This is a genomic window from Streptomyces sp. NPDC048484, assembly GCF_040651415.1.
GTDB lineage: Bacteria > Actinomycetota > Actinomycetes > Streptomycetales > Streptomycetaceae > Streptomyces.
The window spans coordinates 286603-401945 of sequence record NZ_JBEZJY010000001.1 but is presented as its reverse complement, the minus strand read 5'-3'; the positions used below and the strand labels follow the sequence as shown (position 1 = coordinate 401945).

The following is a 115343-nucleotide window of genomic DNA, read 5'->3' as shown; positions in this document are numbered from 1 at the left end:
CCAGCGGACGTGTCAGCGGACGTGTCGACGGACATGGCGGCGGACTTGGCGATGGCCGCCTTCACCGCGTCGGCGAATTTCGTGGCGTCGGCTTCGGGGATCTGCCCGTCGTCGGCCCTGAGTACGGCGGTGAGCAGGTCGGTGACCGGGGTCAGCACTCCGGCGACGTCGCCGAGGCTCGTGATCAGTGCCAGCAGAGCGTTGTCCTCGTCGGGCACCGGCGCACTGGCCGTCATGGCACGGGCGTCGTGCGCCGGGTCGTGGTCGGCGGCCACCGCGACGGGTCCGGCGATCCCCAGCAGGAGTGTGGCGCAGAGCGCGGAGATCGCGATACGCCGCGCGGGCAGAGCACGCATGAAAGGTCCTTTCGATGATGCGTCGGATCTTGTCCTCACCGTGGAAGTGATGACCGCCGTCTGCAACCGATCGACCACGCACTGTGGCGGTCCCCGTTCGCCGCCACGACCGTTGTCCCTGGTGAGGCACCGTGTCCGGGCGCGCCGGGGACACTTGCCGCCCTCCCTCCATTCGGGGCAACGAGAATCGGCCGCCCTCCCTCTCGGGAGGACGGCCGATCAGGGCCCGAGCTTCGGCGTCAGTCGTTCTCGCACTCGTTGCCGAACGCCGGGTTCAGCAGCGCGATGACGTTCACGGTGTTGCCGCAGACGTTGACCGGCACGTGGACGGGGACCTGCAGCACATTGCCCGACAGGACACCCGGGGAGTGGGCGGCGGTGCCCTGCGCGTCACTGTCGGCAGCGGCGATGCCGGCGGTGCCCGCCATGGCAGCGGTGGCAATGGAGGTAAAGACCAGGCCCTTCGCGATACGCGACATGGAGAGGTGCTCCTTGGGATTGAAACAACAGCCGGGCGGAGATGCCCGGCTGTGGAATCAACGCGTGGCGCGGGCGCGGGTTGTGCCTCCAAAAGAGTGACGCTCCGGGCCGTTACCAGATCCGAGCCAGAGGGTTATCCCGAAGCATGCACACGATTCCGACACACTTGACAGGTTTCACGGATAAATACGGATAGCGGCTACAGTTGCGTTCTTCCTCGGGCCGCTTGAAACAGACGGGGAGTAACGGACTGGGAGTCATGGGCGGCATTCGCGTGATGTCCACATCTCGTCCACTCGTACGGGTCAGAACCTCTTCCGCCGAAATTCCCCCGAAAGGGCAACGCCGGTCATGCGCAATTCCCTGGGTCTTCTGCTGCGCGATAGGGGTCTTCTGCTGCGCCATAGGGCCTCGGCGGATGTCACGCGGCTGGTGCGGGCGAGCGGCGCGGGCGCGTACCCCGTGCCGGACGGGCGAGGCGGCCAGGCCCCTCTCGCCAACGGCGCCACCCCCTGGGACGGCGTACTGCATTCGACGATCAGTGAGCCCGACGGGACGGCTTCCGGACGGACGCCCGCGTATCCGAACACGCTCGGGTACGGCTCGGACGCTCCCTCCGAGCGCCACCCGTGAGCGAGGAAAGCGCGCATGCAACTGTCACCGACCGGCCCTCGGCCACGGGTCCTGCACGTCTCCCAGCCCATCGACGGCGGGGTGGGCCGGGTGGTCACGGACCTGGTGCGGGCGCAGCTGGCCGCCGGCGCCGAGGTCACCGTCGCCTGTCCGTCGTCCGGTGGCCTCCCGGCGGCGGTCGAGGCTCTGGGCTCCGGTGTACGGCACTGGCAGGCGACCCGCTCGCCGGGGCCGCGGCTCGTACGCGAGATACGGAGTCTGCGTCGGATCGTGCGGGAGGTACGCCCCGACGTCGTGCACGCGCACAGCGCCAAGGCCGGGCTCGCGGTGCGGCTCGCCGTGCGCGGGCGGGTGCCGACCGTGTTCCAGCCGCACGCCTGGTCGTTCGAGGCCGTCGGCGGGGCCACCGCCATGCTCGCGCTCAACTGGGAGCGGCTGGGCGCGCGGTGGGCTGCGCGGGTGGTGTGCGTCAGCGAGGCCGAGCGGCGGACCGGGCAGCGGTCGGGGATCAGGGGACGCTGGAGCGTCATCCCCAACGGCATCGACCTGGAGGGCTTCCACCCTGCCTCCGTGGGCACCGTACGGGCCGGGATTCCGCTGCTCGAAGGGGTCGAGGCGGCGGCGCCGCTGGTGGTCTGCGTGGGGCGGCTGTGCCGGCAGAAGGGGCAGGACGTCCTCCTGGAGGCATGGCGTGAGGTGACGCGGCGGGTGCCCGGCGCCCGGCTCGTGCTGGTCGGAGACGGACCGGACGGGCGCACACTGCGGGCCGGGGCTCCCCCGTCCGTGCTGTTCGCCGGGGCCGTCGCCGACGCCGCGCCCTGGTACCAGGCCGCCGATCTGGTCGTCCTGCCGTCCCGTTGGGAGGGCATGGCGCTGGCGCCGCTGGAGGCCATGGCCTGCGGGCGGCCCGTCGTGATCACCGATGTGGACGGGGCGCACGAGAGCCTGCCGCCGGGCCAGGAGCCGCGCTGCCTGGTGCCGCCCGAGCACCCGAAAGCGCTGGCCGGGGCCGTTGCCGAGCTGCTCCTCGACCCGCTGCTGCGCGAGTCTCTCGGCCATCAGGCACGCCGGTACGTAACGACCACGCACGACGTCCGTCGCACGGCCGCGGCCGTCGCCGACGTGTACCGCGATCTGATCGGCGGCTGGCCGACCGGACGCGGCGCGGGCGTGGACCACACCGAGTGCAGGGAGTCCATCCACACGTGACTGCGGAAAGTACCGTTCCCTCCCCGGCCGGCCGGCCGCGGGCGGCGGCGGACCACCGATTCTCGCCCGTCTCGGTCATCCCGCCGCGCGAGGCCATCGGCGGCTTCGGATTCCCCAGCGGCGGACAGCCCTTCGTACGGCTGCCCTCACGGCTGCCCTCACGGCTGCCCCTGCCCGCCGTGGACATCGGCGCCGCGCTGGCCGGCGGCGCTCTGGCGCTGCCCTGGCCGCATCCGCTGCCACTCGCCCTGCTGGTGCTCGCGGTGCTCCGGCTCAACGCGCACGCGTCGCTGTACCGGGCCGCGCGCGTGCCCGCCGTCCTGGACGAACTGCCCGCTGTCTGCGGCCGGATCGCGGTGAGCTGGTGTGCGCTCGCGGCTCTGCTGGCGGCGTACTCCCCGGAGCACGCGCTGTCCGCCCGCGCCCTGGTCCTCGGCTGCGCGCTGCAGTCGGTGGCGAGCTGCGCGGGCCGCGGTGTCGTACACGGGCACCGGCGCCGGGCGCTCCTGCGGCGCCCGCGTGCGGCCCTGGTGGTCGGCCGCGCCGTGGACGCGCAGCGGGTGGCGGCCGCCCTCCTGCGGCATCCGGGGTGCGAGGTACGGCCGGTGGGCGTCGTCGCCGACGAGGCGAATGGCAGCGAGGGGCTGCCCGTGCTGACCACCGGCGAGGAGGTCCAGCGGGCGCTCATCCAGAACGGCGTGCAGGACGTGCTCGCCGTCGGCCCCGCCACACGGGCCGAACAGGGGTCGCTGCTACGAGTGTTGGGCGCGTCGGGCTGCACCGTGTGGGAGGTCGACGAGGACGTACCGGCGCCCGAGCGGGCCGACCGGCTCGCCGGCTTCGCCTGTCGGCGGCTGCCCGCCGAACGCTGGTACGGAGGCGCCGGAAAGCGGCTGCTGGACGTGCTGGCCTCCGGGGCCCTGCTGCTGTTGGTCGCTCCGGTGCTGCTGGTGTGCGCGCTCGTGCTGCGGGCCGCCGACGGACCCGGTGTGGTGTTCCGGCAGGAGCGGATCGGCAAGGACGGGCGGCCGTTCACCCTGCTGAAGTTCCGTACGCACCGGCCGGCCGACGCGCACGAGGCGGCGACCCGCTGGAGCGTGGCGGACGAGCAGGAGATGGGCTGGTTCTGCCGCTTCCTGCGGCGGACCTCGCTGGACGAGCTGCTCCAGCTGTGGAACGTCCTCTGGGGCGACATGAGTCTCGTCGGACCGCGGCCCGAACGTCCCTTCTTCGTCGCCCAGTTCAGCCAGACGTACCCCGGTTACGCGGCCCGCCACCGGATGCGGACCGGGATCACCGGGCTCGCGCAGATCCACGGGCTGCGCGGCGACACGTCGATCGAGGACCGCTGCCGGTTCGACAACGCGTACATCGACGACTGGTCGCTCTGGCAGGACGTCTGCATCCTGGTGCGCACCGCCGTCTCGCTCGTGCGCCGGACAGGGAGCTGAGCCGGTGACCCAGGTCCTGCCCGCCCCGCCCCCTCCCCCGTCCCTCGTGGCCGCCATGGCTGCGGCGCCCCGCCGTTTCCTTCCCACGCTGCCCGTGCTGCCCGTGCTCGTCCTCGTCGCCGCGCTCGCGCTGCCGGTCTCCGGGGAAGGGGACGGAGGCGGAGGCGGGGGTGGAGGCGGGGGCGCCACCGTCGCCGACGCCGTCTCCGGGCTGGTCGTGGTGTGCTGCGCGCTGCACCTCGTACGCGACCGCCGGCGCCCCCTGTCCCGTACCGCCGCCGTCGTGCTCGGGCTGCCCGTCCTCGGAATCGCGCTCGCGACGGCCGGCGCGGCCACGCCCGGGGTGGGGGCCGAGGGGCTCGTGCGCTACCTGCAGATCTTCGTGCTGGTGCCGGCGGCGGTGCTGCTGCTGGTCCGCGACCTCCGTGACGCGCGCCTTGTCACCTGGTCCCTCGTCGGGCTCGCGCTGTGGCAGGGGGCGATCGGGGTTCATCAGTACGTGACCGGGACCGGGGCCTCGTACAAGGGCGAGGAAATCCGGGCCGTGGGCACGTTCGGGCCGACGGACGTCATGGGAATGGCGGCCGTGGTCTCGTTCGGGCTGGTGTGCGCGCTCGGTCTCGCACTCGGGTCCGGGCCCGCGCGGCAGCGGACCGCGGCGGTGGGGTGCGCGCTGGCGCTGCTGCTGCCGCTCGCGCTGTCGTTCAGCCGCGGGGCGTGGATCGCGACGGCCGTGACGTGCGGGGTGCAGCTCGGGCTCGCCGGGATGCGGCGTGCCGTACGGGTGTTCGCGGCGGTGGCGGCGGCCGCGGTGGTTCTCGTGGGCGGGCTCGGCGTGGGCACCGCGATGCTCCAGGAGCGGATCAGCAGCATCACCCAGGTGACGGAGGCTCCGGACCAGTCGGTGACCGACCGGTACACGATGTGGACGGCGGCCATCGACATGTGGCGCGACCAGCCGTTGACCGGCGTGGGGCTGAAGGGCTTCCCCGACCACCGCGACGGGCACGCCTCGCTCGCGCTGTCCTCGGGCAGCGACACGGACGGGGCGGGCGCCGGGTTCCACCGTCAGCCGCTCCTCTCCCCGCACAACATGTACCTGCTGGTGCTCAGCGAGCAGGGGCTGCTGGGGCTGCTCGCGCTGGCCGGGAGCTGGCTGGCGCTGCTGGTCTGCGGGCTGCGGAGGCTCTTCCACGCCCGGGTCCGCGCACGGCTTCACGCCGGGCGTTCCCCGGGCGGCCTCGACTGCGCGCTGGTCGCGTGCGGGCTGCTGGTCTGGCAGTTGGTCGACTTCGTGTACGCCGACATCGGCGGCCCCTCGACCGCGCTGACCGCGGTGGTCCTCGGCCTCGCCGCCTGGTGGGCGCTGGCTTCCGAGGGGGCCGGGCAACGATGACGGTGACGCCTTCCCGGGCGGAGGGTGAGGGAACGGCGGCTCGAAAGGGCCGTCGCGGTCGCAGGGCGGGAACCGCGGCCGAGGAGCACGGCACGGCCGCCCGAACCGAGGAGCACGGCGACGCGACGACCGGGGCCGGGCACGGGGCCGGGGCCGGGCACAAAGTCGGGCACAAGGTCGGGCGCGGGGAGGGCGCCGGGGGCGAGGGCGAGGGCGAGGGCGAGATCCAACTGCCGGGCGCCCGTGCCGCGTCGACCGACACCGCGCCCACCCGAGCCACCGCCATCGACGCCACCCCCACTGAAGCGACGCCCACCGACGCCAAGCCCGTCGGCAGCGCGCCTACCGGAGTCGCACCCGTCGAGGTCGCCCCGCCCACCCGCGGGTTCCTCGCCAAGGCCACGCTCGTCACCGCTGTCCTGTCCATCGCCGGCGCGCTGCTCGGCCTGGTCCGGGACCAGGCGCTCGCGCATCTCTTCGGGGCCGGGATCGAGACGGACGCCTTCCTGGTCGCGTGGACCGTGCCGGAGGTCGCGGCGACCCTGCTGATCGAGGACGGGATGGCATTCGTGCTGGTCCCGGCGTTCAGCCTGGCCGTGGCCCGGCGGGCGTGGGCGCGCGGAGCGGGCGGAGCGGGCGGAGCGGGCGGAGACCCCGTACGCACGCTCGTCGCCTCGACGCTGCCCCGCCTCACGCTGGCTCTGGTGGGGATTTCCGCGCTGCTGGTGGCCGGGGCGCCGTACCTGGTCGTGGGACTGGCGCCGGGGCTGTCCGATCCCGGGCTCGCCGTCGACTGCACCCGGCTGACGGCGACCTGTGTCCTGAGCTTCGGGCTCGCCGGCTACTGCAGCGCGGCGCTGCGCGCACACCGCCGCTTCCTGGCGCCCGCCGCCATCTACGTCGCCTACAACACCGGCATCATCACGGCGATGTTCGTCCTCGGCGGCCGCTGGGGCGTACGGTCGGCGGCAGCCGGCGTCGCGCTGGGCGGCTGTCTGATGGTGGCGGCGCAGACCCCCGCCCTCGTACGGCAGCTCTTCGGCCGCCGCCGGTCCACGGCCTCAACCGCGTCTTCAACCGCGGCCTCAACGGCACCCGCGAGCGCGACCACGACCGCCGAGGACAAGGTCAAAGCCAAGGCCAAAGTCAAAGTCAAAGTCAAAGCCAAGGTCACGAAAACCCGGGAAGTGCCCGGCACCGGCACCGGTGCCGAGGGCCAGGCGGCCAAGCAGTCCGTCACGCACTCGGTGGATCTCGCCCTCATCACCCCGATCCTGCTCTTCGCGCTCTGCCGTCAGTCCCAGGTCCTCATCGAGCGCCACCTCGCCTCGAACCTCCCCTCCGGAGCCATCTCGCACCTCAACTACGCGCAGAAGGTCGCCCAGATCCCGATGACCCTCTCGCTGATGTTGTGCACCGTCACCTTCCCGGTACTGGCGCAGGCGCTCGCCGAGGGCGACACCGAGCGGGCCCGCAGCCGGGTCGAGCACGACGTGTCGGTCGCCGCGTGCCTGGTGCTGCTGGGCGCGGCGGCGGTCTTCGCGTGCGCGCCGCAGATCGTCCACCTCCTCTTCCAGCGGGGCGCGTTCACCGCTCAGGACACGGCGGCGACGGCGACCGTCATGCGGGTCTACTCGGTCGGGCTGCTCGGCCACACACTGGTGGGTGCGCTCGTGCGGACGTACTTCTCCGCCGGCCGCCCCACCTGGTACCCGCTGGCGGCGATGACCGCGGGCATCATCGCCACCTCGTGGATCGGCGCGGGAACCATCGAGGCCTGGGGTGTGTACGGGATCGCCGCCGCCAACGCGACCGGGATCACCCTCACCGCGGCGCTGCTGCTGTCCGGCATGAACGAGAAGCGCAGCGTGCCGATCCGTACCCGCCGGGTCGTCCACGAACTCAGCAAGCCGGTCCGCGCGGCGGTGTGCGCGGCCTTGGCGGGAGCCCTGTGCGCGAGCCGCTTCGACTCTCCCGAACTCGCCCTGCTCGCCGGCGGTGCGACCGTCGCCGTCGTCTACGTCCTGCTGCTCCGGATGCTCGGCGTCCAGGCCGTCGCACCCGCCCGCAACGCCCTCCGTTCCGTCACCCGAAGGCTGCCGCATGCCCGTTTCCGCTGACACGAACGACCCGACCCGTACCGGCACGACCCGTACTACCGGCAAGACCCGCACCGGCGCGCGCCCGGTCGCGCCCCTGTGGGTGGCGATGTACCACTCGGTGGGCGACTGCTCGGACGACCCGTACCGCGTCACGGTCTCGCCCGCCCGCCTCGACCGGCAGCTGGGCTGGCTGCACCGCCGGGGTCTGCGCGGGGTGAGCATGGCCGACCTGCTGGCGGCCCGCGGCCGGGGCGAGGGGCGGGGCCTGGTGGGCCTCACCTTCGACGACGGGTACGCGGACTTCGCCGGCAACGCCCTCCCCGTTCTGCGGCGCTGGGGCTTCGGCGCCACCGTGTTCGTCCTGCCGGGCAGGCTGGGCGGTACGAACGAGTGGGACCCGCTGGGCCCCCGCAAACCGCTCCTCACCGCCGACGCCATCCGCCGGCTCGCGGACACCGAGGGCCTGGAGATCGCCTCGCACGGCCTCACCCACGTCGACCTCACCCTGGCCGACGACGCGCTGCTGGGCGCCGAGGTCGGCGGCAGCCGGGCCCTGCTCGCCGAGCTGACGGGCCGGGAGGTCCTGGGCCTGTGCTACCCGTACGGGACCGTCGACCAGCGGGTCGCCGACGCCGTACGGGCCGCCGGGTACCGCTACGCGTGCGCGATCGACCCCGGCCCGCTCACCGGCACCTTCGCCCTCCCCCGGGTCCACATCGGCGAGAACGACACCTCCTGGCGGCTGCTGCTGAAGTACCAGCTGCACCGGTTGCGCCGGCGCCCAACGCCGGAGGAGTCCCGGTGAAGGCCCTGCACGTCATCACCGGGCTCGGCGTCGGCGGGGCCGAGCAGCAACTGCGGCTGCTGGTACGCAATCTGCCGGTCGACTGCGACGTGGTGACCCTCACCAACCCGGGCTCGGTCGCCGAGGGCCTCACCGCGGACGGTGTGCGCGTCACCCACCTCGGTATGCGGGGCAACCGTGACCTGGCGGCGCTCCCCCGTCTCGCCCGGCTGATCCGCGGCGGCCGTTACGACCTCGTCCACACGCATCTCTACCGGGCCTGCGTGTACGGCAGGGCCGCCGCGCGTCTCGCCGGGGTGAAGGCCGTCGTGGCCACGGAGCACTCGCTCGGCGACTCCCAGATGGAGGGCCGCCGGCTCACCTCCGGCGTCCGGGCGCTCTATCTGGCCAGCGAACGCCTCGGCCACGCGACGGTCGCCGTCTCGCCCACGGTCGCCGAACGGCTGCGCCGCTGGGGCGTGCCCGAGCCGCGCATCGAGGTCGTGCCGAACGGCATCGACGTGGCCCGCTTCCGCTTCGACCCGGCCCTGCGCGCCGATACCCGTCGGCGGCTGGGGCTGCCGCGGGGGGCGTACGTCGTCGGAGGTGTCGGCCGGCTGACGGCCGGCAAGCGTTTCGAGGTGCTGATCCGGGCCCTGGCCGAACTCCCCGACAACGTCTGGCTGTTGCTGGTCGGCGGCGGTCCGCAGGAGAACGTGCTGCGGCGCGCGGCGCAGCACAGCGGCGTCGCCGACCGGGTGCTGTTCACGGGCGAGCGCCCCAACGGACCCGCCGGAGCCGGCCCCAACGGACCCACCGGGCCTGCCGGGCCTGCCGGATCCACCAGACCTACCAGACCCACCGCACCCGCCGACCTCGACCTGCCGTCGCTGATAGGAGCCATGGACATCCTCGCCTCGCCCTGCGCGGAGGAGGCCTTCGGGCTCGCCGTCGTGGAGGCCCTGGCGGCGGGTCTGCCCGTGCTCTACGTCTCCTGCCCGGCCGTCGACGACCTGCCCCGGGACGCGGCGCCGTTCGCCCGGCGGGTGCAGGGCGGCGCGGACTCGTTCGTGCAGGCCCTGCGGCAGGCCTGTGCGCAGGGCCCCGGGCCGCGCTCCGCGCCGGACGCCGCCCACCACTACAGCATCGCCCGCAGTGCCGACCGGCTCATGGACATCTACACGGCCGCAACTCTGGGAGTGAGTTCCGCATGACCGACAACCCCAATCGTTCGACCCGGCGGCCGGGCACGGCACTCGCCCGCGCCAAGGCGCTGCCACCGTGGTCCATGCTCGCCGCGGGCGCCCTCCTCGGCGGCGTGCTCGGCAGCGCGTACGGCGGTCTGCAGACCCCGCAGTACACCGCCACCAGTTACGTCATCGCCGTCCCCACCCAGCAGTCGGACCCGGCGTCCGCGCTCGGCTTCGCACAGGCCTACGGGCGGGTCGCCACCCAGCTCGCGGTGCTCGGGGACGCCCAGATGTGGGCGGGCGTGCCGGTGTCGACCCTGCGCGAGAGCGTGCGGACCGCGACCTCGCCGGACGCGCCGATGGTCGCCGTGACCGCCACCTCCGAACGCCCCGACCTCGCCGCGGACATCGCCAACGCCGTGTCGCGCTCGCTGACCCGGCACGCGAACGACACCGAGAACAGCACCCATGTGGAGCTGCTGCAGTTCTCCCGTGCGATCCGGCCCACCGAGGCGTCCTCGGCGTCGCCGGCGGTGACCGGTCTCGTGGGCGCGAGCGCCGGCGGGCTGCTCGGCGGACTCGCGCTGCTGGTCCGGCCGCGCCGGGCCCCGGAGGTCTCGCCCACGGCCTCGGTGCCGAGCCCCGCCACCGCCGCCGATGTCCACGGGCAGCTGTGAGAGCCTCCGCCCTGCGCACGGAGGACACGGAACGACGCAAGGAACTGCGCACGGAACTGCGCACGGAACTGTGCACGGACGAGCGGGAGTTCGGCCGACTGGCCGAGGAGTGGGGGCTCCTGTACCGGCGGTGCGGCACTGCGACCCCGTTCCAGAGCCATGCCTGGCTGCACTCGTGGTGGCTCTCGTACGGCACGCCCGACCGGCTCCGCCTCATGCTCGTCCGCGACGGCGGTGACCTGGTGGCCGCCGCCCCGCTGATGCTCGTACGGCAGCCGTGGCCGGCCCTCGTACCGCTGGGCGGGCCGATCTCCGATTTCGGCGACGTGCTGATCGAGGACGGCGAGCGTGCCGACCGTGCGGCCGGCGCCCTGGCCGACGTGCTGGCCGCAGCCGCGCGCACCGCCCTGATCGACTTCCGTGAGGTGCGGCCCGGCGGCGCGGTGGAGCGGGTGTACGCGAGCTGGCGCGGGCCGCGGCGGCGCGTGCCGGACTCGCTGTGCCTGGAGCTGCCCGCCCTGCCGATGGACGACCTGATCGGACGGCTCGCGACAGCCAAGGCCCAGCAGCGGGTCCGCGCCAAGCTGCGCAAGCTGTCCACGCTGGGCGTCGAAAGGCGTGCCGTGCGCCCCGACGAGGTGGACGCGGCGCTGCGCAGGCTCCTGGAGCTGCACCGGCTCCAGTGGCAGGGCCGCAAGGTGACCACCGAGCACCTGCAGGATCGGTTTGCCGAGCATCTGATCCGCTCGGTGGGGCCGATGGTCCGCGCCGGGGACGCGGTGGTGACCGAGTTCCGGCTGGACGACACCGTGGTGGCGGTCGATCTGACACTTCTGTCGGAGCAGTTGGCGGGCGGCTACCTGTACGGCGCGCATCCGCAGCTGCGGATGCGCAAGGCGGACGTGGCGACGATGCTGCTGCACGCCTGCGCCCAACACACCGGGACGGGTGGCAGTGGAACGGGTGGCGATGGAACGGGCGGCGGCGGGACGGGTGGCAGTGGAACGAGCGGCGGCGGGGCGGGCGGGCGCCGGGTGCTGAGCCTGCTGCGCGGCAACGAGCCCTACAAGCACCACTGGCGTCCCCAGCCCGTCGTCAACCAGCGTTTTCTGCTGGCCCGGCGGCGGACGGCGCCGCTGCTGTCCGCCGCCGTCTGTGACGTGGCTGCCCGCAGCCGGGGCAAGATGCTGCTCGACCGGTTCCTCAGCTGGAGGGAACGCGGTGGCGGCAGACCGTGACCGGCCCGCCGCCACCTCCGGGTCAGCGGTCCGGCGACAACCGGTCGAGGCGCAGGCAGAGCTTCCCGCCGAGCCAGAACTCCACCCAGTCGCCCAGTTCCACGGGCGAGCAGCTCGGCGGCCGCACCGGCGTCGGGTCCGTCGGTTTGGGGGTCGGGGCCGTCGGCGGTTTGGGGGTCGGGTCCGTCGGCGGCTTGGGGGTCGGGTCCGTCGGCTTGGGCGTCGGGGTCGGATCGGTGCGGCCGGAAAGCACCGACCGGTAGATCTCGGAGGCCTCCGGGTTGTCGTCGCACTGCCACACGCCGTGCGGGCAGTAGTCGGTGAGCGTGTTGTACAGCGGTTTGTGCTCGTCCAGCCAGGCGAGCATGCGCTTCATGTAGGTCGCGTTGTCCCCGTTTCGGAAGAGCCCCCATTCAGGATAGGAAATCGGCTTTCCGTGCGCTTTCGCGAAGTCGACATGCGCTTGAAGCCCGTAGGGCTCCGATACCGCCTCGTCGAATGACTGTCCGCGCGGCTGGTCGTACGAATCCATGCCGATGACGTCGACCGTCTCGTCGCCCGGATAGCACTGGGTCCAGGGAATGGCGTCCCGGCCGCGGTTCGGAGTGAAGTCGAAGCGGAATTTCTGACCCGGCACCGCCCGCATGGCGGTGACGATCCTGTTCCAGTACTTCTTCCAGGCCTCCGGGTCCGGTCCGCAGCGATGGGTGTATGTGATGCCGTTCATTTCCCAGCCGAGCACGATGACGGTGTCGGGCACCCGCAGCTCGACGAGCCGCTCGGCCAGCTTGCGGAAGTGCTGGTCGAACGCTCCGGCCGCGCCGCGCCGCAGCAGACCGCGGACCTCCCGGTCCGAGACGTGCTCCTCGTTGCGCTCCAGCATGGGGACGTTGAGGACGAAGAGCCGGTCGGCCTCCTCCCGCCGCCAGTCCGCCCAGGCGTCGAGGAAGCCGGGCAGGCCCTCGATGTTGCTCCAGAGGTCGCCCGGCAGATACGTGTGCGCCACGCGCAGGTCGGCCCCGTCCAACCAGCGGCTCAGCTCGGCGATCCGGGCCACTCCGCGGGGCCCGTAGTCCAGGTAGGCGCCGAAGGCCGGGTTCTCGGGCTTTTCCGGCGGCGTGGGCTTCGGGGTCGTCCGCCCGGGAGCGGCCGACGCGCCCGCCTGTACGGGCGGCGGGGCCGGTGACTCGGCAGCTCCCCGTCCCACGGCGTGTCCCGTCCCGGACGCGAGGGCGGCCGAGGCGAGGAGTCCGGCGGTGAGTGAGCCGGCGACGCATGCCAGCCGTCTGCTCCTGGTCCGTTGCAGTGGGGCCATGTCCGCTCCTAGCGCTTCATTTCCACCGTCCACTGACAATCAGTCATATGAAGGGGAATTGCGCCAACCGAGGCCGGCCGCCGGGAAAACGCCCGATCACCCTCACGGGTGAGCAACCCGCACGGCTGAGCAATCAGAAGTGACCTCAGAAGAGACCTCAAGGGAATATGCCATGCCGTCCTTCGACATCCGCGTCCCCGCCGTGCTGCTGCGGATCGACCGGAATCCCTTTCACCACGGCACGCTGGGAGCCGTACGCTCGCTCGGCCGGGCCGGAATCGATGTGCACCTCGTCGCGGATTCCACCGGAAGTCCGGTGCGCCACTCCCGCTTCGTGTGCCGCACGCATCCGCCGCCCGCTCCCGGCGCCCCGCCCGCGGACATCGCCCTGGCATTGCGCCGAGTGGCGGCGCAGTTGGCCCGTCCCGCCGTACTGATCCCAATGGATGACGCGAGTGCCGTCGCGGTGGACCGGATACGGGGAGAGCTCGCGCCCCTCTTCCTGCTGCCCCTCGCTCCCACGGGCCTCGCCGAGCGCGTCGCGGACAAGGCGGAACTGGCCGCCGTGTGCGAGTCCGCGGGAATCCCGCACCCTGTGACGCTGGTCGCGGACAGTCCCGCGCAGGCGGCCGCGGCGGCCTGGCGGCTGGGGCTGCCGGTGGTGGCGAAGTGGAGCCGCCCCTGGTTGCTGCCCGCCGGTTCGGGTCTGCGCAGCACGATGGTGCTGGACTCCGCGCTGGAGGCCCGGACCCTGTGCCGTCGGGCCGAGGAGGCGGGCAGCCGGCTGCTGCTCCAGGCGTTCCTGCCGCCGGGACGGGACCGGGACTGGTTCTTCCACGGGTACGTGGACGGGTCCGGGGCGGTGTGCGGTGGCGGCCCGGGCCGCAAACAGCGGGCCTGGCCGCGCGGCGCGGGCCTGACCGCGGTGGGCCGCTGGACACCGAACCCGGCCGTTCAGGCGGCAGCCGAACGGCTGGTCGCGGCGCTCGGCTACCGCGGCATCCTCGACCTGGACTTCCGCCGCGACGGCTCGACCGGCGCGTACCACCTGCTCGACTTCAACCCGCGGCCCGGCGCGCAGTTCCGGCTGTTCGCCGACGGGGCGGGGCTCGACGTGGTGCGGGCACAGCATCTGGACCTGACCCACCGTCCGCTGCCACCGCCCGACCCCCGGCCGGGCCGGACCTTCGTGGTGGAGAACTACGCGCCGCTCACGGCCGCCCTCCGGGGTGGCACCGAGCGGGCCTGGCACGCCCGGGACGACCTCGCGCCCGGTATCGCCCTGTGGGTGCTGTGGTCCCGTCACCTGGGCCGGCGCATGGGCCGGCGTATGGGCCGGCCGCTCCTGGACCGCGTACGCCGGGCGGCCTCCGTGCCTACCGCCGACGCCCGGCTCGTGGAGCCGGCCACACCCCCTGATGTGCATCCCCTGTCCGACGACGAGAAAGCGAGCAGCCACTGATGTACGACCTACTGGTGGTGGGAGCCGGTCCCTACGGCCTGTCCATCGCCTCCCACGCCGCGGCGGCGGGCCTGAGCCTGCGCGTGTTCGGCCGGCCCATGGCGTCCTGGCGCGACCACATGCCCCGCGGCATGTTCCTCAAGTCCGAGCCGTGGGCGTCCAACCTGTCGGATCCCGAGGGCCGTCTGAGCCTGGCCGCCTACTGCGCGGAACAGGGGGTGGAGGCCCGGCACGGGGCGCCCATCCCGGTCGAGGTGTTCGCCTCGTACGGGCTGTGGTTCGCGCAGCACACGGTCCCGGAGGTGGACGAGCGCACGATCGCGCACGTCCGTCCCTGCCTGGGCGGTTTCGAGGCGACCACGCAGGACGGCCGATCCGTCCGCGCGAGGACGGTCGCACTGGCGGTCGGCGTCCTGCCCTTCACCGAAGTGCCCGCCACTCTGCGGGGGTTGGGGCCCGAGTACGTTTCGCACAGCAGCCATCACGGCGACCTGGACCGTTTCCTGGGCAAGGACGTCACGGTGATCGGCGGTGGGCAGGCCGCGCTGGAGACGGCGGCCCTGCTCGCCGAACAGGGCACCCGCGTCCGGATCGTGGCCCGGGCCCCCGGGCTCGCCTGGAACGACGTGCCGCCGCCCTGGGAGCGCCCGTGGTGGCAGTCGGCCCGCGCTCCGCACAGCGGCCTGGGCCCCGGCTGGCGCAACTGGTTCTACGCCGAACGCCCCGGTGCGTTCCGCCGCCTCCCCGGGCCCACCCGCGCCCGGATCGCCACCACGGCCCTCGGCCCCGCGGGTGCCTGGTGGATCCGTGACCGGGTCGAGCCGTCCGTCGACCTGCTGCTGGGCCACGAGATCGCGGCGGCGTACGCGTCCGGGGGCGGCGTACGCCTCGAAATGCTCGCTGCGACAGGAGAGTCGACGTCCCTGGACACCGAACACGTCATCGCCGCCACAGGCTTCAGGCCGACGCGGGAACGCCTGGGACTGCTGCCCCAGGACGTATGCGAAGGCCTGGCCGCGTCGCCCGACGGCTCTCCCCATGTGGGCCGGGAGTTCGAGTCGTCCTGGCCCGGTCTCTTCATGGCCGGCCTGGTCACGGCGTCCGGCTTCGGCCCCTCGATGCGTTTCGTGCACGGCGCCTCGTTCACGGCCCGGACCCTCGTGAGAGGGGTGCGGCGCCGGCTCCGTACGGGCCCGGCGCCGCTGCCCGTGCCCGGTGCGCGGGAGCGGCGCGGGGTGCTGGGGCCTGTCTGACTGCTTCCCGGCCCCGTTCAATCAGTCCCCCAGTTCCCAAAGTTCCCGCAGTTCCCGCAGTGACCGCGCGGGTGCCGGATGCCAGATGCCGGGTGCCGGATGCCGGATGCCTGGCGTGTGGTGCGTGGCGTCCGGCACCCGGGGCGTCACCAAGGCCGGGACGCGGCTCGGTTTCGTCGGTACAGGACCGCTCCACCGATCAGCAGACCTGCACCGGCGGCCGCAGCCGCAGGCATACCGCCGCTGCCGGTGTGCGCCAGCTCCGGGCGGGGACCCATGCCCGTGTCCGTACCTGCACCCGCACCCGCACCCGTGCCCGGAGAGGACGTGGACGGGTGCGTCGTGCGCGGCGAACCCGCGGTGGGCGGGACGACCGTCACCGGGGCTCGCTCGGTGGCCGGCTTCGTGGACGGGGGCCCGGCCGACGGGGACTCGTCGTCGCCGTAGCCCTTGGGGCCGTCATCGCCGTAGCCGCTCGGGGCGTCGTCGCCGTAGCCCTTCGGGCCGGTGTGCTGGGCGCACTCGTCGCCGAACCCGGGGTTCAGCAGGCCGATCACGTCCGCGATGTCGCTGCACGCGTCCGCCGGGGTCTCGGCGCCGTGGCCCCTGCCGGCGCCGGGCGACCCGTGCGAATCGCCGCGCGCGGAGGAGCCGCCGCCGTGGCGGCCGGATCCGTCACCGTGGCCCCAGCCATGAAGGTGAACCCAGCCATGCTCGTGGTCCCAGCCATGACCATGACCATGACCGTGATCCGAGCCATGCCCGTGGCCCGCGCCGTGGCCATGATCCGAGCCGTGGTCGTGATCCGAGCCGTGGTCGTCCGGGGCTCCACGGCGGAGTGCGTCCGGCTTTCTGTGCTTGCCCGTGGACGAGGCGCAGGAGTTGTCGGACGCCGGGTTGAGGCCGGCGATCACGTCCCCGGAGTTGCCGCACGCGTTCACGGGCACGTCCACCGGTGCCTGCAGGTCGTTGCCGGACAGCACACCGGGCGAGTCCGCTGCGACCCCGTTCACGTTCGAGTCGGCGAACGCAGGGGAGGCGTACAGGGACAAGATGCTCGTCGCGGCGGCGGCCGCGACCATTCCCTTGCTCAGGGTCTGTCGCAATCTCGTTGTCTTCTCTGCTGGTAGAAGTGGGAAAAGCCGGCCTTGGCACCGGGATGCGGTCCAAGGCCGGCGTAACTCAGCCGTTCGGCTGGTGTGCTATGACGTCAGTCGTTGGCGCACGTGTTGCCGAACGCCGGGTTCAGCGCGCCGATCACGTCGACCGTGTTGCCGCACACGTTGACAGGAATGTGGACGGGCACCTGGACCACATTGCCGGAGAGGACGCCGGGCGAGCCGACGGCGGCACCCTCGGCCTCGGCGCTGGCGAAGGCCGGGGCGGCCATGCCCATGGCCATGATCGCGCCGGCAATGACGACGGCACTCTTCTTACGGTTCACGTAGTTCCCTTTCTCTGCAGTCATGCCCATTGACGGCCGAAACCGGACGAGCACAGCCTGAACGGCTCGCACCATGACCTGCGGCTGTTGAACGATGAGGTGGGGAACGAAGAAACTACAGAAAGTGCGACTCTCCGGTATTTCACCCGAACGCCAGGAGAAGCCTTCGCGACGGCGGAATCAGCTGCCTGCGGCGCCGTTGCCCTAGCCCACCGGGATGCTGGCCAGGATGTGCGACAGGGGCTCGTCGCCCTTGGCCTGCGTGGAGTTCTCGCTGCACTGCTGGTCCTGCGGGGCCGACAGGACCGGCACGTCCTGCAGGACGGCGACCGGCACCCAGCCGACGATTGAGGCCAGGTTTCCCTTGGCCGGCAGGCCGACACACGGCTTGTTCAGTGAGCCCTGCACGATCTGGCCCTGGGGGCTCATCTTGCCGTGCGTCTTGGCGTTGCCGTAGATCTGTGCGGCCTTGTTGCCGTTGGCGGTGCTGACGCCGTCGCCGTTGCCGATGGCCAGCGCCTGCGTGGCGCCCGCCGCCGAGAAACCGACGACAGAAACGGCGACCGCCGCCGTGGCCATTGCCTTCTTGAGCATTTCTCCGGTCCTTTCCTGACAGATACGCATGTTCCTGCTCTCCATCAACCGGAGGCGGCGCGATTGGTTTCGAGGGGTCGCCCGGTTGGCCCATTCGATGTTCCGTAACGCACGGAACTCTTCGCACGCATGCGTCATACAAGTGGCTTTCTCGAATGGGCCATCGGGGTGAATTGGAGCAACTATGCGAGCCAGGGGCAGTTGTCCAGGTCGCTCCGGTGGACGGGGTTACTTCAGAAGGGACCAGCAAGTGATCAAGAAAGTTATGACTGCCGCGGCGATCGCCGCTTCCGTTGCAGGTGTCTCGGCTGCCGTCGCGCCCCAGGCGCTGGCCATCGGCAACGGTGACGGTGTCAGCACCGCCAATGGCAACAAGGCCGCACAGATCTACGGCAACCAGGCGACGTACGGCAACATGAGCCCGCAGATGGCGCTCATCCAGGGTTCGTTGAACAAGCCCTGCATCGGCCTGCCGGCCAAGGCCAACCTGGCCTCAATCGTCGGCGTGGTGCCGGTCACCGCCCTGCAGGACGTGCCGGTCCTGTCGGCCCCGCAGGACCAGCAGTGCAGCGAGAACTCCACGCAGGCCAAGGGCGACGAGCCCCTGTCGCACCTCCTGGCCAGCATCCCGGTTCTCTCGGGCAACGGCGCCGCAGGCAGCTGATTCCGCCGCGCTCCCAAGCGGGCCGCCGGCCTCCCCGGCGGCCCGCTGCCCCTGCCACAGCGACGGCGGCGCGCAGCTCCGGTCCCGAGGAAGGCCTGTGGGCCAATTGGGGCAAACCTCACAATCGCACCGTCCACCACACTGTTGACGCATATGCGGCTCCGTCACGGGGGCCACTCTCCGAAAGGGAACGAACATGAAGAAGCTGATGGCGACCGCGGCCATTGCCGCCTCTGTCGCCGGTCTGTCGGCTGCCGTCGCGCCTCAGGCGCTGGCCATCGGCAACGGCGACGGCGTCAGCACCGCCAACGGCAACGGCTCCGCCCAGACGTACGGGAACCAGGCCACGAAGGGCAAGATGAGCCCCCAGCTCTCGCTCGTGCAGGGCTCGCTGAACAAGCCGTGTGTCGGCCTGCCGGCCAAGGCGAACCTGGCTTCGCTCGTCGGCGTGGTACCGGTCACCGCCCTGCAGGACGTCCCGGTCCTGTCGGCCCCCCAGAACCAGCAGTGCACCGAGAACTCCACGCAGGCCAAGGGCGACGAGCCCCTGTCGCACCTCCTGGCCAGCATCCCGGTTCTCTCGGGCAACGGCGGCGCAGGCAGCTGATCTCCCCCAGCACCGCGAACGGCGGGTCACCCCTCGGGGGTGGCCCGCTGTTCCCGCGTGGGCACCGAGTTGCCGTGGAGCGCCTGGATTCAACAGGCTCGGGGATGTCGCCTCCACCCCTGGCGTCAAGCTCGGCCGGACCCGGGCCGATGAACGGATCATGACGTCGACGTACTCGCCCGCGTATCCCTCGTACCGCAGGACCCGTCCGCCCTTGTCCTCCGCCACGTGGCTGCCGCCTGGGTCCGGTCCCGGCATCGCGTGGGCGGACCGGCTGCGGGCGGCGGTGTGGCTCGTTCCCGCGCTCCTGGTGGCGTACGCGGGGTTCCGGCGGCGGTGGATGTCCGACGACGCCTACATCTACGTACGGACCGTGCGGCAGGTGCTGGCGGGGAACGGGCCCGTGTTCAACGCGGGTGAGCGGGTCGAGTCGTCGACCGGCACCCTGTGGCAGTGGCTGCTCGTCGGGGCCGGGGCGGCGGGGGTCGATCCGGCGTCGGCGGCGGTGTTCGGGGGGCTGCTGCTGACCGCCGCCGGGTTCGCGCTCGCGGGGATCGGCGCACTGCGCACGTACGGCGGGCGCGCGGCTGTTCCACTGGGATCGCTGGTCCTGCTCGGGCTGCCGCCCGTGTGGGACTTCGCCACCTCGGGTCTGGAGACGGGGCTCGCCACCTGCTGGATCGCCGGGGCATGGCTGGCGCTGACGGCACGGCCCGCCTCGCTCGTGACAGCGGTGGTCATCGGTCTCGGTCCGCTGGTGCGGCCCGATCTGGGGCTGGTGACCGTGGTGTTCCTGGGCGCCCAGTGGCTGCTCGTGCGGCCGTCGTGGCGGGGCGCGCTCGCGGGCATCGGGGCGGCGGGTGCGTTGCCGGCCGCGTACGAGGTCTTCCGGGCCGGGTACTACGGGCACCTGGTGCCGCTGCCCGCCGTGACGAAGGAGGCCTCGCGGAGCCTGTGGGGGCGGGGCCTCGCGTATCTGGGCGACTTCGCGCATCCCTATCTGCTGTGGGTGCCCGCGCTGTTCGTGGCGGCGGCCCTGCTGCCCGCACGCGGAACCCTTCGCGGACCCGGGGGTTTTCGCGGACCTGGAGGTCTGCCCAGGCCCGGGGCGGCGCGGCTCGTTCCCGCGCTCGCCCCCGTCGTCGCCGGGCTGCTGTGCTGGGTGTACGTGGTCAGGGTCGGCGGTGACTTCATGCACGGGCGCATGCTGCTGCCCGGTCTGCTGCTGATGCTGCTGCCCGTCTTCGCGGTTCCGGCGACCCGGGCGGGCGCGCTCGCCGCGGTCGGCGTCGGCCTGTGGGCGGTGGTCTGCGCCGGCTGGCTGCGGATTCCGTACGGCGGACAGATCGGGCCGGCGGGGATCGCCGACGAGCGCGGGGTGTACGTCCGCCACAACGCCGATCCCCATCCGGTGCGACACACCTTCGCGGGCGCTCCGCACCATCTGGAGTACGCCCGGAAGGTGCGGACGGCCCGGCACTCCGGGGCGCCGGCGCTGCTGTTCGGCAAGGACGCGCGGGTCGGCGCCGACTCGTCCGGTGTCACGGCGAGTTATGTGGTGCTGGGGTTCAACGGGGCCGTCGTCCCCCTGGACGGGGCCGCGCTCGACCCCATCGGGCTCGCCTACCCGGTGGCCGCGCACTCCGAGCGGGTCGGCCGGGGGAGGGTCGGGCACGACAAGCACCTGCCGGCCGCCTGGCTCGCCGCCGACCGGGGCGTACCCGGAGATCTGCCCGCCTGGACCGACCCGGCCCAGGTGAGCGCGGCTCGGCGGGCCCTGCGCTGCGGCGCGCTCGCCGAGCTGGACGCGGCCGTGCGGGGGCGGCTGACGCCGGGGCGTTTTCTGCGCAACGTCGCCGGGGCGTGGGAGCGCACGTCGTTCCGCTTCCCGACCGACCCCGTTCGGGCGGAGAGGGAACTGTGCGGCTGAGTGGGGCTTGTCACGCCCAGAAGTGCTGTACGGCGCCGCGGTGTGGCCCCGTCATCCGGCGTATGCCCCACACGGCGAGCCCCGCGGCCACCAGCGGTGCCACCCGTGCCCTGAGAATGCCGCTGCCGTCGCTGCCGATGCCGTGGCCGGGCAGCAGCCCCACCCGCAACGTCAGTTCGCGGTTCGCCACATCCCGGAGGAAGGAGCGCAGTTGGTCGACTGTCGAGTTCCCGGCCACGATCAGTTCCAGCGCGCGCCGGGCCGTCTGTTCCCGGGAGAAGACGTCGCGGGCCAGTTCCACCATGACGTCGGTCAGGGCGTCCTCGAAGACGCTCAGGGCGGAGAGCTCGGGGGCGATGCGGCGCACGGAGCCCTCGATGTTCGTGATGGACTTGCCGAGCATGCCGACCATGGGGCTGGTGCGGATGCCGCGTTGTGCGGCGCAGCGCAGGACGTCGGTGAGGGCGACGCCGAAGTCGAGGTCTTCCAGGGCGGCGGAGGCGATGAGCGGCACGAGCCGGGTCAGGTCCTGCTGGAAGCCGAGCAGGTCGGCGAACGGGGTGGTGCGGCCCATCTCGGTCCAGGCCGAAGCGAGGCCGCGGGCGTCGTTCTGGGCGAGGCTGGTGAGGGCCATGACGCCGAGTGAGCCGAGATTGCGGTCGATGCGGCCGACCATCCCCCAGTCGATGATGGTGGCACCGTGCTCGGGGTGGACGAAGATGTTGCCCGGGTGCGGGTCCGCGTGGAACATCCGCTCGACGAAGTAGCCCCGGTACATGAAGGAGAGCAGGTCGCTGCCGATCCTGTGGCGCTGTTTCGCCGAGAAGCCGGACAGGTCGGTGTGGCTGAGGGACGTGCCCGGGGCCATCGACTGGAGGAGGATCCGCGGCGTCGCCCGGTACACCTCCGGCACGTGGATGCCCTTGAAGCCCCTGGCCATGCGCCGCCCTTGGGCCATGTGCCGGGCCTCGGCCGTGAAGTCGAGTTCGGGCTTCATGCAGTCGAAGACGATCTGGAGCGTGGCCTCCACGTCCAGGACCGAGCCGATCCGTGGGACGGCGCGGCCCGCGAGCCTCGCGGCGCGCCGCAGTCGGGCCATGTCGGCGTAGACGCGTTCCCGTGTGCCGGGCCGCTGCACCTTCAGTACGGCTACTCGGCCGTCCGCGAGGACGACCCGGTACACCTGTGCGAGCGACGCCGAGCCCAGTGGCGCGTCCGTGTCGATGTCGCGGAACACCGAGCGCCAGTGCGGGCCCAGCTCCTCGTGGAGTACGGGCTCGAAGACCTGGAAGGGTTCCGTGTGGACCGCGTCCTGGAGGTGGGCCAGTTCGGTCAGTACGGCGTCGGAGACGACGTCGGAGCGCGTGGCGAGGATCTGGCCCACCTTCACCCAGAACGGGCCCAGCTGCTCGATCGTCTCCCGGATGCGGCGGGCCCTGCGCCGCTGCCCGGCCAGTGCGGACCGCTCGACGTCGATGCGTTCGCGCGAGGCCAGGATGTCGGAGACGAGCATCGTCATCAGCCGGGCCATCAGGAGATGGCGGCCCCGGCTCATGTCACCGTCCCGTCCCCCGGGGCGCCGAACAGGCCGCGCTGCGCCGGGAGACAGACCGCGATCACCTGGGCCACCACATCGAGCGTGCAGTCGGCGCCCGTCGTCTCGTGCCGCACCCGCAGCCGCTCACCGGCCTGCAACCGGGCCCGGAACTCCTCCGGGCCCACGATCTCCCCGCCGGCCCCGGTGTCTCTCAGCTGTCCGTCGCGGGTGCGCAGCAGGAAACTGAGCGGACGGGGGTCATCAGCTCCTGTCACAAGGGTTCCCTCCTCTCTCGGCGGTCCTCTCAGCGGCCGAACAGCCGCGCGCCCGCCTCGAAGTCCGCGCGGACGGTGAAGAACTGGGCCAGGGCGTCGAGGAACTCGGCCTTCGTGACCTGCCCGTCCCCGTCACTGTCGAGCTCGTGGAACGCCCGGCTGAGGTCGGCGGGGTGGAGCTTCGGGCCGAAGATCCTTCGGTACTCGGTCATGTCCAGGTGACCGCTGCCGTCGCCGTCCGCCGCGTCGAAGACCGCCTCCATGGCCGGAAGCAGTCCGTCTTGTACGTACGGTGACGCGTGGCCCCCGACCGGCAGCGTTCCGGTGACGAACTCGGCCCGGGAGACGCGGCCGTCGCCGTCCGTGTCGAGTGCGGACAACTGTGTCCACCAGGTGTCGAAGGCGTCGTAGACACACTGTTCCGCGCGGTCGGTCAGGTCGAGCGGCCAGCACACGCCGCGGGCCGTCGCGTACAGATCCTCCCGGGTGATGAAGCCGTCGCCGGTCTGGTCGAGGACGTCGTCGAAGAAGGCGGCCACCCGGGTGGGGCGGGAGAGCCCGGCGGCCCGGCGCGGCTTGGGCAGGGGGCGGCGAGCCGTGCGCGGTTCGAGCGGGCCACCCTCCAGGGCCGATGCCGCCAGCGGGAGGTACCGCAGACGGGTGGGCTGTCCGGCCAGGACCCAGCGGCCGGTGCGGTGCACCAGCCACGACACGGCCCGGTCGCGGCGGCCCGCCCGGAGCGCGAGCCGCCTGCGGTACGCGACCGGGAGATCGGCCCGCAGCACCGAGCCCATGACGGACCCGGCGACGGTCCGGGCGAAGTGCCACAGCGGCTGCGGGCACCGGGCGAGCCAGTCCGGCGCGGGCACGGTGGCGTAGAGGGTGCCCAGGAGGTGGCGGACCTCCGGGTTGTCCTCCAGCTCTTCGGCGATCACGGAGTTCCAGTGCGCGCGGCAGGCCGCCAGATCGCGGGGTACGGCACTGTCGGCGATGCCGAAGCAGACGGTGATCGTCCGCCACTCGTTCCACAACTGCGCCTCGGCGGCCGCGGACAGCGGCCTGCCGCCGAGGCGCTCCATCTCCACCATCGCGTCGAAGAGCGTGAGAGCGATCCAGAGTCGGCTCTCGTCGTGCAGTCCGCTGTAGGGGCGGCCCTGTTCGTCGATGCCGTTGATGTGCCGGTGCAGGCGGCGGATGCGCGCGAATTCCTTCTCGCGGGTGTTCTCGTCGCCGTAAGTGAGGCGTTGCAGGCTGTCCAGGGTGAGTTCGAGGCGGCGCAGCGGACGGGTGCGGTACGTGGAGTGCTGGGTCAGGGCCGCGCCCCCGGCGGGCAGGGCGGCCTCCAGGACCAGGGCCCGCCCGGTGACGAGCAGCATGCGCCTTTGCCCCAGTAACCTCCAGCACAGGGAGCCGGGGCCGGGCAGTTCGGGCATTCCCTGAGCGGGAGGGTGTTGGGGATGTTCACTCACGCAGTGCCTCCTGGCACATTCGCGGCCGCGCTGTTGCGGTGCCAGACGCAGACTCCCTACTCGCGGAACGCCGCAAACGTGAAGATGTCGACTTCCGCCCCGTACAACCCCATCGAGTGAAGCCGTCCTCGAATTCCCTTTTACGGCTGGCTGAGCGCTTGCGAACAAAATCTCCCGGGTAGACCGGGCTTGCCTACGACGACGCCACGCCACGCCACGGACGCACGGTCACACGCACGCACGCACGCACGCACGCAATGGACGGTCATGATCGACCCGCACATCATGGAAACCCTGAAGAGCACGAGCAGGACGTTCTTCCTCCCGATCATGTGCTTGGACGGGGAACTGAGAGACACCGTCGCGGTCTACTACCTCGCCAACCGCGCCCTCGACGAGATCGAGGACCACCCTGACCTGCCGCGCCGCTCCAAGGTCCGCCTGCTGCGCGGCGCGAGCCGCCTCCTCCAGCAGGAGACCTTCACTCCGGACGACGTCGACGCGCTCTTCCAGCCCCACCACGCACAACTGCCCCCGGTCACGCACCGCTTCCACGAGTGGGCTCTCCTCCTCCCGCCTGACGTGGCGCCGCGCCTGTGGGACTCCCTGGCAGCGCTCGCCGACCGCATGGCGGACTGGGTCGAGGCAGGCTTCCGTATCCACGACGAGGCCGGCCTCGACCGGTACACCTTCGCGGTGGCCGGTTCCATCGGCATCACGCTGTCCGACCTGTGGGCCCGGCACGCCGGGATCGTCACGTCGCAGTCCGGTGCCGCGGCCTTCGGCCGCGCGGTACAGGCCGCGAACGTGGCCTGGAACCACGACGACGACCTCACCCGCGGCGTCGACTTCTTCCCGCCCGGCTGGTCCGCCGACGACATGAGCCGCTACGCGCACCGCCACCTGCCCGCGGCGCGTTCCTACACCGATTCCATCCCCGCGGGTCCCATCAAGGACTTCTGCTCACTCACCCTCGACATCTGCGACACCACCCTCGCCGCCCTCAAGGAGGGAACCGCTCTGGACAGGGCGACCATCACCCGCCTCGCCGTCCAGTACGCCGTCCCCGTACAGGACGCCTAACCGTCGAGGGCTGCCGCCCGGTCGATGGTGTCCCAAGAGCCCGTACCGCGGCCGTTACCAGGCGTCTACGACACCACGTCCTTGCGGGCGAAACCGCGGAAGGCCAGGGCGAACAGCACCATCGCGTACGTGACGGAGACCGCCGTGCCCTGGATCATGCCGCCCCACTCCGGGGTGGGCTGTACCGCGTCGGCCCAGGCGAACTGCCAGTGCGCGGGCAGGAAGTGGCGCCAGTCCCCGAGGGCGGTGACCGCGTCCAGCACGTTTCCCACGATCGTCAGGCCGACCGCGCCTCCCACCGCGCCCAACGGGGCGTCGGTCTTCGTCGAGAGCCAGAACGCGAGCCCCGCGGTGACCAGTTGGGACGCGAAGATGAACGCGATCACGACCACCAGACGCTGGGCCGCCGTGCCCGCGGACAGGGTGCCGCCGGTCGGGATCTCCAGCGGGCCCCAGCCGTACGCGGCCGAGCCCACCACCAGCGCGACGACCGGCAGCAGCACCATCGCGGCGAGACTCAGACCGAGCGCGACCACGAGCTTGGACCACAGGAGGCGGGCCCTCGGTACGGGTGCCGCGAGGAGGTAGCGCAGGGAGGACCAGCTCGCCTCCGAGGCGATGGTGTCTCCGCAGAACAGCGCCACGGGGACGACCAGCAGGAAGCCCGCGGAGACGAAGAGGTTCGTCGCGGCGAAGTTGGCGCCCGACGCCGTCGCCGTGTCCATGAGAGTGACCCGGCCCTCGCGGCCGTCCGGCTGGCCGCCGATCGCGAAGGCCACGGCCAGCACGAAGGGCAGGGCGGCGAGGATCGCCCCCATGACCAGCGTGCGGCGCCGCTTCAGCTGACGCATCAGCTCGACCCGCAGCGGCAGCGTCCGCCCGGCCCGGTAGCCGTCCGCCACCTCGGCACGCTCTACAAGTGTGCTCACGCGGAGCCTCCGATCAGGGTCAGGAACGCGTCCTCCAGGCGACGGTGGGCGCCGAGGGAGGCCACCGGCACTTCGAGCCGGACCAGCTCCACGAGGAGCCGGGCGGCCGCCGCGGAGTCGTCGACGGCCACGGAGTCGTCGACGGCGGGCACGGCCGTGCCGGAGGCCGCTTCGTCCGCGGTGGCGGGCACGGTGCCGGGCACGGCAGCGGATACGGAGGCGGGCACGGCAGCGGACACGGGGGTGAGCACGGTTGCCGTCAGCCGTACCAGCAGTCCGCCGTCCGTCCGTACCGCGGACTCGACGCCCGGCAGTGCCGCCACCTTCTCCACCAGCGGGTCCGCGATGTCGGCCGCGAGGCCGACGAGGAGGGTGTCGCCCGAGCCGATGATCTCGTGGACCGGGCCGGCCTGGACGAGCCGGCCCCGGTCCATGACGACCAGGTGCGTGCAGGACTGCTCGACCTCGGCGAGGAGGTGGCTGGACACGATGACCGTACGGCCGGCCGCGGCGTAACGGATCATGACCTCGCGCATCTCACGGATCTGGGGCGGGTCCAGACCGTTCGTCGGTTCGTCGAGGATCAGCAGGTCCGGAAGGCCGAGCATCGCCTGGGCGATGGCGAGGCGCTGCCGCATGCCCTGGGAGTACGTGCGGACCGCGCGGGCCAGTGCGTCCCCGAGGCCCGCGATCTCCAGCGCCTCCTCCAGATGGGCGTCCTCGGACGGGCGCCCGGTGGCCTGCCAGTACAGGTCCAGGTTCTCCCGGCCGGACAGGTGCGGAAGGAAGCCCGCGCCCTCCACGAAGGCGCCGACCCGGGAGAGGACCGGCGCGCCCGGCCGGATCGCGTGCCCGAAGACACGGATCTCGCCGCCGTCGGGCTTGATGAGGCCCATGAGCATGCGCAGGGTCGTGGTCTTGCCCGCGCCGTTGGGCCCGAGCAGACCGAGGACCTGCCCCTTCTCCACACGGAACGACACGTCCCGTACCGCGTACCGGTCCGCCGACTTCGCGTACCGCTTGCTCAGGTCCGTGATCTGCAGCGGGACTTCGGCGAGCGCGGGGTCGGGCGGGGCCACGGCGGTCCGGCGGCGGCCCGTCACCAGCAGGGCCAGTGCGAGCAGCGCGCCGCCGGCCGGCAGCCACCACACCCAGGCGGGCAGCGTCGCGGCCTCGGTCGTCACGCCGGGCGCGGTCGGCACGGCGAGGTCGCTCTTCAGCGAGACCGTGTACGTGGCCGGGGTCATCGGGGACGCGTAGCCGAGGTCGGTGGAGGCGAGGACCAGGCGCAGCCGGTGGCCGTCCCGCACCTCGTGGTCGATGGCGGGCAGGGCGAGCCGGACGTCCTTGCCGTTGTCGCCGGTCGCGACCCGGACCGGGGCGACCAGCTGGGACGGCAGGACCCGCTGCCGGCCGCCGGGCCCGACGTCGTACACCTTGCCGAAGAGCACGGCCTCGCCGGTCGTCGACTTCACGTTCACCGTCACGGTGGGCGAACCGGTGATCCGCAGGTCCTTGGTCACGGCCTTGGACTCGAACCGCGCGAACTGCCCGGGGAAGTCGAGCGACACGCCGACGCCGAGCGAGGACAGCTGGGAGAGGCCGCCGGCGCCGCCGAGACCGGGGAGGGCCGAGACGCCGGGCGGACTGGCACCCGCCGGGTTGGAGAACTTCTGCTCGCGCCCGCTCAGCGCCACCTTGCGGTCGCCGCCGGTCAGGCCCGGATAGGTGTCCCCGTCGGCGCCCCGCAACTGGGCACCGCCGTCGGTCGAGTCGATGCCACCGGTGCGGGTGACCCGGAACGCGGGCCCCGTGTCGGCGTGCCGGTCGTCCTTCAGGTAGCGGTCGAACCAGGAGTTCACGCGTGCGTGCACGCGGTCAGCCTCCAGGTCGCCGCCGTCGTGTCCGCCGGCGATCCAGTCGACGTCCACCGGGGCGCCGTTGGCCCGGACGGCTTTGGCGATCTTGTCGGCATGGTCGAGCGGGAAGAGCGAGTCGGTCTGGCCCTGCGTGATGAGCGTGGGCACCTTGATGCGGTCGCCGACGGCGGAGGGGCTGCGCTCCTCCAGCAGCTGCACGGCCTTCGCGTCGGGCTTTCCGGACTCGGCGACCCGCTCGTACATCTCGCACAGCCGGGCCTCGAACGTGGTGCAGCCGCCACCGGAGTTTATGAACATCCCGGCCCACAGCTTCTTGAGGACGCCGTTCGGGAACAGCGCGTCCGCGAGGTTCCAGTAGGTGATCGCCGGGGCTATGGCGTCGACCCGCTGGTCGTAACCGGCCGCGAGGAGCGAGACCGCGCCGCCGTACGAGGCACCGGTGACGCCGACCCGGGGGTCGCCGTCCTTGTCCAGTTCGACCTCGGGACGCTCGGCGAGCCAGTCGATCAGCCGGGAGACGTCGGCGACCTCGCCCTTCGGGTCGTTCAGGCCGATCTTGCCCGTGGATCTGCCGAAACTGCGCGACGACCAGGTCAGCACCGCGTACCCGTCGCGGGCGAGGTCCTCCGCCTGCGCGCGTACGTCGTCCTTGCTGCCGCCGAAGCCGTGCGTCAGCAGCACGGCGGGCCGACGCGCGGAGGAACCGGAGGAGCCGGAGGTGAAGTACGACGTGTCGATCTTCACCCCGTCCGCCGTGGGGAGAACCCGGTCGGCGCGGTGCACCGCGGGTGTCCCGTCGGAGGCGGCCGCGGTCCAGGTCCCGGCGCCGGCGAGCACGACGACGACGGCCGCGGCGGCGATCCACCGTCGCGGCCCTCGCAACCACCGTCGCGGCGCTGGCGCCGCGGGCATTCGAAGATCCATGCCCCCCACGGTACGGGCGGTCACCGACAACCGCTGCAGCCACCGGTCGGAACCCCGCAACCTCCCTGCGGCGTACGTGACCCTCCCGGTGTACCGCGTCCGCTGTACACCGGAAGGAGAGTCCGGTCGGTTCCGTCGTCGGCCGGGGGCGGCCTCAGTGGTTGCGGGGGAACCCGAGGTCGACGCCCGCCGGGGCCTCCGACGGGTCCGGCCAGCGGGTCGTGACGACCTTGCCCCGGGTGTAGAAGTGCGTGCCGTCGTTGCCGTAGATGTGGTGGTCCCCGAAGAGGGAGTCCTTCCAGCCTCCGAAGGAGTGGTAGCCCACCGGGACCGGGATCGGCACGTTCACGCCGACCATGCCCGCCTCGATCTCCAGCTGGAAGCGGCGGGCCGCGCCACCGTCCCGGGTGAAGATCGCGGTGCCGTTGCCGAAGGGCGAGGCGTTGATGAGGGCGACACCCTCGTCGTAGGTGTCGACGCGCAGCACGCACAGCACCGGGCCGAAGATCTCGTCCCGGTAGGCGTCCGAGTCGACCGGCACCCTGTCGAGCAGCGAGAGCCCGATCCAGTGGCCGTCCTCATGGCCCTCGACCGTGAGGCCGGTTCCGTCCAGAACGACCTCGGAGCCCTGGGCGGCGGCGCCCGTCACGTACGAGGCGACCTTGTCGCGGTGGGCGGCGGTGATCAGCGGGCCCATCTCGGAGGCCGGGTCGTTGCCGGGGCCGATCTTGATCTTCGCGGCGCGCTCGCGGATCTTGCCGACCAGCTCGTCACCGACCGCGCCGACCGCGACGACGGCCGAGATGGCCATGCAGCGCTCGCCCGCCGAACCGTAGGCGGCGGAGACGGCCGCGTCCGCCGCCGCGTCCAGGTCGGCGTCCGGGAGGACCAGCATGTGGTTCTTGGCCCCGCCGAGGGCCTGGACCCGCTTGCCGTTGGCGGAGGCGGTGGTGTGGATGTGGCGGGCGATCGGGGTCGAGCCGACGAAGGAGACCGCCTTGACGTCCGGGTGTTCGAGGAGGCGGTCGACGGCGACCTTGTCCCCGTTGACGACGTTGAAGACGCCGTCCGGCAGGCCCGCCTCCGCGAGCAGCTCGGCGAGTTTCAGGGACGCCGACGGGTCCTTCTCGCTCGGCTTCAGTACGAAGGTGTTGCCGCACGCGATGGCCAGCGGGAACATCCACATCGGCACCATCGCCGGGAAGTTGAACGGCGTGATGCCCGCGACGACACCGAGCGGCTGGCGGATCGAGGCCACGTCGACCCGGGAGGCCACCTCGGTCGACAGCTCGCCCTTCAGCTGCACGGTGATCCCGCACGCCAGGTCGACGATCTCCAGGCCGCGCGCGACCTCGCCGAGCGCGTCCGAGTGCACCTTGCCGTGCTCGGCGGTGATCAACTCGGCGATCTCGTCGCGGTGGGCGTCGAGCAGCGCGCGGAACCTGAAAAGGATCGTGGACCGCTTGGCGAGCGAGGCGGTGCCCCAGGTCGCGTAGGCGCCCTTCGCGGCGGCGACCGCGGCGTCGACCTCGTCGACGCTCGCGAAGGCAACCTTCGTGGTGACCGCGCCGGTCGCGGGGTCGGTGACCGGCCCGTACGAACCCGACGTGCCTTCGACGGCCTTGCCGCCGATCCAGTGGTTGACGATCTTCGTCGTGCCGGACGTCGTGTCAGTCGTCGTGCCAGTCGTCATGCCTGAGAACTCCTTCACAGATGGCGGCGCCGGGTGGCGGCCAGCCGTTCGTACAGCTCGCGCGCCTTGACCGCCGACGGTCGGGTCGAGGTCTCGGCCACAGGAACATCCCACCAGGCCTGCGCCGGGGGCGCGCCCGACACTGTGTCTGCCGTTTCGGTCTCCACGTAGACACAAGTGGGAGTGTCGGCGGCCCGTGCCTCGGCGAGGGCCGCCCGCAGGTCGCTCACGGTCTTCGCGCGCAGGACCCGCATACCGAGGCTCGCCGCGTTGGCGGCCAGGTCGACGGGCAGCGGGCGCCCCGTGTACGTACCGTCCTCGGCCCGGTGGCGGTAGGCGGTGGCGAACCGCTCGCCGCCGACCGTCTCGGAGAGTCCGCCGATGGAGGCGTATCCGTGGTTCTGCAGGATCACGACCTTGATCGCGATCCCCTCCTGCACGGCGGTGACGATCTCGGTCGGCATCATCAGATACGTGCCGTCGCCGACCAGCGCCCACACGGGCCGGTCCGGGGCCGCCAGCCGTACGCCGATCGCGGCCGGGATCTCGTAGCCCATGCAGGAGTAGCCGTACTCGACGTGGTACTGGTCGCGGGACCGGGCGCGCCAGAGTTTGTGCAGGTCGCCGGGGAGGGATCCGGCCGCGTTGATGATGATGTCGTCGCCGGTGACCAGTTCGTCGAGCACGCCGAGGACCTGTGGCTGGGTGGGCCGGGTGTCGGGGTCCTCCGCCTCGTACGCCGCGTCGACGCGGTACTCCCAGCGCTCCTTGTCGTCGGTGTACTCGGTGACGTACGCGGGTTCGGCGCGGTGGCCGCGCGGGGCGAGGGCCGCGGTGAGGGCTTCCAGTGCCGTGCGCGCGTCTGCGACCAGGGGCTGCCCGGCGAGCTTGTGCCCGTCGAAGGAGGCGATGTTGACGTTCAGGAAGCGGACGCCCTGGGCGCTGAACAGGGTGCCGGAGGCGGTGGTGAAGTCGGTGTAGCGGGTGCCGACCCCGATCACCAGGTCGGCGGTGCGGGCGAGTTCGCAGGCGGTCGCCGTGCCGGTGTGCCCGATGCCGCCCACGTCCGCCGGGTGGTCCCAGGCGAGCGAGCCCTTGCCGGCCTGTGTGGAGGCCACCGGGATACGGGTGAGGTCGGCGAACTCCCTGAGCGCGTCCTCGGCCTCGCTGTGGTGGACTCCGCCGCCCGCGACGAGCAGGGGGCGCCGGGCGGCCCGTACGGCCCGTACCGCGGCGGCCAGTTCCTCGGGGTCGGCGACCGGACGGCGTACGGCCCAGACGCGCTCGGCGAAGAACTCGCCGGGCCAGTCGAAGGCCTCCGCCTGCACGTCCTGCGGGAGCGCGAGCGTGACGGCGCCCGTGTCGAGGGGGTCGGCGAGCACGCGCATCGCCTGGAGGGCGGCCGGGATCAGGGCCTCGGGCCGGGTGATCCGGTCGAAGTACTTCGACACCGGGCGCAGGCAGTCGTTGACCGACACATCGCCCGCGTACGCGACTTCGAGCTGCTGGAGGACCGGGTCCGCGGGGCGGGTCGCGAAGACGTCACCGGGGAGGAGGAGCACGGGGAGGTGGTTGATCGTGGCGAGGGCGGCACCGGTGACGAGGTTGGTGGCGCCGGGACCGACGGACGTGGTGACGGCCTGCACGGAAAGGCGGTTGGACTGGCGCGCGTAGCCGACGGCCGCGTGCACCATGGACTGCTCGTTACGGCCCTGGTGGTACGGCATGTCGCCGCCGTACTCCAGGAGCGCCTGCCCGAGCCCGGCGACGTTGCCGTGGCCGAAGATGCCCCAGGTGGCGTTGATCAGGCGGCGCCGTACGCCGTCGCGCTCGGTGTACTGGGCGGCGAGAAAGCGCACCAGCGCCTGCGCGACCGTCAGCCTTGTCGTCGTTGACGTCGGCTCTGTCATCGGTAGCCCTCTGCGTTCTCTACGTGGCACGGGTGGAATCACGGGTCGAAGCTGATCCGCCACGTCATACGTCTGAACGGGCCTTACGTCTCTACGGCCCGCCCACCAATCCGTTCTACGGCCCGCCCACCAATCCGTCGCGCCTGTCGTGCCGGTCGTGACTGGCGCGGCCGTCGTGACTGGCGCGTCGGTCGCGCCCGGCGTGCCCGTCGCGCACATCCGGTGACGGGAACCTCCGGCGCGGAGCCGTAGCGGGCGGGGAGTCGTCGCTCGCACTTCGCTCCTGCCAGGGCGAAGCGGACTTCCGCGCCGGAGGCGATCTGTGCCCGGGCGTCACGGGGGCGTACGCGAAGTCGGTGGCTTCGGCGAACGCACTGTCCCTGCCCGGGAGTTCAAACACTTTGCCCTCTTTATTCCCCTCTGCGCGCACCGTACAACCGCCGCCACGGCATCGCCGCCGAGCAGAACGGCCGGAAGGGCGGAGGTCTCTCCACGACACGGGCCATGTCATCGAGTTCCCTTCGCAATCGGTTGGCCCCAGGTCTAGCCGCGCCGACAGAGCCCTGTCAATTGGTTGTCCGGACATTCGGACCAGGCCTTGACACCTCTCCCCGGCCGCCCCGAAGCTGACGCCCATGACGTCGTTGCCACCCCAGTCATCGCCCCAGTCATCACCTGCGTCCTCACTGTCGCGCATCCGGATCGGTTCGGCGCCCGACTCCTGGGGCGTGTGGTTCCCCGACGATCCCCAGCAGGTCCCCTGGCAGCGCTTCCTCGACGAGGTCGCCGAGTCCGGATACGAGTGGATCGAGCTGGGCCCGTACGGCTACCTGCCGAGCGAGCCGGCCGTCCTCGCGGACGAGACCGCGCGCCGGAACCTGCAGGTCTCGGCCGGCACGGTCTTCACCGGCCTGCACCACGGCCCTGACGTGTGGGACGCCACCTGGTCACATGTCGCGGACATCGCCGCGCTCACGCAGGCGATGGGCGCCGAGCACCTTGTCGTCATCCCGTCGTTCTGGCGCGACGACAAGACGGGCCAGGTGCTGGAGTCCGACACGCTCACCCCCGAGCAGTGGCGCCACCTCACCAGCCAGACCGAACGGCTCGGGCACGAGGTGCGCGAGCGCTACGGGCTGAAAATCGTCGTTCACCCGCACGCGGACACCCACATCGACAGCGAGGAGAACGTGACGCGTTTCCTCGACGGCACGGACTCGTCGCTCGTGTCGCTGTGCCTGGACACCGGTCACTACGCCTACTGCGGCGGCGACAGCGTCAAGCTCATCGAGACGTACGGGGAGCGGATCGGGTACCTGCACCTCAAGCAGGTGGATCCGGAGATCCTCGCCGACGTACGGGCGAACGAGGTGCCGTTCGGGCCCGCGGTGGGCCGGGGCGTGATGGTCGAGCCGCCGGCCGGAGTGCCGGCGCTGGAGCCCGTGCTCGCCGCGGCGCAGCGGCTGGACGTGGAGCTGTTCGCCATCGTCGAGCAGGACATGTACCCCTGCCCGCCGGACAAGCCGTTTCCGATCGCCCAGCGGACCCGGAAGTTCCTCCGCTCCTGCGGGGCGTAGGCGCCGGGCCCGGCACGGAGGGGCGTTCCCGTCTGCGGGGCTGTGGGGGCTCGCGCCCTCAGGGGGCGCCCCGCAGGCGCGCCCCCTGAGTGGTCGTCGGCCCCTCCGGCACGTAAGACGTCCGGTGCGCAAGGCGTCCGGTACGTAAGACGTCCGGTGCGTATGCGTCACTCGTGTCACAAAAGACCTCTCCCTGTCACACATGTCCCGCGTACGCGGCTCTTGCGTCACACCCGCGCGACAGGCCCTACCGCACCGTCACGCTGTGTCGTTCACCGAGCACAGGATTGTGATCGCCAGCGCAGTGCCCGGCTCCCCCGACGGCCGCCCCCGGCCGCGCCGCGGCGCGCGCGGGGAGGTGCTACTCATGACCGACCAAAGGCTCTGGTCGTACAAAGAGATCGCGGCGCACATCAAGGTGCAGCCGGACACGGTGCGGTCCTACCGCAAACACGGACTGCTGCCCCCGCCCGACCACGTGGAGGGCGGCAAGCCTTACTGGTACGCCGACACCGTCCGCACCTGGGTCGCCGCCAGGCCCGGCAACAGAGGCCGCCGGGGCGGCTGACCACCCCCGGGCGCCCCCACCCCCCTCCGCTCCTCCGTCCCTCCGTCCTTCCGTCCCGTCGACCGTCCGTTTCGAGCATGGGTCCCGTACGACCACCGTGCGGGGCCCACCGCCATGTCCGCCCGCGGTGGCCGGGTTCGTGACCTTCACGCCCAGGGTTCGACGATCGTGACGCCCGCTCCCGGCGCCGCCCCCATCGCCGCCAGCGCGGCGGGCGCCGCCTCCAGGGGAATCGTGGACGTCACCAGGAGGTCGGGGCGCAACAGCCCGGCCCGTACGGCCTCCAGCATCGGCGGGTAGGCGTGCGCGGGCATCCCGTGGCTGCCGAGGAGTTCGAGTTCGAGTCCGATCACGCGGGACATCGGTACCGCGGGATCCTCGGGCAGCAGGCCCACCTGGACGTGCCGGCCGCGGCGGCGCAGGCTGCCGACCGACGCCGCACAGGTGACCGGTGAGCCGAGGGCGTCGAGCGAGAGATGGGCTCCGCCGCCGGTCAGGTCCCGGACCGCCGCCGCCGCGTCGTCGGCCCGTGACGCGTCCACACAGTGCGCGGCGCCGAACCGCCGTGCCAGGTCCAGCGCCCGCGGCGAGAGGTCGACCGCGACGACCCGCGCCCCGGCGGCCGCGGCGATCATCACGGCGGACAGCCCGACGCCTCCGCAGCCGTACACGGCCACCCACTCCCCCGGCGCCGCCCGCCCCTGCGCCACCACCGCGCGGAACGCCGTGGCGAACCGGCAGCCCAGTGAGGCCGACGTCCCGAAGGACAGCTCGTCCGGCACGGCGACGAGGTTCACGTCGGCGTGGTCCAGGGCGACGTACTCGGCGAAGGATCCCCAGTGCGTGAACCCCGGCTGGGTCTGCCGCTCGCACACCTGCTGGTCGCCCGCCGCGCAGGAGGCGCAGCTTCCGCAGGCGCAGACGAAGGGCACCGTGACGCGGTCGCCGGGGCGGTGGCGGGTCACCAGGCCGCCCACCGCCTCGACGGTTCCGGCGAGTTCGTGTCCGGGCACGTGCGGCAGCGTGATGTCCGGATCGTGGCCCTGCCAGCCGTGCCAGTCGCTGCGGCACAGTCCGGTGGCCTCGACCCGCACCACCACCCCGTGCGGCGCGGGCGCCGGGTCCGGTACCTCCCGCACGTCGGCCTGCTCCCCGTACCGCTCGAACACCACTGCCCGCATGTCCTTCGCCCTTCCGTCGTCGATCACCGCCGTAGACCGAAGGGTGCATCGCGACCCCTTCTGCTAGGTGTACCCCCTAGGGGTATAGTCTGGGTACTGTGAAAGCCCGTGGGCCACACACACCCCACGGCACAACGCACCCGTACGCATCCGTACGCGCCCATGGGCGCCGCACACGCACCCTCATACGTCTCGACGAGGAGCAACGACATGAACGCCCAGGCCGACACCCCCGGCTCCGTCACCAGCGTCTACCAGGTGAGCGGGATGAGCTGCGGCCACTGTGAGGGATCGGTCTCCGGCGAGATCTCCGAGATCGCCGGTGTCACCTCGGTGAAGGCCGTCGCCTCCACCGGCGAGGTGACCGTGGTCTCCGCCGCCCCGCTCGACGAGGAGGCCGTGCGCGCCGCCGTCGACGAGGCTGGCTTCGAGCTCGCCGGCAAGGCCTGACGCACGGACATGACCAGCACCACCGCAGCGACCGCAGCTACCACCGGGACCGACGCGCCAGCGCAGGTCGAGCTGACCATCGGCGGGATGACCTGCGCCTCCTGCGCGGCCCGGGTGGAGAAGAAGCTCAACCGCATGGACGGTGTCACCGCCACGGTGAACTACGCGACGGAGAAGGCGAAGGTCTCGTACGCGGACGGGGTGCGGGTCGACGACCTGATCGCCACCGTGGTGAAGACGGGCTACACGGCCGAGGAACCCCCGCCGCCACCGCCCCCCGGCCCCGCAGGCGACGAGAGCGGGTCCGGCACGGACCGGGCGGCCGACAAGCACGACACCGAGCTGGCCGCGCTGCGCGAACGCCTCGTCGTCACCGCGCTCCTCGCCACCCCCGTCGTCCTGCTCTCGATGATTCCGGCGCTCCAGTTCGACAACTGGCAGTGGCTCGCGCTGACGCTCGCCGCGCCGGTCGTCGTCTGGGGCGGACTGCCCTTCCACCGGGCGGCGTTCACGAACGCCCGGCACGGCGCCGCCACCATGGACACGCTCATCTCGACCGGCACGCTGGCCGCATTCGGCTGGTCCCTGTGGGCGCTGTTCTGGGGCGACGCGGGAATGGAGGGCATGCGGGACGAGGGCTTCTCCCTCACCGTCTCCCGCGCGCAGGGCTCCTCGGCGATCTACCTCGAAGTCGCCGCCGGGGTCGTGGCCCTCATCCTCCTCGGCCGTTATCTGGAGGCCCGCTCCAAGCGCCGGGCGGGCGCCGCCCTGCGCTCCCTCATGGAACTGGGCGCCAAGGACGTCTCCGTCGTACGGGGCGGCCGTGAGGTCCGCGTTCCGGTGGCCGCGCTGGCCGTGGGCGACCGCTTCGTCGTACGGCCCGGCGAGAAGGTCGCCACCGACGGCACCGTCGTCGAGGGGACCTCGGCGGTCGACGCGTCGATGCTGACGGGCGAGTCGGTGCCGGTGGACGTGACGGTGGGCTCGGCCGTCACGGGGGCGACCGTGAACGCCGGCGGGCGGCTGCTCGTCGAGGCGACCCGGGTCGGCGCCGGCACCCAGCTCGCCCGGATGGCGCGGCTCGTGGAGGACGCCCAGAACGGCAAGGCCCAGGTGCAGCGCCTCGCCGACCGGATCTCCGGGATCTTCGTACCCGTCGTGCTGCTGATCGCGGCCGGCACCTTCGGGGTCTGGCTCGGCGTCACCGGCGACACGGCCGCCGCGTTCACCGCAGCCGTCGCCGTGCTGATCATCGCCTGCCCGTGCGCCCTGGGCCTCGCCACCCCGACCGCCCTCATGGTCGGCACCGGCCGCGGCGCCCAGCTCGGCATCCTCATCAAGGGCCCCGAGGTCCTGGAGTCCACCCGCCGCGTCGACACGGTCGTCCTGGACAAGACCGGAACGGTGACGACCGGCCGCATGACCCTCCAGGAGGTGTACGCGGCCGACGGCACCGAGGAGGAGCGGGTACTGCGGCTCGCGGGCGCCCTGGAGCACGCCTCGGAGCATCCCGTCGCCCGGGCCGTCGCGGCGGGCGCGGAGGAACGGATCGGGGCCCTGCCGACCGTGGACGGCTTCGAGAACGTCCCCGGACTCGGCGTCCGCGGCACGGTCGAGGGCCACGCGGTGCTCGTGGGCCGGGCCCGCCTGCTCGCGGACGCCGGGATCCTGCTGCCCGACGAGCTGGTCGCGTTCCGGACGCGGGCCGAGGAGGAGGGGCGTACCACCGTGGCCGTCGCCTGGGACGGAGCCGCCCACGGGGTCGTCACCGTCGCCGACGCGGTCAGGGAGACCAGCGCGGAGGCGGTCCGCGCGCTGCGCGCCCTGGGGCTCACCCCGATCCTGCTGACCGGGGACAACCGGGCCGTCGCCGCGTCCGTGGCCCGCTCGGTCGGCATCGACCCGGCCGATGTACTGGCCGAGGTGCTGCCGGAGGACAAGGTCGACGTGATCAGGCGGCTGCGCGCCGAGGGGCGGACCGTGGCGATGGTGGGCGACGGCGTCAACGACGCGGCGGCGCTCGCCACCGCCGACCTCGGCCTCGCGATGGGCACCGGGACGGACGCGGCGATCGAGGCGAGCGACCTGACACTCGTACGGGGGGATCTGCGGGCGGCCTCGGACGCGATCCGGCTGTCGCGGAAGACCCTCTCCACGATCAAGGGAAACCTCGTGTGGGCCTTCGGCTACAACGTGGCGGCGCTTCCGCTCGCCGCGGCGGGATTGCTGAACCCGATGATCGCGGGCGCCGCCATGGCGTTCTCCTCCGTGTTCGTGGTGACGAACAGCCTGCGTCTCAGGGCATTTTCATGACGAAGAGGTAGGAGTCCCCTAGAGTCCGGCACACCTCTTCACATAAGCTCTTCACAAGGCTCGCGCATCATCCTTACGCTAGGACCCCGATAGTCGTATCGGGGCTCTTGTGTATCTTCAGGACAAATGCAAGAGACGCAGGTCACAGTGCTGTGAACGTAACCATCAAAGGGGTTCGTGAGTCTAAGTTGACGATGTCAGACGCGTCTTGGGGGGCGTTTCTGACATCTGGGGACGTCTTGGGGGACGTTCTCGGAACTGCGTTGCCGGGGCGCGTACAGCGGGGAGCTTTGAGCGGCCCTCCCGTACGTACGGGTCCCGGCACACCGCACCGGAGCACGGCGAGTTCTGCTCGTTTTGCTCGCAGCGTTTCAGGCGCTGCCTTCAGACGCCCGGCCGGATCCCGTGGGGGGAATCCGCACCGGGACATGGAAGGCGCCCCGACTCCGGCCCGTGGGGGGACCGGCAGCGGGGCGCCTTCTTTAATTGCCTGACGGGGCTGTCTTGCGAGGGCTGCCTTGTGGGGCTCTGCCTGTGACAGGGCGCTGGGTTCGCCTCGGGGGCGCAGGCCCCGGTGAGGTGCCTGCGCCCCCGAGGGGCGCGGGGAACCGCGCGACCGGCCCCCGCTCGCCCGCAGCCGGAGAACCGCCGACCGCGCGGAGCGCCTACCGCTCCTCGACCGGGGCGAAGTCCCGCTCGACCACGCCCGTGTAGATCTGGCGCGGGCGGCCGATGCGCGAACCCGGCTCCTTGATCATCTCGTGCCACTGGGCGATCCAGCCCGGCAGCCGGCCGAGGGCGAACAGGACCGTGAACATCTCGGTCGGGAAGCCCATGGCCCGGTAGATCAGGCCCGTGTAGAAGTCGACGTTCGGGTAGAGGTTGCGCGAGACGAAGTAGTCGTCGGAGAGCGCGTGCTCCTCCAGCTTGAGCGCGATGTCCAGCAGTTCGTCGGACTTGCCGAGAGCCGAGAGGACGTCGTGCGCGGCAGCCTTGATGATCTTGGCGCGCGGGTCGAAGGACTTGTACACCCGGTGGCCGAAGCCCATCAGGCGGACGCCGTCCTCCTTGTTCTTCACCTTGCGGATGAAGGAGTCGACGTCGCCGCCGTTGGCCTTGATGCCTTCCAGCATCTCCAGCACGGACTGGTTGGCGCCGCCGTGCAGGGGGCCCCAGAGGGCGCTGATGCCGGCGGAGATCGAGGCGAACATGTTCGCCTGCGACGAGCCCACCAGACGGACGGTGGAGGTCGAACAGTTCTGCTCGTGGTCCGCGTGCAGGATGAGCAGCTTGTCGAGCGCCGAGACGACGACCGGGTCGGGCTCGTACTCCTGCGCCGGGACCGAGAAGGTCATGCGCAGGAAGTTCTCGACGTACCCGAGGTCGTTGCGCGGGTAGACGAAGGGGTGACCGATCGACTTCTTGTACGCGTACGCCGCGATCGTCGGAAGCTTGGCGAGCAGCCTGATCGTCGAGAGATGGCGCTGCTTCTCGTCGAACGGGTTGTGGCTGTCCTGGTAGAACGTCGACAGCGCGGAGACCACCGACGACAGCATGGCCATCGGGTGGGCGTCACGGGGGAAGCCCTGGAAGAACCGCTTGACGTCCTCGTGCAGCAGGGTGTGCTGCGTGATCTCGGTCTGGAAGGTGGAGAGCTCGTCGACCGTGGGCAGCTCACCGTTGATCAGCAGGGAGGCCACCTCAAGGAAGGTGGAGCTCTCGGCAAGCTGCTCGATCGGATAACCGCGGTAGCGGAGGATGCCCTGCTCACCGTCGAGATAGGTGATGGCGGATTTATAGGCGGCGGTATTCCCGTAACCGCTGTCCAGCGTCACCAGACCGGTCTGGGCGCGGAGCTTCCCGATGTCGAAGCCCTTGTCGCCGACGGTGCTGTCGATCACCGGGTAGGTGTACTCGCCGTCGCCGTACCGCAGTACTACAGAGTTGTCGCTCACGTCATCCCTCACCGACGTTGTGCCTCTTCTTCGAGGTGCCCTGACTGTCTCTACCATCCCCCATTTGGCGCAGGAGAGTGCACTCGGGGTCGACCATTGGGCCTATTGGCGGCACTGAGTGCCGCCAACCTGTTCATCCTGCCCGCTTCCTCCGCCGTACGAAAGTGCCGTGTGACGTTTCCGACTCATTTGATCGATCATTTTTTCCGCTGCGGCCGGCGAGGGCAGGCCGCGCTCACGCGGCGGAGCCGCGGGCGGACTCAGCGCTGCGAGCGGCCTCGGTGCCGCAGGTGGACTCAGGGCCGAAGGCGACCTCAGGGCCGAAGGTGGACTCAGTCCGGTAGGCGGCCGCCTGCCAGGCGGAAGTCCAGGGCCGTGCACCGCCGCCCGGCGGAGACCGTGCGGACCGCCTGTCCGATGGCCTTGCGCGAACCGACCAGCACCACCAGTTTCTTCGCCCGCGTGACCGCCGTGTAGAGGAGATTGCGCTGCAGCATCATCCACGCACTCGTGGTGACCGGGATGACCACCGCCGGATACTCGCTCCCCTGGGAGCGGTGGATCGTCACCGCATACGCGTGGGCCAGCTCATCCAGCTCGTCGAACTCGTACGGCACCTCCTCGTCCTCGTCCGTCAGGACCGTGAGGCGCTGATCGTCGAGGTTCAGCGAGGTCACCACCCCCACCGTGCCGTTGAAGACGCCGTTCTCGCCCTTCTCGTAGTTGTTGCGGATCTGGGTGACCTTGTCGCCGACGCGGAAGACGCGGCCGCCGAAGCGCTTCTCGGGGAGGTCCGGCCGGGCCGGGGTGACGGCCTGCTGGAGCAGTCCGTTGAGCGCGGCCGCGCCCGCCGGTCCCCGGTGCATCGGAGCCAGCACCTGCACATCACGGCGCGGGTCGAGCCCGAACCTGGCCGGGATACGCCGCGCCGCCACATCCACCGTGAGCCGCCCCGCCTCCTCCGTCTCGTCCTCCACGAAGAGGAAGAAGTCATCGAGCTTGTCCGTGACCGGCTGCTGCCCCGCGTTGATCCGGTGGGCGTTCATCACCACCCCCGACTGCTGAGCCTGCCGGAAGACCCGGGTGAGGCGAACCGCCGGCACGGGCCCGCCCTCGGCCAGCAGATCCCGCAGCACCTCACCCGCACCGACGCTGGGCAGCTGGTCGACATCCCCCACGAAGAGCAGATGCGCACCCGGCGGCACCGCCTTGACCAGCTTGTTGGCCAGCAGCAGGTCCAGCATCGACGCCTCGTCCACGACCACCAGGTCGGCGTCCAGCGGACGGTCCTTGTCGTACGCCGCGTCGCCTCCCGGCCGCAGCTCCAGAAGCCGGTGCACGGTCGAGGCCTCCGCGCCGGTCAGCTCGGCGAGCCGTTTGGCGGCCCGGCCCGTCGGCGCCGCAAGGACCACCTTCGCCTTCTTCGCCCTGGCCAGCTCCACGATCGACCGGACCGTGAAGGACTTGCCGCAGCCGGGCCCGCCCGTGAGCACCGCGACCTTCTCGGTGAGGGCGAGCCGGACGGCCTGCTCCTGCTCGGGGGCCAGCTCCGTCCCCGTACGCCCCCTGAGCCAGGCCAGGGCCTTGTCCCACGTCACGTCCCGGAACGCGGGCATCCGGTCCTCACCGGTACGCAGGAGCCGCAACAGCTGCGCGGACAGGGACAGTTCGGCCCGGTGGAAGGGGACGAGGTAGATGGCCGTCACAGGTTCCCCGCCGTCCTGGCCCGGCACCCGCTCCCGGACGACACCCGGCTCCTCGCCCTCCTCCCCCGGCGCCGCCAGCTCCCCCAGGCACTCGATGACCAGGCCCGTGTCCACCTGGAGCAGTTTCACCGCGTCCGCGATCAGCCGCTCCTCCGGAAGGAAGCAGTTGCCCTGGTCGCTGGACTGCGAAAGGGCGTACTGGAGGCCGGCTTTCACCCGCTCCGGGCTGTCGTGCGGGATGCCCACGGACTGGGCGATCTTGTCGGCGGTGAGGAAGCCGATGCCCCAGACGTCGGACGCGAGGCGGTAGGGCTGGTTCTTGACGACCGAGATCGACGCGTCGCCGTACTTCTTGTAGATACGGACTGCGATGGACGTGGACACCTCGACGGTCTGGAGGAAGAGCATGACCTCCTTGATCGCCTTCTGCTCCTCCCAGGCCTCGGCGATCTTCTTGGTGCGCTTGGGGCCGAGCCCGGGCACCTCGATGAGCCTCTTCGGCTCCTCCTCGATGATGTCCAGCGTGTCCAGCCCGAAGTGCTGGGTGATGCGGTCGGCGAAGACCGGTCCGATGCCCTTGACCAGGCCGGACCCGAGATAGCGGCGGATGCCCTGCACCGTGGCGGGCAGCACCGTCGTGTAGTTCTCGACGGTGAACTGCTTCCCGTACTGCTGGTGGGAGCCCCAACGGCCCTCCATGCGCAGGGACTCGCCCACCTGGGCGCCGAGCAGCGCGCCGACGACCGTGAGGAGATCACCGCCGCCGCGACCTGTGTCGACCCGCGCGACCGTGTACCCGTTGTCCTCGTTGGCGTACGTGATCCGCTCCAGGACGCCTTCGAGCGTGGCGAGTCGCCGCTCGCCCGCGGGGTCCCCCACCTGGTTGGTCATGATCCGACGCTACCGCCCACGTCTGACATCGGCTCAGCCGAGCTTGCGAGCCACGCCTCCGTAGAAGCCGATCTCGCCGGATCGGTCCGGTGGCGGGGTGTCCGGGCGCCAGAACGGGACCTGGGTCACGCCGGGCTCGACCAGTTCGAAACCGTCGAAGAACCGCTCGACCTCGGCGCGGGACCGCAGGTTCATGGTGGCGGTCGCGTTGTTGTAGACGGCCTGGGCATCGCCGCGGTCGGCGAAGTCGCCCGTGGCGTGCGAGAGCACCAGGAAACTGCCCTTCGGCAGCGCGTCGCGCAGGGTGGAGACGACCTGCCCGGGATTCTCCGCGTCGGTGAGGAAGTGGAAGATGGCGACCAGGAGCACGGCGACCGGCTCGTCGAAGTCGATGACTCGACGGACGTCGGGGTGGTCCACGATGGCCTGCGGGTCGCGCAGGTCGGCGAGCACGATACTGGTCGCGCCGGAGCGGCTGAGCAGCGCGTCGGCGTGCACCTTCACGATCGGATCGTTGTCGACGTACGCGACGCGCACGTCCGGGGCCACCTCCTGAGCGATCTCGTGCACGTTCGGCGAGGTGGGCAGCCCGGTGCCGATGTCGAGGATCTGGCGGACGCCGCTGCCGACGATGTACCGGACGGCGCGCCGCATGAAGGCCCGGTTGGCCCGCACGGATATCCACACCTCGGGTGCGACGCCGGCGAGTTCGTCGCCGGCCTTCTGGTCCACCTCGTAGTTGTCCTTGCCGCCCAGCAGGTAGTCGTAGATCCGCGCAGGGTGCGGCCTGCTGGTGTCGATCCCCTCGGCACGGAAGCCGTCCTGACTCACGCTGCACTCCTCTCGACCACCGCACGGCCTCTTGCCTGCGAACGGCTGACGGCAGCATCCCATATCAACTCCTGTGCGGGCACACGCAGTTGCCTATCCAGCGGCATGGCCACGGAGGATGCCGCCCAGCCGGTCCGGTGCCGTATCACTGCACAGTGCTCACTCGGACAGCAGCAAGGCGATCGTTCGGACCGGTTTCTCGTTCTTCGGTGCGCTGATGCCGATGACTTGACTTGTACCTCGTGCTGAAGCACGAGGATTCTGGCCTTCCGTTCCGCTGCTGTGCCGCTGCGCGGCACGGGCTTCGGCCGGGAATCCGTGACTTCCTGTGATCAAGAGAAAGGGCCGGTCCGGAGCACGGGCCCGGACCGGCTGTGGTTGTGAGTGTGAGTGTGAGGGAGCGTCAGCCAGCGGTGGGCACGGGGTCACGGTCCGATCCGGCCGCTGACTTCAGCTCGGCCGCTTCGGTCTCCTTGGGCTTCGCGTCGAGCACGGGGCTGATCTGCTGCTTTGGCCCACCCTGCGGCTCATGGGCGCGGTCGGTCTCGGGAGCGGAGGTGTACGGGATCTCGCCACTCATGACGGCCTTGGCACGGGCCATGTCGAGTTGCCCCTCCCACTTGGCCACCGCCAGGGTGGCGACGCCGTTGCCCACGACGCTGGTCAGAGCCCGGGCCTCGGACATGAAGCGGTCGATTCCGAAGATGAGGGCCAGGGCGGCGACGGGAACGTGCGGAACGGCGCTGAGGGTGGCTGCCAGGGCGATGAAACCGGAGCCGGTAACGCCTGCGGCGCCCTTGGAGGTGAGCAGCATGACGGCGAGCATCGACAGTTGCTGGGTGAGGCTGAGGTCGATGCCGAGGGCCTGGGCGAGGAAGACCGAGCCCATGGTCAGGTAGATCGCGGTGCCGTCGAGGTTGAAGGAGTATCCGGCGGGCAGTGTGATGCCCACGACCGGCTTGGAGGCGCCGGCGTGCTGCAGTTTGGCCATCATGCGCGGCAGCACCGGCTCGCTGGACGAGGTGCCGAGGACGATCAGCAGCTCTTCCTTGATGTAGCGGAGGAAGGGAAGCAGACGCAGGCCGTTGATGCGCATGACCGTGCCGAGGACGACCAGGACGAAGAACAGGGCGGTGAGCCAGAAGGAGCCGACCAGCAGAAAGAGGTGACGCAGGGTGTCGAGACCGTAGTTGCCGATGGTGAAGGCCATGGAGCCGAAGGCGCCGATCGGGGCCAGCCGCATGATCCAGCGGATGAGCGTGAACAGGATCTTGGACAGCTTCTCAATGCCCTGTGTGATCCCCGCCCCGGCCTCGCCGGCGGCGTTCAGGCCGAAGCCGAACAGGACCGAGACCAGAAGCACCGGCAGGATCTCGTGGCCGGTCAGCGCGCCGGGCAGGGTGTCCGGAATGTTGGAGAGGACGAACGCGGAGACGCTCTCGTGGCTCTGAGTCGCCTCCGGCGGCAGGCCCTCGGTGGACAGGGTGGACGGATCGACGTGCAGTCCGCTGCCGGGCTTGACGAGGTTGACGACGACCAGGCCGATCACCATGGCGACGGTGGTCAGGACCTCGAAGTAGATCAGCGCCTTGAGACTGACCCGTCCGACGGCGCGCGCGTTGCCCATGGAGGCGATGCCGTGGATGACGGTACAGAAGATGACCGGGGCGATCATCATGCGCACCAGGGCGATGAAGCTGTCGCCCAAGGGTTTCAGGTCGGCTCCGAACGAGGGCCACAGCCAGCCGACCGCTGCCCCGGCAAGGACACCGATCAGACACTGGACGTACAGCAGAGACAGCAGTCGGCGGATGCGGCCGGGTGGGGCGGTGACGGTGCCCGGGGCGGCGTCGTTGCGGCTCATGCGGGGCGTCCTTCCAGGACGGGAACGAGGAGTTCGGCTCGGGCGATGCGGCGGGCGGCGCGGTGCAGCAGCACCGTGGGGGACGCGCCGTGCGCCGCGGGGACGGATTGGGCGGTGATGACACCGGCCGGGGTGCCCAGGCGCAGCGTTCCGTCGGCGGTCTGCCGGGCGACGCGGTGAGCGAGGGTGCCGGGGGTAGCGGCTGCGGTGGCCAGCGCGACGGCCGAGGTGAGACCGATCGTCGGGTGGGGTGCGTGCATGGAAACCATGCGGACGGCCAGGTCGTACTCGTCCTCTCCGACCGGGGTGCCGTCGGTGGTGCGGTAGGCGGCGGGGCGGGCGACGAGGCCGACCTTCGGCACGGCGTGGCTGACGGGTTCGTGCTCCTTGGCCAGGCCCATGGCAAGGGCGGCCTGCCGGCGCAGCACGGTGAGCGCCGGCAATGCCGCGGCGAACTCGGCCAGAGACTCGGTGCCCTGGAGGCTGAAGGCCTTGGCCTCGAACAGCGCGGCCGGGGCGCCGGCGTCGACCAGGGACGCCTCGACCCGGCCGACGGGCCCGGTCAGGGTGTCCACGGCGCGGCCGGTCGGCAGGGTGCGACCCGTGGTCGAACCCGCCGGGTCCTCGAAGCCGAGCAGGACCGGCACACCGAGTGCGGCGGTGCCGGGCACCGCGGCCGTGCCCTCCTCCGGGGCCGTCCGTCCGGGGGTGGGGATGGTGCCGGTGAGGCGGGCCCGGGTGTTGACATTGAGCATCCGCACCGTGGTGGAGTCCGACGTGATCGGCACCAGGCCGTTGTGGACGGCGTACAGGGCGACGGCGGTCGCGCAGTTGCCGCAGTTGCTGGCCCATTCCACGCGCTCGTCACCGATGCCGACCTGCGCGAAGGCGTACTCGATGTCGACGCCCGGCTCGGTCGAGGCCCCGACTATCGCGGCCTTGGAAGTGGTGGAGGAGGCACCGCCGACGCCGTCGATCTGGCGGGGGTCGGCGGCGTTGTAGGCGGCGAGCAGCAGAGCGTCGGCGTTCACGCCGGTCGCCACCACGTCGTGGTGGTCGAAGATCCAGCACTTGCTGGTTCCTCCGCGGATCATCTCGCCCTGCAGACGCAACACAACGGACTCCTCGTGGAAACCCCGGCGGCACTTCCGTGGGGGATGCGATCCACAGTGGGCGCGGAGAGCGTGAAGTACAATCTCGTAAATCTGCAGGGGTATTAAGTTGAAGTTAATGCTGGAGGTGGTGCGGTGCTCGACGTCCGGCGCATCCTGCTCTTCACCGAAGTCGCCCGCCGGGGCTCGGTCACCGCGACCGCACGGGCCCTCAACTACACTCCGTCAGCGGTGTCCCAGCAGGTCAGCCGCCTGGAGGCGGAGGCTGGACAGCCCCTGCTGGAGCGCCATGCGCGGGGCGTCACGCTCACCGACGCGGGCCGCGCCCTGGCCGAACGCGGGGAGCGGATCAAGCGCGAACTGACGGCCGCGGCGAACGAGCTCGCCGACTTCGTGGGGCTGCGTGCGGGCACCCTCCGGGTCGGCACCTTCCCCACCGTCGGCGCCTCTCTCCTCCCACGGGCCGTGATCGCCTTCCGGGAAGCACATCCAGACGTACGGCTGACGGTGCGCAGTGCCCGTATCGCGGGCCTGTGGGCGATGCTGGAGAGCCGGGAGGTCGAGATGTCCTTGATGTGGGACTACGACTGGAACCGAATCGATCGCGAAGACATCGTGGTCACCCCACTCGTCGACGACCCTCCGACGCTCCTCGTCAGCAACGACCACCCGCTCGCCGGCCAGCCCCTGGCCGCCCTCGCCGACTTCGCGAACGACTCCTGGATCACCCGTGCCGACAACCACCCGGTGGCCGAGGCTCTCGCCCGCAGCTGCCACGCAGCCGGGTTCGAGCCGCAGATCGCCTACGAGGCCCACGACTACCAGGAGGCCCAGGCCATGGTCGCCGCCGGCATCGGCGTCGCCCTCGCCCCCACCCTCGCCCTGGAAGGCATCCGAGGCGGCGTCAGCGTCCTGCCGCTGCAACCCCCGGCCCCGGTGCGCCGCATCCTCCTCGTCCGCATGAGCGACCACGTCCTCACACCTGCCGCCCAGGCCTTCGCGGGCTTCCTGCGCGACAGCGCGGCGGTCGGCGCGCCGTCCTGACATGCCTCGGGGACCGGATCGTCACGATCCGGTCTCGGGTCTTGATTAACACCTGTGTAATCGATTCCAATCGCTTCAGTAGGTCGCATGTAATCGATTCCACAAGGAGGTGGAGCGTCGATGGCGAGCATCAAGGACGTCGCCGCCGAGGCGGGTGTGTCCGTCGCCACGGTCTCGCGTGTCCTGAACGACCACCCGTCGGTGAGCGCGGAAGCCCGCGCACGTGTGCTGGCCGCCGTCGGGGCACTGGGCTACCGCCCGAACGCCGTCGCCCGCTCCCTGCGCACCGACCAGACCCGCACGCTCGGCCTGGTCATCAGCGACGTACTCAACCCGTACTTCACCGAGCTGGCCCGCTCCGTCGAGGAGGAGGCCCGCGCCCTCGGCTACAGCGTCATCATCGGAAACGCCGACGAACGGTCCGAGTTGCAGGACCACCACGTCCGTACGCTCCTCGACCGCCGTATCGACGGCCTGCTGGTCTCCCCCACGGACGGCGGCTCGGCGCTGATGCTGGACGCCGCGCGCGCGGGGACCCCGATGGTCTTCGTGGACCGCTGGATACCGGGCATGGACGTGCCCGTGGTCCGGGCGGACGGGCGCGCCGCCGTGCACGACCTGGTCGCCCATCTGCACGGCCTCGGCCACCGCAGGCTCGCCATCATCGCGGGCCCGGCGACCACCACCACCGGCAGCGAGCGGGTGGAGGCCTTCCGGGACGCCCTGCGCGAGTACGGGCTCCCGCTGCCCGACGCGTACATAGGACAGGGCGACTTCCAGGCGGCCAGCGGCCGGCGGGCGATCGAGGAGTTCCTCGACCTGGCCGAGCCGCCCGAGGTCGTCTTCGCGGCCGACAACCTGATGGCCCTGGGCGCGCTGGACGCCATCCGCGCACGCGGACTGCGGGTTCCCGACGACATCGCGCTCGCGGCGTTCGACGACATCCCGTGGTTCGTGCACACCGATCCGCCCATCACGGCGATCGCCCAGCCGACCCCCGAGCTGGGCCGGGCCGCCGTACGCGCCGTGGTGGACCGCATCGAGGGGCGGACCCCGCAGTCGGTGACCCTCGCCGCCCGGCTCGTCGTCCGCCGCTCCTGCGGCGAACCGCCCGCCATGGACAGCACACCCACCCCCAGCACAGCCACGAACGTCACTCAAAGGAGCAACCCGTGAGCAGCAGCCCGGACGAGTTGCTGCGTATCGAAGGGATACGCAAGACCTTCCCCGGTGTGGTCGCGCTCGACAGCGTCGACTTCGATCTGCGCCGCGGCGAGGTGCACGTACTGCTCGGTGAGAACGGTGCGGGCAAGAGCACCCTCATCAAGATGCTGTCCGGCGCCTACCGGCCCGACGCCGGGAAGATCGTGGTCGACGGCCGGAAGGTCCGCATCCACGACGCGCAGGACGCCGCGCGCCTCGGGATCGCGACCATCTACCAGGAGTTCAACCTGGTCCCCGATCTGACGGTCGCCGAGAACATCTTCCTGGGCCGCCAGCCGCGCCGCCTGGGGATGATCGACCGGAAGCGGATGGAGGCCGACGCCGCCGTGCTTCTGGAGCGGGTCGGCGTCCAGGTGTCCCCCCGCACGCGGGTGCGTGAACTCGGTATCGCCCGCCTCCAGATGGTCGAGATCGCGAAGGCGCTGAGCCTGGACGCGCGCGTCCTGATCATGGACGAGCCGACCGCGGTGCTCACCTCCACGGAGGTCGAGAAGCTCTTCCGGATCGTGCGCAAGCTGCGCGAGGACGGCGTGGGCATCGTCTTCATCACGCACCACCTGGAGGAGATCGCCGCCCTGGGCGACCGGGTCACGGTCCTCCGGGACGGCAGGAGCGTCGGCCAGGTGCCCGCCTCCACGTCCGAGGACGATCTCGTACGCATGATGGTGGGCCGTTCCATCGAGCTGCAGTATCCGCGCGAACGGCCCGACAGCGACGACAACAGCGACACCGGCACCGGCACCGCGTTGCTCACCGTGGACGGGCTCACCAGGGCCGGTGTCTTCCACGACGTCAGCTTCGAGGTGCGGGCCGGTGAGGTCGTCGGGATCGCGGGCCTCGTCGGAGCGGGACGCACCGAGGTCGTCCGGGCGGTCTTCGGGGCCGACCCGTACGACAGGGGATCGGTCGCGGTCGCCGGAGAACGGCTGCCGCGCCACGACGTCAACGCGGCGATGACCGCCGGGATCGGGCTCGTCCCCGAGGACCGCAAGGGTCAGGGGCTGCTGCTCGACGCCTCCGTCGAGGAGAACCTCGGGCTGGTCACCCTGCGCGCCGCCACCCGCGGCGGGCTCGTCGACCTCAAGGGCCAGCGGACGGCCGCCGCGAAGATCGCCGAGCAGCTGGGCGTACGGATGGCCGGGCTCGGCCAGCACGTGCGGACCCTCTCCGGCGGCAACCAGCAGAAGGTCGTCATCGGCAAGTGGCTGCTCGCCGACACCAAGGTGCTGATCCTCGACGAGCCGACCCGTGGCATCGACGTGGGCGCCAAGGTCGAGATCTACCAGCTGGTCAACGAGCTGACAGCCGCCGGACACGCCGTCCTGATGATCTCCAGCGATCTGCCCGAGGTGCTCGGTATGAGCGACCGGGTGCTGGTGATGGCCCAGGGCCGGATCACCGGTGAACTCTCCGCCGACGAGGCGACCCAGGACTCCGTGATGGCACTCGCCGTCAGCACACCCACAGCATCCGTCACGAGCAACACCCACAACAACACCAACTCTGCTACCTCCGGGGAGGGCTCCCGTGGCCACTGACTCGCTCAAGAGCACAACGGGCGCGAGTCGCGCTCCGGGCGGCCTGCGCCGTCTTCTGCTCGACAACGGCGCGCTCACCGCGCTCATCATTCTCGTCATCGCGATGTCGGCCCTGTCCGGCGACTTCCTGACGACGGACAATCTGCTCAACATCGGCGTCCAGGCGGCCGTGACGGCCATCCTCGCCTTCGGTGTGACCTTCGTGATCGTCTCGGCGGGCATCGACCTGTCGGTCGGTTCCGTGGCCGCGCTGTCGGCCACCGTCCTTGCCTGGACGGCGACTTCGGAGGGCGTACCGGTCTGGCTTGCGGTGATCCTCGCGGTCGCCACCGGCATAGCGTGCGGCCTGGTCAACGGCGTCCTGATCTCGTACGGGAAGCTGCCGCCGTTCATCGCGACGCTGGCCATGCTGTCGGTGGGCCGCGGTCTGTCCCTGGTGATCTCGCAGGGCTCCCCGATCGCCTTCCCGGAGTCGGTCTCGCACCTCGGTGACACGCTGGGCGGCTGGCTGCCCGTGCCGGTCCTCCTGATGGTCGTCATGGGGCTGGTCACGGCCCTGATCCTGGGGCGTACGTACATCGGGCGCTCCATGTACGCGATCGGCGGCAACGAGGAGGCGGCCCGCCTCTCCGGGCTGCGGGTGAAGCGGCAGAAGCTCGTCATCTACGCGCTGTCGGGGCTCTTCGCGGCCGCCGCGGGCATCGTGCTCGCCTCCCGGCTGTCCTCCGCGCAGCCGCAGGCCGCGCAGGGTTACGAGCTGGACGCGATCGCCGCTGTCGTCATCGGCGGCGCCTCCCTCGCGGGCGGCACCGGCAAGGCGTCCGGGACGCTGATCGGCGCGCTGATCCTCGCGGTGCTGCGCAACGGCCTCAACCTCCTGTCCGTGTCGGCGTTCTGGCAGCAGGTCGTCATCGGTGTGGTCATCGCGCTGGCGGTGCTGCTCGACACCGTGCGGCGCAAGGCGGGGGCGACCCCGGTCACGTCCGGCGCCGGAGGCGCGGCGGGCCTGAAGGGTCCACAGGCCATCAAGTACGGGCTCGCCGTGGTCCTCGTGGCGGCGATCGTGGGCGGCCTGTCCCTGTTCAACAACGGCTCGTCCTCCGCGAACCCGAAGGTGGGCCTGTCCCTCTCCACTCTGAACAACCCCTTCTTCGTACAGATCAAGGAGGGCGCGCAGGCCGAGGCGAAGAAGCTCGGGGCGGACCTGACCGTCACAGACGCGCAGAACGACGCCTCGCAGCAGGCCAACCAACTGCAGAACTTCACCAGCGAGGGCGTCGACTCGATCATCGTCAACCCGGTGGACTCGGACGCGGCGGGCCCGTCGGTGCGCTCCGCGAACAAGTCCGACATCCCCGTCGTCGGTGTCGACCGGGGCGTCAACAAGGCGAAGACGGCCGCGCTCGTGGCCTCCGACAACGTCGAGGGCGGCAAGCTGGGCGCCAAGGCGCTGGCCGAGAAGCTGGGCGGCAAGGGAAAGATCGTCATCCTGCAGGGACTGGCCGGGACCTCCGCGAGCCGTGAGCGCGGCGCGGGCTTCGCGGCGGGCCTGAAGGACTACCCGGACATCGAGGTGGTCGCCAGGCAGCCCGCCGACTTCGACCGCACGAAGGGTCTTGACGTGATGACGAACCTGCTCCAGGCCCACCCGGACGTCCAGGGCGTCTTCGCCGAGAACGACGAGATGGCGCTCGGCGCTGTCAAGGCACTGGGCTCCAAGGCCGGAAAGTCGGTACAGGTCATCGGCTTCGACGGCACGCCCGACGGTCTGAAGGCGGTCGAGGAGGGCACGATGTACGCCTCCGTGGCACAGCAGCCGAAGGAACTCGGGAGGATCGCGGTGGAGAACGCGCTGCGCGCGGCCGACGGCAAGAAGGTCGAGCAGACGGTGAAGGTCCCGGTGAAGGTGGTCACGGCGAAGAACGTGGCCGGCTTCACCGGCTGACCCCGCCCACCACACCGCATGCCCCTACGGGGAGCTACAGACTCCCCTCCGGGGAGCAACAGGGAGACAGTCCATGTTCGAGTACGACCTGCTGGTCGTGGGGTCGGCCAACGCCGATCTGGTCATCGGTGTCGAGCGGCGGCCGGGCGCCGGGGAGACCGTGCTCGGCTCCGACCTGGCCCTGCACCCCGGCGGGAAGGGCGCCAACCAGGCGGTCGCCGCCGCCCGGCTCGGGGCGCGGACGGCGCTCCTCGCCCGGATCGGCGACGACGCGCACGGCCGGCTGCTGCTCGACTCGCAGCGGGCGGCCGGGGTCGACACGTCCGGTGTCCTTGTCGGCGGCGCGCCCACCGGCGTCGCGCTCATCACCGTGGACCCGTCCGGGGACAACAGCATCGTGGTGTCGCCAGGCGCGAACGGCCGGCTGACCCCGGACGACATCCGTGCGGCACCGGCGGCGGCCCTGCTCTCGGCCTCCCGCGTCGTGTCGACCCAGCTGGAGATCCCCCTGGAGACGGTCACGGAGGTCGTACGGGGCTTGCGGCCCGGCACCCGCTTCGTACTGAACCCGTCCCCGCCGCGGGAGTTGCCCGAGGACGTGCTCGCGGCCTGCGATCCGCTGATCGTGAACGAGCACGAGGCGCAGGTGGTGCTCGGCGCGGACGCGGGCGCGACACCCGAGGAGTGGGCCGGGGCGCTTCTCGCACTCGGCCCGCGTTCGGTGGTCGTCACCCTGGGCGAGGAGGGTGCCCTGGTCGCCGACGCCTCGGGCACGGCGCGTGTCCCCGCCGTGAAGGTGAACGTCGTGGACACGACCGGCGCCGGCGACTCCTTCACCGCAGCGCTGGCCTGCCGGCTGGGCGCCGGGGACTCGCTCGCGGACTCGGCGGCGTACGCGGCCCGCGTGGGCGCCGTCGCCGTCACCCGAGAGGGCGCGCAGGCGTCCTTCCCCACTACCGAAGAGGTCGCCGCCGTATGAAGAGGGCCGGAATCCTGAACCGTCATCTGGCGGGCGCCCTGGCCGAACTGGGCCACGGCGACGGCGTACTGATCTGCGACGCGGGCATGCCCATACCGGGCGGTCCTCGGGTCGTCGACCTGGCGTTCCGGGCCGGGGTGCCGTCCTTCGAGGAGGTCCTGGAGGGCCTGCTGGACGAGCTGGTCGTGGAGGGTGCGACGGCGGCGTCGGAGGTACGGGAGGCGAACCCGGCGGCGTCCGCCCTGCTGACCGGCCGCTTCCCGGCCACGCTGACCTACGTCTCGCACGACGACCTGAAGGCCCTCTCGGCCGGCGCCCGTCTGATCGTGCGGACCGGCGAGGCCCGCCCGTACGCGAACGTACTGCTGCACTGCGGCGTCTTTTTCTGAGCCGTCGGGTGAGCCGTTGAAGTGGGCTCTTCAGGAGGCGGAAATATTTCGAGGGGGCCCGGTCCGTCGACCGGGCCCCCTCGGTTCCCCTCCCCCAGAATCAGAACCCCCGCGATCCCCCCGGATCCCCCTCCAGCGGTCCTGATGCCAAGTACGACCCGCGAGGTGGGGGGAGGGTTGCACGGTGTCCTGAGATTTTTTTGAGGTTTCCCCCGGCAGGTCCGGGCGCCGCTGTCACGCCGCGTGTTCCACGAACCGCGCCGCCGTTTCCGCGAGGACCTCGCGGCCGTCCCTGGCCCACAGGCCGTCGTTGAACAGCTCGACCTCGATGGGTCCTGTGTAGCCCGCCGCCTCGACGTACGCCTTCCACTCGCGCATGTCGATCGAGCCGTCGCCGATCTGGCCGCGGCCGTTGAGGACTCCCTCGGGCAGCGGGGTGGTCCAGTCGGCGAGCTGGAAGGTGTGGATGCGGCCGGCGGCGCCCGCGCGGGCGATCTCCGCGGGGGCCCGGTCGTCCCACCAGAGGTGGTACGTGTCGACCGTGACGCCTACCTGGTGGGCGGGGAAGCGTTCCGCGAGGTCGAGGGCCTGGGTGAGCGTGGAGACCACGCAGCGGTCCGAGGCGTACATCGGGTGGAGCGGCTCGATGGCCAGACGCACACCCCGCTCCTCGGCGTACGGGCCCAGCTCCCCCAGGGCGTCCGCGATCCGCTCCCGGGCGCCGTGGAGGTCCTTGGAGCCCGCCGGGAGCCCGCCGGAGACCAGCACGAGCGTGTCCGTGCCGAGGGTGGCGGCCTCGTCGATCGCCAGCCGGTTGTCGTCGAGGGCCTTCGCCCGCTCGGCCGGGTCGATCGCCGTGAGGAAGCCGCCGCGGCAGAGGGTGGTGACGGCCAGACCCGCGTCGCGGACCAGCTTGGCCGTCCGCTCCAGACCGTACGTCTGGACCGGGGCCCGCCACAGGCCCACGCCCGGGACACCCAACTCCCGGCAGGCATCGACCAGTTCGGGCATCGACAGCTGCTTGACCGTCATCTGGTTGATGCTGAAGCGGGCGAGGTCCCCGAGAGGGCTCGTGTTCGGACTCGTGGTCACTGGTTCACTCCGTACAGGGCCAGCAGGTTCTTCATGCGTGCCTCGGCGAGCGCCGGGTCGGGGAACAGGCCCAGGCCGTCGGCGAGTTCGTACGCGCGAGCGAGGTGCGGCAGCGAACGGGCCGCCTGGAGGCCGCCGACCATCGTGAAGTGGGACTGGTGGCCCGCGAGCCAGGCCAGGAGGACCACGCCCGTCTTGTAGAAGCGGGTCGGGGTCTGGAAGAGGTGGCGGGACAACTCGACGGTGGGGTCGAGCAGTTCACGGAAGCCGTCCGTGTCGCCCGTGTCCAGGACCCGGACCGCCTCTGCCGCCAGCGGGCCCAGCGGGTCGAAGATGCCGAGCAGGGCATGGCTGAAGCCCTGGTCGTCGCCCGCGATCAGCTCCGGGTAGTTGAAGTCGTCACCGGTGTAGCAGCGCACCCCGTCGGGGAGCTTGCGGCGCAGGTCGATCTCGCGCTGGGCGTCCAGCAGGGAGACCTTGATGCCGTCGACCTTGTCGGGGTGGGCGGCGATGACCTCCAGGAACGTGCTGGTCGCGGCGTCCAGGTCGGTGCTGCCCCAGTAGCCCTCCAGGGCCGGGTTGAACATCGGGCCCAGCCAGTGCAGGACCACGGGCTCGGCGGACTGGCGGAGCAGGTGGCCGTACACCTCCAGATAGTCCTCGGGGCCCTTGGCGACGGCGGCCAGCGCCCGTGAGGCCATCAGGATGGCCCGCGAGCCGGACTCCTCGACGAGAGCGAGCTGCTCCTCGTACGCGGCCCGCACCTCGTCCAGGCTGTACGGGTACCCGATCTCGGTGACCGACAGCTGGTCGGTGCCGACGCCGCAGGCGATCAGGCCGCCGACCGCCTTGGCCTCCGCCGACGAACGGCGGATCAGTTCGGCCGCACCCGCCCAGTCGAGTCCCATCCCGCGCTGGGCCGTGTCCATCGCCTCGGCGACACCGAGTCCGTGGGACCACAGATGGCGGCGGAAGGCGAGGGTCGCGTCCCAGTCGACGGCGGCCGGGGAGTCCGGCGAGACATCGGCGTACGGGTCGGCCACGACGTGCGCCGCCGAGAAGACCGTACGGGAGGTGAAGGGGGCGCCGGTGGTGACGGTGAGGGGTTCGGTGCGCGGGGTGTAGGTGCGCAACTCGCCGCCAGCACCCGGCAGTTGGATGCTCCGGAACTTCCCGTTCTTCTCGCTCTTCTCGCTCTTCTCGTTCGTCACAGCGAAACCTCCGGGACGTCGAAGCGGCGGCCCTCGGCCGAGGACTTCAGCCCCAGCTCGGCGAGCTGGACTCCGCGGGCGCCGGCCAGGAGGTCCCAGTGGTAGGGCGCGTCGGCGTAGACGTGCTTGAGGAAGAGCTCCCACTGCGCCTTGAAGCCGTTGTCGAACTCGGTGTTGTCGGGCACCTCCTGCCACTGGTCGCGGAAGACCTCGGTGGCGGGGATGTCCGGGTTCCAGACCGGCTTGGGGGTCGCGGACCGGTGCTGGACACGGCAGTTGCGCAGCCCGGCGACCGCCGAGCCCTCGGTGCCGTCGACCTGGAACTCGACGAGTTCGTCGCGGTTGACGCGTACCGCCCAGGAGGAGTTGATCTGGGCGATCGCGCCGCCCTCCAGCTCGAAGACGCCGTACGCGGCGTCGTCGGCCGTGGCGTCGTACGGCTTGTTCTGCTCGTCCCAGCGCTGCGGGATGTGGGTGGCGGTGAGCGCCTGGACCGTCTTCACCCGGCCGAACAGCTCGTGCAGCACGTACTCCCAGTGCGGGAACATGTCGACGACGATGCCGCCGCCGTCCTCGCTCCGGTAGTTCCACGAGGGGCGCTGCGCGGACTGCCAGTCCCCCTCGAAGACCCAGTAGCCGAACTCACCGCGGACGGAGAGGATGCGGCCGAAGAAACCGCCGTCGATGAGCCTCTTGAGCTTGAGCAGTCCGGGGAGGAAGAGCTTGTCCTGGACGACGCCGTGCTTGATGCCGGCCTCGTTCGCCAGCCGGGCAAGGGCCAGGGCACCGTCGAGGCCGGTCGCGGTCGGCTTCTCCGTGTAGATGTGCTTGCCGGCCGCGATCGCCTGCTTGAGCGCCTCCTCGCGCGCCGAGGTGACCTGGGCGTCGAAGTAGATGTCGACGGTCGGGTCGGCGAGGACGGCGTCGAGGTCGGTGGACCAGTGCTCTATGCCGTGCTGGTCCGCGATCGCCTTCACGGCGTGCTCGCGGCGGCCGACAAGGACCGGCTCGGGCCACAGCACGGTTCCGTCGCCGAGGTCGAGTCCGCCCTGCTCGCGCAGGGCGAGGATCGAGCGGACGAGGTGCTGGCGGTAGCCCATGCGTCCCGTCACGCCGTTCATGGCGATGCGCACCGTCTTGCGTGTCACGTCATTCCCTTCGTACGCGTCCCGCGCCGCGTACGCCCCGCCGGTGGACCCCGGTGAACTGGTGAGCGTCACAGCAAGCGCTTTCTATGTAAGGAGAAGCTAGCCTCTGTGCAGCGGATCGGACAAGACCACGGGAGGGAAGAGTTGTTCGAGGGGGCGAACGGGAGGGGCTCGCGGGCTTAGGGTCTGCCCGTGCTCTGCCCGTGCTCTGCCCGTGCTCCGCACGTGCCTGCACCGCGCCTGGACCTGCCCACAGGTGCCGTACGTGCCCGTACATGCCTGTACAGGCCGGCATGAGCCCGGGGCCGTGTGGGCCTCGCCGCTCCCTGACCGTAAGGTCTGCACCACTCGGGCCGACCGTATGGTCTGCACCACTCGGGCGGGGGCGCGACACCGGGCCGGCACAGGAGTAGTACGGCACTGAGGACGACGACGAGATGTGCGACCGGAGGACGACGAGATGACGGTGACCCTGGCGGACGTGGCGACCCGCGCGCAGGTCTCGCCCGCGACGGTGTCGCGCGTGCTGAACGGTAACTACCCCGTGGCGGCCTCCACCCGTGAGCGGGTACTGCGGGCCGTGGACGAACTGGACTACGTACTGAACGGCCCCGCGAGCGCGCTCGCGGCCGCCACCTCCGACCTGGTGGGGATCCTGGTCAACGACATCGCCGACCCGTTCTTCGGGATCATGGCGGGGGCGATCCAGGCCGAGATCGGCGGGCCGGGAGGCCGGGCGGGCGGGGAGCGGCTCGCCGTCGTGTGCAACACCGGCGGCTCCCCTGAGCGCGAACTCACCTACCTCACCCTCCTTCAGCGCCAGCGCGCCGCGGCGGTGGTGCTCACCGGCGGGGCCGTGGAGAACACGGCGCACGCGGCGGCCGTGGCGACGAAACTGCGCAAGCTCGTCGAGGCGGGAACGCGCGTGGTGCTGTGCGGGCGTCCGCCGACACCGGCGGACACCGGCGCGATGGCCCTCACCTTCGACAACCGGGGCGGCGGGCAGCAGCTCACCGAGCATCTGATCGGCCTCGGCCATCGGCGCATGGGCTACATCGCGGGCCCGGAGGAGCGCACCACGACCCGCCATCGCCTGGAGGGCCACCGGGACGCGCTCGCCGCGCACGGCATCCCGGACGATCCCGCCCGGACCGTCCACGGGCGCTACGACCGGCGGGCGGGGTACGAGGCGACGATCGAACTGCTGGGCCGTGAGCCGGACTTGACGGCTGTCGTGGCCGCCAACGACACGGTCGCCCTCGGCGCGTGTGCCGCTCTGCGGGACTCGGGTCTGCGCATCCCGGACGACGTGTCCGTCGTCGGCTTCGACGACCTTCCCTTCAGCATCGACGCGGTGCCCGCGTTGACGACCGTGCGGTTGCCGCTCGCGGATGCAGGGACCCGGGCGGGCCGGATTGCCATGGGACGGGAGGATGTTCCGCCCGGGGGGATCGCCGCGATTCAGGGGGAGTTGATGGTGCGGGGGTCGACGGGGGCACCCAAGGGGGCCTGAGGACTTTCGGGGCGCAGGTACGTACGTGGTGGTGTGACGGGTGCGGGTTTGTGGGGGCTGGAGGCGCCGCTCCCCCGCGCCCCTGAAAGACGCGCCCCCCGTCCGCCGTCCCGACGTTCGGCCGCGCTGATACACAACTGAGCGGTTGCCGTGCTGTGCCTGATACGTGGGTGAGGCCCGGTGGCAGAGCGCTGAGTCCAGGATCAGGGGCCGGACGGGACGGCCGGGTGCTGATCCCTCCGTACGGGCCCGCCGGCCGTTACGCCGGCGGGGGACGAAAGGGAGTCAGGCACCTATGCGCAAGTGGACAAGTTCCAAGGCGGCCGCCGTTCTGACAGCGGGGGTCGCCGTGGGGGCGACCGTGATGTCCGCCCTACCGGCGGGGGCCGTCGTGGGTGGCACCGAGTCGACGCGGGCCTATTCGTTCATGGGCTCGTTCCAGCTGTCCTATCCCGCGCCGCCGCGTGCGGACCGCCACGGCTGTGGGGTGGAGGTCCTCGCGCCGCAGTGGGTTCTGACCGCCAGCCACTGCGCCGGCCGGAACCCGACCCAAGCGAAGACGGGTGTCCCACGGGGCTGGAAGGTCCGGGTCGGGTCACTGGACACCACGTCCGGGGGCGAGGTCGCCGAGGTCGACCATTACTACAGGCTGGCGACCAACAACGATGAGGGCGGGTTCTGGGGCCGGGACGTGGCGTTGCTGCATCTGCGGACCCCGGTCCGGGCCAAGCCCGTGCGGATCGCTTCGACCACGCCCGCGGACAACACGCCCGTCCGCATCACGGGCTGGGGCATGACCTGCGACGACGGTACCGATCCGGCGTGTTTCCCCACGCGGCTGCGGGAGGCCGACACCGTCGTGCAGCCGAGCTCGAAGTGTTCCTCACTGATCACCGGAGAGTTGTGCGTCGGCAGCGCCGACGGCAGCGTCGCCGCGTCGAACATGGACTCCGGCGGGCCCGCTCTGGTCCGCGAGAGCGGCCAGTGGGCGGTGGCCGGCGTGGTCAGCGGCCCCGACGAGACCGGCAAGACGCTCTACACCGATGTCACCAAGCACGCCGCCTGGATCAACGGCATCATCAAGGGCACCGACGTGCCCCCCGACGACCGGATCCCGAACGTGGAAGGCGCGGCGGACCTCGGCACCTGCGCGGGCTCGGTGGTCAGCACCCCGGTCTCCCGGCCGCAGGACCCGGCGCTGTTGCTGACCAACGGTCACTGCGTGCAGGGAGAACGGCCCGCGCCCGGAACTGCGCTGGTGGACCAGCCGGCCGACCGCGAGGTGCCCATCGCCGACCGTCAGGGCTACCCGCAGAGCACCGCCCGTGCGAAGCGGTTGGTGTACGCGACGATGACCGGCACCGACATCGCGCTCTACCGCCTCGACAAGACCTACGCGCAGTTGAAAGCCGAGGGCGCGAAGGTCTTCCGACTCGCCTCCACCCCCGTACGCGCGGGCGACCCGCTGACCCTGGCCTACACCGGCGGCCGTCTTGCCTGCAAGGCCGAGGCCGTGGTCCCACACCTGAGGGAGGGCGGCTACCAGATGGACAACTCGATCCGCTACGCCACCAGCGACGGCTGCAACCCCTGGGGCGGCACCTCCGGTTCGGCACTGCTGGCCCCCGACGGCAACACGGTCGTGGGGATCCACAACACCCACAACGAAACCGGCGAGCAGTGCACCGACAACAACCCCTGCGAGGTGGGCCCGGACGGAGCCGTCACCTCCGTGCAGGGCCGTGGCTACGGCCAGCAGGTCCAGCTGATGGCAGCCTGCCTCACCGAGGGGTCGAAGCTGGACCTGTCCCACCGGGGCTGCACCCTCACCAGTGCCACGCCTCGTTCCGGCCACCGCAAGTGACCAGGACCAGGACCAGCACAGCGGCCCAGCCCCACGACGCCTGACCCGACTTCTGGCCCGACTTCTGGCCCGACTTCTGACCCGATCAGCAATTCGGCAGCGAGGGGGGCTCCGTCGCATGATGGGCCTCCAGCACCTACGTCCGATGGGGAGAGATGTCAGTTCCAGTGGCCGGGGGAAAGGCCTCGGCGCCTGTGGCGATCCTGCTCGTCGAGGACGACGAGGTGATCCGCAGGTCGGTCACGATGGCGCTGGAGCGCTACGGCTACCGTGTCACCTCCGCCGGTGACGGGCTGACCGGTCTCGAACTGTTCAGGGAGGGCGGGCACGACCTGCTGTTGCTGGACGTCATGCTGCCGGAGCTCGACGGCATCGGGCTGTGCCGCCGGATCCGGGAGAGCAGCACGGCCCCGATCCTGATGATGTCGGCCCGCGGGGACAACCTGGATGTCGTGTCCGGCCTGGAGGCCGGCGCCGACGACTACGTCGTCAAGCCGGTCGACACGGCGGTGCTGGTGGCCCGGATCCGATCGCTGCTGCGCCGCGCCACGTTCGCGCCTGCCGTGGCACCGGCGGATCCGACCGCCGCCGCGGCGGCGGTCGGATCCGCGGTCCACCGGTCGGACCAGCCGTACCGGCCGCACTGGTCGGACCGATCGGACCAGAACGACCAGGACGAACCGTGTCGGCAGCGCGCCCGGCTCGTCTTCGGAGACCTGGTCATCGACACGGCCGGCCTGGAGGTGTTCCTTGCCGGTGCGCCGGTCGCGCTGGCCCCTACCGAGCTTCGACTGCTGCTGGAGTTCGCCGCGCACCCCGGAATCGTCCTGGACCGGCAGACACTGCTGCGCAACGTGTGGGACTACGGCTGGGACGGCGACAGCCGGGTGGTCGACCTGTGCGTGCAGCGGCTGCGAAAGAAGATCGACGCCGATCGGATCGAGACGGTCCGAGGCTTCGGCTACAAACTGAGGCGCTGACATGGGAAGCACACGGGCCCTGCTCAACTGGCGCTCGCTGCGCTGGAAGATCGCCCTGTTGGCGGCCACGGCGTGCTGCGGCATCGCGCTGACGGTCGGGCTGCTGGTGCACCACAGCACGTACAAGCGGTCCATGAACGATGGCGCCGCCCGTGCGTACACCGCCCTGGACACCGCCCTCTCGGCGGAGAGCGGCAGCGGGACCGACGGCGTGGTGCACACTCCCGAGGAGATGCCGGCGGACCTGGTGCGGATGGTGCGGGATCACGGGAGTGGCGCCCTGTACGACGAGAGGAACCAGTACTCGCCGCAGATGTGGGCCGGCCGGCGGATGCCGGACGGGCAACTGGCGGCGTTGTCGGTCGACATGACTCCCGACCAGCTCAGCCGCCGTGCCCTGGACCGGCACATGTGGAAGTACTCCCTGGCCGCGCTGGCCGTCATCGTGCCCCTGTCCGCCCTCGCCGCCGAACTTCCCAACCGGCGCCTGCGGCGGGTGGCTCGCACCGCACGGCGCATCGCCTCGGGCGACCTGGCCGCCAGAACCGAGGTGGACGGCCGGGCGGGCGACGAGATCACCGAGATCTCGGCCACCGTCGACTCCATGGCCGACAGTTTGCAGGACCGGCTGCGCAGTGAGCAGCGTTTCACCGCCGACGTCGCGCACGAACTGCGCACCCCGCTGATGGGCCTGGTCACCTCCGCCGAACTGCTCCCCGAGAGCGAGGCCACCGATCTCGTCAGGGACCGGGTCCGGGTGCTGCGCACCCTCGTCGAGGATCTGTTGGAGATCGCCCGCCTCGACGCCGGCGTGGAACACGCCGACCTGCGGCCCGTCGCGCTCCCCGACGTGGTCCGGGACTCGCTGGCCCGCACCGGTCTCGACGCACGGCTCACGGCCGGCGCCGAGCCCGCCATGGTGGAGACGGACCCCCGTCGACTCGACCGGATCCTCGCCAACCTGATCGTCAACGCCCACCGCCACGGCGCCGGCCCGGTCGAGATCACCGTCGAGGGCACGACCGTCGTCGTCCGTGACCACGGCTCCGGCTTTCCCGACAGCCTCCTCGCCGAAGGGCCGCAGCGCTTCCGCACCGGAGCGGCCGAGCGCGGCCGCGGGCACGGCCTCGGACTGACAGTCGCCTCGGGCCAGGCCCAGGTCATCGGCGCTTCACTGCTCTTCTCGAACGCCACCGCCACCGCCACCGCCACCGCCACCGCCGGCGACGGCAGCGGCAGCGGCAGCGGCGGAGCCGTCGCCACGCTCCGGCTGCCGCGGGCGGGCTGACGCCACAGAACCGGCAACAGAACCGATACATGACGGATGACCGGCCGAGCGGTACCGGAGGCATGGTCAACGGCCCGCGGTGACCCGCGCCTTGCAAGGTGATCGACGTGTGCGAACACAGCACGTCGACCACCTTGGAGGTGTCCTGCACATGGACCCTGGCCGCGTCCCACAGGTAGCCGCCATGGCAGCGCTCCTCGACGTGACTTCCGTACCGCCGCCCCCCGCTCCCGCAGCCGCAGCCGCGCCCGAAACCGGCTTTCGGCGCCGAGGCCGGATCATCGCCGGACTCGCGCTCTCCGCCGCCCTGGTGATGCTCGGCCACTCCCACATCCCCAACCGGCCCGGCCACCTCGGCAGCCTCGTCGAGACCTTTCTGCCCTGGACGGGCCTGGCCGTACCGCTGCTGCTGGCCTGCGCCCTGATCCGCCGCTCCGCGACCGCCGCCGTGGCCATCACGGTGCCCGCACTCATCTGGTGCTCGCTCTTCGGCGGGACGCTCCTCGACAAACAGTCCGGCGGCGGCGACGAACGGTCGGACGGCGCGGACCTGAGCGTCGTCTCCCACAACGTCAATGAGCACAACCCGCACCCCACCCGCACCGCACGCGCCCTCGCCGCCGCCGGCGCCGACCTGCTGGCCCTCGAAGAACTCGGCGACGCGACACCACGGTACGAACGGGCGCTGGCCGCCGCGTACCCGTACCACGTCGTGCGGGGCACGGTCGGCCTGTGGAGCAAGAGCCCCATCGACACGTCCCGTACGGTGGACATCGCGCCCTGGCCACGCGCCCTGCGCGCCGTCGTCCGTACGCCCGAGGGGCCGGTCGCCGTCTACGTCGCCCATCTGCTCTCGGTCCGCGTCACCGCCGCGTCGGGCTTCACCGCCGCCGCACGCGACGCCGCCGCACACCGTCTCGCCACCGTCCTGCGCGCCGAACCACTGCGCCGCACCGTCCTCGTAGGCGACTTCAACGGCACCCTCGACGACCGGGAACTGTCTCCCGTGGCCTCCCGCATGCGCTCGGCCCAGACGGAGGCGGGCGCCGGATTCGGCTTCACCTGGCCGTCCTCGTTCCCCGTCGCCAGAATCGACCACATCCTCGTCCGCGGCGTGACCCCCCGCGCGTCATGGACACTGCCCGCGACCGACAGCGACCACCTGCCGGTCGCGGCGAAACTGAGGCTGTGACCTCGCGGAAGCCCGGAGGGGGACGGGCCTCGTCAGGGGTTGTCCGGACCGCCCGCACCGGAAAACGGCCAAAACCGTGCCGCGGGACCAGCCTCAGGGACATAATCTCTGACTGAGTCAGCAATCCGAGTCGGCCAGTCGCATCAGACAGTCCGTCAGCTGAGGCAGTCCGTCGAGCCGGTCGTCCGGGCCGGCGCACGAGTCGCGAGGCAGGTGCCAGAAGTCATGACCGTCCAGGACATCCGCTCCTTCAACCGCTTCTACACGAACGTCATCGGCGCCCTCGACTACGGCCGCCACCTCTACGCCCCGTACACGCTCACGGAGTCCCGTGTGCTGTACGAGCTCGCCCACTCCACGCGGACGGACGCCGCCGACCTCCGGGCCGAACTCTCCTTGGACTCGGGCTATTTGAGCCGCATCCTGAACAAGTTCGAGCAGGACGGACTGATCGAGCGCACCCCGTCGGAGCGGGACCCGCGTCGCCGCCGGATCACCCTCACCCCGCGCGGCCGGGAGACGGCCGACCTGCTCGCCGAGCGGGCCCGGGAGAGCGTCGCCTCGCTGCTCGACGCCGTCTCCCCCGCCGACCGGCCGCGGCTGGCGGACGCGATGCGCACGATCCGTACGATCCTGGCGGACGGCCGGGCCCCCCGCCCGGAAGACGTACTGCTGCGCGCGCCGGGGCCGGGCGACCTCGGCTGGATCGTGCAGCGCAACGCGGCGCTCTACAGCGCCGAGTTCGGCTTCAACGCGGACTACGAGGGGCTGGTCGCCCGGATCGTCGCCGACTTCGCCGAGGACCACGACCCGCATCTGGAGCGGGTGTGGATCGCCGAGCTGGACGGCCGTCCGGTGGGCTGCGTGATGTGCGTACGGGACGAGACACCCGGCGCCGCCCGGCTGCGCCTGCTGCTCGTCGAGCCGGACACGCGCGGCCTCGGCATCGGCGACCGGCTGGTGAGTGCCTGTGCCGAGTTCGCCCGGGGGGTCGGCTACCGGGAGATGGTCCTGTGGACGAACAACATCCTGTCCGCTGCCCGCCGCATCTACCAGCGCCACGGATTCGTCCTCGTCGACGAGAAACCGCACCGCTCCTTCGGCGCCGATCTCATCGGCCAGAACTGGCGTATGGACCTGCACGACACACAGGAGTGAGAGAACGCGAGCGGCGGGTAGGGTCCGTTTCATGCCGTGCTGCCCCGGGGACACCTGGGGCGCCCGGCCGGAAGACCCTGCGGACATATCCGCGCCCGTAACCCGACAGCGAAGGTGCGATTTCGTGAAACTGGCCTTCTCCACCCTCGGTGTACCCGGACTCCCGATCAGTGACGTGGTGCGGCTCGCCGCCACCCACGGTTACCACGGCGTCGAGTTGCGCACGCATCCCGAGGAGCCCGTGCACACCGGCCTCGACCTCACCGCACGGGCCGACGTGGCCGCCGAGTTCAAGACGGCGGGCGTCGAGATCCTGGGCCTGGCCGGGTACGCGCGCGTGGCGGCGCCGGGCGACGACGAGCCCGTGATCGCCGAGATCCACGGCCTCCTCGACCTGGCCCGGGACCTCGGCGCCCCCTTCATCCGGGTCTTCCCCGGCGCCGGGAAGGACCAGAGCCCCGAGGAGGGCGACGCGACGGCCGCCCGCCGCCTGGGCACGGCGGCCGAGTACGCCGCCGACCTGGGCGTACGGATCCTGCTGGAGACCCACGACTCGCACCGCACCGGCGCCGACGCGATCCGCGTCCTCGGCCCCGTCGGCCACCGCCAGGTGGGCTCCCTCTGGGACGTCATGCACACCTGGCTCGGCGGCGAGCAGCCCTCGGCCACCTACGCCGCGCTCTCCCCGTTCCTCGGCTACGTCCAGGTCAAGGACATCGCCTCTCCGGACGACACCACTCCGCTGCCGCTCGGCGCGGGCGTCCTCCCGCTCACCGAGTGCGTCGACCTGCTCTCCCGCGAGGGCTGGGACGGCTGGCTGTGCTGGGAGTACGAGAAGCGCTGGTACGAGTCGGCCGCGCCGCTCGAAGACCTGCTGGGCGCGGGCCGGGAGCACCTGTCCCGGCTGCTGAACGAGTCGGCGTAGCGCCCGTTCGGGCGGGCTCACACGGGTCCCGGGCCCGGATCCCGTGGCGCGGGGCACGGGGCCCGTGGCCCGTGGCCCGGGACCACTCCCGCGTACGGCTTTCGCGTACGGGCGGAGGGCGGCCGGGAAACCGGGCGAAACGGCGCCGCTCGGGCCCCTTCACATACTCCCGTTCGTTCTTGTACCGACTTGTACCGACTTCCGGGAATCGCCGGAATCCGGGGAACCCATCCCCGCCGCCCTCCGTCCAATTCGCATGCTGCCGGATGAGTCTCCGCAGTGCGGTGTCGGTTTCGCTGCTGGCTGCGAAAGCTGACCACCCTCTCCGCCGCCTGCGGCCGACAGCACGCCGTCACCGGCGCGCGCCCCTCCAACAGCACCGGTGACGGCCCCTCACCCCGCCCCCGCGCCGCGCCCATCGTTCGCCTGTCCGCGTCGCCTGCCCGCGTCCTGTGTCCGCGCTCTTGACTGGCAGAAATTTCCCGGATATCCGTGACTCCTTGGCAGTTTCCTTCATACTCGCCCCTCCAAGGGCCCATCGGGCCCTCTCCGGAAGGAGCGCACGTGCACACCTCCAGACGTACGCTGCTCGCAGCGACCGCGGGCGCGGCGGCGGCCGTCGCCGCCGGCGGCACCCCGGCAATGGCCGGTGACGGCGCCACCGTGAAGCACGAGGACACCAGGCACGAGGACAAGAGGCTCCGGGCCCTCATCTCCCGCATGACCCTCGAAGAGAAGGTCGGGCAGCTCTTCGTGATGCGGGTGTACGGACACTCGGCGACCGAGCCCGACCAGAGCGACATCGACGCCAACCTCACGGAGATCGGCGTACGGACGGCCGCCGAGCTGATCGCGAAGTACCGGGTCGGCGGGATCATCTACTTCGGGTGGGCGCACAACACCCGTGAACCGCACCAGATCGCGGACCTGAGCAACGGCATCCAGAAGGCCTCGCTGGCACAGCCCCGCGGCCTGCCCGTACTCATCTCCACCGACCAGGAGCACGGCATAGTCGCCCGCGTGGGCACACCGGCGACGCTCTTCCCGGGCGCGATGGCCCTCGGCGCGGGCGGTTCGCGCACCGACGCCCGCACGGCCGGGCGGATCGGCGGCGCCGAGCTGCGGGCCATGGGCATCCGGCAGGACTACGCGCCGGTCGCCGACGTGAACGTGAACCCGGCCAACCCGGTCATCGGCGTACGCTCCTTCGGCGCCGACCCCGAGGCTGTGGCGGGCCTGGTCGCCGCCCAGGTGAAGGGCTACCAGGGCGCCGGGGCCGCGGCCACCTCCAAGCACTTCCCGGGGCACGGCGACACCGAGACCGACAGCCACTACGGCTTCCCGGTCATCGAGCACACCGAGGCGCAGTGGGCCGAACTCGACGCGCCCCCGTTCCGCGCCGCGATCGCGGCCGGCATCGACTCGATCATGACCGCGCACATCATGGTCCCGGCGCTCGATCCGGCCGGTGATCCGGCCACCCTCTCGCGCCCGATCCTCACCGGCATCCTGCGCGAACGGCTCGGCTACGACGGGGTCGTGGTGACGGACTCGCTCGGCATGGAGGGCGTCCGCACGAAGTACGGCGACGACCGGGTGCCCGTGCTCGCCCTGAAGGCCGGGGTCGACCAGCTCCTCAACCCGCCGAAGCTGGACGTCGCCTGGAACGCGGTCCTGCAGGCCGTCCGCGGCGGTGAGCTGACGGAGTCCCGCCTCGACGAATCGATCCTGCGCGTCCTGCGGCTGAAGGCGAAACTGGGGCTGCTGAAGGACCCGTACGTCACGGGGCGCGGCGTGGACCGTACGGTCGGGACCCCCTCGCATCTGAAGTCCGCCGACCGCATCGCCGAGCGGACGACGACCCTGCTGGTCAACTCCGGCCGGCTGCTGCCGCTCTCACGCCGTACGCATACGAAGGTGCTCGTCGTCGGCGCCGACCCGGCCTCGCCGTCCGGCACCACCGGGCCGCCCACGACCGTGCTGGCGGACGCGCTCAACGAGCTGGGGTTCAGCGCCACGGCGCTGTCCACCGGCACGGCGCCCTCCGCCGCGACCGTCGCGAAAGCCGTCGCGGCGGCCCAGGACGCGGACGCGGTGCTGGTGGGAACGTACAACGTCACCGCCTCCTCCAGTCAGCGGACCCTCGTCGGCCAACTGCTCGCGACAGGCCGCCCGGTCATCGCGCTCGCCATCCGCAATCCGTACGACGTGGCCCAACTGCCGGGTGTCAAGGCCTACTTGGCGGCGTACTCCTGGACGGACGTCGAGCTGCGCGCCGCGGTACGGGTGGTGGCGGGGCAGGTGGGCCCGACCGGCAAGCTGCCGGTACCGGTGCAGCGCGCGGACGACCCGGCGCACGTGCTGTATCCCGTAGGGCACGGCCTGACCTACTAGGACCTGTCCGGTCGATGTGCGGGGCCGCGCGCACGGGCCTGGCGTACCGGGCCTACGACGCGCACCCCGCCCTCCACCCCCAAGTGACGCAAAGCACCCGGCACGCCTGACGGGGCCCGCCGCGGCGGTTCACGCTGGGCGGAGGGATCGGGGGACGTCATGCACGATGCACGGGGCGCGGGCGCGGGCGCGCGGGGCGTGGGCGCCCGCCACGCGGGGTCTGCGGGAGTGACGGCGGCAGTGATGTGCGCGCTGCTGCTGGTGGTGGTGGCAGTGGCCCTTTCCGGATGCCAGCAGTCGTCCGGGTCCGATGACGGCGGTTCGCAGGAGACGACTCCGGCGCCGACGGCGACGGCGGTCTCGGGGTACGGGGTGGTGTTCCTCGGGATCGACGAGTGCAGTTCGTTCGGGCGTGAGTCGTTCACCGAGGTGTCGTGCACCAGCGAGAGGGCGGCGGCGCGCGTGGTCGCGCGGCACGACCGCAAGGTGGGCGAGGGGCCGCTCTGTCCCGCCACCACGGACTTCGTGCTGCACATCAACGAGCAGAAGCCATCGGCCGACGAGGACGGTGACGGCGCCGTCCCGGAGGGCTACGCCTGTATGCGCAACCTGGAGGCCCCGCATCCCGGCGACCCGGGCGGCGGCGGAGGCCCCCGCACCATCGTCGGCGACTGTGTCTACAGCGCGGGCGCGGGCGAGGTACGCGAGACGTCGTGCGACAGCAAGGGCGGCGGCAAGGCCCCCGAGTTCAAGGTGAGCGCGGCCGTGGAGAGGCGCTCCGGCTGCCCCGCGTCGACGCAGCTGTACGTCGAACTGGGCGGGCCCAGGCCGGTGGGCTGCGCCCGCCCGTTGTAGCCCGGGGGCTCGACGGGCGGGCGCGGCTCAGGACTGCCGGGGACTGCGCAGAAGTGCTGAGCAGTACTCAGGACCGCCGAGGAGTCGTCGCCGGGTCCGCTACGGCCGGAGCTGGCGCTCGACCTTGCGCTTGTCCAGCTTCGAGTCGTACTTGGCCAGCGGCTTCGCCTTCTCCGGGTTCGCCTGGACGGCGGCCGTGGCGACGCCCGCCCACTGGAGGATGCGAGCCGTGGCGATGGCCTTCTGGTCGGGGACGAGACCCGCGACGTTGGCGCCGTGGTTCAGGCCCGGGGCCGTGAAGACGTACGAGTCACGGGCGCCCTTGCCGAGGTGGAACGGCTCGGCACCCCACGGGTCGTTCTGGCCGTACACGAACAGCATGTGGTTCGCGTTGTGCTTGACCCAGGAGTCGACGTCACGCATCGCACCCGGCTGGAACTTCATCGAGATGTCGCGCGGCACGAAGTTCCGCGGCGGCTGGTAGCCGTAGCGGATGTACTTCTTCTCGATGTGCGGGAAGCCGATCGTCGGCGCACCGAGCTGCGTGCCCGCCTGGTAGTAGTACGGCGTGTACGGCTCAAGGCCCTGGTCCGTGTAGGCCGAGAAGCCGGAGATCGTGTCGATCGACGTCCAGATCTCGTCGTCCGTCGCGTTCTTCGCGTCCGCCGGGATCGTGTCGCAGTCGGCGAGCAGGCTGTACTGCCAGAAGCCCCACACGTAGTCGAGGACGACCGCCTCGTACGCCTTGTCCAGGCTGCCGACGGTGTTGAAGGTGTACCCCTCGGCGGCGGCCAGCTCCTTGTACTTCTTCTCCAGCGGCGCGCGGCGGACGAGCGCCTCGCGCTGCACCGCGTTCAGCCGGGTGCGGCACTCCTTGGTGCCGACCTTCGCGAAGAACCGGTCGTACGCCGAGTCCTCCTTGTTCACCACGTCGTTGGGGGCGACGTACGCGACGACGCCGTCCATGTCACGCGGGTAGAAGCGCTCGAAGTACGTGGCGGTCATGCCGCCCTTCGAACCGCCGGTGGAGACCCACTTCTTGTCGTAGACCGGCTTGAGGGCCTTGAAGATGCGGTGCTGGTCGCTGGCCGCCTGCCAGATGTCGAGCTTCGACCAGTCGGCCGGCGCGGGCCGGGACGGGGTGAAGTAGCGGTACTCCATCGAGATCTGGTTGCCGTCCACGATCTGGGTCGGCTCGCGGCGGCTCGGGGTCGTGGAGACGTTGTAGCCGCCGGTGTAGAAGACCGTCGGGCGGGACGTGTCCTTGTGCAACACGGTGATGCGCTGCTGGAAGGTGCCCTTGGACGGGTGCCGGTGGTCGACCGGCTGGGTGTAGTTGAGGACGAAGAAGCGGTAGCCGGTGTAGGGCTTCTCCTCGACCAGGCTCATGCCCGGTATCGCGAGGAGCCGGTCCTTGATGTCCGCGGCCTCGTCCGTGACGAGATCGGATCCGGTGCCGGAGCCGATGATGGAGCCGGTGATGTCCGGCTGGGCGGCGGTGGCCACCCCGGCCGTGCTCACAGTGCCTATGAGCACCGTGAGAGACAACAGCCCTCTGAGCGTCTTGCGCATGCGTTCTCCCCTGAATACGCAGATGTCCGCCGGAACCTAGCGGAGCATCAGCTGTCGCACCAGGGGATGTTGACGGCATTACGGACAAGATGGCACGAAGATCGCGTGACTGGCTGGGAAGGGCGGGAAGATCGACTGACTCAGCGGCTCTGTGGCTCGGCGGCTCGGCGGTCTGCGACGCGGCGACTCAGCGACTCAGCGACTCAGCGACTCAGCAGAGAATCCAGCCCGTGCCGACCGAGCCCGAACCGACGGCCCCTTTGATCCGCACGCAGCGGTGCCCCGCGTGCACCCTCACCGGGCCCGCGTACCTCGTGAACCGGCCCGCGTTGGGCACCCGCGCACTCCCGCGGGCCTGCACACTCACCATCATGTAGCGACGGGCGCCCACCTTCTTGGGGTAGGTCACCGCGCACACGTATCCGCGCTTCTTGTGGACGTCCACGAACCCGGTGGAGAAGGTCAGCGTGCGCACCTTCCGCCCGGAGCACAGGGCTGCCGCCGACGCGTCGCCCACCGGGCCCGCGAGCGTCAGCAGCCCGGACGTCGTCAGCACGGCCGTACCGAGCACGAGGCATCGGCGTATCGCGCCCATGTCCACTGGTGTCCCTCCATGGCCCGCGACTGTTGGCGTACTGATGTACGGACGCATGGCGTACAGCGAACGGTTGCCTTACCCGTCGGTTGCGGCTTTTCTGCGTATTCGGGATGCGATTCGGCACGGCGTTCAAGGCGCGATCCGGCACGGTGCTCGGGACGCGATCCGGTTCTCCGCGCCGGATCGCGTCCCGGACGTCACGTCACGTCGCGCTGCCGACCGGGTCCGGCTCCCCCACGAACGTCCGCCACAACCGCGCGTACCGGCCGCCGAGTGCGAGCAGCTCTTCGTGCGTACCGTCCTCCGCGACCCGGCCGTCGGCCATCACCACGACACGGTCCGCCCGGGCGGCCGTCGTCAGCCGGTGGGCGACCACCAGTGTCGTACGACGGCCCGCTATGCGGTCGGTGGCCTGGGTGACCTGGGCCTCGGTGGCCAGGTCGAGTGCGGCGGTGGCCTCGTCGAGGAGCAGGATGTCCGGGTCGACCAGTTCGGCGCGGGCCAGCGCGATCAGCTGGCGCTGCCCGGCGGAGAGGTTGCGGCCGCGCTCGGCGACCTCGTGGAGGTAGCCGCCGTCCAGCGTGGCGATCATGTCGTGCGCGCCGACCGCGCGGGCCGCCGCCTCCACCTCGGCGTCCGTGGCGTCCGGGCGGCCGTAGGCGATGGCGTCCCGGACGGTGCCCTGGAAGAGGTACGACTCCTGCGGGACGGTGCCCAGCCGGTGCCGGTACGAGGTCAGGTCGAGCGAGCGCAGGTCCGTGCCGTCGACCGTGACCCGGCCGCCGGTGGGATCGTAGAACCGGGCCACCAGTTTGACCAGGGTCGACTTGCCCGCGCCCGTCTCACCGACGAACGCGACGGTCTGCCCGGCGGGGATGGTCAGGCGGACCCCGCTGAGCGCCTCCTCCGCCTCGGCGTCCGTATCGCCATCGCCGGGGCGGCTGTACGCGAAGTCCACGTCCTCGAAGGCGATCTCGCCGCGCAGGGACCTGACTTCCAGCGGCTTCTCGGCGGCCGTCGTGGACGTCGGCTCCTGGAGCAGCTCCTGGATCCGGCCGAGGGAGACGGTCGCCTGCTGGTAGCCGTCGAAGACCTGCGAGAGCTGCTGCACGGGGGCGAAGAACAGGTCGATGTAGAGGAGGTACGCCACCAGCGCGCCGGTGGTGAGGGTGCCCGCGTCGACGCGCCCCGCGCCCACGACGAGCACCGAGGCGGCCGCCACCGACGACAGCAGCTGCACGAACGGGAAGTAGATGGAGATCAGCCACTGCCCGCGGATACGGGCCTGGCGGTAGCTCTCGCTGCCCTCCGCGAAACGCCTGCCGCCCGCTCCCTCGCGGCGGAACGCCTGGAGGATCCGCAGCCCCGACACCGACTCCTGGAGATCCGCGTTCACCACGGACACCCGCTCACGGGCGAGTTCGTACGCCTTCACGCTGGACCGGCGGAAGAAGAAGGTGCCGACGATCAGCGGCGGCAGCGTCAGGAAGACGATCAGGGCCAGCTGTATGTCGATCACCAGCAGGGCGCCCATGATGCCGAAGAAGGTGACGACGGAGACGAAGGCGGTGACCAGACCGGTCTGGAGGAACGTGGACAGCGCGTCCACGTCCGTCGTCATCCGGGTCATGATCCGGCCGGTCAGCTCCCGCTCGTAGTAGTCGAGTCCGAGCCGCTGGAGCTGCGCGAAGATCTTCAACCGGAGCGAGTACAGGACCCGTTCGCCCGTGCGTCCGGTCATCCGGGTCTCGCCGACCTGCGCCGTCCACTGGACGACAACGCTGATCAACGCGATCGCCGAGGCCGCCCACACGCCGCCGAGCGCCAGCTCCGAGACGCCCTCGTCGATGCCGTGCCGGATCAGGACCGGCAGCAGCAGGCCCATGCCCGCGTCGACGGCGACGAGGCCGAGGCTGGCGAGCAGCGGGAGCCCGAAGCCCCGCAGCAGGCGCCGCAGCCCGTACGAGTCCTCCGGCGTGACCGCGCGTGCCTCGTCGATGGCGGGCAGGTCGGTGGCGGGCGGCAGGGCGTCGACCTGGGCGAGGAGTTCGGGGGTCGCGGGCGTGCCGGCCAGCGCCATGTCCTTGGGTTCGCGGTCGCCGGTCCACAGACGCGGGGTGACACCGCGTTCGGCGTCGAACTCGGCGTCCAGCTCGTCCCGTACGGAGGTGTCCTCCGCGTCCTCCTGCGGACAGGACGGCTTGACGTGCCCGGGCGAGACCCCGCCCAGCTCGTCGGGGTCGGTGAGCAGCCTGCGGTAGAGCGGCGAGCGTTCGGCCAGCTCCTCGTGCGTGCCGATGTCGGCGAGGCGGCCGCCGTCGAGGACGGCGATGCGGTCGGCGAGGTTCAGGGTGGAGCGGCGGTGGGCGATGAGGAGCGTCGTGCGGCCCGCCATGACACCGCGCAGGGCCTCGTGGATCTCGTGCTCGACCTGCGCGTCGACCGCGGAGGTGGCGTCGTCGAGGACCAGCAGCCGCGGGTCGGTGAGGATCGCGCGGGCCAGGGCCACCCGCTGGCGCTGACCGCCGGAGAGGGTGAGGCCGTGCTCGCCGACCTTGGTGTCGTAACCGTCGGGCAGCGCCGCGATGAAGCGGTCCGCCCGGGCGGCCCGGGCAGCCGTCTCGATCTCCTCCTGGGTGGCCTCGGGCCGGCCGTACGCGATGTTGGCGCCGACGGTGTCCGAGAAGAGGAAGGAGTCCTCGGGGACGAGTCCGATCGCGGCCCGGAGGGAGTCGGAGGTCAGCTCGCGCACGTCGAGGCCGCCGATGAGGACCGCGCCGCCGGTCACGTCGTAGAAGCGGGGCAGGAGCAGGGAGACCGTGGACTTGCCGGAGCCGGAGGAGCCGACGACCGCGAGGGTCTCGCCGGCGCGGATCTCGAAGCTGAGGCCGTCCAGGACCGGGCGGGCGTCGTCGTAGGCGAAGGACACGCCGTCGAACTCGACGGTCGCGGGGGCGTCGGCGGGGAGGGCTTTCGTGCCGTCCTCGATCGACGGCCTGGTGTCGATCAGCTCCAGGACGCGTTCGGCGCCGGCCCGGGCCTGCTGGCCGACCGTGAGGACCATGGCGAGCATCCGGACGGGGCCCACGAGCTGGGCGAGGTAGGAGGAGAAGGCCACGAACGTACCCAGGGTGACCTGGCCCCGCACCGCCAGCCAGCCGCCGAGCGCCAGCATGGCGACCTGGCCGAGGGCCGGGACCGCCTGGAGGGCCGGGGTGTACTTGGAGTTGAGGCGGATCGTGCGCAGGCGTCCCGCGAAGAGCCGGCGGCCGATCTCGCGGAGCTTCCCGGTCTCCTGGTCCTCCTGGCCGAAGCCCTTCACCACCCGTACGCCACTGACCGCGCCGTCGACCACCCCGGCCACCGCGGCGGCCTGCGCCTGGGCGTACCAGGTCGCCGGGTGGAGCTTGGAGCGGCTGCGCCTGGCGATGAACCAGATGGCGGGGGCCACCGCCAGCGCGACGAGGGTGAGCGGGAGCGAGAGCCATGCCATGATCCCGAGGGAGATCAGGAAGAGGAGGATGTTCCCGATCGTCATCGGGAGCATGAAGAGCAGGCCCTGGATGAGCTGGAGGTCGCTGGTCGCGCGCCCCACCACCTGGCCGGTCGACAGCTCGTCCTGGCGCCTGCCGTCGAGGCGGACGATCGTCTCGTACATGTCCGTGCGCAGGTCGTGCTGGACGTCGAGCGCGAGACGGCCGCCGTAGTAGCGGCGGATGTAGGTGAGAACGTAGACGACGACACCGGCGCCGATGAGCGCGCCGGCCCAGGGAGCCATGTCGCGGGAGTGGTCCCCGACGACGTCGTCGATGATCACCTTGGTGATCAGGGGGACCAGGGCCATGACGGCCATGCCCCCGAGCGAGGCGCCCAGCGCGAGCACGACGTCCTTCGGGTACCGCCAGGCGTACCCGGCCAGCCGCCGTGCCCATCCCCGCTGCGTTGTCACTCCTGGTGCCTTCCTTCCGTCGGCCGGTCAGCCGGTCCTGATCGCCCGGAAGGCACCAACACGGATTGAAGCGGATTTCATCCCTCCGCAACAGTTCATGTGATCGTTCAGAGGCGTACGCGGAGGGAGTAGAAGCGGGTCGTCTGGACCGCGTTCTGGTTGTCGTCGCTGACCAGGAGGACCTTCAGGGCACTGTGGGCGCCGTGGGTGCGGTGGGCGCCGGGAGTGCGGCCGGTGATCGTCATTCCCTCGATGTTGTCGAGGAGCGGATTGGGCTGCGGCTGCTTGGCGGTCGCGCCGAGGGAGGGGCAGTCCGCGAGGTCGGCGAGGAGGGTCTTGCGGACGAGTCGTACGCCGTCCTGGCCGGTCAGCGCCTCGACTCCGCTGGTGTCCGTGGCGTGGCGCAGGTCGGCCAGGTAGAGGCGCACCGTGTTGCCGACCCCCGGCGTGAAGCCGCGTTCCAGGACGAGGAGGCGGCTGCCGTCCGGGGTCGCGGCGGTTTCGACGACCCCGAGGCCGGTGTCCGTGCGGTACCCGTACTGGGCCGCGAGCCGGAAGTCCTGGTGGCCGTGGACGGCGTGGCTGTGGTGGGCGCCGTGGCTGTCGTGGCGCTGCCAGCTCTGGAGGCGTACGACGCCCGGGGTGTCACCGGACAGGGAGCCCTCCATGCCGGCCAGCAGGGTGCGGCCGCCGGGGAAGAGGGTCAGCGCCTCGAAGGTCTGGTTCGACACGGCGCGGCCGGCCGGGGCGACGCGCAGGGCGTCCGGCACGGAGAGGCGCCCCAGGGCGGTGCCGTCCCGGCCGTACCGGCGTACCGACGGCTCGGTCTCGGACGACACCAGCCGGGTGCCGTCGCGGTCGACGACGAGCCCCTCGGAGTCCAGCGCGGCGCCGCTCTCGTCGGCCAGGGGCACGACGGAGCGCGGTCGCAGCGTCCTCGGGTCCAGGGTGAAGAGGGCGGACCGGTCGGACAGGGCGGCGATCGCCCCGTCGCGGTCCACGGCCAGCGCGGAGATGTTGCCGACGAACGTGTTCTCGTACGTCGTCTTGTCGAGGGCGTCGGAGAAGCCCTCGATGGACACGGAGGACGAACAGGAGTTGCCGTCCGTGGAGTCGGCGGGCCCGCTCCGGGCGGTGGCGGGTCCGGCGGCGGTGAGGCACGTGGCTGCCGCCAGGCCGGCGGTGACGGTGGCGAGGGTGGCGAGTACGGATCTCGGACGCATGGCGTCACGGTAGGGCGGGGGTGGTTGAGCGGGAGGGTACTGGCCGTGAATTCCGGACAGCGGGGGTGGGGTACGGCGGAGGGAACGGGGCGGGCCGGAGACGGAGGGGGGCGGGTCTACACCTGGGTGACCGACTCGGCGATCCCTTCCTTGATCGCCACCTCCACCGTCAGGTTGCCGTCCTTCGCCGCGGCGTCCAGCTCGTCGGAGGTGCAGCTCTCCGCCTCCTGGGTCTCGGGGTCACCGCAGATGTCGCCGCCCGTGATCTTCGTGCTCAAGCCGACCCAGAAGACACGGTCGTCGCCGACCATCAGTTTGCCCGGCGCCAGATAGGTCAGCTTGCCGGTGATCCGTCGCTCACAGCTGAGTCCCAGGTCCACCACAGCCCCCGCCAAATCCGCCCACGCACGATGACCCGGTGACATCTGCCACCGATCCGTACCCCCAAGCCCCCGAGGCCGTCGCCTCGCCGCCGCCCGTCGAGCCGGGCGCGCAGCCCGCGAAGGCGCCCCGCTGGTCGCTGCCCGTGCTGGGCGCGATCCTCGTCCTGGCCGGCGTGCTGTACTCCTGGAACCTCTCCTCCTCCAGCCTGAACAGCTTCTACAGCGCCGCCGTGTACAGCGGCACGCAGAGCTGGAAGGCCTGGTTCTTCGGCTCGCTGGACGCCGGGAACTTCATGACCGTGGACAAGCCGCCCTTCGTGCTGATGGCGATGGGGCTGTCCTGCCGTGTCTTCGGGTACGGCACCTGGCAGATGATGCTGCCTCTGGTCGCCTCCGCCCTCGGCACGATCTGGATCGTGCACTCGTCCGTCAAGCGGATCTGGGGACACGGCCCCGCCGCCGTCGCCGCGCTCGTCCTCGCGCTCACCCCGATCACCGTCGCTATCAACCGCGACAACAACCCGGACACCCTGCTCGTCCTCCTGATGGTCGGGGGCGCGGCCCTGGCGCTGCGCGCCGTGCACAACGGCAAGCTGCTGCCGCTGGTCGGCTCGGCCGTGCTCTTCGGGTTCGCCTTCAACACCAAGATGCTCCAGGGCTACATCGCCCTGCCCGCCGTCTTCGCCGTGTACCTGTACGCGGCCCAGGGCGGATGGCTCTGCCGCGTACGCAACCTCGGCGTCGCCGCGGTCGCACTCGCCGTCTCCAGCTTCTGGTGGGCCGCCGCCGTGTCACTCGTACCCGCCTCGTCGCGGCCGTACATCGGCGGGTCGACGGACGGCACCGCCTGGGACCTGATCATGGGCTACAACGGCCTGGGACGGGTCCTCGGCGGCGAGGGCAACGGCGGAGGTGGAGGCGGTGGCGGCGAAGGCGGAGGCGGAGGCGGTTTCTCCGGGGCCGCCGGCATCGGCCGGATGTTCAACGAGGTGCTGGGCGGCCAGATCTCCTGGCTGCTGCCCTTCGCCGGGATCGCCCTCGTCGGCGGCCTCGTCCTGCGCGGACGCGCTCCCCGTACGGACCTCACGCGTGCCGCACTGCTCCTGTGGGGCGGCTGGACCGTGCTGCACTACTTCACCTTCAGCCTCGCCGAAGGCACCATGCACCCGTACTACACGACCGCGCTCGCGCCCGGCATCGCGGCGCTGTGCGGGGGCGGCGGGGCGATGCTCCTGCGCGCCTTCCGCGCAGGTGACGCCAAGCGCTGGTCCTGGGTGCTGCCCGTGGCGTTCGCCGCCACCGGCGTCTGGGCCGTCGTCCTGCTGCGGCGGGCCTCCGGCTGGAACAGCTGGCTGTGGCCGGCCATCGCGGCGGTGATGGTCCTGGCGATCGTCGGGCTGTTCCTCTTCCGGTCCGGGCGCCGGGCGCGCTTCCTCTCCGGCGCCCTGGCCGCAGCCGTCGTCGCCTCCCTCGCCGGGCCCGCGGCGTACGCCGCCTCCGTGACCGCGAGTTCCGGCGGCGGCATGAGCGGTACGAACCCGACGGCCGGCCCCACCACCGGTGGCGGCGTGGGCGGCGGACCCGGCGGTGGCGGTGGCGGCCGGGGCGGCTTCCCCGGCGGCAACGGCGGCCAGGCACCGGGCAGCGGCCAGCAGCCCGGCGGTCAGGAGCGGGGCACCGGCCAGACCGGCACCCTGCCGAACGGCACCGGCACCGGCACCGGCTCAGGTGGTGGCGGTGGCGGTGGCGGTGGCGGCATGGGCGGTCCCGGCGGTGGCGCCGACAGTGCCATGACCACGTATCTGGAGAAGCACCGGGACGGCGCCAAGTGGCTGGTGGCGGTGTCCAGTTCGCAGAGCGCGGCTCAGCTGATCGTCAGCACGAAGCAGCCCGTCATCTCCATGTGGGGCTGGTCCGGCAGCGACAAGGCCATGACCCTCGCCAAGCTGAAGGAGCTCGTGAAGAAGGGCGAGCTGCACTACATCGTGCTCGGCGGCGGAGGCATGGGCGGGGGCGGCGGCATGAGCGGGGGCGGCGGCATGGGCGGCGACTCCGGCGGCGTCAGCTCCGAGGTGACCACCTGGGTGCAGAAGCACGCCACGTCGGTGAAGGCGAGCGAGTACAGCAGCGGCTCGTCAGCATCCACCGAGTCGTCGGAGTCCTCCGAGTCGTCCGGCTCACAGAACACCCAGTCGCTCTACCGCCTGGACGCTTCGGACGTCAACTAGGGCCACCCCTAAGCCAATTGGGGAAAACCCTGGCACTTCACAACCCCTGGACCGGAGACGGCCAGGGGTTGTGCTGTGTGCGAGAACGTCACACAAACGTCTCTTTCTCGTTATGCAAGTAACCTCATGTCCATGCCACCCTCCCGATTGACCGAAGTGTCAACACGCGTAGAACGCGGACCCGTTGCTCCCACCGCTCCGGGCCCCGCATCCCGGCGCGTGCCGTTCTCGGGAAAGGGCACCCCATATGTCCGTAGCGCAGCTTGGCAAGTGGAAGGCGCTGGCGGCCGGCGTCTCCGCCGTCCTCGTCGGCCTCACCCTCCCGACGGTCGCCGCGACCCCCGCCGCGGCCACCGCCACCGCGTACGACGACACGTACTACGCGAACGCGATCGGCAAGACCGGCACGGCACTGAAGGGCTCGCTGCACACGATCATCAGCAGCCAGACGAAGATCTCGTACTCCGCGGTCTGGGAGGCGCTCAAGGTCACCGACCAGGATCCGAACAACAGCAGCAACGTGGTCCTGCTCTACTCCGGCATCTCCCGCAGCAAGACGCTCAACGGCGGCGACGTCGGCGACTGGAACCGCGAGCACACGTGGGCCCAGTCCCACGGCGACTTCGGCACCTCGGCCGGGCCCGGCACCGACCTGCATCACCTGCGGCCCGAGGACGTCCAGGTCAACAGCATCCGCGGCAACAAGGACTTCGACAACGGCGGCAGCAGCTTCACCAACAGCGGCGGCAGCCTCACCGACTCGAACTCCTTCGAGCCCCGCGCCGCCGTCAAGGGCGATGTGGCCCGGATGATCCTCTACATGGCCGTCCGTTACGAGGGTGGCGACTCCTGGCCCGACCTGGAGCCCAACGACGCCGTCACCAACGGCAGCGTCCCGTACCACGGCCGCCTCTCGGTGCTGAAGCAGTGGAACGAGGCGGACCCGCCCAGCACCTCCGAGACGCGCCGGAACGAACTGATCTACAGCAACTACCAGCACAACCGGAATCCGTTCATCGACCACCCGGAGTGGGTCGAGGCGATCTGGTAGACCGTTGATGGACCGACGGTGAGGAGCGCTGAACCCCCGGTTACCAATCGGGAGTTCAGCGCCACACCTGCCCCCTCGGTTACGAATTCATGACATCGGGGCGCACAACCGGGGCCGCCCCGATCGAGTCGAACTCAGTGAACGCGGCATTCCGCACGCAGAAGCGGAATCCGACCGACTCGAAAGGTTCATGTATGTCCCGAGCACACCGCAGAACTCGTAACGCGCGTCTCACCGCACCCCTGGCAGCCGCGGTGCTGCTCGCCGGAGGGTTCGGCGCGATGGCTCTCACCGGGGCCTCGGCCCAGGCCGCCACCGCCGCCGCGGACGCGCAGGACGACTTCAACGGCGACGGATACGCCGACCTCGTCGTGTCCGCCCCGAACGGCACGGTGTCGAGTGCGGCCAAGGCCGGATACGTGGCCGTCACGTACGGCTCGGCCGACGGCGTCTCCACCGCCAACAAGAAGATCATCAGCCGCTCCACCAGCGGCGTGCCCGGCTCCGCCACCGCGAACCAGCAGTTCGGGTCCACCTTCACCAAGGGCGACCTGGACCGTGACGGCTTCAGCGACCTGGTGATCTCGGGCGGCAAGGCCGGCTCCGTCATCCTGTGGGGCTCCGCGTCCGGACTCACCGGCGGCACGGCCATAGCCGGTCACGACAACCCGCAGACCGGCGACTTCGACGGCGACGGCAAGACGGACCTCACCCTCTTCGCCCACCAGGACGTCCAGGGCGACGACCCCGAGAACGCCACCGGGACCGTGTGGAAGGGCCCGATCTCGCGTGCCGGAACGCCCGCCGCCAAGCTGCCCCTCCTGAAGACCGGCGAGGTGGTCAGCGGCCCCGTCGGCACCACCGAGTCCGGCGACGTCAACGGTGACGGCAAGGACGACATCGTCGCCTTCCACTACGAGGGCGACGGCGTCTGGGGCAACACCCTGCTGCTCGGCGGCGGCAGCGCGGGCTTCACCAGGAGCTGGGTCCCCGGTGAAGCCGCAAGCAACAAGATGGGCACCGGCATCGGGGACGTCAACAACGACGGCTTCGACGACGTCGTGGTCGGCAACGACTGGGGCGGCGGCAACGTCAAGGTCGCCCTCGGTTCGGCCACCGGCCTGTCCACGGACCGCGTCCAGACCTTCAACCAGGACAGCCCCGGGTTCCCCGGAGCCGAGGAAGAGGAGGACGAGATCGGCGGGTCGGTCTCGGTCGCGGACGTCACGGGTGACGGCTACGCCGACATCGCGCTCGGCATCCCGGGCGAGGACGTCGGCGACATCTACGACACCGGCTCGGTCGCCCTGGTCCCCGGCAGCGCCGCCGGTGCCACGGGCGCCGGGACGCAGGTCTTCCACCAGAACACCGCCGGCATTCCCGGAGCCGCCGAGAACAGCGACGAGTTCGGTGTGAGCACCGCCCTGCTGGACCTCGACGGCGACGGCCACGCCGACCTCGCGGCCGGTTCCACGGCCGAGAACGAGGGGAACGGCGCGGTCTGGATCCTGAACGGCACGGCGAGCGGCCTCACCGCCACCTCGTCCTTCGCGTTCGGTGCCGGTGACCTCGGCGCCCCGGCGACGGCCGCGAGCTTCGGGTCGTACCTGCGCTGACATCTGCGCTGACCAACTGATCCACAGCAACACGGTGGGGCGGCCTCGTGCCGCCCCACCGTCATGTCCGGCCCGAAAAGGGAATTCGGGCTCAGTCCAGGTGCGTCGGCGCGAACATCCGCAGCAGCGCCGGCAGCACGACCACCGAAGGGCCGGGCGTGGCGAAGGACTTGGCGAGGTCGGCGGCGAGGGAGTCCGGGGTGGTCCGTACGCCCGGGACGCCGAAGGACTCCGCGAGCGCCACGTAGTCCGGGCGGGACAGTTCCGTGGCCGTGGACTGCCCGAAGGCGTCCGTCATGTACTCGCGCAGGATGCCGTAACCACCGTCGTCGACGATGAGCCAGGTCACGTCCAGGTTGTGCTGCCTGGCGGTGGCGAGTTCGGCGATGGAGTAGAGCGCGCCACCGTCGCCGGAGACCGCGAGGACCGGGTGGGTGGGGTCGGCGACCGCACCGCCGATCGCCGCCGGGAAGGCGTAGCCGAGGCCGCCCGAGCCCTGTGCGGAGTGCATGGTGTTGGGGCGCCGGGCGTCGAAGGCGGACCAGGCCCAGTAGGACAGGATCGTCATGTCCCAGAAACTGGCCGACCGGTCCGGCAGCGCCTCTCGGACGGCGGCCAGCACCTGCTGTTCCAGGGTGAGTTCCTGGGCGTCGATGCGCTCCCGGACGAGGTCGAGCACGGTCCGTACGCGGTCCGCGGCCGTCGCGTCCTCCCGTACGGGAGAGGTGTCCTCCGGCACGGTTTCGAGCAACGCCGACAGGGCGAGGCGGGCGTCCGCGTGGATGCCGAGGGCCGGGTGGTTGGACTCCAGTTTGCCGAGGTCGGCCTCGATCTGGATGACACGGCCGCGGGGCTTGAACGTGTGGTAGTTCGAGGAGAGTTCGCCCAGCCCTGAGCCGACGACGAGGAGTACGTCGGCGTCCTCCAGGAAGTCGGTGGTGTGCCGGTCCTCCAGCCAGGACTGGAGCGAGAGCGGGTGGTTCCAGGGGAAGGCGCCCTTGCCACCGAAGGTGGTGACGACGGGCGCGTTCAACCGCTCGGCGAGCTGCCGCAGCTTGCCCGACGCGTCGGCACGTACGACTCCGCCGCCCGCGATGATCGCCGGGCGGGCCGCGTTCGCGAGCAGGTCGGCGGCCACCGCGGTCAGTTCGGGGCGCGGGGGCAGGTCGTGGGGCGCGGCGTCCACGGCCGTGACGGCGGGCAGGACCGTCTCGGCAAGCAGGACGTCCTGCGGGATCTCCACCCATACGGGCCCGTGCGGGGCGGTGAGCGCCGACTCCCAGGCCTCGGCGATCGCGGAGGGGATCTGCGACTGCGTACGGACCGTGTGGACGGACTTCACCACGCCCCTGAACGAGGCCTGCTGGTCCGGGAGTTCGTGCAGATAGCCGTGCCGGCCGCCGCCGAGCCCCGCGCTCGGGATCTGGCTGCTGACGGCGAGGACGGGGGCGGATGCCGCTGCGGCCTCCTGGAGCGCGGCCAGCGAGGTCAGGGCGCCCGGCCCGGTCGACACGAGCAGCGGGGCCGCCTCGCCGGTGATCCGGCCGTACGCGTCCGCCGCGAACCCGGCGTTGTTCTCGACCCGCAGGCCGACGTACGCCAGGTCGGAGCGGCGCAGCGCGTCGAACATACCGAGCGCGTGCTGTCCTGGCAGGCCGAAGACGGTGGTCGCGCCGAGACCGGCGAGGGTCTCCACGACCAGGTCTCCGCCGTTGCGTCCGGGCGGCGCGTTGAGCGCGGCCTCCGTCTGCTCGGCGGTCGGGCGGAGCACGAGGTCGTGGTCGTGGGTCACTGCGCTCGAGCCTCTGCAATCTGGCGGGACATGATGGTGGTCAGTTCGTACGCCGTGTGCGACGCGGCGACGGAGGTGATCTCAGCGTGATCGTATGCGGGGGCCACCTCGACGACGTCCGCGGAGACCAGGTGGCAGGAGGCCAGGCCGCGCAGGATCTCCAGGAGTTCGCGCGAGGTCATGCCGCCGGCCTCGGGGGTGCCGGTGCCGGGCGCGTGGGCCGGGTCGAGGCAGTCGATGTCGATGGAGATGTAGAGCGGGCGGTCGCCGATGCGCTGCCGCAGCTGGTCGGCCACCTCGTCGGCGCCGCGCCGGTAGATGTCCGCTGAGGTGACGATGCCGAAGCCCATCTTCTCGTCGTCGGTCAGGTCCTGCCTGCCGTACAGCGGGCCGCGGGTGCCGACATGCGAGAGCGCCTCGGTGTCGAGGATGCCTTCCTCGACGGCCCGGCGGAACGGGGTGCCGTGCGTGTACTCGGCGCCGAAGTACGTGTCCCAGGTGTCGAGGTGCGCGTCGAAGTGCAGGAGCGCGACCGGGCCGTGCTTCCTGGCGACCGCGCGCAGCAGCGGCAGCGCGATGGTGTGGTCGCCGCCGAGGGTCATCAGCCGGGCGCCGGTGCCGAGGAGTTCGTCGGCGGCGCCCTCGATGGTCTCCACGGCCTCGTTGATGTCGAACGGGTTCGCGGCGATGTCTCCGGCGTCCGCGACCTGCGCGAGGGCGAACGGCGAGGCGTCCTGCGCGGGGTTGTACGGCCGCAGGAGACGGCTGGCCTCCCGGATCGCGTTCCCGCCGAAGCGGGCCCCCGGCCGGTAGGAGACGCCCGCGTCGAACGGCACACCGACCACGGCGACATCGGTGGTGCCGACCTCGTCGAGGCGGGGCAGCCGGGCGAACGTCGCAGGCCCCGCGTACCGCGGTATGCGGGACGAGTCGACGGGCCCGCGGGGCGTCTCGTTGCTGTTCATCGGGTAGCGCTCTCTTTCCTACGGTTCATACGCTTCATCGCGTATGCGCGTCTTCTCCGTCCGACCCTACTGGTGAGTCGCGACGGGTTCGGATGCGGCTTCGGAGCCCCGGCCCGCGAAGCGTTCGCGCCAGGCGGCGAGCACCGCCGCGTCAAGGCGATTCGCCGTCTGCCTCGACGGTGCCGCGCTCGCTCTCCAGGCGAAACACGATTTCGGAGTTGAGGGACCGGCGGGCGGACTTGGCCTGAGCGACCAGCCACGAATGAAGGTCGGCGGGCAGTCTGAGCGTGATGCGCACTTCATCGTCCATGCTCGGCACTTTAGTGTCAGAATGGTGTCATGGAGACACTGGAGTCGGTTGAGGGCGCCGGGCATGTCCGGTACACCTACCGGCTGCGTGCGTCGTCGACCGCCCACACTCAGTTGCTCGCCGAGTGGAACAGATGCCGCTGGGTGTGGAACGAGTGCGTAGCCAAGTCCAAGGCCGTGCAGGCGCAGAACAAGGCGCACCCCGAGAGCAAGCAGACCTGCGGTCCGGCCCAGCTCGACACGATGCTGACCGAGGCCCGCCTGAAAACACCGTGGTTGCGGGAGGGCGCCAGTGTTCCCCAGCAGCAGATCATCCGGGACTTCGGTAAGTCCCGTGCGAAAGCACAGAAGGACATCAAGGAACGCCTGCCGCAGCGGCAGCGGACCGGGATGCCGAAGTGGAAGAAAAAGCGCGAGGCCGACCCGTCGCTGAACTACACCAAACGCGGCTTCCGCCTGAAGGGCGGCCGTCTGCACCTCGCGGGCGGCATTGTCCTGACCGTAGTCTGGTCGCGCGAATTGTCGGCCGAGCCGTCCAGTGTGCGCGTGTACCGGGACAGTATCGGCCACTGGTATGCCTCCTTCGTCTTGCCCGCCGAAATTCAGCCGCTCCCTAAAACCGGCGCGGTGATCGGCGTGGACTGGGGCGTCAAGGAGACCGCAACTACTACCAGCGACGCCCACGACCTCCCTCATGCCCAGCACGGCCGGACCGCCAAGACGAAGGTGTCGCGGTACGACCGGATGATGGCCCGCCGCAAACCCGCCGGGGGACAGGCGGCGTCGAAGGGCTACCGCGAAGCGAGGAAACTGCGGGCCAAGGCGTACAAGAAGGTGGCCCGGCAGCGGCAGGACACCGGCCGCAAGTGGGCCAAGCGCGTGGTAGTCGACCACGATGCCATGGCCGTCGAGGACTTTCGCCCGAAGTTCCTCGCCAGGACCACCATGGCCCGCAAGGCAGCCGACTCCGCCATCGGCGCTACGAAGAAAGCCTTGTTGGAGATGGGCCGCAAGCACGGGCGGGACGTCCGCCTCGTCAACCCCGCGCACACCACCATGGACTGCGCATCGTGCGGAGCGAGAACCAAGCACGCACTTCCTCTTTCGGAACGTACCTACACCTGCACCTCGTGCGGAGCCGTATCCCCCAGGGACAAGAACTCCGCTCACGTGATGCTCGTCCGGGCTGGTCTGGCCCCGGCTGGTGTTGAGGGCGTAAGACCTTCTGGAGCGCCGCTCCGGAAGGCGGCCTGAGCCAGGAATCCCCTCCCTCCGGGGGGGGAGCAGTCAATGTGTAGTCGACGGCCACACCCCCCGCGGCCACTGGTCGCCACGACCCTAGGTGGCCGGAAAGCGGCGCTGAAGTGTACGTTTCATCCACTCTCACCGGATCCGATGGAGGAAACGTCCACGATGTCAGACTCTGCCGCCCCTGCCACCACCGCCGTCCCTGCCGCCCCCGCCGTGCCGCCCACACCACCGGTCCCCCTCGCCGCCCTGCTGGCCCGCGAGGATCTCGGCCTGATGCTGATCGCGGGGCCGAGCGATCCGGCCACGGTGATCCACTGGGCGCACACCTCGGAGATGGCGGACCCGTATCCGTATCTGCTCGGCGGCGAGATGCTCCTCACAGCCGGGGTGCACATTCCGGAGGCGGCCGGATCCGGCACCTACTTCGACGCCTACGTGTCCCGCATCGTCGAGGCGGGGGGCGCGGCGCTCGGCTTCGGGGTGGCGCCGGTGCACGACACGGTGCCGCGCGCCCTGGTCGAGGCCTGCGACCACTACGGGCTGCCGCTGGTGGAGGTCCCGCCCCGGACGACCTTCTCCGGCGTGGCGCGGGCGGTCTGGCAGCTCATGGCCCAGGCCCGGCACACCGAGCTGCGCCGCGTCACGGAGGCGCAGCAGAGCCTGGCCGCCGCCGCGGCCCGCCCGGACCCGGTCCCCTCGGTCCTGCGGCAGCTCGCCCAGCGGGTGGGCGGCCGCGCCGCGCTGTACGCCCCGGACGGCGTGGAGGTCGCTTCGGCGGGCCGACTGCCGGGCACGGGAGTAACCGCGAGGGCGAGGGCGGGGGCGGGGGCGGGCGCGGAGGTGGGCGCGGCGCTGGCCGGACTGGCGGCGGTGGTGCGGCCGGCGACCGGCGGCTCGGTTGCGGGTGTTGGCTCAGGTACGGGTACAGGTACGGGTACGGGAGCGGGAGCGGGAGCGGGAGCAGATGCCGGCTCAGCTTCGGGAGCCGGTGCCGGTGCCGGTGCGGGAGCAGGCACGGGAGCCGGTGCGGGAGCAGGTACGGGTATCGGCCCCACACCCTCCTCCGCCAGTGACACCGTCGCCGGCGTCCATCTCGCCGCGTACGCCCTCGGCACCGGCCAGGGTTTCGTCCTGGGCGTGGCGGCTCCCCGTCGCGACCCGGGCGACCACACCATCGCGTCCGTCGGTGCCGTGCTGCTCTCCCTCCTCACCGGCGAGCACCAGAGCAGCACGGGCGCGGCCCGTTCCTCGGCGCTCGTCCGCATGCTGCTGGGGGCCGCGCCCGAGGAGGTGGCGCCCTTGCTGGACACCGGCGAGCTGTGGGTCGTCGTGCACGCGCGGCCGGACGGTCCCGCGCCGGACGCCGTCGCCGCGTCGGCGCTCGGGGCGGCGCTCGGCTCCCCGCTGGTCGACGTGGACGGCGACGTCGTACGGGTCCTCGTCCCCGCGGGCCACCGTGAACTCGTCGCCCAGCCGGGCTGGACGTGCGGTGCGAGCGCGCCCGTCGTCCCGCGCGAGTGGCGGGCCGCCGACACCCAGGCCGCCCGCGCCCTGTCCCGGGCGAGGGCGACCCGTGCGCGGCTGGTCCGGCAGGGCGAGCCGCCGGGCCTCGCCGGGCTCGTCCCGCCCGCCGAGGCCGCCGCCCACGCCCGTACGGTCCTCGCGCCCATCGCCGAGAACCCCGCCCTCACGGAGACCCTTCGCACCTGGCTCTCCCTGCACGGCAGTTGGGACCGCACGGCGGTGGCCCTCGCCGTCCACCGCAACACGGTCCGTCAGCGCGTCGCCCGCTGCGCGACCCTCCTGGGCGCGGACCTGGACGACCCCGACGTCCGCATGGAGCTGTGGTTCGCACTCCGCCACACGTGATCGGTTCCCCGCCCTCACGTCGGCGATGCGGTGACGGTACGGGTCAGGAACCCGCGGACGTACCCGGCCACGGTGTCCAGATGGCTTTCGAGCAGGAAGTGTCCCCCTCCGGGAACCAGGTGGATCTCCGCGTCCGGAAGGTCCCTCGTGAAGGCGCGCGCGCCGTCCGGGCCGAAGATCTCGTCGCCCGCGCCCCAGACCGCCAGGAGAGGGACCTGGTGCTCCCGGAAGTAGGCGTGCACCTGAGGGTAGAGAGGCCGATTGACGGCGTAGTCGCGAAACAGGGCGAGCTGTACGAGGTCGTTGCCCGGCCGGTTGACCTCGCGGTGGTCAGCGGCCCAGGTGTCGGGATCGACCAGCTCGGGCCGGTCCACTCCGTGCAGGTACTGCCAGCGGATGGCGTCGAGCGAGAGCGCGGCTCGGACGGCGGGTTCGGTCCCGGGCCCCGGATCCTCGCAGTACGCCCATACGGGCTTCCAGAAATCCGGTACGAAGCCGTCCTCGTAGGCGTTGCCGTTCTGCGTGATCACCGCGGTGACCGCGTCCGGGGCGCGCAGGGCCAGCCGCCAGCCGATGGGTGCGCCGTAGTCCTGGACGTACAGGGCGTAGCGGGTGACGCCGAGCTGGGCCAGCAGGGCTTCGGTGATGTCGGTCAGGGAGTCGAAGGTGTAGGTGAACGCGTCCACGGGCGGGGCATCGGAGTTGCCGAAGCCGAGGTGGTCGGGGGCGATGACGTGGAACCGATCGGCCAGCGCCGGAATGAGATGGCGGAACATACGGGAACTGGTGGGGTACCCGTGCAGGAGTACGAGCGTGGGCGCTTCGCGGGGTCCTGCCTCGCGGTAGAAGACGCGATGTCCCCGCACTGTCGCGTACCGGTGACGGATCTCAACCATGACTAACTCCTTCGACGACCCATGACGGTTACCTTGATGTCCAGTAGACCGCCACCTGGGGTAACCTGTCAAACCACTCGATGGAGTTAGCTGGGAAGGTGAGGTCCGTGCTGGACGACCAGGCCCTGATACAGGCGCTGAACAGCACCCCGGTCGTGGATGGCCGACGCCAGGACCTGTGGCATGACGACCACGGGGTGGACAGCTGGGCGCGGAAGCACGGGGAGCCCGGGTCCGGACCCGGCGACGAGGAGCGCCGGTGGCTGCGCACCGCCCGGGACGCACTTCAGGCGGTGGGCTCGGGGGCTGTGGGCTCGGACACGTCGGCGGAGGCCCGTCTGCGCCGGGTCCTCGCAGGCGTTCGCAGCGTCCCGCAGCCCAGCGCGTCGGGCATCGAGTGGCACTTGGAGGTGCCGCCGGAGCGCAGGCTCGCCGTGGAACTCGTGCTCGCGTGGGCGGACGTCAAAGAGCGCATGCCCGGCCGGCTGCGGCCGTGCGAGAACCCTGAATGCCGCCTCTTCCTCCTGGACCGCAGCCGGGCCAACACCGCCCGATGGTGTTCGATGAAGACCTGCGGGAACCGGCTCAAAGCCCGCCGGCACCAGGCACGGGCACGGGCCGACTCGTGATCGGCTCCTCGCGATCCGCCCCACCGGCCCCGAACCCGCAGAGACTCCACCCCGGAGAGACTGCACTCCGGAGAGACTGCACTCCGGAGAGACTCCGCTCCGAAGTGACTCGACTCCGGGTGGCTCAAACCCGGAGTGACTCAAATCCCACGGTTCGATACCCGGCGCCGCCCGGCGGAACGCACCGGCAGAATGGGGGCATGCCGATATCCGGGACGCCCAGCCGCGCCGACCTCCTCGACCATCTCGTCCAGACGCGTATCGCGGGCCAGGTGGCCACTCCCCGCGAGAACAACCTCTCCCACTACCGCAAGCTGGCCAACGGCGACCGCAACTACTGGCTCGGCCTGGAACTCGGCGACCGCTGGACCGACGAGCAGGACGTACTCGCGGTCATGGCCGAGCGGTGCGGCGTGAACGACGACCCGGAGTTCCGGTACGGCCAGGACACCATCGACCCGGAGCTGACGGTCGACGCGCTGGAGCGGATGGCCGGCCGGCTGCGCAAGGCGGCGGCGGGCAGACAGCGCGTGCTGTTCGCGACGGGCCACCCGGGCGGCCTGCTGGACGTGCACCGCGCGACGGCCGCCGCGCTGCGCGCCGCCGGCTGCGAGATCGTGGTGATTCCGGACGGGCTGACCACGGACGAGGGGTACGTCTTCCAGTTCGCCGACGTCGCGGTCCTGGAGCACGGCGCGACGCTGTGGCACACCCACTCGGGCGAGCCGATGCGGGCGATCCTGAAGGGCCTGGAGAGCGAGGGCCGCCCCCTGCCCGATCTGGTCGTCGCGGACCACGGCTGGGCGGGCTGCGCGGGCCAGCTGGGCGTGGACTCCATGGGCTACGCGGACTGCAACGACCCGGCCCTGTTCCTCGCCGAGTCCGAGGGCACGGTCCAGGTGACCGTCCCCATGGACGACCACGTCACGAGCCCCCGGCACTACGACCCGATGACGGCATACCTGCTGGACGCGGCGGGCCTCACCACCAGCGAGTGAGCGGCCGTCCGACCCCCGGTTCACGCGTCACCGGACCACGCGTCACCGATTCGCGTGCCACCGGTCCACGCGTCACCGGGGGATCCGTACGACGCCCTCCTGGATCACCGTGATCGCGAGCTGTCCGTCCTGCGTGTAGATACGCGCCTGCCCGAGGCCCCGCCCGCCGGACGCGGACGGCGACTCCTGGTCGTACAGCAGCCATTCGTCGGCGCGGAACGGCCGGTGGAACCACATCGCGTGGTCCAGGGAGGCCCCGACGACGTCCCCGGTGGCCCAGCCACCGCGCCCGTGGGCGAGCAGTACGGAGTCCAGGAGCGTCATGTCGGAGACGTACGTGGCGAGGCAGACGTGCAGCAGCGGCTCGTCGATGGCGCCGTCGAGCTTGCCGTTGGTGCGGAACCACACCTGGGAGCGGGGCTCGCGCGGCTCCCCGACGCTGGCGAAAGGCGGCGCGTCGACATAGCGGAGGTCGACGGCGGCACGGGCCTCCATCATCCGCTGGACGACGCCCTGGTCGCCGTACGCGTCCAGATACCGCGGCAGCATCTCGGCGGCCGTCTGCAAGGTCTCCGGATCGGGTGCGGGCGGCATGTCGGCCTGGTGGTCCATGCCCTCCTCGTACGTCTGGAACGACGCGGAGAGATGGAAGATCGGCTGCCCGTGCTGGACGGCGACCACCCGGCGCGTGGTGAAGGAGCGCCCGTCGCGGATCCGGTCGACGGTGTAGACGATGGGCGCGCCCGGGTCCCCGGCGCGCAGGAAGTAGGCGTGCAGGGAGTGGGCGAGCCGGTCCCCGGGGACCGTGCGCCCCGCGGCGACCAGTGCCTGCGCCGCGACCTGCCCGCCGAAGACGCGCGGGACGACGGCGAAGCGTGACTGACCGCGGAAGATGTCCTGCTCGATCCGCTCGAGGTCGAGCAGATCGAGCAGGGCTTCAAGTGCCTGGCTCATGCGTCAGTTGTACCGTGCATTGGTTTCTCGGATGTTTTCTCGGACGGTTTCTCGGATGCCGTCTCGGGTCCGGCTCTACAGGCCCATGTTCTTGGCGATGATCGACTTCATGATCTCGCTGGTGCCGCCGTAGATGCGGTTGACGCGGTTGTCCGCGTACAGGCGGGCGATCGGGTACTCGTTCATGAAGCCGTAGCCGCCGTGGAGCTGGAGGCAGCGGTCGATGACGCGGTGCGCGACCTCGGTGCAGAACAGCTTGGCGGACGCGGCCTCGGCCGGGGACAGCTCACCCTGGTCGAGGGCCTCCAGGGACCGGTCGGCGACGGCCTGCGCGGCGTCCACCTCGGCCTGGCAGGCGGCCAGCTCGAACTTGGTGTTCTGGAAGTGGGAGACCGGCTTGCCGAAGACGGTGCGCTCAAGCACGTACTCCTTGGCGAAGCGGACGGCGGCCGCGGCCTGGGCGTACGCGCCGAAGGCGATGCCCCAGCGCTCGGAGGGCAGGTTGCCGCCGAGGTAGTGGAAGCCCTTGTTCTCCTCGCCGAGGAGGTCCTCGAACGGCACCTTCACGTCGACGAACGCCAGCTCGGCGGTGTCGGAGGTCTTCAGGCCGAGCTTGTCGAGCTTGCGGCCCACCGAGTAGCCCTCGGCCTTGGTGTCCACGGCGAAGAGGGATATGCCGTGGCGGCGGTCCTCGGCCGTGGGCGCGGAGGTGCGGGCACAGACGATCACGCGGTCGGCGTGCACACCACCGGTGATGAACGTCTTGGCGCCGTTGAGGACGTAGTGCGAGCCGTCCTCGGAGAGCTTCGCGGTGGTCTTCATGCCCGCGAGGTCGGAGCCGGTGCCCGGCTCGGTCATCGCGAGGGCCCACATCTCCTCACCGGAGACGAACTTCGGCAGGAAGCGCTTCTTCTGCTCGTCGGTGGCGAGCGCCTTGATGTAGGGCAGGCCCAGCAGCACGTGCACACCGGAGCCGCCGAAGGAGACACCCGCGCGGGCGGTCTCCTCATACATCACGGCTTCGAACTTGTACGAGTCGATGCCGGCGCCGCCGAACTCCTCGTCCACGCGGATGCCGAAGACGCCCAGTTCGGCGAGCTTGTAGTAGAAGTCGCGGGGCGCCTGGCCTGCCGCGAACCACTCGTCGTAGACCGGGACGACCTCGGCCTCGATGAAGGCGCGCAGGGTCTCCCGGAACGCCTCGTGATCCTCGTTGAACACCGTACGGCGCACCGCGCCCACCTCCGCCTGGCTCAAGATTCCATGTCTAAGCGCTTGCTCAGCTCCACGTTACCGGCCAGTCACGTACGTCGTCCAGACCAATCCCCCCGAGACGCTCGTCACGCCCCGGACCCCCCGGACTCCCTGGACTCCCCGGACCACCCGGACTCCCCGGCCGCCGCGAAGGCCCCCCTCGCCATCCGGTGCAACAGCTCCGCCGTGCCCGCCCGTCCGGGCAGCGCCCCCGGGCGGCCCAGGTGGGGCGTCGAGTTCAGGAGCCCGAAGACCGAGTGCACGGCCGAGCGGGCGCTCGGTTCGGCCAGGCCGGGGTGGATCTCACGCACGACCTCCACCCACAGCTCCACGTACTGGCGCTGGAGCTGCCGTACGAGCTTGCGGTCGCTGTCCCTCAGGCGGTCCAGCTCCCGGTCGTGCAGGGTGATCAGCGGGCGGTCGTCGAGCGCGAACTCGATGTGCCCCTCGATGAGGGAGTCGAGGAGCGCCTCCGGGTCCCCGCCGGACTCCGCCACGCGGTGCTTGCCGCCGGCCAGCAGCTGCTCGCTGATCCCCACCAGCAGCTCGGCGAGCATCGCGTCCTTGCCGGCGAAGTGGCGGTACAGACCCGGCCCGCTGATGCCCACCGCCGCGCCTATCTCGTCGACGCCGACCCCGTGGAAGCCACGCTCGGCGAAGAGCCGGGCGGCCTCCTTGAGGATCTGCTCGCGGCGGGTGGGGGCGTCGGTTCTCATGGCCATGGAAGCAATTCTAGACAGAGAGGTTAGCGCTCGTTAACCTGAAGGAAACGCGTTAACGCTCACTAACTTGTTCGGCGACTTGGTTCATTGACCGGTGACCACCGGGTGAGGGGACCGCAGGATGCATGAGGCACCGGAGCTCCACAGCGCGGCCGACCCCGCGTCGGAGGCCTGGCGGGGCAACGAGGCGGCACACCACGCACTCGTCGACGAACTGCGGCGCAAGCTCGCCGCGGCCCGCCTCGGCGGCGGTGAGCGGGCCCGCGCCCGGCACACCGCCCGCGGCAAGCTGCTGCCGCGCGACCGCGTGGACACGCTGCTCGACCCCGGCTCACCGTTCCTGGAGCTGGCCCCGCTGGCGGCCGACGGGCTGTACGGGGGCCAGGCCCCGGCGGCGGGCGTCATCGCCGGAATCGGCCGGGTCGCGGGGCGCGAGTGCGTGGTGGTCGCCAACGACGCCACGGTCAAGGGCGGCACGTACTACCCGCTGACGGTGAAGAAGCACCTGCGCGCCCAGGAGGTGGCCCTGGAGAACCGCCTCCCCTGTGTCTACCTGGTGGACTCGGGCGGCGCCTTCCTCCCCATGCAGGACGAGGTCTTCCCCGACCGCGAGCACTTCGGGCGGATCTTCTACAACCAGGCCCGGATGTCGGGAGCGGGGATCCCCCAGATCGCGGCCGTCCTCGGCTCGTGCACGGCCGGCGGGGCGTACGTTCCCGCGATGAGCGACGAGGCCGTCATCGTGCGGGGCCAGGGCACGATCTTCCTCGGCGGCCCGCCCCTGGTGAAAGCCGCGACCGGTGAGGTCGTCACGGCGGAGGAGCTGGGCGGCGGCGAGGTGCATTCCCGGGTCTCCGGGGTCACGGACCACCTGGCGGAGGACGACGCGCACGCCCTGCGGATCGTACGGACCATCGTCTCCACACTCCCCGACCGCGGACCTCTCCCCTGGTCGGTCACGCAGGGCGCCGAACCGAAGGTGGACCCCGCCGGGCTGTACGGCGCGGTGCCGGTCGACTCCCGCACCCCCTACGACGTACGCGAGGTCATCGCGCGCGTGGTCGACGGTTCGCGGTTCGCCGAGTTCAAGTCGGAGTTCGGGCAGACCCTCGTCACCGGCTTCGCCCGGATCCACGGGCACCCGGTCGGAATCGTCGCCAACAACGGCATCCTGTTCTCCGAGTCCGCCCAGAAGGGCGCCCACTTCATCGAACTGTGCGACCAGCGAGGCATCCCGCTGGTGTTCCTGCAGAACATCTCGGGCTTCATGGTCGGCCGCCAGTACGAGGCCGGGGGCATCGCCAAGCACGGCGCCAAAATGGTGACCGCGGTGGCCTGCACCCGCGTACCGAAACTGACGGTCGTGGTCGGCGGATCCTACGGCGCGGGCAACTACTCGATGTGCGGCCGGGCGTATTCGCCACGCTTCCTGTGGATGTGGCCGAACGCCAAGATCTCCGTGATGGGCGGCGAGCAGGCCGCGTCGGTCCTCGCGACCGTCAAGCGCGACCAGTTGGAGGGGCGCGGCGAGTCCTGGCCGGCGGAGGAGGAAGAGGAGTTCAAGGCTCCGATCCGCGCTCAGTACGAGAGCCAGGGCAACGCCTACTACGCGACGGCCCGGCTCTGGGACGACGGCGTGATCGACCCGATGGAGACCCGCCAGGTGCTGGGCCTGGCCCTGACCGCCTGTGCCAACGCGCCACTGGGCGACCCCCAGTTCGGCGTCTTCCGGATGTGAGGGAACGGACAACGATGTTCGACACGGTACTTGTGGCCAACCGGGGCGAGATCGCCGTCCGGGTCATCCGGACGCTGCGGTCGCTGGGTGTGCGCTCGGTGGCCGTCTTCTCCGACGCGGACACCGACGCCCGGCACGTACGCGAGGCGGACACGGCGGTACGGATCGGTCCGGCCCCGGCCGCCGAGAGCTACCTGTCGGCGGAGCGGCTGCTGGAGGCCGCGGCACGGTCCGGCGCCCAGGCGGTGCACCCCGGGTACGGCTTCCTCGCGGAGAACGCCGACTTCGCGCGGGCGTGCGCCGAGGCCGGGCTGGTCTTCATCGGCCCCCCGGCGGACGCGATCTCACTCATGGGCGACAAGATCCGCGCCAAGGAGACGGTGCGGGCGGCCGGCGTCCCGGTGGTGCCGGGTTCGTCGGGCAGCGGGCTGAGCGATGCGCAACTGGCGTCCTGCGCCCGGGAGATCGGCGTGCCGGTGCTGCTGAAGCCGTCGGCCGGCGGTGGCGGCAAGGGCATGCGCCTGGTGCGGGACGCGGCTGTGCTGGCGGAGGAGATCGCCGCCGCGCGCCGCGAGGCCCGCGCCTCCTTCGGCGACGACACCCTCCTCGTCGAGCGCTGGGTCGACCGGCCCCGGCACATCGAGATCCAGGTCCTGGCGGACGGCCACGGGAACGTGGTGCACCTGGGCGAACGCGAGTGCTCCCTCCAGCGCCGGCACCAGAAGATCATCGAGGAGGCGCCGAGCGTGCTCCTCGACGAGAGGACCCGCGCGGCGATGGGTGAGGCGGCCGTCCATGCGGCGCGCTCCTGCGGTTACTCGGGCGCGGGCACGGTCGAGTTCATCGTGCCGGGCAGCGACCCGGCCTCGTACTACTTCATGGAGATGAACACGCGCCTCCAGGTCGAGCACCCGGTGACCGAGATGATCACGGGCCTGGACCTGGTGGAGTGGCAGCTGCGGGTGGCCGCGGGCGAGCGCCTCGGCTTCGCCCAGGACGACGTCACGCTCACCGGGCACGCCGTGGAGGCCCGTATCTGCGCCGAGGACCCCTCCCGGGGCTTCCTGCCGTCCGGCGGTACGGTCCTGCGCCTGCACGAGCCCGAGGGCGACGGCGTCCGCACCGACTCGGGCCTGACCGAGGGCACGGAGGTCGGCTCGCTGTACGACCCGATGCTGTCCAAGGTCATCGCGTACGGGCCGGACCGGGCGACGGCACTGCGGCGCCTTCGCGGGGCGCTGGCGCGGACGGTGACGCTGGGGGTGCAGACCAACGCGGGGTTCCTCCGGAGGCTGCTGGCCCATCCCGCGGTGGTGGCGGGCGAGCTGGACACGGGGTTGGTGGAGCGGGAGGTGGCGGGGCTGGTCCCGGGAGAGGTTCCCGAGGAGGTGTACGAGGCCGCCGCGGCCGTACGCCTGGACGCGCTGGCCCCAACCGCCACCGCCATCGCCCCCGACGGCTGGACCGATCCCTTCTCCGTGCCGAGCGGCTGGCGGCTCGGCGGTGAACCGGTCCCGCCGGCCTTCGACCTGCGCGTGGCGGGTCACGAACCCGTCGCTCTGCGGGCGCGGCAGGCCGCCGAACTCACCTCCGCACAGGTCTCCGTCACGGTCGACGGCGTACGCCACACCTTCCACCGCTGCGGCACCTGGCTCGGCCGCGACGGTGACGCGTGGAACGTCCTGGACCACGACCCCGTCGCCGCGTCCCTCACCGGCGCGGCGCACGCGGGCGCGCACTCCCTCACCGCGCCCATGCCCGGCACGGTGACCGTCGTCAAGGTCACTGTCGGGGACGAAGTCACCGCCGGACAGAGCCTGTTGGTGGTGGAGGCGATGAAGATGGAGCACGTCGTCTGCGCCCCGCACGCCGGCACCGTCACCGAACTGGACGTCACCCCGGGCACGGCGGTCGCCATGGACCAGATCCTGGCCGTGGTCGCGCCACACGAAGAAGCCGACCCCGGAAAAGCCGACCCCGGAAAAGCCGATCACGAAGAAGCCGGCTCGGAAGGGGCCACCTCATGACCACCCCTGCCCTCGGGCTCCCCATGGCCGTCCCGGCCGACGGTCTGCCCGCCAGGGTCCGTATCCACGAGGTCGGCGCACGCGACGGGCTGCAGAACGAGCAGGTGACCGTCCCGACGGAGACGAAGGCCGAGTTCATCCGCCGGCTGGCCGCCGCGGGCCTCACCAGCATCGAGGCGACCAGTTTCGTCCACCCCAGGTGGGTGCCCCAACTGGCGGACGCCGAGCAGCTGTTCCCCCTTGTACGGGAGCTGGCCGACGACAATCTCTCAGGAAAGGGCCTGCACCTGCCCGTCCTCGTACCGAACGAACGGGGCCTGGACCGCGCCCTGGGCCTCGGCGCGACCCGTATCGCGGTCTTCGCCAGCGCCACGGAGTCCTTCGCCAAGGCCAACCTCAACCGGACCGTGGACGAGGCGCTGGCGATGTTCGAGCCGGTGGTCGCACGGGCCAGGGCCCAGGACGCCCACGTGCGCGGCTACCTCTCCATGTGCTTCGGCGATCCCTGGGAGGGCCCGGTACCCGTCTCCCAGGTCGTACGCGTCTGCCGGGCGCTGCTCGACATGGGCTGCGACGAGCTGAGCCTGGGCGACACGATCGGCGTGGCGACCCCGGGCCACGTGAGCCGGCTCCTCGGCGCACTGGCCGAGGCAGGCATCCCGGTCGCCGCCACCGGCGTGCACTTCCACGACACGTACGGCCAGGCGCTCGCCAACACCCTGGCGGCGCTCCAGCACGGCGTCACGACCGTGGACGCCTCTGCGGGCGGCCTCGGCGGCTGCCCGTACGCGAAGAGCGCCACCGGCAACCTCGCCACCGAAGACCTCGTGTGGATGCTGACGGGCCTCGGCATCGACACCGGGGTCGACCTCGGCCTTCTCACCGCCACAAGCGTGTGGATGGCCGAACAACTGGGCCGGCCCAGCCCGTCCCGCACCGTCCGCGCCCTCTCCCACAAGGAGTGACTCCCATGTCCCTGGACCACCGCCTCTCCCCCGAGCTCGACGAACTGCGCCGTACGGTGGCCGACTTCGCCCACGACGTCGTGGCGCCGAAGATCGGCGACTTCTACGAGCGGCACGAGTTCCCGTACGAGATCGTCCGCGAGATGGGCCGGATGGGCCTGTTCGGGCTGCCGTTCCCGGAGGAGTACGGCGGCATGGGCGGCGACTACCTGGCGCTGGGCATCGTCCTCGAAGAACTCGCCCGCGTGGACTCCTCGGTGGCCATCACCCTGGAGGCGGGGGTCTCGCTCGGCGCCATGCCGATCCACCTCTTCGGCACCCCGGAACAGAAGGCGCAGTGGCTCCCCCGCCTCTGCTCGGGCGAGATCCTCGGCGCCTTCGGCCTCACCGAGCCGGACGGCGGCTCGGACGCGGGCGCGACCCGTACGACGGCCCGGCTGGACGAGGCGACGAACGACTGGGTGATCAACGGCAGCAAGTGCTTCATCACCAACTCGGGAACGGACATCACGGGCCTGGTCACGGTCACGGCGGTAACGGGCCGCACCGAGGCGGGCAAGCCGCTGATCTCCTCCTTCATCGTCCCGTCCGGCACCCCCGGCTTCACGGTCGCCGCCCCGTACTCGAAGGTCGGCTGGAACGCCTCGGACACCCGCGAGCTGTCCTTCGCGGACGTCCGCGTCCCGGCGGCGAACCTGCTCGGCTCCGAGGGGCGCGGATACGCGCAGTTCCTCCGCATCCTGGACGAGGGCCGCGTCGCCATCGCGGCCCTGGCGACGGGCCTCGCCCAGGGCTGCGTGGACGAATCACTGAAGTACGCGAAGGAACGCCACGCCTTCGGCCGCCCGATCGGCGCGAACCAGGCGATCCAGTTCAAGATCGCGGACATGGAGATGCGGGCCCACACGGCCCGCCTGGCCTGGCGCGACGCGGCCTCCCGCCTGGTGGCGGGCGAACCCTTCAAGAAGGAGGCGGCCCTGGCGAAGCTCTACTCCTCCACCATCGCCGTGGACAACGCCCGCGACGCCACCCAGATCCACGGCGGCTACGGCTTCATGAACGAGTACCCGGTCGCCCGCATGTGGCGCGACTCCAAGATCCTGGAAATCGGCGAGGGTACGAGCGAGGTGCAGCGGATGCTGATCGCCCGAGAGCTGGGCCTGACGGACTGAGAACGGCCGTACCGCCGTCGGCCCGCGCCACCACCATCCTTACTCGGCGGCTCCGGCACGACCGAGCGTCGACGCCCCCAATTCGCACCACAATCGAATCACTGCGCCACGCCGGCCGTGAGCTGGATCAGATCAGCGCCTCCCTGGCTTCGGCGCGGGGCTGATCCGACCGGACGCCACCACGGCCGAGGACGACGGCGCCGCGGGACGTTCCGGCAGGTGAAACCCGCCCTATGAGCGGGACATGAGGTTAGGCTAACCTATCTTCGCACCTGTCCCTGGGCGATTCGCCCTGTCCCGAAAGCAGCAGCCTTCATGCCGAACGCCCGTGCCACTCACCTCACCCGCCGCGGCATTCTCGCCGCCGGCGGCGCCCTCGGCCTCGGCGCCGTGCTCGCGGCCTGCGGCGACGACGACCCGAAAACCGGTGGCTCGGCGGACGCGACGAAGAACGCCAAGTCCGGCCCCTGGAGCTTCAAGGACGACCGCGGCACGACGGTGAAGCTGGACAAGGTCCCGGCCAACATCGTCGCGTTCACCGGTGTCGCCGCCGCCCTGTTCGACTACGGCATCGAGGTCAAGGGTGTCTTCGGGCCGACGAAGACGAAGGACGGCAAGGCGGACGTCCAGGCCGGCGACATGGACATCAGCAAGCTGACGATCCTCGGTAACGCGTGGGGCCAGTTCAGCATCGAGAAGTACGCGGCCCTGGCCCCGGACGTGCTGCTCTCCACGATGTTCGACGACGCCGGCACCCTCTGGAGCGTCCCGGAGGAGTCCAAGGACAAGATCCTGAAGCTCGCCCCGAGCGTCGGTATCTCCGTCTACGACCGTCAGCTGCCCAAGCCGCTGGAGCGCATGCTCGCGCTCGCCGAGTCGCTCGGCGCGGACGTGAAGGGCGCCAGGACGGTCGAGGCGAAGAAGAAGTTCGAGACGGCCGCCGAGCGCCTGCGCAAGGCCGCCAAGGCGCGCCCGGAGATCAAGGTCCTCGCCGGTTCGGCCAGCCAGGACATCTTCTACGTGTCCGGGTCGAACCTGTCCATCGACCTGGAGTACTTCAAGGCCCTCGGCGTGAACCTCGTCGAGCCGCCGGCCAAGGTCCTCAAGGCCAGCGGCGGTTGGTTCGAGAACCTGAGCTGGGAGAACGTCGACAAGTACGCGGCGGACGTCATCATCATGGACGACCGCACCGCGACCATCCAGCCCGCCGACATCACCGAAGCCACCTGGAAGAAGCTGCCGGCCGTCAAGGCCGGCCAGGTCATCGGCCGCACCCCCGAGCCGATCCTCTCCTACGACAAGTGCGCCCCCATGCTCGACAACCTCGCCGAGGCCATCGAAAAGGCCAAGAAGGTCGCCTGACGGGTCAGTTGAGGCCCGCACCCCTGGGGAAGGCCGCCGCAGGCGCCTCCCAGGGGCGCGGGGCTGTGTCGATATGCGGCTCCGCCGCAGGGGCGCGACCAGCCCCCACCGGCCCCGCACCCAACACACCGCCCTGCCCGCCCCCTCGCGGAGCGAAGGAGCAACGCATGCCCACGGCGACAGCCGCCCCGTTCCGTTTCTTCACCCTTCAGGTCATACGGACGAGGCGGCTGGGCCCGTCCATGGTCCGTGTGACCTTCACCGGCCCCGATCTCCACGCCTTCGCCTCCGACGGCCGGGACCAGAGCCTCTCGCTCTTCCTCCCGCGCCCGGGGCAGAGCGAGCCCGTCCTGCCGATGGAGTACGGCGAGGGCTGGCGCCAGGCCTGGATCGACACCCCCGAAGACGTACGCGCGGTCATGCGCTCGTACACGCTGCGCGCCCTGCGCCAGGACGCGCACGGGGCCACCACCGAGATCGACATCGACTTCGTCCTGCACGGCGCCGAACCCGACGCCGAACCCGGCACGGAGTCCGCCACCCCCGCAGGCCCGGCCTCACGCTGGGCCGCCGACGCCGGGGCGGGTGACCGGGCCGTGCTGCTCGGCCCGTCCGTCGCCGACAACGGGGCGATCCGGTTCCGGCCGCCCGCCGACGCGGACCTGGTCGTCGTCTGGGCCGACGAGACGGCTCTGCCCGCCGCCTCGGCCATCCTGGAGACCCTGCCGACCGGAACGCGGGCCCGTGTCTGGCTGGAGGTCCCCAGCGAGGGCGACTGCGTCCGGCCCGTCACCGCCGCCGACGCCGAGATCACCTGGCTCGTACGCGACGAGGGCGCCCCCACCGCCACCGAGGCGATCCGCGCCGCCCAACTCCCCGCAGCCCGGGCCCCGTACGCCTGGATCGCGGGTGAGTCCGGCTGCGTGAAGGAACTGCGGCGCCATCTCGTACGGGAGCGGGAGATCGACCGCAAGCGGGTCACGTTCGTCGGCTACTGGCGGCGCGGTCTGAGCGAGGAGCAGCTGCGCGCGCAAGCCGCAGCATGACGGGTGCGCAAAGCCATGCGAGGGGTGCGCAAGCCGCGCGATGGGCGCACGAGCCGTTCGGCCGGGAGGGAGGCACGTGTCACAGCCGTGACGGGCGGGACGGAACCTCGCAAGAACTTAGGTTAGGCTAACCTAAGTTAAACGCCGCCCCCCATGTCACTCTTCTGCGCCCGTCCCTCTCCTGCCCCCGGAGGACTCCCCCATGCGCTCGCACCTGCTCAACGACACGACCGCGGAGCGGTACCGCCGTTCCGTGACCGAAGGAATAGAGCGGGTGGCGGCCAAACTCGCCACCACCGACCGTCCGTTCACGGGGGTCACGGCCGACGCCCTCGCGCCCCGCATCGAGGGGATCGACCTCGACAAGCCGCTGCACGACACCACCGCGGTGCTCGACGAACTGGAGGAGGTCTACCTCCGGGACGCGGTCTACTTCCACCACCCCCGCTACCTCGCCCACCTCAACTGCCCGGTGGTCATACCCGCCGTGGTCGGCGAGGCCGTCCTCTCCGCCGTCAACTCCTCGCTCGACACCTGGGACCAGTCGGCCGGCGGCACCCTCATCGAGCGCCGGCTCATCGACTGGACCAACGAGCGCATCGGGTTCGGCCCCGCCGCCGACGGCGTGTTCACCTCCGGCGGCTCGCAGTCCAACCTCCAGGCGCTGCTGCTCGCCCGCGAGGAGGCGAAGAGCGACTCGTACGCCAAACTGCGGATCTTCGCCTCCGAAGTGAGCCACTTCAGCGTCAAGAAGTCGGCGAAACTCCTCGGGCTCAGCGAGGACTCCGTGGTCACCGTCCCCACCGGCAACGACAAGCGCATGCAGACCGTCGCGCTCGCCCACGAGCTGGAGCGCTGCAAGCGCGACGGACTGGTCCCCATGGCCGTCGTCGCCACCGCCGGCACCACCGACTTCGGCTCCATCGACCCGCTGCCCGAGATCGCCGAACTGTGCGACCAGTTCGGCGCCTGGCTGCACGTCGACGCCGCGTACGGCTGCGGACTGCTCACCTCGCTCAAGAACCGGCACCGCATCGACGGCATCGAGCGCGCCGACTCCGTGACCGTGGACTACCACAAGTCCTTCTTCCAGCCGGTGAGTTCGTCCGCCGTCCTGGTCCGGGACGCGGCCACCCTGCACCACGCCACCTACCACGCGGAGTACCTCAACCCGCAGCGCATGGTGCAGGAGCGCATCCCCAACCAGGTCGACAAGTCCCTGCAGACCACCCGCCGTTTCGACGCCCTCAAACTGTGGATGACGCTGCGGGTGATGGGCGCCGACGGCATCGGCGAGCTCTTCGACGAGGTCTGCGACCTGGCGGAGGAGGGCTGGAAGCTGCTGGCCGCCGACCCGCGCTACGACGTCGTGGTCGCGCCGTCCCTCTCCACCCTCGTCTTCCGCTACATCCCGGCCGCCGTCACCGACCCGGCCGAGATCGACCGGGCCAACCTGTACGCCCGCAAGGCCCTGTTCGCCTCCGGCGACGCGGTGGTCGCGGGTACGAAGGTCGGCGGCCGTCACTTCCTGAAGTTCACCCTGCTCAACCCCGAGACCACGACGGACGACATCTCCGCCGTGCTCGACCTGATCGCCGGCCATGCCGAGCAGTACCTTGGAGAGTCCCTTGACCGCGCTTCCTGAACCCGCGTCTACCGGGTCCGCGCTTCCTGAACCCGCTGAATCCGCCGTGCGGACGCGTGACTTCATCGGCATCGGGCTGGGTCCCTTCAACCTCGGCCTCGCCTGCCTCACCGAGCCCATCGACGAACTCGACGGTGTCTTCCTGGAGTCCAAGCCGGACTTCGAGTGGCACTCCGGGATGTTCCTGGAGGGCGCGCACCTCCAGACTCCGTTCATGTCGGACCTGGTCACCCTGGCCGACCCGACGTCCCCGTACTCCTTCCTCAACTATCTGAAGGAATCGGGCCGCCTGTACTCGTTCTACATCCGCGAGAACTTCTACCCGCTGCGCGTCGAGTACGACGACTACTGCCGCTGGGCCGCCTCGAAACTCAGCAGCATCCGCTTCGGCACGACGGTCGCGGAGGTGACGTACGAGGACCGGGACAAGGTGTACGTCGTGCGGACGACCGCCGGTGACGAGTTCCGGGCCCGGCACCTCGTCCTCGGCACCGGTACTCCCCCGTACATCCCCGAGGCGTGCGCGGAACTCGGCGGGGACTTCATCCACAACTCCCGCTACAAGCAGCACAAGCGGGCGCTGCAGGCCAAGAAGTCGATCACGCTCGTCGGCAGCGGGCAGTCCGCCGCCGAGATCTACTACGACCTGCTGAGCGAGATCGACGTCCACGGCTACCGGCTGAACTGGGTCACGCGCTCCCCGCGTTTCTTCCCGCTCGAATACACCAAACTGACGCTGGAGATGACCTCCCCGGAGTACATCGACTACTTCCACGCGCTGCCCGAGCGGACCCGCTACCGACTCCAGTCGGAGCAGAAGGGCCTGTTCAAGGGTATCGACGGCGAGTTGATCGACTCGATCTTCGACCTGCTCTATCAGAAGAACCTCGGCGGCCCGGTCCCCACCCGCCTGCTCACCAACTCGGCGCTCAACAGCGCGCGTCACGAGAACGGCACGTACACCCTGGGCCTGCGCCAGGAGGAGCAGGGCAAGGACTACGACGTCCAGTCCGAGGGTCTGATCCTCGCGACGGGCTACAAGTACGCGGAACCCGGTTTCCTGAAGCCCGTGCGCGACCGGATCCGCTACGACGAGCAGGGCAACCACGACGTGGCCCGCAACTACTCCATCGACACGACGGGCCGTGGGATCTTCCTGCAGAACGCCGGCGTCCACACCCACTCGATCACGTCACCGGACCTCGGCATGGGCCCGTACCGCAACGCCTACATCATCCGGGAACTGCTCGGCACCGAGTACTACCCGGTGGAGAAGTCCATCGCGTTCCAGGAGTTCGCCGTATGAGCGCCGCCAACACCGGCAACACCGTCGGCACGCTGAGCATGCGCCCCCTCGACCCCCTCACGGACGCCGAGCTGCTGCACTCCTGGGTGACCCACCCCAAGGCGGCGTACTGGATGATGCAGGACGCGAAGCTCCAGGACGTGGAGCGCGAGTACATGGCCATCGCGGCCAGTGAGCACCACCACGCATACCTCGGCTTCCACGACGGCCGGCCCGCGTTCCTGATGGAGAAGTACGACCCGCGCCACATCGAGCTGGTCGGGCTGTACGAGCCCGAGCCCGGTGACGTCGGCATGCATTTCCTGGTTGCCCCCACCGACCGGCCCGTGCACGGCTTCACCCGGGCCGTCATCACCGCGGTGCTGGACGAGCTGTTCGCCGACCCCGGGACCCGCCGGGTCGTCGTCGAACCGGATGTCACCAACGAGGCGGTCCACGCTCTGAACGAGGCCGTCGGCTTCGTCCCGGAGCGCGAGATCGAGAAGCCGGAGAAGCGCGCGCTGCTGTCCTTCTGCACGCGGGAAGGCTTCGTCAACCGGCACAGCCCGAACCGGCCCAGCATGGCCACCCGAGGAGTTTCCGCATGACCCTGTCCGATGCCGTGGCGCACCTGTCCCCCCACCGCTGGGCCCGGGCCAACCGCCTGCTCATCCGCAAAGCCCTCGCCGAGTTCGCCCACGAGCGACTGATCACACCCGAGACGACCGGCGGGACCGATGGGACCGACCGGAACAGCGGCAACAACGGCAGCGGTAGCAGCGGCAGCGCGTACGTCGTCCGCAGTGACGACGGGCTGACCCAGTACCGGTTCTCCGCCGTCCGCCGCACCCTCGACCACTGGCAGGTCGACGCCGAGTCGATCACCAGGCACCGTGACGGCGCTGAACTCCCCCTCGCCGCCCTGGACTTCTTCATCGAGCTGAAAAAAACGCTCGGCCTCAGCGACGAGGTACTGCCGGTCTACCTGGAGGAGATCTCCTCCACCCTCTCCGGCACCTGCTACAAGCTCACCAAACCCCAGCTCACCTCCGCCGAACTCGCGAAAAGCGGCTTCCAGGAGATCGAGACGGGCATGACGGAGGGCCACCCCTGCTTCGTCGCCAACAACGGGCGGCTCGGCTTCGGCGTCCACGAGTACCTCTCGTACGCGCCCGAGACCGCGAGCCCCGTACGGCTGGTCTGGCTGGCCGCACACCGGTCGCGGGCCGCGTTCACGGCGGGCGCGGGCATCGAGTACGAGTCGTTCCTGCAAGGCGAGCTGGGCAAGGAGACCGTGGACCGCTTCCACGGCACGCTCCGCGACCAGGACCTCGACCCGGCCGACTACCTCCTCATCCCGGTCCACCCCTGGCAGTGGTGGAACAAGCTCGCGGTCACCTTCGCCGCCGAGGTCGCCCAGAAGCACCTGGTGTGCCTGGGTGAGGGCGACGACGAGTACCTGGCCCAGCAATCGATCCGGACGTTCTTCAACAGGAGCGCGCCCGAGAAGCACTATGTGAAAACCGCTCTGTCGGTCCTCAACATGGGCTTCATGCGGGGCCTGTCCGCCGCGTACATGGAGGCGACACCGGCCATCAACGACTGGCTGGCGCAGCTCATCGACAACGACCCGCTGCTCCGGTCGACCGGCCTGTCGATCATCCGCGAGCGCGCGGCCGTCGGCTACCGGCACCTGGAGTACGAGGCCGCCACCGACCGCTACTCCCCGTACCGCAAGATGCTCGCCGCCCTGTGGCGCGAGAGCCCGGTCTCCTCGCTCCAGGACGGCGAGTCCCTGGCCACCATGGCCTCGCTCGTCCACGTGGACCACGAGGGCGCCTCGATCGCGGCCTCGCTCATCGAGCGCTCCGGGCTGACGCCGGTGGAGTGGCTGCGCCGCTATCTGCGCGCGTACTTCACTCCGCTGCTGCACAGCTTCTACGCGTACGACCTGGTGTTCATGCCGCACGGCGAGAACGTCATCCTCGTCCTCAAGGACGGTGCGGTCGAGCGGGCGATCTACAAGGACATCGCCGAGGAGATCGCCGTCATGGACCCGCAGGCGGTGCTGCCGCCGACGGTCGAACGGCTGCGTGTGGACGTCCCCGAGGACAAGAAACTCCTGTCGCTCTTCACGGACGTCTTCGACTGCTTCTTCCGCTTCCTGGCGGCGAACCTGGCGGGCGAGGGTGTCCTGGCGGAGGACGACTTCTGGCGGGCCGTCGCCGACTGCGTACGCGACTACCAGGCGGCCACACCCGAACTCGCGGACAAATTCAAGCAGTACGACATGTTCGCTCCCGAGTTCGCGCTGTCGTGCCTCAACCGGCTCCAGCTGCGCAACAACGAGCAGATGGTGGACCTCTCCGACCCGGCCGGCGCTCTCCAGCTCGTCGGCACCCTGAAGAACCCCATCGCCGGGCTGTAGACGCAGGCACAGGTGCCGGCACCGGCACCGGCACCGGTTCGCGCGAGCACGGTTCACAGCCCCACAAGCAGGCGGGCGCCCCCACGTACGGTCCCAGGGGGCGCCCGCCGTCGTGTCAACCGTGAGGCTGACTGCCGTGAGCGCTGACTACCGTGCGGGCCAGGGCACCTGCGGTGAGCGGTAGTAGCCGATGCCCAGCGCGTCCCAGCGCGGTGCCTGCGCCGCGAGCCGCACCTTGTAGCCGTCCCAGTCGTGCGTCGAGGCGGGCGACCAGCCCAGCTCGGCCACACCCGGCAGCCGCGGGAACGCCATGTACTCGATGTTCGCGGAGGTCGAGAGGGTCTCCGTCCACAGCGGCGCCTCGACACCCCGTACGGCGGAACCGGGCACCCCGGCAAGGTAGTTGCCGGGGTCCCAGTCGTAGGACCGCCGCACCTCCACCAGGCCCGCCCAGTCGAGACCGAGTGGGGTGTCCGCGGTGTACTTCATGTCGAGGTACACCCGGTCGGCCGGCGAGAGGATCAGCCCGGTGCCGCCCCGCGCGGCAGCCGCGACCTGTTCCTTCTCGGCGGCGCTCGTACCGTCCAGGCCCCAGTACTGGGCCAGCGCGCCCTTCGCCGGGGTCGCCCCGGTCAGCTGGTGCCAGCCCATCACGGTCTTCCCGTACTTGGCGACGACCGGCTGGACCTTCTTCATGAAGGCCACATAGTCCTCATGGCTCGTCGAGTGCGCCTCGTCGCCGCCGATGTGGAGGTACTTGCCCGGTGTGAGCGCGGCCAGCTCACGGATCACGTCGTCCACGAAGTCGTACGTCAGCGGCTTGTCGACGCACAGCGAACTGAAGCCGACCTCGGTGCCGGTGTAGAGCGGCGGGGCGACGCCGTCGCAGTTCAGCTCGGCGTACGAGGCGAGCGCCGCGTTGGTGTGCCCGGGCATGTCGATCTCGGGCACGACCTGGAGCTGACGCGAGGAGGCGTACCGGACGATGTCCTTGTACTGGGCCTTCGTGTAGAAGCCCCCCGTTCCGCCGCCGACCTGCGTGGATCCGCCGTACGTGGCGAGCCTGGGCCAGGAGTCGACGGCGATGCGCCAGCCCTGGTCGTCGCTGAGGTGCAGATGCAGCGTGTTGATCTTGTAGAGCGCCAGCTGGTCGATGTAGCGCTTCACCTGGTCCACGGTGAAGAAGTGCCGCGACACGTCCAGCATCGCGCCGCGGTAGCCGTAGCGGGGGGTGTCCGTGATGGTGCCGCCCGCGACCGGCCAGGGCCCCGGCTGCTCGGAGTCCTTCTCGACGGCGGCGGGCAGGAGCTGGCGCAGGGTCTGTACGCCGTGGAAGAGCCCGGCGGGCTCCCGGGCCGTGATGGTGACAGCGTCCTTGCCGCTCTTCAGCCGGTAGCCCTCCGCGCCCAGGCCCGCGTCCTTACGGGTGAGCCGGAGCCGGATGCCGTCGCCGCCCGGGTCGTCCGTGACGGGAAGCCGGTAGCCGGTGGACGGACGCAGTACTCCGGCGAGGTACGAGCCGATCCGGCGGACCTCCGCCGCGTCGCCTGAGCCGCCGGAATCGCCCGAATCGCCCGAGCCGTCCACGCGGATGCGCGTACCGCTCGTGATCCGGTAGGGGGAACCGCCCGGGTCGACCGAGGCGGGAGCCGGGACGACCCGGCTCAGCGGAGTGACTGTTCGGTCGGGCGCGGACGGTGCCGCGCCGACCACGGAGATACCAGCGGCTGCCACGAGCAGCAGCGTACCGAGCAGACGGGGCGTTCTGTGCTGTCTCACAAGCGCTCCCTTCGAATGGGTATAGACCACTCTCCCGCAGAGCCGGTGAAACAATCCCCCTCATGGCGGAAATCATCCAGCGCGACGGCACATGGACCTTCGACGGCGACGCCCTGCAGCTGGTGCCGGGCCGCGACAAGAACGTAGGCCTGCTGCGCAAGTCGCTGGGTGAACTGGCCGTCCCGCTGGGCGCGTTGGCGGGGATATCGTTCGAGCAGGGCAAGAAGACCGGCCGGCTCAGGATCCGGCTGCGCGACGGCGCGGACCCGCTGCTCCAGTCGACCGGCGGCCGGCTCACGGACTCGGCCGACCCCTACCTGCTGACCGTGGAGTCGGACCGCTACGGCGTCGCCGAGTACTTCGTGGACGAGATCCGGGGCGCGCTGCTCCTGGACGAGGTACCGGCCACCGCCGTGGACCGCTATCTGCTGCCGGGCCCGGCCGTACCCCTGTCGGTCTCCGCCGGTGACGGCACCGCGAGCTTCGACGGGGAGCGTGTCCGACTGGAGTGGAACTGGAAGACGGAGGAGGCCAAGTCGGCCTCCGGCGCCCGCACGCTCGCCCTGGCCGACATCGAGTCCGTGGAATGGCAGCCCGCGGTCGGCCTGGAGAACGGCCATCTGCGTTTCACCGTCCGGAGCGCGCCCACGAAGGCCCCGCCGAAGTACGACCCCAACGCCGTGGAACTGTGGGGCTTCAAGAAGGACCCGCTGATGGCACTGGTGGCGGCAGCGGTCCAGGCCCGCCTGCCGCACCCGACGGCCCCTGCCCTCGCCCCTGCCTCCGCCTCTACCCCTGCTCCGGTCTCGGCCCTGCCCCAGGCGGCCCCGACCCCGGCGGACGCACCGCCGAAGCAGCTCACCCCCGCCGAGGCCGACCACGACGCCCTGCTCCGCCGCCTGCGCGAACTGGGTGACCTGCACAAGACAGGCGTCCTGACGGACGAGGAGTTCACGCTGGCGAAGCAGGCGGTGCTCAAAGGGATGTAGGGCGTAGGGCGGCTTCTCCTGCCCGATATCGGGCAGGATTCTTGCGATCGGCCGCGCTTTACCTCAGGATCAACGGGTGCACGAGGAACTTGTCGATCACCTGACGCGCTCCTCGCCCCTCAGCCGGGGCGAGGCACTGCGGGTGGTCCAGGACGTGCTCGCCTACTTCGACGAGACGACCGAGGACTACGTCCGTCGCCGCCACCGGGAGCTCCGGGCGCAGGGCCTGGTCAACTCGGGGATCTTCGAACGGATCACGGCGGACCTCAAATACCGCGCGGTCGCACCGCCGGAGCTCACGCTCAGGCAGGTGCGCCGCATCGTCTACGGCTAGGAAACTTCTGTATGTGCGGAATCGTGGGATACATCGGCAGGCGCGACGTGGCGCCGCTCCTCCTCGAAGGCCTGCAGCGCCTCGAATACCGCGGCTACGACTCGGCGGGCCTCGTCGTGACGTCCGCGAAGACGACCGGCCTGAAGATGGTCAAGGCCAAGGGCCGCGTCCGTGACCTGGAGGCCCGCGTCCCCAAGCGCTTCGCCGGCACCACGGGTATCGCCCACACCCGCTGGGCCACCCACGGCGCCCCCTCGGACGAGAACGCCCACCCGCACATGTCGACCGACAACAAGGTCGCCGTCGTCCACAACGGCATCATCGACAACGCCTCCGACCTGCGCAAGAAGCTGGAGGCGGAGGGTGTCGAGTTCCTCTCCGAGACCGACACCGAGGTCCTCACCCACCTCGTCGCCCGCTCCCAGGCCGAGACCCTGGAGGAGAAGGTCCGCCAGGCCCTGCGGCTGATCGAGGGCACGTACGGCGTCGCCGTGATGCACGCCGACTTCGCCGACCGCATCGTGGTCGCCCGCAACGGCTCCCCGGTCGTCCTCGGCATCGGCGAGAAGGAGATGTTCGTCGCCTCGGACATCGCCGCGCTGGTCACCCACACCCGCCAGATCGTCACGCTCGACGACGGCGAGATGGCGACACTGAAGGCCGACGACTTCCGTACGTACACCACCGAGGGCACCCGTACGACGGCCGAGCCGACCACCGTGGAGTGGGAGGCCGCGTCGTACGACATGGGCGGCCACGACACGTACATGCACAAGGAGATCCACGAGCAGGCCGAGGCCGTGGACCGGGTGCTGCGCGGCCGCATCGACGACCGGTTCTCCACCGTGCACCTGGGCGGGCTGAACCTGGACGCCCGCGAGGCACGCAAGATCCGCCGGGTGAAGATCCTGGGCTGCGGCACCTCGTACCACGCGGGCATGATCGGCGCCCAGATGATCGAGGAGCTGGCCCGTATCCCCGCGGACGCCGAGCCGGCCTCGGAGTTCCGCTACCGCAACGCGGTCGTCGACCCCGACACGCTGTACGTGGCGGTGTCCCAGTCCGGTGAGACGTACGACGTCCTGGCCGCCGTGCAGGAGCTGAAGCGCAAGGGCGCCCGGGTCCTCGGCATCGTGAACGTGGTCGGCTCGGCCATCGCCAGGGAGGCCGACGGCGGCATGTACGTGCACGCCGGGCCCGAGGTGTGCGTGGTCTCCACCAAGTGCTTCACGAACACCACGGTCGCCTTCGCGCTGCTCGCGCTGCACCTGGGCCGCACCCGCGACCTGTCGGTCTCCGACGGCAAGCGGATCATCGAGGGCCTGCGCAGGCTGCCCGGCCAGATCACGGAGATCCTCGACCAGGAGGACGAGATCAAGAAGCTCGCCGAGCAGTACGCCGAGGCGCGCTCGATGCTCTTCATCGGCCGGGTACGCGGCTACCCGGTGGCCCGTGAGGCCTCGCTGAAGCTGAAGGAGGTCTCGTACATCCACGCCGAGGCCTACCCCGCCTCGGAGCTGAAGCACGGCCCGCTCGCGCTGATCGAGCCCGCGCTGCCGACGGTCGCGATCGTCCCGAACGACGACCTGCTGGAGAAGAACCGCGCGGCCCTGGAGGAGATCAAGGCCCGCAGCGGCAAGATCCTCGCCGTGGCCCACGACGTCCAGGAGAAGGCCGACCAGACGATCCTCGTCCCGAAGAACGAGGACGAACTGGACCCGATCCTGATGGGCATCCCCCTCCAACTCCTCGCCTACCACACGGCCCTGGCCCTGGGCAGGGACATCGACAAGCCCAGGAACCTCGCGAAGTCGGTGACGGTGGAGTAGAAATCCCACCGCCCACCGAAGCGACGACCGGCACTGAAGCGGCAGGCAGCTCCCACCGAAGCGACAATTGAGAAACCCCCACGGCGGGCAACCACTCCCGCGAGAGCGGCGCCGGCTCAGGCGCAGAGGCTGTCCGGACCCCCACGTGTCGCCACCAGGCACGCGGGGGTCCGTTCACAGGCCGGGGCCGCCCAAAACCCCGGCTGGCTGCCAGCTACCGGTAACCGTCACGCTTCCGGCCGGCAGCACGCCGTACAACGACGGCAAACCGTGCTCCCTATATGCCCTTCACAAGCACACAAACACATCTACGCACGGGTAGGTTCGACGGGCCGCGAAAGGGAGTTGGCCTTTCCAGGGATTGGCCTTTCCAGGGATACGGGAAAACATGCCGCCCACGGCGGGGCCGTATCAAGGAATGACGACCACCGGTCGCTGCGCCCGCTTCGCGAGCCGTCCCGCGACGGAGCCGAAGAGGCGCCCGACGATGCCGTGGGTCGATCCGACGACGATCGCGTCGGCCTCGTACTCCCGGCCCACTTCTTCGAGTTCGTGGCAGATGTCGCCGCCGCGCTCGACCAGGATCCAGGGGACCTCGGCCAGGTACTCCGCGCAGGCGAGCTCAAGCCCGAGCACCTCGGTGCGGTGATCCGGCACGTCGACGAAGACCGGTGGCTCGCAGCCTGCCCACACCGTGGTGGGCAGCCGGTTGGCGACGTGCACGATGATCAGGCCCGATCCTGAGCGACAGGCCATGCCGATCGCGTACGCGAGGGCGCGCTCACTGGATGTCGAGCCGTCGAAGCCCACGACGACCCCGTGCTTGAAGGCGGGATCGCAGGACTGGCGTGTCTCTTCCGCCGCCAAGGGCTCGGCCGCCGTGGGATCGGCGACGGGGCGCTTGCGGTCCGCGGGTTCGAATTCGTGACCGGCCATGGGTGTCTCGGTGTTCGGATCCTCGTGGGTGGGACGACAGGAGCGGCGGAGCTGTGTCCGGGAATCATCTTCCCAACCCCATACCCCCAAGGGTACGGCGGCACGCCTCCTCTGCCCAGATCCCGCTCTCGGCACGGGAGGTTCCCCGGAGCATGCACGAGAGGGCGCCCGTAACGCAATGGTTGCTGCCTCGTACAGGTGCTTTGCGCAGGGCTCCCCCAGACAGGGGCAGCGCCCCCCCTTCAAGGGGCGCGGAGAACTGCGCGAGCAACCACGACGACCCCGCGGCCGGCCCACAGACCCCACAGACCCCGCGGAGCTCCCAGGGGAGCCCCGGGAAGCGGGACCGGGAAGCGGGAAGATCCCCGTGACCGGGCGGTCAAACACGCGTTGAACCCCCGTAAGCCACCGCTTCAGGGAGCCCACCGTGTCCGGACGACCCTCGCCCGCGCCCCGCCCTCCCTCCAAGGTGCCCACCAGGGTGCCCACCGCACAGGACACGGTGAGCGATGTGGTCCGATGGGCGGCGTTCAGCTGCGTCCTGGTTCCGGTCGTCCTTGTCGGGTACGGGACCTCACTGGCGGGCGCGGCAGGCACGGCCATCGGCCTCGCCGCGGTGACCGGAGCCTGCCGGGTACTGCTGCGCCGGTCCGAGCGTGGCGCGGCCCAGCTGCGCCGCGCCACGGCGCCGACACCCCATCATGTGCGGCATGGCAGGGCCGGCGCCGGCGACCGCCGAGGGGGCCGTCACGCCGGTGGAAATAAGCCGGTTGACTGACCGGTTTCCATGCAGTCGCCCGTTGCTTTTCAGCCAACTTCTCCACCCTGCGCACCCCTTGGTCCAACCGGCCCCCAACCCCCGTTCGACCTGCACTGAAAGGGTCCAGCAGGGTGCCCGCACCCTACTGGGACCGGCCACGGGGACGAGGCGCACTTCCCTGTGCGGCCCACGAGTGCAACGCTTCGTGATCGAATGCTTCACGCCAAGTTGCCATGTCGACAATCTGCCGAGTGCTGAACTGGCCACCTCGGCACCACACGACACAGTAGATTCGATCTTGACGTCTTACGGCGGGGGACTCGTGCAGGACCGAGGGGAAACGTGCAGGAGCGACACAACCGAGGAGCCGCGACCACCGAGGGGGGCTTAGCAGTATGAGCCACGACTCCACTGCCGCGCCGGAAGCCGCAGGCCGGAAACTCTCCGGGCGACGCCGCAAGGAGATCGTCGCGGTGCTGCTGTTCAGCGGCGGCCCCATCTTCGAGAGTTCCATACCGCTGTCGGTGTTCGGTATCGATCGCCAGGATGCCGGCGTGCCGCGGTATCGACTACTCGTCTGCGCCGGTGAGGAAGGCCCACTGCGGACCACAGGAGGCCTGGAACTCACCGCGCCCAACGGGCTGGAGGCGATCGCCAGGGCAGGCACCGTTGTCGTGCCGGCCTGGCGGTCGATCACCTCACCGCCACCGGAGGAGGCGCTCGACGCACTGCGCCGGGCACATGAGGAAGGCGCCCGCATAGTCGGGCTGTGCACCGACGCCTTCGTCCTTGCCGCGGCGGGACTGCTGGACGGCCGTCCCGCGACGACACACTGGATGTACGCACCGACGCTGGCCAAGCGCTATCCGTCGGTGCACGTCGATCCCCGCGAGCTGTTCGTGGACGACGGCGACGTGCTCACGTCGGCGGGCACCGCGGCCGGGATCGACCTCTGTCTGCACATCGTGCGGACGGACCACGGCAACGAGGCGGCCGGGGCACTGGCCCGCCGCCTGGTGGTGCCACCCCGGCGCACTGGCGGCCAGGAGCGCTATCTCGACCGGTCTTTACCGGAGGAGATCGGCGCCGACCCACTCGCGGAGGTCGTCGCCTGGGC

Annotated in this window: 92 protein-coding genes and 1 pseudogene (2 of these 93 only partly in view); 56 read left to right on the top strand and 37 right to left on the bottom strand. The window is 70.9% G+C overall.

What is annotated here, in order from left to right; all coding sequences use genetic code 11:
• A protein-coding gene (locus tag AB0D14_RS01675; protein ID WP_362773072.1) for a hypothetical protein crosses the window boundary here: on the bottom strand, positions 1-356 show its 5' end (the start). It extends 553 nt beyond the left edge of the window; only the first 356 of its 909 coding nucleotides appear in the window; the start codon lies at positions 354-356; its stop codon lies off the left edge, out of view.
• A gap of 239 nt (positions 357-595) precedes the next feature.
• A complete protein-coding gene (locus tag AB0D14_RS01670; protein WP_362773069.1) occupies positions 596-835 on the bottom strand; it encodes a chaplin in 240 nt (79 codons plus the stop codon).
• A 352-nt stretch (positions 836-1187) separates the two neighbouring features.
• Here AB0D14_RS01670 and AB0D14_RS01665 point away from each other — a divergent pair, with 352 nt between their 5' ends.
• The 9 genes from AB0D14_RS01665 to AB0D14_RS01625 all read left to right on the top strand — a co-directional run bounded on the left by AB0D14_RS01665 (position 1188) and on the right by AB0D14_RS01625 (position 11516).
• Positions 1188-1469 carry a hypothetical protein gene (locus AB0D14_RS01665; RefSeq protein ID WP_362773066.1) on the top strand — a complete coding sequence of 94 codons (282 nt, stop codon included), beginning with the start codon at positions 1188-1190 and terminating at the stop codon, positions 1467-1469.
• A 15-nt stretch (positions 1470-1484) separates the two neighbouring features.
• Positions 1485-2678, top strand: coding sequence for a glycosyltransferase family 4 protein (locus tag AB0D14_RS01660; protein ID WP_362773063.1), 1194 nt, complete (start codon positions 1485-1487; stop codon positions 2676-2678).
• Entirely contained in the window at positions 2675-4129 is a 1455-nt protein-coding gene (locus AB0D14_RS01655; protein WP_362773060.1) for an exopolysaccharide biosynthesis polyprenyl glycosylphosphotransferase, read from the top strand. Before AB0D14_RS01660 ends, AB0D14_RS01655 begins: the two co-directional genes overlap by 4 nt.
• A 55-nt stretch (positions 4130-4184) precedes the next feature.
• Positions 4185-5525 carry an O-antigen ligase family protein gene (locus tag AB0D14_RS01650; RefSeq protein WP_362773177.1) on the top strand — a complete coding sequence of 447 codons (1341 nt, stop codon included), beginning with the start codon at positions 4185-4187 and terminating at the stop codon, positions 5523-5525.
• Complete coding sequence (locus tag AB0D14_RS01645; protein WP_362773057.1) at positions 5522-7645, top strand: lipid II flippase MurJ; 2124 nt, start codon at positions 5522-5524, stop codon at positions 7643-7645. The genes AB0D14_RS01650 and AB0D14_RS01645 overlap by 4 nt, the downstream gene beginning before the upstream one ends.
• 88 nt (positions 7646-7733) lie before the next feature.
• On the top strand, positions 7734-8432 hold the full coding sequence (locus AB0D14_RS01640; protein ID WP_362773174.1) for a polysaccharide deacetylase family protein: 699 nt from the start codon (positions 7734-7736) through the stop codon (positions 8430-8432).
• Positions 8429-9625, top strand: coding sequence for a glycosyltransferase (locus AB0D14_RS01635; RefSeq protein ID WP_362773054.1), 1197 nt, complete (start codon positions 8429-8431; stop codon positions 9623-9625). The genes AB0D14_RS01640 and AB0D14_RS01635 overlap by 4 nt, the downstream gene beginning before the upstream one ends.
• Positions 9622-10278 carry a lipopolysaccharide biosynthesis protein gene (locus AB0D14_RS01630; protein WP_362773051.1) on the top strand — a complete coding sequence of 219 codons (657 nt, stop codon included), beginning with the start codon at positions 9622-9624 and terminating at the stop codon, positions 10276-10278. Before AB0D14_RS01635 ends, AB0D14_RS01630 begins: the two co-directional genes overlap by 4 nt.
• Positions 10279-10334: 56 nt before the next feature.
• Positions 10335-11516 (top strand): GNAT family N-acetyltransferase, encoded by a 1182-nt coding sequence (locus AB0D14_RS01625; protein ID WP_362773172.1) that lies wholly within the window; start codon positions 10335-10337, stop codon positions 11514-11516.
• Positions 11517-11538: 22 nt separating this feature from the next.
• Here the strand turns inward: AB0D14_RS01625 and AB0D14_RS01620 are convergent, their stop codons facing one another.
• Positions 11539-12831, bottom strand: coding sequence for a glycosyl hydrolase (locus tag AB0D14_RS01620; protein ID WP_362773048.1), 1293 nt, complete (start codon positions 12829-12831; stop codon positions 11539-11541).
• Positions 12832-13003: 172 nt separating this feature from the next.
• Between AB0D14_RS01620 and AB0D14_RS01615 the strand changes: the two genes are divergently transcribed.
• Together AB0D14_RS01615 and AB0D14_RS01610 are read left to right on the top strand one after the other, a co-directional pair.
• Positions 13004-14293, top strand: a complete 1290-nt coding sequence (locus AB0D14_RS01615; RefSeq protein WP_362773046.1) for an ATP-grasp domain-containing protein — start codon at positions 13004-13006, stop codon at positions 14291-14293.
• A complete protein-coding gene (locus AB0D14_RS01610) occupies positions 14293-15546 on the top strand; it encodes an FAD-dependent oxidoreductase (RefSeq protein WP_362773043.1) in 1254 nt (417 codons plus the stop codon). Before AB0D14_RS01615 ends, AB0D14_RS01610 begins: the two co-directional genes overlap by 1 nt.
• Positions 15547-15692: 146 nt before the next feature.
• On the opposite strand, the gene AB0D14_RS01605 is transcribed toward AB0D14_RS01610, so the two are convergent.
• From AB0D14_RS01605 to AB0D14_RS01595, 3 genes are all read right to left on the bottom strand, one after another.
• On the bottom strand, positions 15693-16652 hold the full coding sequence (locus AB0D14_RS01605; protein WP_362773041.1) for a chaplin: 960 nt from the start codon (positions 16650-16652) through the stop codon (positions 15693-15695).
• A gap of 104 nt (positions 16653-16756) precedes the next feature.
• Positions 16757-17014, bottom strand: a complete 258-nt coding sequence (locus AB0D14_RS01600) for a chaplin (RefSeq protein ID WP_362773038.1) — start codon at positions 17012-17014, stop codon at positions 16757-16759.
• Positions 17015-17194: 180 nt separating this feature from the next.
• Positions 17195-17584 (bottom strand): rodlin, encoded by a 390-nt coding sequence (locus AB0D14_RS01595; protein ID WP_362773035.1) that lies wholly within the window; start codon positions 17582-17584, stop codon positions 17195-17197.
• Between the two features lie 250 nt (positions 17585-17834).
• Here AB0D14_RS01595 and AB0D14_RS01590 point away from each other — a divergent pair, with 250 nt between their 5' ends.
• The 3 genes from AB0D14_RS01590 to AB0D14_RS01580 all read left to right on the top strand — a co-directional run bounded on the left by AB0D14_RS01590 (position 17835) and on the right by AB0D14_RS01580 (position 20785).
• On the top strand, positions 17835-18248 hold the full coding sequence (locus tag AB0D14_RS01590; protein WP_362773032.1) for a rodlin: 414 nt from the start codon (positions 17835-17837) through the stop codon (positions 18246-18248).
• Positions 18249-18444: 196 nt separating this feature from the next.
• Positions 18445-18855 carry a rodlin gene (locus AB0D14_RS01585; protein WP_362773029.1) on the top strand — a complete coding sequence of 137 codons (411 nt, stop codon included), beginning with the start codon at positions 18445-18447 and terminating at the stop codon, positions 18853-18855.
• 160 nt (positions 18856-19015) lie between these two features.
• Positions 19016-20785, top strand: coding sequence for a hypothetical protein (locus AB0D14_RS01580; RefSeq protein ID WP_362773027.1), 1770 nt, complete (start codon positions 19016-19018; stop codon positions 20783-20785).
• Positions 20786-20795: 10 nt separating this feature from the next.
• On the opposite strand, the gene AB0D14_RS01575 is transcribed toward AB0D14_RS01580, so the two are convergent.
• Genes AB0D14_RS01575 through AB0D14_RS01565 form a run of 3 tightly spaced genes read right to left on the bottom strand, consistent with a single transcriptional unit; the run spans position 20796 to position 24030 of the window.
• Positions 20796-22340: an AarF/UbiB family protein gene (locus tag AB0D14_RS01575; RefSeq protein ID WP_362773024.1), complete on the bottom strand. Its 1545-nt coding sequence runs from the start codon at positions 22338-22340 to the stop codon at positions 20796-20798.
• On the bottom strand, positions 22337-22597 hold the full coding sequence (locus AB0D14_RS01570; RefSeq protein ID WP_362773021.1) for a hypothetical protein: 261 nt from the start codon (positions 22595-22597) through the stop codon (positions 22337-22339). The genes AB0D14_RS01575 and AB0D14_RS01570 overlap by 4 nt, the downstream gene beginning before the upstream one ends.
• A gap of 29 nt (positions 22598-22626) precedes the next feature.
• Complete coding sequence (locus AB0D14_RS01565) at positions 22627-24030, bottom strand: EF-hand domain-containing protein (RefSeq protein WP_362773018.1); 1404 nt, start codon at positions 24028-24030, stop codon at positions 22627-22629.
• A gap of 303 nt (positions 24031-24333) precedes the next feature.
• Here AB0D14_RS01565 and AB0D14_RS01560 point away from each other — a divergent pair, with 303 nt between their 5' ends.
• On the top strand, positions 24334-25149 hold the full coding sequence (locus tag AB0D14_RS01560) for a squalene/phytoene synthase family protein (protein WP_362773015.1): 816 nt from the start codon (positions 24334-24336) through the stop codon (positions 25147-25149).
• A 65-nt stretch (positions 25150-25214) separates the two neighbouring features.
• On the opposite strand, the gene AB0D14_RS01555 is transcribed toward AB0D14_RS01560, so the two are convergent.
• The 5 genes and pseudogenes from AB0D14_RS01555 to AB0D14_RS01535 form a co-directional block, all read right to left on the bottom strand.
• Positions 25215-26078: an ABC transporter permease gene (locus AB0D14_RS01555; protein ID WP_362773012.1), complete on the bottom strand. Its 864-nt coding sequence runs from the start codon at positions 26076-26078 to the stop codon at positions 25215-25217.
• Positions 26075-28882, bottom strand: coding sequence for an alpha/beta fold hydrolase (locus AB0D14_RS01550; protein WP_362773010.1), 2808 nt, complete (start codon positions 28880-28882; stop codon positions 26075-26077). Before AB0D14_RS01550 ends, AB0D14_RS01555 begins: the two co-directional genes overlap by 4 nt.
• A 154-nt stretch (positions 28883-29036) precedes the next feature.
• Positions 29037-30575, bottom strand: a complete 1539-nt coding sequence (gene mmsA / locus AB0D14_RS01545; protein WP_362773007.1) for a CoA-acylating methylmalonate-semialdehyde dehydrogenase — start codon at positions 30573-30575, stop codon at positions 29037-29039.
• Between the two features lie 14 nt (positions 30576-30589).
• Positions 30590-32485 (bottom strand): 3D-(3,5/4)-trihydroxycyclohexane-1,2-dione acylhydrolase (decyclizing), encoded by a 1896-nt coding sequence (iolD, locus tag AB0D14_RS01540; RefSeq protein WP_362773004.1) that lies wholly within the window; start codon positions 32483-32485, stop codon positions 30590-30592.
• 224 nt (positions 32486-32709) lie between these two features.
• Positions 32710-32894, bottom strand: a pseudogene (locus AB0D14_RS01535) (5-deoxy-glucuronate isomerase); the annotation flags it as partial.
• Positions 32895-33120: 226 nt separating this feature from the next.
• On the opposite strand from AB0D14_RS01535, the gene AB0D14_RS01530 reads away from it, so the two are divergent.
• Together AB0D14_RS01530 and AB0D14_RS01525 are read left to right on the top strand one after the other, a co-directional pair.
• The gene (locus tag AB0D14_RS01530; RefSeq protein ID WP_362773001.1) at positions 33121-34062 is read left to right on the top strand and encodes a sugar phosphate isomerase/epimerase; all 942 of its coding nucleotides are present in this window, start codon (positions 33121-33123) and stop codon (positions 34060-34062) included.
• Positions 34063-34429: 367 nt separating this feature from the next.
• Complete coding sequence (locus AB0D14_RS01525; RefSeq protein WP_362772999.1) at positions 34430-34630, top strand: MerR family transcriptional regulator; 201 nt, start codon at positions 34430-34432, stop codon at positions 34628-34630.
• A 146-nt stretch (positions 34631-34776) separates the two neighbouring features.
• Here AB0D14_RS01525 and AB0D14_RS01520 read toward each other — a convergent pair whose 3' ends face one another.
• Positions 34777-35811, bottom strand: a complete 1035-nt coding sequence (locus AB0D14_RS01520; protein WP_362773169.1) for an alcohol dehydrogenase catalytic domain-containing protein — start codon at positions 35809-35811, stop codon at positions 34777-34779.
• Between the two features lie 210 nt (positions 35812-36021).
• Here AB0D14_RS01520 and AB0D14_RS01515 point away from each other — a divergent pair, with 210 nt between their 5' ends.
• Both AB0D14_RS01515 and AB0D14_RS01510 read left to right on the top strand, forming a co-directional pair.
• The gene (locus AB0D14_RS01515) at positions 36022-36261 is read left to right on the top strand and encodes a heavy-metal-associated domain-containing protein (protein ID WP_362772996.1); all 240 of its coding nucleotides are present in this window, start codon (positions 36022-36024) and stop codon (positions 36259-36261) included.
• A gap of 9 nt (positions 36262-36270) precedes the next feature.
• Positions 36271-38574, top strand: a complete 2304-nt coding sequence (locus AB0D14_RS01510; RefSeq protein ID WP_362772993.1) for a heavy metal translocating P-type ATPase — start codon at positions 36271-36273, stop codon at positions 38572-38574.
• A gap of 665 nt (positions 38575-39239) precedes the next feature.
• Here AB0D14_RS01510 and AB0D14_RS01505 read toward each other — a convergent pair.
• The 5 genes from AB0D14_RS01505 to AB0D14_RS01485 all read right to left on the bottom strand — a co-directional run bounded on the left by AB0D14_RS01505 (position 39240) and on the right by AB0D14_RS01485 (position 46936).
• Positions 39240-40529 (bottom strand): citrate synthase, encoded by a 1290-nt coding sequence (locus AB0D14_RS01505; protein WP_362772990.1) that lies wholly within the window; start codon positions 40527-40529, stop codon positions 39240-39242.
• A 332-nt stretch (positions 40530-40861) separates the two neighbouring features.
• On the bottom strand, positions 40862-43126 hold the full coding sequence (locus AB0D14_RS01500; protein WP_362772987.1) for an ATP-dependent RecD-like DNA helicase: 2265 nt from the start codon (positions 43124-43126) through the stop codon (positions 40862-40864).
• Between the two features lie 33 nt (positions 43127-43159).
• Positions 43160-43957, bottom strand: a complete 798-nt coding sequence (locus tag AB0D14_RS01495) for an SAM-dependent methyltransferase (protein ID WP_362772984.1) — start codon at positions 43955-43957, stop codon at positions 43160-43162.
• Between the two features lie 403 nt (positions 43958-44360).
• On the bottom strand, positions 44361-45821 hold the full coding sequence (gene dctA, locus AB0D14_RS01490) for a C4-dicarboxylate transporter DctA (RefSeq protein WP_362772981.1): 1461 nt from the start codon (positions 45819-45821) through the stop codon (positions 44361-44363).
• Entirely contained in the window at positions 45818-46936 is a 1119-nt protein-coding gene (locus tag AB0D14_RS01485; RefSeq protein WP_362772978.1) for a PrpF domain-containing protein, read from the bottom strand. The genes dctA and AB0D14_RS01485 overlap by 4 nt, the downstream gene beginning before the upstream one ends.
• 132 nt (positions 46937-47068) lie before the next feature.
• On the opposite strand from AB0D14_RS01485, the gene AB0D14_RS01480 reads away from it, so the two are divergent.
• The 6 genes from AB0D14_RS01480 (at position 47069) to rbsD (ending at position 54052) form a co-directional block, all read left to right on the top strand.
• A complete protein-coding gene (locus tag AB0D14_RS01480) occupies positions 47069-47977 on the top strand; it encodes a LysR family transcriptional regulator (protein WP_362772975.1) in 909 nt (302 codons plus the stop codon).
• A gap of 120 nt (positions 47978-48097) precedes the next feature.
• Complete coding sequence (locus AB0D14_RS01475; protein ID WP_362772972.1) at positions 48098-49153, top strand: LacI family DNA-binding transcriptional regulator; 1056 nt, start codon at positions 48098-48100, stop codon at positions 49151-49153.
• Positions 49150-50739, top strand: a complete 1590-nt coding sequence (locus tag AB0D14_RS01470) for a sugar ABC transporter ATP-binding protein (RefSeq protein ID WP_362772969.1) — start codon at positions 49150-49152, stop codon at positions 50737-50739. The genes AB0D14_RS01475 and AB0D14_RS01470 overlap by 4 nt, the downstream gene beginning before the upstream one ends.
• Positions 50729-52684 carry a substrate-binding domain-containing protein gene (locus AB0D14_RS01465; protein WP_362772966.1) on the top strand — a complete coding sequence of 652 codons (1956 nt, stop codon included), beginning with the start codon at positions 50729-50731 and terminating at the stop codon, positions 52682-52684. The genes AB0D14_RS01470 and AB0D14_RS01465 overlap by 11 nt, the downstream gene beginning before the upstream one ends.
• Before the next feature lie 73 nt (positions 52685-52757).
• Positions 52758-53663 carry a ribokinase gene (locus tag AB0D14_RS01460; protein WP_362772964.1) on the top strand — a complete coding sequence of 302 codons (906 nt, stop codon included), beginning with the start codon at positions 52758-52760 and terminating at the stop codon, positions 53661-53663.
• A complete protein-coding gene (gene rbsD / locus AB0D14_RS01455) occupies positions 53660-54052 on the top strand; it encodes a D-ribose pyranase (protein ID WP_362772961.1) in 393 nt (130 codons plus the stop codon). Before AB0D14_RS01460 ends, rbsD begins: the two co-directional genes overlap by 4 nt.
• Before the next feature lie 234 nt (positions 54053-54286).
• Here rbsD and AB0D14_RS01450 read toward each other — a convergent pair whose 3' ends face one another.
• Genes AB0D14_RS01450 through AB0D14_RS01440 form a run of 3 tightly spaced genes read right to left on the bottom strand, consistent with a single transcriptional unit; the run spans position 54287 to position 57503 of the window.
• Positions 54287-55084, bottom strand: coding sequence for a sugar phosphate isomerase/epimerase family protein (locus AB0D14_RS01450; RefSeq protein ID WP_362773166.1), 798 nt, complete (start codon positions 55082-55084; stop codon positions 54287-54289).
• A gap of 56 nt (positions 55085-55140) precedes the next feature.
• Positions 55141-56304: a dihydrodipicolinate synthase family protein gene (locus AB0D14_RS01445; RefSeq protein WP_362773164.1), complete on the bottom strand. Its 1164-nt coding sequence runs from the start codon at positions 56302-56304 to the stop codon at positions 55141-55143.
• Between the two features lie 47 nt (positions 56305-56351).
• On the bottom strand, positions 56352-57503 hold the full coding sequence (locus tag AB0D14_RS01440; RefSeq protein WP_362772958.1) for a Gfo/Idh/MocA family oxidoreductase: 1152 nt from the start codon (positions 57501-57503) through the stop codon (positions 56352-56354).
• A gap of 460 nt (positions 57504-57963) precedes the next feature.
• Here AB0D14_RS01440 and AB0D14_RS01435 point away from each other — a divergent pair, with 460 nt between their 5' ends.
• From AB0D14_RS01435 to AB0D14_RS01395, 9 genes are all read left to right on the top strand, one after another.
• On the top strand, positions 57964-59016 hold the full coding sequence (locus AB0D14_RS01435) for a LacI family DNA-binding transcriptional regulator (protein ID WP_362772956.1): 1053 nt from the start codon (positions 57964-57966) through the stop codon (positions 59014-59016).
• Between the two features lie 295 nt (positions 59017-59311).
• Positions 59312-60880, top strand: coding sequence for a trypsin-like serine protease (locus AB0D14_RS01430; RefSeq protein ID WP_362772953.1), 1569 nt, complete (start codon positions 59312-59314; stop codon positions 60878-60880).
• Positions 60881-61035: 155 nt separating this feature from the next.
• Complete coding sequence (locus AB0D14_RS01425) at positions 61036-61860, top strand: response regulator transcription factor (RefSeq protein WP_362772951.1); 825 nt, start codon at positions 61036-61038, stop codon at positions 61858-61860.
• 1 nt (position 61861) lies between these two features.
• Positions 61862-63148, top strand: coding sequence for a HAMP domain-containing sensor histidine kinase (locus AB0D14_RS01420; protein WP_362772948.1), 1287 nt, complete (start codon positions 61862-61864; stop codon positions 63146-63148).
• Positions 63149-63332: 184 nt separating this feature from the next.
• A complete protein-coding gene (locus AB0D14_RS01415) occupies positions 63333-64340 on the top strand; it encodes an endonuclease/exonuclease/phosphatase family protein (RefSeq protein WP_362772945.1) in 1008 nt (335 codons plus the stop codon).
• A gap of 225 nt (positions 64341-64565) precedes the next feature.
• Entirely contained in the window at positions 64566-65498 is a 933-nt protein-coding gene (locus tag AB0D14_RS01410; RefSeq protein WP_362772942.1) for a bifunctional helix-turn-helix transcriptional regulator/GNAT family N-acetyltransferase, read from the top strand.
• 124 nt (positions 65499-65622) lie between these two features.
• A complete protein-coding gene (locus tag AB0D14_RS01405) occupies positions 65623-66423 on the top strand; it encodes a sugar phosphate isomerase/epimerase family protein (protein WP_362772939.1) in 801 nt (266 codons plus the stop codon).
• Positions 66424-66987: 564 nt separating this feature from the next.
• Entirely contained in the window at positions 66988-68817 is a 1830-nt protein-coding gene (locus AB0D14_RS01400; protein WP_362772936.1) for a glycoside hydrolase family 3 N-terminal domain-containing protein, read from the top strand.
• A gap of 243 nt (positions 68818-69060) precedes the next feature.
• Positions 69061-69672 (top strand): hypothetical protein, encoded by a 612-nt coding sequence (locus AB0D14_RS01395; RefSeq protein WP_362773161.1) that lies wholly within the window; start codon positions 69061-69063, stop codon positions 69670-69672.
• A 99-nt stretch (positions 69673-69771) separates the two neighbouring features.
• On the opposite strand, the gene AB0D14_RS01390 is transcribed toward AB0D14_RS01395, so the two are convergent.
• From AB0D14_RS01390 to AB0D14_RS01370, 5 genes are all read right to left on the bottom strand, one after another.
• Entirely contained in the window at positions 69772-71244 is a 1473-nt protein-coding gene (locus AB0D14_RS01390) for a S28 family serine protease (RefSeq protein WP_362772933.1), read from the bottom strand.
• 211 nt (positions 71245-71455) lie between these two features.
• Complete coding sequence (locus tag AB0D14_RS01385; protein WP_362772930.1) at positions 71456-71839, bottom strand: hypothetical protein; 384 nt, start codon at positions 71837-71839, stop codon at positions 71456-71458.
• 205 nt (positions 71840-72044) lie between these two features.
• Positions 72045-75791: an ABC transporter ATP-binding protein gene (locus AB0D14_RS01380; RefSeq protein WP_362772927.1), complete on the bottom strand. Its 3747-nt coding sequence runs from the start codon at positions 75789-75791 to the stop codon at positions 72045-72047.
• A 107-nt stretch (positions 75792-75898) separates the two neighbouring features.
• A complete protein-coding gene (locus tag AB0D14_RS01375) occupies positions 75899-77014 on the bottom strand; it encodes an esterase-like activity of phytase family protein (RefSeq protein WP_362772924.1) in 1116 nt (371 codons plus the stop codon).
• A gap of 116 nt (positions 77015-77130) precedes the next feature.
• The gene (locus AB0D14_RS01370) at positions 77131-77394 is read right to left on the bottom strand and encodes a hypothetical protein (protein ID WP_362772921.1); all 264 of its coding nucleotides are present in this window, start codon (positions 77392-77394) and stop codon (positions 77131-77133) included.
• A 38-nt stretch (positions 77395-77432) separates the two neighbouring features.
• On the opposite strand from AB0D14_RS01370, the gene AB0D14_RS01365 reads away from it, so the two are divergent.
• From AB0D14_RS01365 to AB0D14_RS01355, 3 genes are all read left to right on the top strand, one after another.
• On the top strand, positions 77433-79625 hold the full coding sequence (locus AB0D14_RS01365) for a glycosyltransferase family 39 protein (RefSeq protein WP_362772919.1): 2193 nt from the start codon (positions 77433-77435) through the stop codon (positions 79623-79625).
• Positions 79626-79872: 247 nt separating this feature from the next.
• Positions 79873-80676, top strand: coding sequence for an endonuclease (locus AB0D14_RS01360; RefSeq protein ID WP_362772917.1), 804 nt, complete (start codon positions 79873-79875; stop codon positions 80674-80676).
• A gap of 194 nt (positions 80677-80870) precedes the next feature.
• Complete coding sequence (locus tag AB0D14_RS01355) at positions 80871-82292, top strand: FG-GAP and VCBS repeat-containing protein (protein WP_362772914.1); 1422 nt, start codon at positions 80871-80873, stop codon at positions 82290-82292.
• Positions 82293-82383: 91 nt separating this feature from the next.
• On the opposite strand, the gene AB0D14_RS01350 is transcribed toward AB0D14_RS01355, so the two are convergent.
• The 3 genes from AB0D14_RS01350 to AB0D14_RS01340 form a co-directional block, all read right to left on the bottom strand.
• Entirely contained in the window at positions 82384-84084 is a 1701-nt protein-coding gene (locus tag AB0D14_RS01350; RefSeq protein WP_362772911.1) for a thiamine pyrophosphate-binding protein, read from the bottom strand.
• Positions 84081-85049 (bottom strand): agmatinase, encoded by a 969-nt coding sequence (gene speB, locus AB0D14_RS01345; RefSeq protein WP_362772908.1) that lies wholly within the window; start codon positions 85047-85049, stop codon positions 84081-84083. Before speB ends, AB0D14_RS01350 begins: the two co-directional genes overlap by 4 nt.
• 151 nt (positions 85050-85200) lie before the next feature.
• On the bottom strand, positions 85201-85359 hold the full coding sequence (locus AB0D14_RS01340) for an Arc family DNA-binding protein (RefSeq protein WP_362772905.1): 159 nt from the start codon (positions 85357-85359) through the stop codon (positions 85201-85203).
• A gap of 29 nt (positions 85360-85388) precedes the next feature.
• On the opposite strand from AB0D14_RS01340, the gene AB0D14_RS01335 reads away from it, so the two are divergent.
• Together AB0D14_RS01335 and AB0D14_RS01330 are read left to right on the top strand one after the other, a co-directional pair.
• Entirely contained in the window at positions 85389-86612 is a 1224-nt protein-coding gene (locus AB0D14_RS01335) for a transposase (protein ID WP_362772902.1), read from the top strand.
• A gap of 159 nt (positions 86613-86771) precedes the next feature.
• A complete protein-coding gene (locus AB0D14_RS01330) occupies positions 86772-88478 on the top strand; it encodes a PucR family transcriptional regulator (protein WP_362772899.1) in 1707 nt (568 codons plus the stop codon).
• A 14-nt stretch (positions 88479-88492) separates the two neighbouring features.
• Here AB0D14_RS01330 and AB0D14_RS01325 read toward each other — a convergent pair whose 3' ends face one another.
• Entirely contained in the window at positions 88493-89374 is an 882-nt protein-coding gene (locus tag AB0D14_RS01325) for an alpha/beta hydrolase (protein WP_362772896.1), read from the bottom strand.
• Positions 89375-89481: 107 nt separating this feature from the next.
• Here AB0D14_RS01325 and AB0D14_RS01320 point away from each other — a divergent pair, with 107 nt between their 5' ends.
• Complete coding sequence (locus tag AB0D14_RS01320) at positions 89482-90003, top strand: CGNR zinc finger domain-containing protein (RefSeq protein ID WP_362772894.1); 522 nt, start codon at positions 89482-89484, stop codon at positions 90001-90003.
• A 200-nt stretch (positions 90004-90203) separates the two neighbouring features.
• Entirely contained in the window at positions 90204-91001 is a 798-nt protein-coding gene (locus AB0D14_RS01315; protein WP_362772892.1) for a phosphatase, read from the top strand.
• 72 nt (positions 91002-91073) lie between these two features.
• Here the strand turns inward: AB0D14_RS01315 and AB0D14_RS01310 are convergent, their stop codons facing one another.
• The 3 genes from AB0D14_RS01310 to AB0D14_RS01300 all read right to left on the bottom strand — a co-directional run bounded on the left by AB0D14_RS01310 (position 91074) and on the right by AB0D14_RS01300 (position 93931).
• Positions 91074-91955, bottom strand: a complete 882-nt coding sequence (locus tag AB0D14_RS01310; RefSeq protein ID WP_362772889.1) for an acyl-CoA thioesterase II — start codon at positions 91953-91955, stop codon at positions 91074-91076.
• Between the two features lie 75 nt (positions 91956-92030).
• Positions 92031-93188 (bottom strand): acyl-CoA dehydrogenase family protein, encoded by a 1158-nt coding sequence (locus tag AB0D14_RS01305; protein WP_362773159.1) that lies wholly within the window; start codon positions 93186-93188, stop codon positions 92031-92033.
• A gap of 107 nt (positions 93189-93295) precedes the next feature.
• Positions 93296-93931: a TetR/AcrR family transcriptional regulator gene (locus AB0D14_RS01300; RefSeq protein WP_362772887.1), complete on the bottom strand. Its 636-nt coding sequence runs from the start codon at positions 93929-93931 to the stop codon at positions 93296-93298.
• A gap of 121 nt (positions 93932-94052) precedes the next feature.
• Between AB0D14_RS01300 and AB0D14_RS01295 the strand changes: the two genes are divergently transcribed.
• The 10 genes from AB0D14_RS01295 to AB0D14_RS01250 all read left to right on the top strand — a co-directional run bounded on the left by AB0D14_RS01295 (position 94053) and on the right by AB0D14_RS01250 (position 107599).
• Positions 94053-95669, top strand: coding sequence for a carboxyl transferase domain-containing protein (locus tag AB0D14_RS01295; RefSeq protein ID WP_362772884.1), 1617 nt, complete (start codon positions 94053-94055; stop codon positions 95667-95669).
• Between the two features lie 14 nt (positions 95670-95683).
• On the top strand, positions 95684-97696 hold the full coding sequence (locus AB0D14_RS01290) for an acetyl-CoA carboxylase biotin carboxylase subunit (RefSeq protein WP_362772881.1): 2013 nt from the start codon (positions 95684-95686) through the stop codon (positions 97694-97696).
• Positions 97693-98661 carry a hydroxymethylglutaryl-CoA lyase gene (locus AB0D14_RS01285; RefSeq protein ID WP_362772878.1) on the top strand — a complete coding sequence of 323 codons (969 nt, stop codon included), beginning with the start codon at positions 97693-97695 and terminating at the stop codon, positions 98659-98661. Before AB0D14_RS01290 ends, AB0D14_RS01285 begins: the two co-directional genes overlap by 4 nt.
• Before the next feature lie 11 nt (positions 98662-98672).
• Entirely contained in the window at positions 98673-99833 is a 1161-nt protein-coding gene (locus AB0D14_RS01280; RefSeq protein WP_362773156.1) for an acyl-CoA dehydrogenase family protein, read from the top strand.
• Between the two features lie 315 nt (positions 99834-100148).
• Positions 100149-101195, top strand: a complete 1047-nt coding sequence (locus tag AB0D14_RS01275; RefSeq protein ID WP_362772876.1) for an ABC transporter substrate-binding protein — start codon at positions 100149-100151, stop codon at positions 101193-101195.
• 167 nt (positions 101196-101362) lie between these two features.
• Positions 101363-102241 carry a siderophore-interacting protein gene (locus AB0D14_RS01270; RefSeq protein WP_362772873.1) on the top strand — a complete coding sequence of 293 codons (879 nt, stop codon included), beginning with the start codon at positions 101363-101365 and terminating at the stop codon, positions 102239-102241.
• Between the two features lie 202 nt (positions 102242-102443).
• Positions 102444-103886, top strand: a complete 1443-nt coding sequence (gene desA / locus AB0D14_RS01265; RefSeq protein ID WP_362772870.1) for a lysine decarboxylase DesA — start codon at positions 102444-102446, stop codon at positions 103884-103886.
• A complete protein-coding gene (locus AB0D14_RS01260; RefSeq protein WP_362772867.1) occupies positions 103843-105192 on the top strand; it encodes a lysine N(6)-hydroxylase/L-ornithine N(5)-oxygenase family protein in 1350 nt (449 codons plus the stop codon). Before desA ends, AB0D14_RS01260 begins: the two co-directional genes overlap by 44 nt.
• The gene (locus tag AB0D14_RS01255; protein ID WP_362772864.1) at positions 105189-105779 is read left to right on the top strand and encodes a GNAT family N-acetyltransferase; all 591 of its coding nucleotides are present in this window, start codon (positions 105189-105191) and stop codon (positions 105777-105779) included. Before AB0D14_RS01260 ends, AB0D14_RS01255 begins: the two co-directional genes overlap by 4 nt.
• On the top strand, positions 105776-107599 hold the full coding sequence (locus AB0D14_RS01250) for an IucA/IucC family siderophore biosynthesis protein (protein ID WP_362772861.1): 1824 nt from the start codon (positions 105776-105778) through the stop codon (positions 107597-107599). The genes AB0D14_RS01255 and AB0D14_RS01250 overlap by 4 nt, the downstream gene beginning before the upstream one ends.
• Before the next feature lie 147 nt (positions 107600-107746).
• On the opposite strand, the gene AB0D14_RS01245 is transcribed toward AB0D14_RS01250, so the two are convergent.
• On the bottom strand, positions 107747-109378 hold the full coding sequence (locus AB0D14_RS01245) for a beta-N-acetylhexosaminidase (RefSeq protein ID WP_362772859.1): 1632 nt from the start codon (positions 109376-109378) through the stop codon (positions 107747-107749).
• A 62-nt stretch (positions 109379-109440) separates the two neighbouring features.
• Here AB0D14_RS01245 and AB0D14_RS01240 point away from each other — a divergent pair, with 62 nt between their 5' ends.
• From AB0D14_RS01240 to glmS, 3 genes are all read left to right on the top strand, one after another.
• Positions 109441-110367 (top strand): DUF4429 domain-containing protein, encoded by a 927-nt coding sequence (locus AB0D14_RS01240; protein ID WP_362772857.1) that lies wholly within the window; start codon positions 109441-109443, stop codon positions 110365-110367.
• Positions 110368-110443: 76 nt separating this feature from the next.
• A complete protein-coding gene (locus AB0D14_RS01235; protein WP_362772854.1) occupies positions 110444-110701 on the top strand; it encodes a hypothetical protein in 258 nt (85 codons plus the stop codon).
• Positions 110702-110712: 11 nt separating this feature from the next.
• Complete coding sequence (gene glmS / locus AB0D14_RS01230; protein WP_362772851.1) at positions 110713-112530, top strand: glutamine--fructose-6-phosphate transaminase (isomerizing); 1818 nt, start codon at positions 110713-110715, stop codon at positions 112528-112530.
• A gap of 411 nt (positions 112531-112941) precedes the next feature.
• Here the strand turns inward: glmS and AB0D14_RS01225 are convergent, their stop codons facing one another.
• Entirely contained in the window at positions 112942-113466 is a 525-nt protein-coding gene (locus AB0D14_RS01225; protein ID WP_362772849.1) for a universal stress protein, read from the bottom strand.
• A gap of 469 nt (positions 113467-113935) precedes the next feature.
• Between AB0D14_RS01225 and AB0D14_RS01220 the strand changes: the two genes are divergently transcribed.
• Together AB0D14_RS01220 and AB0D14_RS01215 are read left to right on the top strand one after the other, a co-directional pair.
• Positions 113936-114244 (top strand): hypothetical protein, encoded by a 309-nt coding sequence (locus AB0D14_RS01220; protein WP_362773154.1) that lies wholly within the window; start codon positions 113936-113938, stop codon positions 114242-114244.
• Positions 114245-114621: 377 nt separating this feature from the next.
• On the top strand, positions 114622-115343 hold the 5' portion of the coding sequence (locus tag AB0D14_RS01215) for a helix-turn-helix domain-containing protein (protein ID WP_362772846.1). 511 nt of this gene lie beyond the right edge of the window; the window shows 722 of its 1233 coding nt (coding positions 1-722); it begins with the start codon at positions 114622-114624; its stop codon lies beyond the right edge, outside the window.

Coding starts and splice junctions, on each gene's coding strand:
- AB0D14_RS01325 (WP_362772896.1), bottom strand. CDS start 89,374: ATGGTTGAGATCCGTCACCGGTACGCGACAGTGCGGGGACATCGCGTC.
- AB0D14_RS01560 (WP_362773015.1), top strand. CDS start 24,334: ATGATCGACCCGCACATCATGGAAACCCTGAAGAGCACGAGCAGGACG.
- AB0D14_RS01650 (WP_362773177.1), top strand. CDS start 4,185: ATGGCTGCGGCGCCCCGCCGTTTCCTTCCCACGCTGCCCGTGCTGCCC.
- AB0D14_RS01450 (WP_362773166.1), bottom strand. CDS start 55,084: ATGACGGTCAAGCAGCTGTCGATGCCCGAACTGGTCGATGCCTGCCGG.
- AB0D14_RS01435 (WP_362772956.1), top strand. CDS start 57,964: ATGACGGTGACCCTGGCGGACGTGGCGACCCGCGCGCAGGTCTCGCCC.
- AB0D14_RS01665 (WP_362773066.1), top strand. CDS start 1,188: ATGCGCAATTCCCTGGGTCTTCTGCTGCGCGATAGGGGTCTTCTGCTG.
- AB0D14_RS01340 (WP_362772905.1), bottom strand. CDS start 85,359: ATGGACGATGAAGTGCGCATCACGCTCAGACTGCCCGCCGACCTTCAT.
- AB0D14_RS01355 (WP_362772914.1), top strand. CDS start 80,871: ATGTCCCGAGCACACCGCAGAACTCGTAACGCGCGTCTCACCGCACCC.
- speB (WP_362772908.1), bottom strand. CDS start 85,049: ATGAACAGCAACGAGACGCCCCGCGGGCCCGTCGACTCGTCCCGCATA.
- AB0D14_RS01300 (WP_362772887.1), bottom strand. CDS start 93,931: ATGGCCATGAGAACCGACGCCCCCACCCGCCGCGAGCAGATCCTCAAG.
- AB0D14_RS01260 (WP_362772867.1), top strand. CDS start 103,843: ATGCCGAGCAGTACCTTGGAGAGTCCCTTGACCGCGCTTCCTGAACCC.
- AB0D14_RS01580 (WP_362773027.1), top strand. CDS start 19,016: ATGACGTCGACGTACTCGCCCGCGTATCCCTCGTACCGCAGGACCCGT.
- AB0D14_RS01670 (WP_362773069.1), bottom strand. CDS start 835: ATGTCGCGTATCGCGAAGGGCCTGGTCTTTACCTCCATTGCCACCGCT.
- AB0D14_RS01330 (WP_362772899.1), top strand. CDS start 86,772: ATGTCAGACTCTGCCGCCCCTGCCACCACCGCCGTCCCTGCCGCCCCC.
- AB0D14_RS01510 (WP_362772993.1), top strand. CDS start 36,271: ATGACCAGCACCACCGCAGCGACCGCAGCTACCACCGGGACCGACGCG.
- AB0D14_RS01475 (WP_362772972.1), top strand. CDS start 48,098: ATGGCGAGCATCAAGGACGTCGCCGCCGAGGCGGGTGTGTCCGTCGCC.
- AB0D14_RS01335 (WP_362772902.1), top strand. CDS start 85,389: ATGGAGACACTGGAGTCGGTTGAGGGCGCCGGGCATGTCCGGTACACC.
- AB0D14_RS01430 (WP_362772953.1), top strand. CDS start 59,312: ATGCGCAAGTGGACAAGTTCCAAGGCGGCCGCCGTTCTGACAGCGGGG.
- glmS (WP_362772851.1), top strand. CDS start 110,713: ATGTGCGGAATCGTGGGATACATCGGCAGGCGCGACGTGGCGCCGCTC.
- AB0D14_RS01615 (WP_362773046.1), top strand. CDS start 13,004: ATGCCGTCCTTCGACATCCGCGTCCCCGCCGTGCTGCTGCGGATCGAC.
- dctA (WP_362772981.1), bottom strand. CDS start 45,821: ATGAGCCGCAACGACGCCGCCCCGGGCACCGTCACCGCCCCACCCGGC.
- rbsD (WP_362772961.1), top strand. CDS start 53,660: ATGAAGAGGGCCGGAATCCTGAACCGTCATCTGGCGGGCGCCCTGGCC.
- AB0D14_RS01520 (WP_362773169.1), bottom strand. CDS start 35,811: ATGCGGGCAGTGGTGTTCGAGCGGTACGGGGAGCAGGCCGACGTGCGG.
- AB0D14_RS01415 (WP_362772945.1), top strand. CDS start 63,333: ATGGCAGCGCTCCTCGACGTGACTTCCGTACCGCCGCCCCCCGCTCCC.
- AB0D14_RS01530 (WP_362773001.1), top strand. CDS start 33,121: ATGACGTCGTTGCCACCCCAGTCATCGCCCCAGTCATCACCTGCGTCC.
- AB0D14_RS01525 (WP_362772999.1), top strand. CDS start 34,430: ATGACCGACCAAAGGCTCTGGTCGTACAAAGAGATCGCGGCGCACATC.
- AB0D14_RS01595 (WP_362773035.1), bottom strand. CDS start 17,584: ATGCTCAAGAAGGCAATGGCCACGGCGGCGGTCGCCGTTTCTGTCGTC.
- AB0D14_RS01240 (WP_362772857.1), top strand. CDS start 109,441: ATGGCGGAAATCATCCAGCGCGACGGCACATGGACCTTCGACGGCGAC.
- AB0D14_RS01620 (WP_362773048.1), bottom strand. CDS start 12,831: ATGGCCCCACTGCAACGGACCAGGAGCAGACGGCTGGCATGCGTCGCC.
- AB0D14_RS01515 (WP_362772996.1), top strand. CDS start 36,022: ATGAACGCCCAGGCCGACACCCCCGGCTCCGTCACCAGCGTCTACCAG.
- iolD (WP_362773004.1), bottom strand. CDS start 32,485: ATGACAGAGCCGACGTCAACGACGACAAGGCTGACGGTCGCGCAGGCG.
- AB0D14_RS01250 (WP_362772861.1), top strand. CDS start 105,776: ATGACCCTGTCCGATGCCGTGGCGCACCTGTCCCCCCACCGCTGGGCC.
- AB0D14_RS01565 (WP_362773018.1), bottom strand. CDS start 24,030: ATGCCCGAACTGCCCGGCCCCGGCTCCCTGTGCTGGAGGTTACTGGGG.
- desA (WP_362772870.1), top strand. CDS start 102,444: ATGCGCTCGCACCTGCTCAACGACACGACCGCGGAGCGGTACCGCCGT.
- AB0D14_RS01645 (WP_362773057.1), top strand. CDS start 5,522: ATGACGGTGACGCCTTCCCGGGCGGAGGGTGAGGGAACGGCGGCTCGA.
- AB0D14_RS01575 (WP_362773024.1), bottom strand. CDS start 22,340: ATGAGCCGGGGCCGCCATCTCCTGATGGCCCGGCTGATGACGATGCTC.
- AB0D14_RS01410 (WP_362772942.1), top strand. CDS start 64,566: ATGACCGTCCAGGACATCCGCTCCTTCAACCGCTTCTACACGAACGTC.
- AB0D14_RS01395 (WP_362773161.1), top strand. CDS start 69,061: ATGTGCGCGCTGCTGCTGGTGGTGGTGGCAGTGGCCCTTTCCGGATGC.
- AB0D14_RS01375 (WP_362772924.1), bottom strand. CDS start 77,014: ATGCGTCCGAGATCCGTACTCGCCACCCTCGCCACCGTCACCGCCGGC.
- AB0D14_RS01310 (WP_362772889.1), bottom strand. CDS start 91,955: ATGAGCCAGGCACTTGAAGCCCTGCTCGATCTGCTCGACCTCGAGCGG.
- AB0D14_RS01550 (WP_362773010.1), bottom strand. CDS start 28,882: ATGGATCTTCGAATGCCCGCGGCGCCAGCGCCGCGACGGTGGTTGCGA.
- mmsA (WP_362773007.1), bottom strand. CDS start 30,575: ATGACGACTGGCACGACGACTGACACGACGTCCGGCACGACGAAGATC.
- AB0D14_RS01255 (WP_362772864.1), top strand. CDS start 105,189: ATGAGCGCCGCCAACACCGGCAACACCGTCGGCACGCTGAGCATGCGC.
- AB0D14_RS01610 (WP_362773043.1), top strand. CDS start 14,293: ATGTACGACCTACTGGTGGTGGGAGCCGGTCCCTACGGCCTGTCCATC.
- AB0D14_RS01585 (WP_362773029.1), top strand. CDS start 18,445: ATGAAGAAGCTGATGGCGACCGCGGCCATTGCCGCCTCTGTCGCCGGT.
- AB0D14_RS01630 (WP_362773051.1), top strand. CDS start 9,622: ATGACCGACAACCCCAATCGTTCGACCCGGCGGCCGGGCACGGCACTC.
- AB0D14_RS01285 (WP_362772878.1), top strand. CDS start 97,693: ATGACCACCCCTGCCCTCGGGCTCCCCATGGCCGTCCCGGCCGACGGT.
- AB0D14_RS01640 (WP_362773174.1), top strand. CDS start 7,734: ATGTACCACTCGGTGGGCGACTGCTCGGACGACCCGTACCGCGTCACG.
- AB0D14_RS01315 (WP_362772892.1), top strand. CDS start 90,204: ATGCCGATATCCGGGACGCCCAGCCGCGCCGACCTCCTCGACCATCTC.
- AB0D14_RS01460 (WP_362772964.1), top strand. CDS start 52,758: ATGTTCGAGTACGACCTGCTGGTCGTGGGGTCGGCCAACGCCGATCTG.
- AB0D14_RS01600 (WP_362773038.1), bottom strand. CDS start 17,014: ATGACTGCAGAGAAAGGGAACTACGTGAACCGTAAGAAGAGTGCCGTC.
- AB0D14_RS01420 (WP_362772948.1), top strand. CDS start 61,862: ATGGGAAGCACACGGGCCCTGCTCAACTGGCGCTCGCTGCGCTGGAAG.
- AB0D14_RS01360 (WP_362772917.1), top strand. CDS start 79,873: ATGTCCGTAGCGCAGCTTGGCAAGTGGAAGGCGCTGGCGGCCGGCGTC.
- AB0D14_RS01275 (WP_362772876.1), top strand. CDS start 100,149: ATGCCGAACGCCCGTGCCACTCACCTCACCCGCCGCGGCATTCTCGCC.
- AB0D14_RS01290 (WP_362772881.1), top strand. CDS start 95,684: ATGTTCGACACGGTACTTGTGGCCAACCGGGGCGAGATCGCCGTCCGG.
- AB0D14_RS01295 (WP_362772884.1), top strand. CDS start 94,053: ATGCATGAGGCACCGGAGCTCCACAGCGCGGCCGACCCCGCGTCGGAG.
- AB0D14_RS01660 (WP_362773063.1), top strand. CDS start 1,485: ATGCAACTGTCACCGACCGGCCCTCGGCCACGGGTCCTGCACGTCTCC.
- AB0D14_RS01270 (WP_362772873.1), top strand. CDS start 101,363: ATGCCCACGGCGACAGCCGCCCCGTTCCGTTTCTTCACCCTTCAGGTC.
- AB0D14_RS01385 (WP_362772930.1), bottom strand. CDS start 71,839: ATGGGCGCGATACGCCGATGCCTCGTGCTCGGTACGGCCGTGCTGACG.
- AB0D14_RS01225 (WP_362772849.1), bottom strand. CDS start 113,466: ATGGCCGGTCACGAATTCGAACCCGCGGACCGCAAGCGCCCCGTCGCC.
- AB0D14_RS01390 (WP_362772933.1), bottom strand. CDS start 71,244: ATGCGCAAGACGCTCAGAGGGCTGTTGTCTCTCACGGTGCTCATAGGC.
- AB0D14_RS01425 (WP_362772951.1), top strand. CDS start 61,036: ATGTCAGTTCCAGTGGCCGGGGGAAAGGCCTCGGCGCCTGTGGCGATC.
- AB0D14_RS01500 (WP_362772987.1), bottom strand. CDS start 43,126: ATGACCAACCAGGTGGGGGACCCCGCGGGCGAGCGGCGACTCGCCACG.